Below are 115,343 nucleotides of genomic sequence, written 5' to 3'. Positions count from 1 at the left end.
TCTCGCATCATTCGTGGAAAATTGACTCTCCACCCCCACCCAACCAGTTTGGTTCCAGCAATTGAAGCTGCAATAGATACAATGCGTTTGGCTGCTCAAGCTAAATCCATCGATTTACAATTCAAGATTTTAGATGTGGGAAATGAAGAAACTACTGATTCACACTTCCCAAAACAACAAAATGAACTCCAAAGCTTAGAACTAACCAAAATAAGAAATTCTCAATTCCAAGTTTTAGGTGATCCGAATCGATTACAACAAATTATCTGGAACCTTTTGTCAAACGCTATCAAATTTACACCCAATGGTGGAAGTGTCAAGGTAGAACTGTCAACAGAAGACAGAGAGATTGGGAGAATTAGGGAAGTTATTTCCGACTCCCCCCATGCAAAAATCATTGTAAGCGACACCGGCATTGGTATTAGCCCAGATTTTTTGCCCTATGTGTTTGATTCATTTCGTCAAGCAGATGGTTCTACGACTCGTAAACAAGGTGGTTTGGGGTTAGGGTTGGCAATTGTGCGTCATTTGGTAGAATTGCATGGAGGATCCGTCACAGCAAGTAGTTTAGGAGAAGGTCAAGGATCAACATTTACGGTTCAGCTACCTCTGTGCGCATCAAGTAAGGACAAGAAAAAAGCAGGGATAGTAAATTCTTCACTTTCGTCTAGCGTTAAACCAAACAGTTATACTTACTCTCCGCTTAAAGGTGTGCGAGTTTTAGTGGTAGATGACGAAGCTGATTCAAGAGATTTTTTAGTGTTTGCTCTAGAGGATAGCGGAGCAACGGCAACTGCTGTTGCTTCTGTCGAGCAAGCATTGGAGGTTCTAGGAACCTTCAAACCACATGTGCTGGTTAGTGATATTGGAATGCCACAACAAGATGGTTACAATCTTATCCAACAAGTAAGAACACTACCACCTCGACTGGGCGGCGATATTCCTGCGATCGCGCTCACCGCCTACGCAGGAGAAAAAAATCGTACTCAGGCGATCGCAGCAGGTTTTCAAAGACATCTGGCTAAACCTATCATTCCTGAAGAACTAACTAATATAATTTTGGAATTAGTTGTTGACACTAGGACGTGATGACTTTATACTCCTCTTGTTGAGAGGGTGTGGGCTTCTAATTTAAGCTATTGTAAAGTATTGTTCATGATCTAAAGCTTCTTTATATGACAAATCGAGGAGTGGTTTATTTCGCAATCGGAAATAGTTTATATCTGGAAGCAGCGTTAATCAGTGCGATGAGCCTACGTCAATTGGAGCCAAAGATACCGATCACTCTGATCTGTGATCATCTGTTATTGAAATTTCTGCCTCTTGATGCCTACGAAATTACTCCTAGATTTATTAAGGCAACTGAGATAAATGATCATAGATCATTTTTATCTAGGCACATTAAGACACGTCTATCAACCTTTAGTCCATACAAGGAAACACTTTTTCTAGATGCAGATATTCTTCCCCTAAGACCTATTTCTGATATTTGGGACTATCTCTCTCAAGGAGATATAGCTATGGTGGTCGACAGACGTCCAACCTTGTCCCTGTGCGATCATATTTTTCCAGAAGAGAAAAGTTACACCTTACAATATCTTCCAGAAAGCACAACTCAGTTTAATAGTGGGGTAATTCTTTGGAGGGACAGTATACAAACTCAGTCTTTATTTGAGCTATGGCATCAGGAGTGGCTAAAGTTTAAAAAGCACGATCAGCTAGCCCTAGCTAGAGCTATTAATCGCACACAATTTTCTGTAACTAGGCTTCCTGAGATATATAACATTTCCCCAATCGACGCTGTATCTAGCGTGAACAATAAATCTGTTGAGATGCTTTCTCACACAGATCAAATGTGCCAAATTAAAGCTGCATCTATGCTCAGGGAGAAAAATGATAATGATATTTGCTTTCTTCATTGCTGGGGCAAGCTTGTTACTTCAGGCGAATTCCGTCAAATTGCTCACGGATTCTATCCAAAAATAGTTGATCAAGTAGTTGGGAGTCGGATTTTTAGCCCTCAATATGATTGACACTCTCCGGTCTAAAGACGCGGAGATTCTTAAGAGACAAGTCTCTCAATATCCTTATCACTAAGGTTCCCAGGCTCAACACGTTTGCCTTTGCGGCGTGTTGATGTCTCCTTACGTTGTTTCGGGCGTTTAGAGTCTCGTGACCCTGGTTTCTGAGAGTCCCCCAGTACCATACTTGCTATGTTAGACACAGCCAGTTCTTTGATATTTTTAGCTGCATTTATGTCAGCCTGCGCCATGTGATTACAGGCAACACAAATGAACTTTTCTTTGTCCCTACTACTAGCATCAACGTGACCGCAAGCGTTACATTTTTGGCTTGTGTGTTTAGGGTTCACTTTGATTAAAATCTTTCCTGACTTCACAGCCATGTACTCGATTTTCTGAGTTAACTCATTCCAGCTAGCATCAGAGATTGAACGATTTAAACCTTTCTTTGCACTCTGCCCATTCTTTAAAAATCGTCCTGTTACCTCATCAACTTTTGGACGGCAGCGCTTGAGCATTCCAGAAACATTCAAGTCTTCAATCGCTATGCAATCAACATTTCTAGAAGCGATTAAGCTAGCTACTTCCCATTGGTAAGCTTGACGTTTGTCAGCAATTTTCTTGTGTAGCTTACCAACTCTAATAGCCGCCTTTCTACGATTCTTACTACCTTTAACCTTGCGGTTAACTCTACGCTGCCTAATTTTCAGCCTGCGCTTAACTTTCTTGTTGGTTGAAAACTTGGGATTTTTAACTTGATAACCATCCGACAGGTGAACGAGTTTGGATATCCCCATATCACAGCCCAGTACAGATTTGATTTCCGTTAAGGGTTTTGGGATGTAATCAGGTACAGTTTTGTTCTCGATTCTCACCGATACATACCACCCATCTTGACGCTTACGAATTGTTGCAGCTTTGACAGTGAAACCAGTGGGAATCGGTCTAGAGTTAAAGAATCTCATCCAACCCAGTTTGGGCAGATAGATTTTATTGCCTTCAACTTTGACCCCTACAGCGTAAGTAAACGATGAGAAAGTTGAACGATTTTTAAACTTAGGGAACCCGCTCCCATTAAAGAAATTCTCGTAGGCTTTATCTAATCTTGTAATGTTCTGCTGTAGTACCGTTGCATCAATCTGAGCATACCAAGGTCTAGCTTTTTTAAGTATTGGTAGTGCTGTTATTTGAATAGCTCCAGCGCTACGGCGGGGATTCAAGGTTTTCCCATCCTTATCAACCTTGCTGTCTTTCCAAGGTTCACCAGTAGCCCCATTCTTGCTAACAAAACATGTTAATGGGCAAGCCTCGCCCTTGGTTCTAATATCGCAGTAATCACCATGAATGAATTGCTGGTTGTATTGGGTAATCCTGTCAGCCAAACACCAATTATATTGACTTCTCAACATGTCAATCCAGTGATTCATTTCGTTTGATTGGCTGACGTTAGGACGTAGCTTGTATACATAGTTTGTTAGCAAGTATTATCACCTCCTTGTTTGTTGTTAACTGAATCTATGATAACATAAATGTGTCGTCATTGTGTCTCAAAATGGCTAAAAAAGAATTACATATTCGGATTACAGAACGTAGAATGCATAAGTTACAATTATATGCTGCTGAGAAAGATAAAACCATGACTCAAGTGATCGAAGAGTTGTTAGATACGCTACCCGAACCGAAAAGAGAAAACGTCACTCAGCCCTAAAGGGCTTCTGGTAGCTTTCATCCCCGGCATAAATGCACGGGGTTTTCAGCCTACTTTCTTATAATTTTGGCGTGGTTCAAAGTAGACTAACACGCTGAGAGGAAAATTCTCTGTTAATCATTACTTACAAGGGGAGCAGTGAGATTTCGTCAGGTGCTTAAACCTAGAGTACTAAATCACCTATTTCGGGCTGCGATCGGAATGTGGATCGCGATTTTCTCGGGATGTTCGAGGACGCGCTAACCAATATGCATAAACTGCATATTTTGCGCAATACTGGTACAAGAACTTTTACACAGAATCTAGAAATGAAAATTCGTGCAACGAAAACCCCACTTCTTGAATGGACTGGGGACGGGTTGGTAATAGGATTATTTGAAGACTCAGTAGAGTTAGCTGGTGATTTAGTAACTCTAGATGAAAAATTTGCCGGTTCTATCAAAGAACTGATTGCTGAAGAAGAATTTAAAGGTAAGCAAGGTAGCAGTGTTGTTACTCGAGTGGGTACAGCAACGCCAGTTCGCAAAGTTGTGGTTGTGGGTTTAGGAAAAAAAGAAGCCTTAACTCTCGAAACCCTACGCAAAGCAGCCGCGTCAGCAGCACGTTTAGCTAAAAAGCAAAAGTGCAAAACAGTCGGCGTTAGTTTACCAATTTGGAATGATGATGCAGAACAAACTGCGCAAGCCCTAGCTGAAGGTGTTGAGTTAGCACTGTATCAAGATAACCGCTTTAAATCTGAACCAGAGGATAAAGGACCACAAGTTGAACAAGTAGATTTGCTGGGATTGGGTGAACAAGAGGCAGCTATTACCCGTGCGCATCAAATTTCCTCCGGTGTTATTTTGGCAAGGCAGTTAGTAGCAGCACCAGCAAACTCAGTAACACCAATTACTATGGCGGAAACTGCCACAGCGATCGCCTCGGAACACAATTTGCACGTGGAGATTCTAGAACGAGAAGAGTGCGAAAAGTTGGGTATGGGGGCTTTTTTAGGAGTAGCACAAGCTTCTGACTTACCCCCTAAATTTATTCACCTCACTTATAAACCAGAAGGTACACCCAAACGTAAGCTGGCAATTGTTGGTAAAGGTTTAACCTTTGACTCCGGTGGACTTAATATAAAAGGTGCTGGTAGCGGTATCGAAACCATGAAAATAGATATGGGCGGTGCAGCAGCTACTTTAGGCGCAGCTAAAGCTATTGGACAGCTTAAGCCAGATGTTGAAGTACACTTTATTTCCGCAGTCACTGAAAACATGATCAGTGGTCATGCTATGCACCCCGGTGACATTCTCACAGCTTCTAATGGTAAGACTATTGAAGTTAATAATACTGACGCTGAAGGCCGTTTGACTTTGGCTGATGCTTTAGTTTTTACTACTAAACTAGGTGTTGATGCGATCGTTGATTTAGCCACTCTTACCGGTGCTTGTATTATTGCTTTGGGTGATGACATTGGTGGTTTGTTCTCTCCTGATGATGCTTTAGCTTCTGAGTTACAGAAAGCTGCCGAAATTGCCGGAGAAAAGATTTGGCGGCTACCAATGGAAGAAAAATATTTTGAAGGGCTAAAGTCTGGTATTGCTGATATGAAAAACACCGGACCACGCGCTGGTGGTTCCATTACAGCTGCCCTCTTCCTCAAGCAGTTTGTCAAAGAGACTCCTTGGGCGCATCTTGATATTGCAGGACCAGTTTGGGCAGATAAAGAAAATGGCTACAACGGTGTTGGAGCAACTGGTTTTGGTGTTCGTACACTCGTTAGCTGGGTATTAAATAACTGAGTAGGGCAATGGGCATGGGGCATGGGGCATGGGTGCAGGGGTGCAGGGGTGCAGGGGTGCAGGGGAGAAAAAAAGGTTTATTCGAGAACAATTAATACTTCTCGCTAAAACTTTACCAATATATTTCTTCCCCTCCGCCCCTCCGCTCCATGCCCTATGCCCTATGCCCCATGCCCTATGCCCTATGCCCCATGCCCCATGCCCCATGCCCCATGCCCCCCTCAACAAACATCTACTGGTGTTTTCACTGGTGGCACGTACGGCTTTTCTTTACCTTGTGCTAGATACTCGGCTAGTTGAGATTCGATTTGGTCGCGTACAATTTGGCGATACTCTAAGAAATGCTCATTGTGGGCACAGGTATCAAGATAAAGCTCAACAGCCCTAGGGTTACGCTTAATTATGCTAAACAAGTGATGCCAGAACTTCCAACGGGTTTGCCTTTTGATTCCTTGTCGCCAGATAATAATTAAAAAAGCTTTTAAAATTGTCCAATCTGGAATCTTGAAAGGTGTATTCCAACTTGGACTACCGATCATCAGGAAACAACGGTAAGTCCGATCCAAGTATTGCACTGGGTCATATAAAGCACAAAATGCCTCAATATATTCCCTGGCAATATCTTCTAAAGGACGGGTGGGAATGAAGTTCATTAAAGTTGTTTGATTGATATTACCATCTTTATTTTCCCGTAGTCGTCCTTCTTGACTAAGGCGATGCCAAAGTGCTGTATGAGGAAGTGCTTGTAACATGGCGAAGGTCGTAGAGGGAATTGCTGCTAGTTCTGCAAAGCGGACTATGCGATCGCCTGCGCCCTTTTTCTCTCCGTCAAACCCAATAATAAACCCAGCCATTGGGCGCAGTCCTGCTTTGATAATCGTATGCACCGCATCAACTAAGGAACTGCGGGTATTTTGAAACTTCTTTGTCAGTTCCAAACTCTCTTCATCCGGTGTTTCAATTCCCAAAAACACTGCTTTAAAACCGCACTCAACCATCAACTCCATTAATTCCGGGTCTTGTGCTAGGTCAACTGAAGCTTCAGTGTCAAAATGGAACGGATAATTGTGTTCTGCCATCCAGCCTTTTAACTCTTTTAGCAACAATTTCACATTACGCTTGTTGCCAATAAAGTTATCATCTACCATAAAAACGCTACGCCGCCAACCCAATTCGTACAGGTAATCTAATTCTGCTAACAATTGTTCTGGTGTTTTAGTACGGGATTTCCGACCGTAGAGAACAATAATGTCGCAAAATTCGCACTGGAAAGGACACCCCCGCGAAAATTGAACCGACATCATACTGTAAGCATCAAATTCTAGCAAATCAAAGCGGGGTATTGGCGTTGTTGTCACGTCGGGTTTTTCTGTAGCGCGAAAAGTCCCAGAAGTTTCTCCTCTTTCGATTGCTGCCACAAACATTGGCAGGGTGATTTCTCCTTCATCAAGAATAAGAAAATCTGCACCAACTTCCTGAACCTCATGAGGTACTGAAGTGGGATATGGACCACCCACCGCGACCAACTTACCACGTTGTTTTGCTTGTTTGATTTGCTCGAGTAAATCTTGTTTTTGGACTATCATGGCGGAGAAAATTACCACATCTGCCCATGCCCATTCTTCCTCGGTGACTGGTCGAATATTGCGATCAACTAACTTAAATTCCCATTCTTGAGGTAGAATTGCTGCGACTGTTACCAACCCCAAGGGTGGTAATAAAACTTTGCGATCAACTAATGCTAATATTTTTTCGTATGACCAGAAGGTTTTAGGAAAAATAGGATAGACCAATAAAACTCGCATTAAGTGTCAAACCTCTTTTTTGAAAAATTACTCAAATCGTGAGTTAAGTATTTAGGAAATGGAAAAACCATTTTCATCTAAAAAGAATTAATTAATAATTAAGATAGGCTAAAGCCCTATTTTTGTTCCTAAAGCGTTGCTTAAGTCATCAGTTTATTTGGGTAGAAACCCCGTCCTTCTAGGAGGGCTTTATATTTTTTTTACCACTACCGCCTTGGGGCTACTTAACTCGGTGTACTTTTGTGTTGTACTTTCAACGGGACAATTACCGCCTCAAATTGTTCGCCCTGTACGCATAGTAGTTTTGCCCAAATGAGCCTTCCCGAAAGGGAGACGCTCCACGAACAGACCGGGGTTGCTGACAGGGATAATCACTAAAGATTGAATATAAAATATATCACCTAATTTGCCGAGTGGTTAAAACCATTCACAGTTGTAGGGGTTACCGGTCTTTGATGTGGCAACCTATAGAGTGCCTCGCTTTCTTTCAGTCCATATTGTAGCCCTATAGCTGAAAAACAAAATATTCTCCGCAGGTTGTAACAGCAGTTTTTTCATGTTATGATCAGTTATCAATTGAAGGGGAGTAGCTGCTGGTTACTTATTCAACCAGTTGCCCAGATCAACATACTGGCAATTCGCCTGGTTTGGGTACTAAGTTTTTGATATTTAGCTCAATCTAGAAACGGGATTGAGTTTGATATTCAAGCTTGAGAAGCGAGACCTTCACTGAGTTCACATCGACTGTGTGAGCTTGGTGAAGTGTTGTTGCGCTCATCAGGCTCACTCAGATTAAGTTCAATTCTGAGGAGACTGACTGTGTTAGCAGCGTTTACGGCAGGTTTATTACTGATCACAATTTCTGAACTGGGTGACAAAACTTTCTTCATTGCTGTCATCCTATCGATGCGTCACCCAAGAAATCTAGTTTTTGCTGGAGTCATCGCGGCATTAGCAGCGATGACGGTTCTATCAGTTGCGCTTGGACATGTGATTGCGTTTTTACCCAAAATCTATACCCACTACACAGAAATAGCATTGTTTTTGCTATTTGGTATTAAGTTGCTTTATCAAGCAAGTCAGATGTCAGTTGCGGCAGGAGACGAAGTTCTAGAGGAGGCAAAAGCAGCCGTTGAACAAAGCGAAAAGAATCTCAAAAACAGCAGTAATACGCTAGCAATCTTATTAGAAAGCTTTATCATGACATTTTTAGCTGAGTGGGGCGATCGCACTCAAATTGCAACGATCACCCTAGCCGCTTCTAATAACGCGTTAGGCGTTACCGCTGGAGCAGTTTTGGGACATACCATCTGCACTGTAATTGCGGTGATGGGTGGAAAGTTAATCGCTGGAAGAATTTCTGAGCGCATGATCACTGCGATCGGTGGGGTGCTATTCTTAGTTTTTGCCGCTGTCGCATTTTGGGAAGGAACAGGGCAAACAATTTAACACACTCATTAAAATAAAGATCCGCTTGCCTTGGGGCTTAAGCATTAACGGCTAAACCTAACCTGCTGCTCTTGTTGGTCACTTGGCTCGATCCAAATGCTGATCTTCCCAGGAGGCTGGATCTTCGAGAGGCTCTAGATGTGTTGTCACGGTGGTTAAAGGTAGTGCTTGGATAATAGCTAGTTCAATCGCCTCGCACACGTCGTGTCCTTGTTGGACTGTCCAAGATCCAAGTACAAGAACATGGAAGGAAACAAACCGACGCGTTCCGGCAACACGAGTTCGCAAAGCGTGAAACTGTATGCCTTGACGTTCGTACTCGCTAAGAATCAGGGAGATTGTCTGAAGTTCGTCTTTCGGTAACCCCGCATCCAGTAGCCCAGAAGCAGTTTCCCGCAGTAAACGAAATCCTGTCCAAACAATATTTACTGCTACCAAGAGAGCAATAATTGGGTCAAGCACTAAAGAACCTGTTAACTTGACAAGGAAGATTCCAACTACGACACCAACCGAAGTTATCACGTCGGTAAATAAATGGTGTGCATCAGCGCGAAGAATAATAGAACGGAATCGTCTCCCTGCGCGTAGCAATATAAAGGCAACAACACCGTTGACTACTGTTGCAACCAGCGAGAGTGCTAACCCAAGTCCAAGTTGTGTTAGAGGTTCTGGATGTAGCAAACGTCCCCAAGCTTCAACAGCAATACTAATCGCTGCTATTACAATCAACGCACCTTCTGCACCACTAGAGAAGTATTCAGCTTTAGAATGACCAAAGGCGTGTTCAGCATCGGCTGGTTTGGCAGCATAAGTGATTGCCCACAGTGCTACCACTGCTGCGACTAAATTCACAATTGATTCAATTGCATCTGAAAGGAAACCCACTGATCCAGTTAGCAGGTAAGCCCCAAACTTCAGGGCAATGGTGACAATTGCAGCAGCAATCGACAAAAAACCGTAGAAGCGGGGTGTTTGACGACTCATCAGATTTACGCAGTAGATAAAATGATCAAAGGCTCACTTTACCAGGGGCTACAAGAATAGTCATCACCCTCCTGGCTAAGGTGTTGGCTTGCTGGGAAAGTGGTTAATTTTGATTTTTGAATTCCCCTTCACCCCACAAATTTTTAACACATCGGTTATTGTGACACAATAATTTAACAAACCAAAACTGGCGGGATTGACTACGTTTTGGTAAGTAAAATGCCGATAGTTCATACAAAACCGATCCCACTCAGCCATCTGAATGCGGAACAAAAAGATAATCAAATTGGCTATTGATAACGATAAGGGAATGCGGAAGTAAATCTTTTTGCCGAGGTAAGCACAAATTTCTTCAATGACTTGGTTAGCAGTCACCTGTGCTTGACCTAAAACTAAGTGGTGGGGTTCATCACTTTGAGGAGGGTGTTCAATCAAATGTCGCACCACTGTAGCAATGTCTCGTGCGTGGATGAAGTGAAAACTACCATCAGCCTTAAAAAATCGAATTAAATCTATATATTTAGTAACATCTGGGATGCCTGATGTTACGGCGGAATAGGGTTTATTGCGATCGCCCCCCAGCACAATAGTAGGAAAAACAGTGGTAATTTTGGGTGCGATCGCTAACTTAGACATACGATGTAAGCAATCATATTTAGAGCGTACGTAGTCGTGCCCAATTTCCCCAGCTTCCTTTAATGGTTGATTATTGTTCCCCAAAACGCTAGCAGTGGAAAAATATATCACCTGTTCGCATCTGTTTGGGTGTAGCAGTTCCAGCAACTCTAGTGTCTTGCCTACATTAATATCAAATGTCTGTGTACCACCCCAAGCCGTCGCCGTTAGCACAGCAATATCAACCGTTTTCAGCAAGTCTGAGAAACGACTAATTTCTTGCATATCACCTTGTAAAACCGTGACACCCGAACGTACTTGTGTATCAATTTGTAGTTTACTAGGGTTTCTTACCAACAAATACAAATCGTGGTTTGTTTCCTGAATTAAGGCTTCAGCTAAGTAATGACCGATACAACCACTTGCACCAGTCACTAAAATCCTTTTCTGGTTCATAAATTTTAATGGGGCATAGGGCATAGGGCATAGGGTAGAGGAGAAGAATTACATCGATAAATTCTTGGCTGGAAGGAAGAAGGAAGTTAATACTGCGTAGAATTTACCTTTTTTTTCTCCCATGCCCCATGCCCCATGCCCCGTGCCCCATGCCCCATGCCCATTGCCTCTACCCCTTAATTGCCAAGGAATTGATCTGCTTTGCAGTTTCAAAAAAGAAAGCTACATTTTCCTCTGGTGTTTCTGGTAGAACACCGTGACCAAGATTGAGAATATGTCCCCAGTTACCAGCTTTGCGAACAGTATCAAGGACGCGATCGCGGATAAACTCATGGGAGCCAAATAGCACGCCTGGGTCAAGATTACCTTGGACTTTAACGTGTTTTCCTAATCTTGAACGTGCGTCTGCCATATCTACTGTCCAATCTACAGTGATAACATCCGCACCAGATAAAGCCATTCTCTCTAGAAGCCCTGCACTTCCACTAACCAATAAAATTAGGGGTGTGTCTGGATGCGTTTCCTTGACTTGCTGAAAAACTTTTTGCTGATATGGTAGAGCAAAAGTTTCATAATCTTGAGGACTCAGTTGACCTGCCCAAGAATCGAACATTTGTACTACTTGCGCACCACAGTCAATTTGGTAGCGAACATAAGTGGCGATCGCTGAAGACAATTTTTCCAAAAGCTGGTGCAGTACCTTGGGGTCTGAGAACGCCATATTTTTGATGATGGAGTAGGTTTTAGAACCTTTCCCTTCCACTGCGTAAGCTGCTAATGTCCATGGCGCACCAACAAAACCTAACACTGTAGATTTGTCACCAACTTCTTGGCGCAACGCTTGTAAAATTGTTTTGATGAAGGGTAGTGACGCTTCCGGGTCTAGAGGGCGTAGCTGATCAACTTGTTCTTGAGTGCGAATAGGTGAGTCAATAATTGGACCTTTACCTTCAGCAATGTCCATGTCAATACCTAAACCAGGTAGCGGTGTGACAATATCAGAAAACAGAATCACTCCATCTGGCTGAAAAGCTTTCCAAGGCTGTAAAGATACCTCTATCGCTACTTCGGGTATTTCTGAGCGATCGCGAAATGAAGGATACTTCTCCCTTAGATCTCGATAAGCTTTCATATAACGTCCTGCTTGACGCATCATCCAGACGGGAGGACGATCTAATACTTCACCACGAGCTGCCCTTAGAAGATAAGGAGCGTTTGAGGAAATACCCATTTAACAGTTATCCTAAACTCTTTTTTATGTCATTGTTTAGCTTATCATTCCACTATTACAACTTTCTGAGCCATCAGGGAAAAAACAAGCTATTTTCGTCGTTTCAGCTTTGGCAAAACAAGCGGTAAGCGGAAGCCGAGCCCACCTTAAGTGTAAAGCGCTGGATAGATGTTGGACAAAAAAGGTGGAATACTGTTAAAACAAGACCAGTCAACCACCCTAACCCCAAACAACCTTTTTGTGGGGTTATTATGATGTTACAACTTGAGTAGTCTATCGCGTCCGAAACAATACATACAAAAATAAAGTTTCGAGAGGAGACATTGTCTGCTCAAGCTTGGATACTGATAGTACTTTCTTAAGCTTGCTATTGGACGTATGTGCTGCTAAATACTTAGTTTAGGGTCTATTACTCAAGATTGTTTCAATTGTTGATTATTGACCTGATCCGTCCTTTTGGTTTCTGGACTTAGAAAAGGAGGACTATTCTAGATTACTAACTAATAGCTAGAGAACTTCTATGCAAACCGACTCAAACCACCGTCGCTTTAATAAAGAATCTAATTCTCGCATTCCCGACTTGTCTAAGTTTTTAATCCCACGCTCCCAGCAACGGAAATTCTTAATTAAATTTACAATTATGACCATTCTGGGATGGGCTGTAGGTGGAATTGCTAGTCTAACCTTAGAGAAAACATTACTCCACGGATTCTCACCTACGGTAGGGCAGCAATTAACATGGTATAAAACTGAAAGATATCTAAGTAATGGTTTATTCGCAGTGATTTTTGCTGCTGATCAGGCGTTTGTTATGCATCGATATATATCTGGTTGGCTGTGGGCTCTTGCTACCAGTATAGGTTGGCTCATTGCTAACGGCATTTCCGCAGCGTGGATTAGTCATATTTCATCAATGGTATCAACTTTAAATAAAAATTTATCTCCTCATGAAATATTCTTTTTTGGGATATTATCAACCTGCGCATACATTATTTCAGGAATTTGGCTTGGTTTTTTTCAATGGTTGATACTGAGACGATATACTGTAGGTTCTTGGTGGTGGAATTTTTTACCCTCTTTTTCATTTTCTTTAATCAGTATTTCGATAGGTTTTCTTTCCCTTATACAACAATTTATTCCACTAGTATATCGCGATCAAATATTGTATTTTTTTGGACAAGGATTGACAGCAGTTATTTTAGGTGTTATTCCAGGAATTGGTTTATGTACATTGAAAAAAAACTCATCAAATCAGAAAAATTAACTATTTATTTAAGATAACTTTAAACAATTATTCACTACAGAAGTGGCTGGTTTACTCATAAGGAAAATTATAAAGTAATTTTACAGGCTTGCCTGTAGATAGAGCCTGTTCAATAATATCTACAGCACGAGTCACTCCACCAGCTCGCTCAATAGCTTGTTGGAGACGCAAAGCATTATTCTTGTAAGAATCTTCGTTTAGCACTCGTTGTACAGCTGCTCGCAATCGAGGAACGTTCAAACGGGAGAGGGAGACAGCTTCACCTGCTCCTGTCCAAGTGAGACGGGCTGCTACCCCTGGTTGATCATCGGTAATGGGGATCGCCACCATCGGTACTCCATCTCTCAAGGTTTCTAAAACCGTACAAGCACCTGCATGGGTAATGACAAGAGAGGCTACCTTCAGCAGTTCTAATTGGGGTGCGTAGCCTACAACCAAAGGAGAACCTGGTAGTTTTGGCATAGATTCTGGACTGATACCACCACCCAGAGAAATGACCAACTGTACATCCAACCCCAGACAAGCTTCAGCAATACATTGAAAAATCTGTATTTGGCGATTTTGCAAAGTACCTAGAGAGGCATAAATCAGTGGTTGATTAGTTAGTTGTTCAAAAGGGAAAGGAACTGGTTTCCTTATGCGTGGATTCTGTAAAGGTCCTACAAAATGGAAACAATCAGGCAATTGAGTACGAGGAAACTCAAACTCAGCAGGTTGTTGACTTATCTGAGCAAGATGCGAATAAGAATCGCTAGGTTTAGACAACCAAGGTAACTTCCATTCTTGACGATATTCCCTTACCACATCCAAGATAGGTTGCCCAACATAATTAAGTAGTGCGTAACCAGCTTGATTACGTAACTTTGCCCACCAAACTTTTTGATAATTCCAAGAAGTGAAACAGGGAGGAACACTGTTTTCAGGGTTATATGGTAAAGCAGAGCAAATATTAAAAAAGGGAATGTTTAGGAATTCAGCAAGAGAACCCCCCTCATAGGAAATTTGATCCACTAGCAAGGCTTCTACACCTTCTTCTCTCATGGCTCTGGGCGCATCTCGCAGTAAAGCAGCTACATCCTCTGCGGCTAAATCGATGTGCGATCGCATTGCAGCAAAACCAACCTTTACAGATGACTTAGCTCGCTTTTGGGCTGTCTTTTCTTTGGGAATATCTGAATCTCCTACTACACGAAAGCCTAATCCTAAGTCTGATACCATAGATTGAGCATAGGGCAAACCAAAAAACGTGACTTGGTGACCTCGTTGTTGAAGTTCCCAACCCAAAGTTGTCATTGTACTGATGTGAGACGCTGCACAGGGACAAACTATCCCAAAATGAGTCATAGAGGATGCCCTACTTTTGTGAAGAACTGGAACACTATCAATATAGTCTGTATCGCGAGAGATTTTACAGAGCCCTATTCCTGGGACTCTTAACTGGGATCTCCCCCAATCACCAATTCCGGAGCGCCCATTCCTCCCCAACAGAAGTGCGCCTTTATTCGGAGGCTCTTGGGCGCGACCAGTTCAAATATAGTTATAATCTCCGTTTTTTAATCGGGTATATGTGAGTACTTATGATTATGATGGAGAATAAAATTTTTTCTTTACACCATCAGGTAATTCTTTCAATATACGATAGTGCAGAAAAAATTCATTTCCAACCTGACGAGTTTCGATCAGTTCGAGCAAAGGAGCATTTTTAGGCAGAAAACCTTCCCCCTCTACGGGAGTAGGTGCCTGCTTACCTCCATAAATCGCAGGCCAAATACTCAACCACCAATCGTCAATTCGCCCAGCATCCATTAGAGAAGCTGTCAAAGAGCCACCCCCCAGAGCAACAACCTTGCGGATACCCCTTTTTGCCATGAAGTTGTAGGCTTTCTCCCAATCTATATCTGTCTCACCCACATCAATTAATTCTGCCTGCTTACTCAAGATTGCCGTGTTAGAACTTTGCTCTAAACTAGCCCGTGTTGTAAATATCCATCGCTCAACTTCCTGGGTAAAAAAAGGCAGATTTGCTGGTATATTTAGTGAGCGTGAAATAACACAGGTAATCGGTTGAGCAGACTGATCTCGAACTTTACGGGCGGCTGATAATTCGGGATTATCAAGAATAAAAGTTACTCCTTCCATCCGAATTGTTTGTGCTCCTATCAAGAATAAATCTGCAAGGGAAGCTTGATATTGCAAGTGTAAAGAATCAGCTGGAAAAGAAATACGAGGTGCTTTCTGATCTACAGGAGTAATTTTTCCATCAGCCGTCATGCCAAGAACCAATGTTGTTTGGATATTTGTCATAGTTTCAATATAAATAACTTTATAATAGCAAGGTTAATTAAATAACTATCAAGTCTGTTTTCAATGAACCTAGCATTTATTACAGCTACACCCCAGAATGCTAAGCTTGGGAGTGGTACCTTTGTTGGTAATGCATACCTGATTGATCAGCTGCGATCGCAAGGTCATACCGTTGATGTATTTACTCCAGATAAACCATCGGGACTTATGGGTTATGTGGTAGATCGTTTTCGGTGGAATTGGGGACTTGATCCAAGCCGATTCGATGATTATGATGCAGTCGTTGGGCTAGATATGGATGGTTACACCATCGCTAATCGCATCAAAGCACCTTTTATTGCCTACATTCACGGTATCATTGCTGATGAAGCCAAATTTGAGCGGGGTTTAGTGCGTACATCGCTAGAGTTAATGGCAAAAGCAGAGCGAATTAGTGTCAATCGTGCTAGTATGGTAATTGCTACTAGCAACTACTCCTGCGCTAGACTAGCCGAACTTTACGAGTATAAAAGAGATATTCAAATAATACCGCCACCGATAAATCTTCAAGGGTGGGATGCTGGAGTCGCAGCTACGAGACAAAATCAACAGAACAGAGTGACTACGCATCCTACCATATTATGTGTGGGGGTGCAATATCCGCGCAAAAATGTTGCTACCCTGATTAGAGCTACGGCACTTCTTTGCCGTCAACTCCCAGATGTGGAAGTGCGAATCGCTAGTAAGGGTCCAGAATGGCACAATCTGCGTCGTCTCGCGGAAGAACTTGGTTTGAATCAAAATGTAAAGTTTCTTGGTTATCTTTCCTATGAGGATCTTGTATCTGAGTATCTTGGCTGCGATGTCTTCTGCTTACCAAGTTTGCAAGAAGGCTTTGGGATTGTCTTTGCCGAAGCGATGGCGACGTCTAAGCCAATTGTAGCTAGTCGTTCGTCTTCTACACCTGAATTAATTCAGCATGGTGTACAAGGAATGCTTGCGACCCCTTTAGATCCGGAAGATTTAGCACGCCAGCTAGCAGAGGTACTCCTGTCGCCTGAAAAAGCCCTTACTTTGGGGAAAGCAGGTCGTGCTAAAGTGTCGGAATTTGATGCACCTCGGATCGCTCGACAGTTTATCGAGCTTTTGACTAAACTCTAAACTTACTTGTTACCTACTTTGTAGAGCCACACGGGATGGGTCAAACACCCCCTATTGACAGTTAACAGTTAACAGTTAACAGTTAACAGTTAACTGTCAACAATCATACATCTGTTTCCCAAGGCTCTCGGAAGTCTTCTCCAACAATAAACCTGATTGTATCGGTAGGATAGGTCTTAACATAAATAAGACAACCATTTTTTGAAGCGGGACTATAACGGCAATTTGGTGAATACCGTAGCCAACTGTAAGTTGGATAATCCCCTAATTCATCACTCCAAGTCCCTTCGATAACAAAGATTTCTTTAACCTCAGTTTCAACGACATTAGATAACTTAGTACCTGGTTGCCACCGTTCAATCCAGACTTTTTCTGGGTATCCCAATTGTTCGTACAGTGGTTGAACCTCAATTTCTGGGACAGTTCCAGTTTGCCAAGGTAACTCGAAAATATTCGTTCTTACTTGCTGACGAGTCTTGCCACCATGTTGCCGTAATTTAACAAAAGTTAGACATCCTTTATCGCTGTAGGGGAGGTGGTTAAAGCCTTCAGGATTAAGCATATAAGTTCCTGGTGGATGCACACCTGTTTCATCTTGGACGTTTCCTTCAAGTACCAAAATTTCTTCTCCACCAGGATGACCATGCAGTGGGAAAAAGCCTCCTGGATCGAATCGAGTTAGCATTGTTACTGGATGATCCTGAATCTCTTCATCAGACTCAAAACAAGCAAACGAAATCCCAGTATAGTTTGTCTGATGCCAAATGAAGGAATTTGAGAGTACAGCTGAACGGATAAGTAAGTCTGCGTGAGTTTTTCTAGGTTGCCACAGAACTTGAGAAGATCCCATGTTTAAATTTCAATTATTTTTAAGATAAAAGTGATTGTTTACCTGAATTTTATCATTATTGTTGATTGAATATGGATTTTAGAACATTAGATATCGGTGGTGACATTAGTGGCATTGAGACCGATTTATCTTGTAATATCCAATATTCCGTGTTCCGCATCTAATGTTGCTTGCACCCCAACAGGTAAAGCTGCATTTGAACCATCATGACCAAAGGGTAAATCCGAAACAATAGGAATATTTACATCAGACAAGCGATCGCGCAACACTTCCTCAACATTAAAGCTAGGAACATTTGGCGGTGGTTCACAACGGCTAAAACTACCCAATGCAATACCTCGGATTTTTTGCAATTCTCCGCTCATCCGCCATTGTGTCAGCATTCTATCTATCCGATAGGGAGCTTCTGTTACATCCTCAAGAGCAAGAATAACACCGTCGAAACTTGGCTGCAATGGGGTATTCAAAAGATGGGTTGCTACTGTAAGATTACCAGGAAGTAAAGTACCGCTAACGACTCCACCCCCCCAACCACAACCTTGTAAAGGAGCTAGAGAACGACCTTCCACCCAATCAAATAGCCTTTGCTTTGACCAATCTGGTTCTGCTGCTATGGTTGTTAGTACAGGGCCATGAACACTAGAAATTCCTATATTATAGAGACTCCACAATAAGGCGGTAACGTCAGAAAAACCGATCAGCCACTTGGGATCTTCGCTGTTTTGCCAAGTCCAATCCTCTAAAAGGCGGGTACTACCATAACCACCCCTAGCACAAAGAATTCCACGACACGCCGGATCTTTCCATGCTTCTGCTAACTGGTGGCGGCGGGTTTCATCTTTACCAGCTAAGTATCCCCATTTGTCATCTATCTCTAGACTGATTTCTACTCGGTATCCACGCGATCGCCAAATTTCTACCCCTCGTAAAAAATCCTCTAATTCTCGCACAGCACCGCTAGGCGCAATAACTCGTAACAAATCACCAGGTTTTAAGGGCGGGGGTATGATTTTGGATTGCATGAAACAATTTAGAACTTACGGAGAAAGTTCAAAAATAATAACTCATAACTCCTGTTGTCGTGTAGGTGATGACTTAAGCATCAACGCGATACCCTAGAGGCTGAAGCAAAACAACACCCTATGAAACCCTCAGAAATCGCAGATACACTTACAAACTTATTTGGCGCAGAGTCTGTCAACGCCGTCGCACCTGGTTCTTGGCAGATAGAAGCTCCTACTTATAGACTACTAGTCATACTTTCGGATGATGAAAGCTGGTTGCGAATTTTACTACCAATTGTATCAGTACACGAAGCCCTACCCTTTGTAGAACAGTTCCTAGAAGCAAACTTTGATGATACTCAACAAGTGCGCTACGCTATTCAGCAAAATGTAGTGTGGGGAGTATTTCAGCACAACTGTAATACTTTAGTTGTAGAAGATTTTCACGAGGCGATCGATCAACTGAAGATACTGCACGAGATTGGCTTAGATGATGTTTTTAATAGACTCATAGAACGCCGTATTCGGCAAATTATTCAGGCTGCAAAACAGCAAGGTCAATCATTGCAAACTACAATGCAAAACCTAGAACGGTTGTATGCTGAAGGAGTTATGGGCGAAATAGACCAAAACCCAGAGGTTCAAGAAGAAGTTTTAGCTGCTTGGCGTCGTCAATTGCAAAGTCTATGGGATGAGGTAGAAGCTTAATAAAAAACTCCATCCCCTTGCGGGTGGAGTTTTTGGGCATGGGGCATGGGGCATCGGAAAATAAAATTGTTAGGGGATAGGGGTTATGGCTCACCTGTCATTTAGTCCTTTGTAACAATCCCCAATCCTTAACACTCAACCCCTAACATCCAACAATATGAATATCGTTATGAATATCGTTGAAACTTTAAAACAAGATTATCAAAGATTTCCCATTAATCAAACTTACAGCATCTACGCTGACGATGTTTATTTTCAAGATCCGCTTAATAAGTTTCGTGGTGTTCAACGCTACAAACAGATGATTAAATTCATTGAGACTTTTTTTATAGATCCAAAAATGGACTTACACAGTATTGAGCGTTTAGGAGACACCATAAAAACTGAGTGGACACTTCACTGGAATACTCCTCTCCCTTGGAAACCGAGGATATCTATCCCTGGTTGGAGTGAATTACGCCTAAACGCAGAAGAACTTATCGTTTCTCACATTGATTATTGGAATTGTTCACGGCTAGATGTGGTGAAGCAGCATTTCTTCACGAAAAATAATTGATAATGTAAATAAATGTAAACACTTCTCAGCTAAGAGAAAACTATCCATGCGTGTAATTTTGTTAACTGGCAAAGGCGGGGTTGGAAAAACCTCCGTAGCCGCAGCAACTGGACTCAGGTGTGCAGAACTCGGTTATCGTACACTAGTCTTAAGTACAGACCCGGCACACTCTCTAGCAGATAGTTTTGATTTAGAATTAGGGCATGTACCAAAACAGATCCGCCCAAATTTATTTGGTGCTGAACTAGATGCACTGCTAGAACTAGAGGCAAACTGGGGTTCTGTAAAACGCTATATTACTCAAGTGTTACAAGCACGAGGGTTGGATGGGGTACAGGCTGAAGAATTGGCTATTCTACCAGGTATGGACGAGATTTTTAGCTTGGTAAGAATGAAACGCCACTACGATGAAGGCGATTTTGACGTGCTGATTATCGATTCAGCCCCAACAGGTACAGCACTACGTTTATTAAGCTTGCCAGAAGTTAGTGGCTGGTATATGAGACGTTTTTACAAACCGTTTCAAAACATCTCAGTAGCGCTTAGACCGCTAGTAGAACCTTTTTTTAAGCCGATCGCTGGTTTCTCGTTACCAGATAAAGAGGTTATGGATGCGCCTTATGAGTTTTATCAACAAATAGAGGCTTTGGAAAAAGTATTAACTGACAATAGTCAAACTTCTGTGCGCCTTGTGACAAATCCAGAAAAAATGGTGATTAAAGAATCACTCCGCGCCCATGCTTACTTAAGTTTGTATAATGTTGCAACAGATTTAGTGGTTGCAAATCGTATTCTTCCCAACGAAGTACAAGATCCTTTTTTCCAGCGATGGAAAGAGAATCAGCAGCAATATCGCCAAGAAATTCATGAAAATTTTCACCCTTTACCTGTAAAGGAAGTGCCCTTATTTTCTGAGGAGATGTGTGGTTTACCTGCCTTGGAACGGCTCAAGGAAACACTTTACAAAGATGAAGATCCAACTCAGGTTTATTATAAAGAAACCACTATCAAAATTACTCAAGAGCAAAATCAATACAGCTTAGAGCTTTACTTACCTGGTATTCCTAAAAACCAGATTCAACTCAGTAAAACAGGTGATGAATTAAATATTACCATCGGTAACCACCGCCGTAACTTAGTGTTACCGCAAGCCTTAGCAGCACTCAAACCTTCAGGAGCAAAGATGGAGGAAGATTACCTAAAGATCCGGTTTACCGAAGACGTGAAAGTTGGTTAAAAAGAACGCTGTATAGCTTTGTCTGTAAGGAGGAGGCTAGCGATTACGCGGTGCGTAATCGCTCACAAAAAATAGTAATCACTTTCGTTTTACTTAGAACAGCCAATATTTCCAGAAGTGTTAAGTTGATTTGGATTTGTTTGTTTTCCTTGAACTAAATTAGTGATGGAGTTACCAAGATCAGAAGCGACAGCAGCAGGGTTGAGATTTTGAACAGATACTTGTAACTGACCACTTACACCACAGAAATTATTTGGATTAGTTGGGTTCTGCTGGTTACTTTGTTGATCTTGTTGAGGAGCGCTACCATTTTGGCTAGTCAGATTCTGCTGATTAGTCTGTTGATTTTGTTGAACATTATTATTTTGATTGCCTTGATTACCTTGCCCTCTCAGGGTGTTAATACCATTGATAATATCAGGAGCAGCTTGTAAGATCTTACCAAAAGTGGATCCACCTTGTTGTTGAGCCTGAGCAGCAACAGGAGCGATTGTTAAAGCTGTAGTTAATAGACCAAAGAGGATGTAATTTTTCTTCAACATAGTTAAAACCACCATGAATGTATGTTAGTAGAACTCGGTCAAAAGTTTATGATTCAGTGAATTTTCTTATTTATTTCAACATAAGCCGGGCTACATATTCCCAAAATGCTTAACATTTCTTTACATTTTTCGTGATTTCTCGCACAAGAGCAATCGCGAAAACTCGAACCTCTAACTCCTATCCCATAGCAAGGCACAGGCAAATTATGAATATAGACAAGAGCAAGGGAATCTTAAAATGCACACCATCGTAGGTGGCTACATTGAATATCTGGGTGGGCGTTTAAAATAACCAGTTACTTGAGTTAAAATTTCAGCAATCTGTAACAGCTTCATATCACTCCCACGTTGGGCTACCACTTGCACACCAATAGGTAATCCGTCTCGTGATTGGGTAAAGGGCATAACTACAGCAGGGTTGCCAGTTAGGTTGAAGATGGTAGTGTAAGCGCCTATTGTTGTCAAATAGGGGAACTCACAACCATCCACCTCAATCGGTGTTCCTGGCTGACGATGGGTGAAAGCCGGGACTGGTACCACTGGACACAGCCAAACATCCCAATCAGATAAGAAATTTTCTATATTCGCAATTAAAATACTACGTTCCCTGAGGGCGGTAATATAATTTTGTTGTTGTTCAAACTGTGTTAGTTCTGGCTGTGATAAACCCAATTCAAAATTATAAATCTTGAGGTAAGTATCTCGTACCGCATTGCTGTCAAAATGTGGCAGTTGGTTGTGTTGCTCTACACAGCAACCTAACGCGGCTAGAGATAATGCTAGTTTTTGTAGAGCAGCTTTGGTTTCTGCTGCTGCTGGAATATCACCAAAACCTTCTGACCAAGCATAGCGGTAAGACTGTAGTGTGGTCACTGGGTTGACTTGTTGAGAGAGTGGCATAACTTCTGGCTGGTGCGATTTTGAACCTTCAATCAGTGATAGGCACAATCGCAAGTCTTCCACGGAGCGGGCAAGAGGTCCTACTGTCTGTAAGTGTCTGATGGTTTTAGGTGTTTCTGGTAACTCTGGAATATGTCCAAATGTGGACACTCTATGCTCAGTTGGTTTCAAGCCGAAAATACCACAGAAGTGAGCTGGAACACGGATAGATCCACCAATATCACTACCGATTTCTAGAGGGGATAGCCCCGCAGCTATGGCACTCGCTCCACCCCCAGTGCTACCGCCTGGGGTGTATTCATGATTCCACGGGTTGTTGGTTCTACCAAATAGGGGACTATTAGTCTGAAAGTTATCAGCTAGTTGTGGTGTATTGGTCTTTCCCAAAATAATTGCTCCAGCAGCGCGTAGCCGAGCGACGACGGTAGCATCTTGTGTTGGAACATAATTAGCTAAGGGTTGATAGCTACTGGTTGTCCGTAATCCTTTGGTTTCAAGGGTGTCTTTGATAGTTACGGGTACTCCATGTAAGATCCCCCAATTTTCTCCTTGAGCTAATGCTTTATCTGCCTCTTTCGACTGCGCGATCGCATTTTCCGCATCCAGAGTCACAATCGCATTTAATCGTGGGTTGTATTTAGCAATTTGATTCAAATAAGCGTGTGTGACCTCTACAGAGGAGACTTGGCGATCGCGAATTGCTTTTGCTATTTGATGAGCAGGTAAAAAAACTAAATCATTCATTCTAGCTAACTAGATTCTTGTTTTTCTTCAACAGTTTTATACAAAACTTTTCAACATCCCAAAATATAATCATTCAGGAGTTATCAGTTTCTATTTGCGGTGATTGTAAAAGATAGTTTACTGTATATTCTTATTTTTGATGAAATCGTTAATTTTTTATGTATAATTATTTATAATCCACATACTTTGTTTGGCTTACCCAATACTTTATTAAATCGGACCTAGTGATTAATCCTATTGGAATACTATTCTGTTCAATTATGATAGCAGAATTGGCAGATAAAAGAACTCGATAAGCTTCTGAAATATCAGTGGTTTCGTTTAAAATTGGTAAAGGTTTACTCATCACCTCCGAAACTTTTTGTTTGGAGAAATTAATACCTTCATGCAGTAGTTTCATTAAAGCAGCTTCATTTAAACTCCCAAGGATGTGATTGTCTTCAATAACTGGAATTTGAGAGATATTCAGTTGTTCCATCACTGCAATGACTTGACTTAATGTATCCTGTGGATTGACATAAACGAGTGGGGGAAAATCTTTTTTTTGGATAAGTATGTCTTGAAGTTTTATTGTCTTTCTGCTTATATCTTCCCAAAAACCATTTTCCTGCATCCAAGTATCGGAATATATTTTATTGATGTAGTTTCTTCCCGTATCTGGTAATAAGACCACAATCTGCTTCGCTTCTGATAATCTGGCTGCATACTTAAGAGCTGCAGCCATTGCTGTGCCGCAAGAGCCTCCTACCAATAAACCTTCTTCTCTTGCTAGACGACGAGCCATATTAAAAGACTCTTGATCGCTAACTCTCACCATTTCATCTATGACTTGGCGGTTAAACGTCTTTGGAATAAAGTCTTCACCTATTCCCTCAACTTTATAAAGTTTAGGCGTGTCACCGGAGAAAATTGAACCTTCTGGATCTGCACCAACAATTACTATATTTGGATTTTTTTCTTTCAGATATTTGCCAACTCCTGAAATGGTGCCACCTGTCCCCATCGCGGCGACAAAAACATCAACTTTTCCATTAGTATCCGACCAAATTTCTGGTCCAGTTGTTAAGTAATGGGCTAAAGGATTATTAGGATTGGCAAATTGATCTGGTCTGTAAGCTCCTGATATTTCTTGAGCAAGTCTTTCTGCTACTCCGTTGAAGCTTTCTGGAGAATCGGGCGGAACTGATGTAGGCGTAATTACTACTTCTGCTCCATAGGCTTTAAGTAAGTTAATTTTATCCTGGCTCATCTTATCTGGCATTACGAATATGCATCGATATTTTTTAATCGCTGCGATTAGCGCCAGCCCAACTCCCGTATTTCCTGCTGTCGCCTCAATTATTGTTCCGCCAGGTTGTAGTTTACCTGCTTTCTCTGCGGCTTCAATCATGGCAAGAGCTATTCTATCTTTCGTGCTACCACCAGGATTAAGGTACTCTACCTTACTATAAATTGTTGATTGAATTTCTTGAGTAATATTATTAAGTTTAATTAGGGGAGTTCTGCCAACCGCTTCCAGAATATTATTGTAAGTCGTCATTAGAATGTCTTTAGTACTTTATAATCTTTTATTGCCGTGTGATTTACAAAAAAACTTCAGACTAAGCTAAAACATTTTCTATAGCAGTAGCGTGTCGTATAGCTGCCTGAAATTTTGGCAAGGCACGCGAAATCATATCATCATTTGCAGTCAGAGAGATCCGGAAATAACCTGGTATTTCCTGGAGTGTTCCAGGGAACACAAAAACATTGTGGCTTGCTAGCAACTCGGCAAAAGCACAATCATCCAACCACGGCGACTCTACTAACAAAAAGAATGTCCCTTCAGGAACTTGCAACTTGTAACCCATTTCCTTGAGTGCTGTTACCATCCAATCACGCTTGCGTTGTAGATGATCCATATCGAGGGTAAGTTGCTCTATGTCAACGAGGGCATATTGCATCAAGGCGCTGGGGAAACACCAACCAAAAGGACTACCTTGTAGCGTACGGATTATGCGCCTTATCGACTCACGTTCAGGCATCGTGGGTGGCAAGGCTATATAGCCGATGCGTTGACCAGGAGCCATCCAGACTTTACTGTAGCCATAGATGAGGAAGGAAAACGGGTAGAACTGGGTAGGACTGGGACAAATCCGTTGATCAAACACAATGCGGCTAAAGGTTTCATCCGAAATCAGGTAGATGGGTTTACCAAAACAATTGGAGGCATCGGTCAGCAGAGTTGCTAATTGCTGTAGGATTGTTGCTGAAAAAATCTTGCCTGTGGGGTTTTGGGGTGAATTAACGATGATTGCTCGGGTACGTTCGGTTATAGCAGCTGCGATCGCATCTAGATCCGGATCAAAGGAGGCTGGGTTTACTGGAACGTCAACCGGAACTGCACCAGCGACATGAATCATCCGCCTATAGTTTAACCAGGGTGGGCTAATGATAATAACCTCATCCCCTATTTCAGTCACCATCTGAAGACAAATAGCTAGACCAATAAGACTACCATTGGTCATGAAAATATCTTCAGGTGCAATCAAAATTCCGCGTTGTGTCTTTAAACCCTCTGATACAGCGGCTTGTGCTTGCGGAAGATTATCTTTATAGCCGAACCAACTCTCATTTTGCGGTATGCTCCAGCGCTGAAGGGCTTCCGCAAAACCTGGTGGGGGTAGTTCGTGGGCATCACCCTCTGTAAAATCAATGCTCCCCGGTTCAAGCCTGCGATTCATATAGTTTGCCTTGGCAAGCAGTTCGCTAGGGGTCTGGATTTGAATCGCCCTCTGGAGTCGGGACGAGATGGTATGAGTTGTTGTTATGCCGCAATTCTCTTTAATATCAACTTCCTGTGTTACCTGTTCGTTCTTGGTTGGTCGTTGTGTCTGATCTGACATTATAAGTCTTTCAAATTGTTGGTGTTTGATTCTGAAATATGACTGGATTATCAACTAAAAGTTGAATATCTCTGATTAACAATTCATTTTAAGAGATTAGCAGTTTTTGTAACTAAGATTCTAGAAATCTTGAATTATTAAATATTTATAATATGATAAAAAAGTAAATAAATCTATATAGTATACTATTTTCTCACAATTTAATTATTCGTTGTCAGTTATTTTTTATCTGATTCTGCTTTAATTATATGTTGTTTCGATAACACAATATTTTCTTAAAGTTTAAGTATTTTTAACTACTATAGGATTTCTCATCCTTTCACGGATGGCTAGATATATACCTAAACAAATTACAAAAAAAGCCAGCCAATTAATCAAATTTAGCCGCTCTGAGAAGATTAGCCAAGCAAGCATTGCAGTTATGATTGGCTCAAGTAAAAGGAACAAAGAAACAAAACCTGTAGAAAATTTTTTGAGCGTATAGGTTATAAGTCCTTGTCCTACAAATTGGCATAGAATTGCTAGCCCGATTACTGCCGACCACCCTAAAGCGGAATAAGGAAAGACTCTATCTTCAGTAATAAGTGTAATTGGAAGAGTAAACAAACTACCTAGTGTACAAGACCATAATAGTATCTTTGTTGTCTCAAATTTGGTTCGTAGGTGTTCTCTAAGCAAAAGGCTGGCAGCATAAAATATGGCAGAAAGTAAAGCCATACTATCACCTATAAAATTATCAGTAGACAGTTGCCAATCTTGAATTGCTAAAATAATCGTCCCTCCTAAAACTAATACAAAGCTCATATAAAAATTTTTACTAAAACGATGCTTAAAGAAAAGCCATCCTCCCAAAATCGCAAACAATGGATTGAGGTTATGGAGTAAGTTTGCATTAGCAATACTCGTTTGAGTTATAGACGAAGCCCAGGAGAGTAACGAGCCGATGTTAATAATAGATAAGACCACAAAATAGATAATGTCATTGGTTGTATAAGATTCTCGCTTGCGTGGTAAATTTGTGGATAGCTGATATTGCCACGATTGAATACTATTCCACAAACCAAAAGCAACGGCACCAAGCCAAAAACGGTTGAAAATCGTAGCATTTGAACCAATTTCGGTTTCGCTCAATTTAATAAAAATTGCAGATAGAGACAATAGAAATACGGCTATAGGCATTGACAAGTAGCTCAGTATATCTAGTTTTATTTCTATTTCTGAGACTGCCTCTATCTCAACAGGGATTTCTAAATTTGTATTGAATTGTTCTTTATTTGATTCCATGAGGATTTAGAAAAATTAACTACGTATTAATGATTGGTACCAATTCTGTGTGAAGCTGGACATTATTTTTACGAAAACAGGTTAATGTTTAAAGCCTCGCCCCTCTCTACGAGACGCTGCAAGGGACGTGGGCGAAAGAATCTTTTCATTGTAGGGTAGGTTGAAACCGAGTGGAATTGCGGGCGACCTAGTTTTCACGGCTTCGAGTTCCCTTTCATTCCTCTTAACCTCCCCGATCCTCGGGGAGGGCATTCTAGATGGTTGAATGCGGAACTCCTTTAATTTCGTAGTTGCACAGGCATAGCTAAATAAGTCATTTTCAAACCACCCAGGGGTGTGAAAATCACTGGGGTTAAGGCTTGATTTAACTGTATTAAGATTTCTGTGGCTGGCAAGGCTTTTAACCCTTCCATTAAGTATTTGATATTAAAAGCTATATCTATATTCTCTCCAGATATTTGTGCGGGCATTGATTCTAGGGCACTACCTACGTCTTGAGCTTCACAGGTAATGGTAATTTCTTGCGCTGCATTATCTAGGCTAACTTTTACAATATTATTCTTCTGATCTGCTAAAACAGCAATTCTTTCTAAAGCACTTAAGAATTGTTTTCTTTCTAAAGTTAATTCTCGTTGAAATTGATGGGGTATGAGTTGCCGGTAAGCAGGGTATTGACCTTCTAAAGTGCGGCTAGTTAGCCTTTGATAAGCCAATTCAAAAACCACTTGCCCTTGATCAAAATATAAGGCTACTGGTTGATTTTCTGAATTACTATGAGCTAACATCCGCTCTAATTCTCGTAGTGCTCTTGCGGGTACTGTAACTTCTAATTGATTTTCGGTATTTTCAACTTTACTCTCGTTAGTTGTTTCCACTACTGCTAAGCGGTGTCCATCAGTAGCAGCAAATTCCAGGGTGTCTTGTTTAACTGTTAAATGTACTCCGGTGAGTACTTGCTTTGTTTCATCAGCACTAGTAGCAAATAATGAACCTTTCAGTCCCTCAAGCAATGCAGTGGTGGGGAGATGAAGTGCTTGATCGCCTTCAATAACAGGAAGTGCTGGAAAATCGTCGGCTCCCATTGCCCGTATTTGATACCGTCCACTCTTGGATGTGAGTGTAACAATTAAGCCTTCAGCCCCTAGGGTATCCCCCATAGATGATGATTCATCTTCCAAAGTAATTTCTCCCTCTGGAAGACGAGAGGTGATATCATTAAGCAACTTAGCAGGAATAGCAATTGTTCCCCCCTCTAAAACTTCAGCACTAAAGCTTGTGCGGATACCTAGGCTAAGATCAAAGGCTGTTAAGCTTACCTGATTAGTTTCTGCATCCGCTTGTAGCAGCACATTCGCAAGTACTGGATGAGTCGGGCGTGAAGGCACGGCACGACTTGTGAGTGAGAGGTTAGTACTGAGATCACTTTGGGTGCAAACTAATTTCATGGCGGAATTTCAGCTTATGTGTTGGATATGGTAGCACCGTTGTTGATAATTTGTGGCGACTGAATCGTTCTTCAGCAAAAAAGCAGTTACTGTGGAAATTGTGGAGAAATCTGATTGAGTACTGATTGCTGATAGTCCTGTCAATCAACACCTGTGGAAAACCTGTGGAAAAACCCCTATTTTTCCACAAATTAATGATACAGATGAAACTTTTTCACTCAAATGATCATTTTTTCCACAGAAAAGTTGAAGTTTTCCACAGAAATGTTAAAGTTTTCCACAAAGTAATTTTATCTTAATCAATTTTTAGGCTTTACTTAATAATGAACTAGTGACTTATCCTTAGAAGTTCTGTAGTACCATTAAGTTCCAAAAATCCAACTTATTTCAGGGGGCGGCTTGTCATATTAATGCGATCGCTCAATTGACGCAGTCTTTGTGACAAAGCTTGATCAGTTTCTCTTAGCTGGGTAATTTTTTCACAACTATAAATCACTGTTGTGTGGTCTTTACCACCAAATTCCTCTCCTATTCTAGGTAAACTCAGATCCGTATGCTGACGCATCAGATACATTCCGATTTGACGAGCCCAACTTATTTCCCGTCGGCGCGAATTACTTTTAAGGTCTTCGACTGAGACATCGAAAGCATCTGCTACGATTGTTAAAATTATCTCTGGGGTTGTTTCCACCTTCTGAGTTGGTGGTTCCAAAACTGGTGCTATATTTTCTACCGTCATAGGTAAACCCCAAATAGAGATATAGGCAACAGAGCGAATTAAAGCTCCCTCTAATTCTCGAATATTAGAAGTATAGTGAGAAGCAATGTACTCTATGACGTCTCTTGGCAGACGAATATTTTCATACTCAGCTTTTTTTTGTAAAATTGCCATTCTGGTTTCCAAATCAGGTGGCTGAATATCAGCAATTAACCCCATAGAAAAACGAGAACATAAACGTTCTTGCAGTCTGGGGATTTGGTTTGGTGGACGATCAGATGCTAAAACCACCTGCTTACCAGCTTCATGTAAAGTATTAAAAGTGTGAAAAAATTCTTCTTGAGTGTATTCCTTGCCTTCGATAAACTGAATGTCATCTACTAAAAGCACGTCAGCCGCACGGTAGTGATCCCGAAAATTCTGCATACTATCCTTGCGAATAGCAGTAATCAAATCATTGGTAAACCGCTCAGTAGAGACGTAAAATATTCTAGAATCAGGACAAATCTCGGAGCGATAGTGACCAATCGCTTGCATGAGGTGAGTCTTACCCAAGCCGACACCACCGCATAAAAATAAAGGGTTAAACTCTCTTCCAGGAGATTCAGCAACAGCTAAGGCAGCAGCGTGAGCCATGCGATTATTAGCACCAACGACAAATCGGGAGAATACATACTTCAAATTTAAATCAGTAGTTGTTGCTTTATTTTTGGGAATACTCTCAGCAGAACTGTTTTGGGGTGGTAAGCCCCAAGAAATCTCTCGTTCGCCTTCAGGCGATACCTCATCACCTTTTGCAACCGTGATGTAAATCTCTACTGGATAACCCAGAATATCTTTTACTACATTGCCAAGAGTTTTTATGTAATACTTCTGTAACCAATTACGAGCAAAGGGGTTAGGGGTGCGAATCACCAAGGAATTATTTTCCAATCGCTCCGCACTAGCGGTTTTGATCCAAGTTTCAAAGGTGGGACGGGATAGCTCTAACTGCAAGCGCTCTAGTACCTGACTCCACAGACTTTCTATGGTAATTTCCATGATCTACACCAATGCTAGCAATCGTCACAATAGAAGATACAAAAAGGCAAGCGCCAATTTAGCAAACTAAACTCTAGAAAGTTGTAACTATTGTTGAACTCCCCTTAGTAGACAAGATCCTAACACCGACTGATTTCGACGGAGCAGCGAAAACATATGAACAAAAAAGAAGATGATATTAAGTTAAAATACTCTAGAATTATCATAAAAAATGGTGTATCGGGGATAAGCAACGAAAAAAACAGGCAACAGAGCAACATGAACTCCCCCTTTTTCCGTTACGTCATCCTCCCAATAAGGACACGTAAGCTTCACAAATGTTCACCAAAGAGTATTCTGTCTATCTTAATAGGTGGAATAGCGATCGCGTCTCTTGGAGGATGTTCTATACCTAGCAGCTTTTTTAAGACTCAACAGCCTAATACTGAGTCCCAAAATGAAACTCAAAAGACCACCCAAACAAATCCTGCTATTGTTCCACCCCCGATGATTGCAGCGAATGGAGATCCGAATTTTATTGTTACAGTTGTGCAAAAGGTGGGATCAGCAGTGGTTCGTATTGATTCTACTAGAACTATAACTTCTCAAGCTCCAGACGAGTATAGTGATCCTTTTTTTAGGCGGTTTTTTGGAGACAGGGATTCCTCAGAACCTAGGCAGCAAATAGAACGAGGCAGCGGTTCTGGATTTATTATCAACGCTAATGGCCAAATTTTGACTAACTCTCATGTGATCGATGGTGCTGACACTGTAACAGTGAAATTAAAAGATGGTCGTAGTTTTAAGGGACGTGTACTAGGAGAAGATCCAGTAACAGACGTTTCTGTGGTTAAAATTGATGCAAATAACTTGCCAACCCTTGCTGTGGGTAACTCAGATATTGTGCAACCGGGAGAAGCAGTCATTGCGATCGGTAATCCTTTAGGTTTAGACAACACGGTAACTTCTGGAATTATTAGCGCTACAGGTCGTTCTAGTACTGACATTGGTGATAGCAGCAAGCGCCTTGACTACATTCAAACCGATGCCGCAATTAACCCAGGTAACTCTGGTGGACCACTCTTAAATGCTCGCGGTGAGGTAATTGGAATGAACACTGCCATCATTAAAGGTGCGCAAGGGTTAGGATTTGCTATTCCTATTAATACTGTTCAGAGGATTAGTCAACAATTAATCACTAAAGGGAAAGTTGAGCATCCGTACTTAGGTGTTCAAATGGTCACACTGACACCAGATATTAAACAAAGAGTAAATAGTGAATTTGGCGTCAATCTATCAGTAGATAAAGGGGTTTTGTTGCTCAAGATTGTTCCTAGTAGCCCTGCATCTGTTGCTGGATTACGAGCTGGTGACGTCATTCAAAGCATTAATAGCCAGTCTGTGAGTAGCATTGAAGAGGTACAAAAGTTAATAGAAAACAGTAAAATAGGTGCCCCTTTGCAATTACAAGTGCAACGTAATGGGCAAAGCACACAAATAACTGTGAAACCAGCACCTTTACCAGTTAGAAGACCCAGTTAAGCACTAGTTTAGTTGCATAAGATGTGGAGTCAGTCAAGCAGTGGAAATCTGGCTCCTTCTGTTTTACCTCATCTTTACGATTAATTGTTCTTCTGTTTTTAATAAAAATTTTCAATACTTATCAAAGGTATCTAATATTTATTAAAAAATAATAGCTTTCTGGTTAATAAATTCCCCTTTAAAGATGGTAAGGTTATCTACAAAAGGTTATTGTTAACCTGCGACAACGCAGTTAACGTAAGTGAAAAAGTATCAAGTTGTCAGCATAATGGTCTTCACAGCCGTGTAACGTAGTTCCCGGATAGCTGATAAGACCTGACTATTTTGTAAATGTCAGGTTAGTCGAGCAATTGTCTAGGGATGTGACTCGGCATAACTTGCTGCTTGGCTCTAAGGTTTGACACTTATAGTCTACTTTGAAAACAAATTTTCATTGGTAGTGCTGAACTGAAACTTCATGACCCACTAAATTCAATTGTAAGAGGTTATAGCGATGAGTTGGATAAATGGTTTTGTTGGACGTCGCGAGCTATTGAAGCTGGTAGGTGTGGGAGGAGTCAGTCTGGGGGCTACTGCTGGTAGCAGCGCAGTCTGGGACAAACAGCAAGCTGTTGCTCAGCAAAACCCTAAACCCGTTAGCCCTGCTGTTCAATCAAACCCTAAAGCACTTAGTCCTGACGAAGCTTTGAACCGATTGGTGGATGGGAATAAACGATTTGTGCAGCAAAGGCGTCAAAACCCCAACCAATCAGTAGCACATTTGCAACTAGTTGCTAAAGCTCAGTATCCGTTTACAGCAATGCTGAGTTGTTCTGATTCACGAGTACCTTCGGAAATTATTTTCGATCAGGGATTTGGGGATTTGTTTGTCGTCCGCGTAGCTGGGAATGTCGTGACGACTGAGGGTATTGGTAGCCTGGAATTTGCTACATCCGTATTAGGTGCTCCACTGATCGTAGTTTTGGGACATAAAAGGTGTGGTGCAGTAAGTGCTGCGGTAAAAGGCGAACCACTTCCTGGTAGAATAGGTACTTTTGTTGAGAGCATCAAACCATCTCTGACCAAGGTAAAAACTAGATCTGGCGATTTGGTTGATAAAGTGGTTATCGCCAATATTCAATATCAAGTGGAAATATTGAAGCAAACCTCAACAATCTTAACTCAACTACTAGAGTCAGGGAAACTAAAAATTGTTGGTGGTCGCTACGATCTGGACACTGGGGAAGTGACGCTGGTCACATGAACCACAATTGGTCGCTCTGATTAGATTGGCAAATTTTGCTACAAACTATTATAGTTGTAGTGGGAAAAAAAGGTGCTTATCAGATGCATAGACCACCCGCCCGAAAACCTTTCCCTTTATCTAATACCCAACTGTTGTTCGATGAGCTTATACCATCCTTTAATTAATATATCTAGGAGCTTTCGCCCAAAATGCAAACTTGCAAATGCATACATACGTTAAATGGTCATTCAGACTGGGTTTGGTCAGTTGCATTCAGCCCAGATGGTCGGACACTGGCTAGCGGCAGTGATGACAAGACTATTAACTTGTGGGATGTTAGCATGGGTCAACAGTATCGTACCCTGAGTGGTTATTCAGAAGGGATTGCGTCAGTTGCATTCAGTCCAGATGGGGAGAAGCTTGCTAGTGGTGGTCGCAATAAGACTGTCATTATTTGGGATGTTCGTACAGCAAAACCGATTCGCACTCTTGGAAAATGGTTTTCGGGTCATTCGGGTTGGGTTAATTCCGTTGCATTCAGTCCAGATGGTCAAAAGCTTGCCAGTGGAAGCTTAGACAATAACATTATTATCTGGGATGTTTGTAAGGGTAAGCGTATTCGTACGTTGAGAGGTCATTTGAGTTGGGTTAATTCTGTCGCGTTTAGCCCAGATGGGAATAAGCTGATCAGTGGTTGTCGTGATAAGAGCGTCATTATTTGGGATGTTGATACAGGAAAACCTCTTCATACTTTCACTGAACATTCACGCTGGGTTGACTCTGTAGCATTTAGCCCAGATGGTCATACATTTGCTGTTGGTAGTTACAAAGAAATTAGCTTGTATTCTTTTAGAAAAGATATTTTATGTTGCATTTTGACCGGTCATTCACAACGGGTTAATTGTGTTGCTTTCAGTCCTGACACTCAAAAACTTGTTAGTTGCAGTCGTGACAAAACTGTGATTGTGTGGGATCTCAAAACCACTACCCAACTTTACACTCTCACGGAGCATTCAGCATCGGTTCTAACTGTCGCATTCAGTCCAGATGGTCAAAAGATCGCCAGTGGTTGTGCAGATAAGACTATAAAGATTTGGCATTTGTCTTCTGATACTCCTAAAAATTAATAGATAAAGTGTATTTTATTGATATAAGTTCAATAGTTAAATAATATTTTGCCAACAGCGTCATGGTCAACCGAAGCTAATAATTTTGGTAAAATTATTTCTCTCTTGACGGCTTTACCCGCATAAAGTTTGAGATCAAAGAATTCGCCAACAAAGTCTTTTTCTTAACTTATCTTAAAGATAGGTAGAACCTCTTTTACTCTATGCTGAAACTGAATACTGAATTAAGTAAGTCGTCTATACCAAATGAGGATTCTTTTAGTTGAAGATGACATCCCTTTAGCAGAAACTTTAGCAGAAGCTCTGAGCGATCAACTTTATGTTGTTGACTTGGCACAGGATGGTGAACAAGGTTGGGATTGTGCCAAAGCCTTTGACTATGACCTGATGTTGCTGGACGTGATGTTACCAAAAACAGATGGGTTTGCCCTGTGCCATCGACTGCGATCGCACGGCTATCAAATGCCCGTGTTAATGATTACAGCACGAGACACTATTAGCGACAAAATTACAGGATTAGATATTGGAGCGGATGATTACATCCTTAAACCAGTTGATCTAGGAGAATTATTTGCCCGAATTCGCGCCCTTCTCCGACGAGGCAGCAATATCACCCCTCCCATTCTAGAGTGGGGTGGGTTGCAACTGAATCCCAGTAGTTATGAAGTTAGTTACAATCAGAATTTTCTCCGGTTAACACCTAAAGAATTTAGTTTATTAGAATTACTGTTACGAAATAATCGCCGAGTTCTGAGCCGTAGCATTATTATTGAACATCTCTGGAAAACCGAATCCTCTCCAGATGAACATACGGTAAAAGTCCACATCAGAAGCTTAAGACAAAAACTTAAAGCCACTGGCGCAGATGATGATTTTATTGAAACGGTTCATGGCATTGGCTATCGCCTAAAATCGCTTTAACTATGTTGGCGAAAAAAATTCAATGTATATGAAGAAATGTAAATTGACTGTAGGGTGCGTTAGGCGAAGCCGTAACGCACCTTAAATTATGCATCGGTATAGCCTGTGAAGTCGCCAGACTTAGATACCCCTTCTCTGGCTTTAGACATCTTTCCGATTTCTTTACAATTTCCTCACCAGTTTCTTTACTAGGAATTTGCTAAGGTAATTGAGTTTTTATAACTCAATTTAGATTCTCAGTATTGAGGTGATGGTATATGACATTTGGACCTGCTTCGCGGCTCGGGGTAGCCTTATTTGAAGAGACTCCGCCATTGGAACTGACCCCTGGACGCACAGAAGAAGAAGTGGAAGCCCTTATTCGTGGTGTCTACCGTCAAGTTTTGGGTAATGCCTATGTGATGGAAAGCGAGCGGGCAACTATTCCCGAATCTCAATTTAAGCGAGGGGAATTGAGCGTGCGAGAATTTGTCAGGGCTGTGGCTAAATCTGACCTTTATCGTTCCCGTTTCTTCGAGACTTCCCCTCGCTATCGTTTTATCGAACTCAACTTTAAACATTTTCTAGGCCGCACTCCTGATGGTTTAGAAGAGATGCGCTACCACAGCACTATTTTAGATACTCAAGGATTCGAGGCGGAAATTGACTCCTATATAGATAGCGAAGAATACCAGAACGCTTACGGAGAAAATATTGTTCCCTACTACCGGGGCTACAAAACTCAACCAGGCAAAAATATGGTGGGCTTTACCCACCTTTTCGCCTTATTAAGAGGAGCTTCTAGCAGCGATTTCAAAGGAAGTCTTTCTGGCAAAGCACCGGTATTAAACCAATATGTGATTCAAGAAACCCCTTTGCCTGTAATTCCTCCCTCTGGTGGAACTATTGGAGATGGTTGGTCTTTCCAAGAGACTTATACTGGATCCAAAGCTCGCTTGGGTGCTCGCCTTGGAGAAGATGGCAAAGTCTATCGCATCGAAGTTACTGGCTATCGTTCCTCAGGGAAAGTCAATCGGGTTTCCAAATTCCGCTCTAGCAATCAGGTTTATTTTGTACCTTTTAGTAAACTCTCGCAGGAATACCAACGAATTCACCAACAAGGCGGCGTGATTGCTAGTATTACCCCCGTTTAATGCTGAAAGTTCCTAATTTTTCAGTTGGCTTTAGGGACAATGACTGTTGCTAGGGGATTATCAACCTTATAGCAATCAAGAATTTTGAAACAACTTTATCAATTGAGGAAACAAAAATGGCAACTTTAACACCAGGGTTCGTCAGTGACCCGGTAAAATTGCGGCCTAGCCCATCAGAAGATGAATTAGAGGTGGTCATTCGCGCCGTTTACAAGCAAGTGCTGGGCAATGCTAACCTGTTTTCTGCCCAGAGATTATACACTGCAGAATCCTCACTGAAAAATGGCGATATTACAGTACGGGGCTTTGTTAGGATGGTCGCTCAATCTGAGCTCTATAAATCCTTATTTTTTGAAGGAAATCCTCCCTATCGTTTTATCGAATTAAACTGCAAACACTTGCTCGGTCGTGCGCCACTAGACCAAACGGAAATTTCCAAGCATGTCCAAATTTACAGTGAACAAGGCTACGCAGCGGACATTGATTCTTACATCAATAGTGAAGAGTACACTCAGAAGTTTGGGGAAAATGTAGTACCTTATCCCTGCTCGATCCGCAGCCAAACTGGGGTAAAAAATAATGTCTTCAATCAAACAGTTTCTTTACTCGGCGGATTCGCCACTAGCGATAGCAGCAAGCAAGCTCAATTGATATCTACATTAGCTGCTAACCTGCCCCAGAAAATCAAGGTTTCTACATCAAAAGGTGGTGCTTCTAGTCCTACAACTAAACGATTTCGCATTGCGGTATCGAAAGGAGGATTTACTCCTATTACAAGGCGGAGTAACACCACATATACGGTCGGCTACGCTCAACTGTCCCAGAAAATTCAAAACATTCAAAAAATGGGAGGCAAAATTCTCAGTATTACTGAGTTAGTCTGAAATTTATTTTATTCTAAGAATATAACATGATTTTCCATATCTCCTAACTAATGTATCTCTCTAGAGCGAATTAGGGGGAATTGACTTTAATTCGCTCTTTTATTACATAAAAAAGGACTCTTTTTTCATGGATATTGCCGAGTTTGTCAAGCTTTCTTTAGGGCGTTGGCGCTCTCAACGTAGCGCGCATCACCTTGCTTTTGGACACTTTGAACAAGTAACTTCTATTATTGATATTGTGCCCTTAGATAAAGACGATTTGGAAGTGATAAAATTATGTAAATCCCATGAAATTGATCCACAAACAGTGAACCACCCTTTTCGCATGAGTTGGGAAGGAGAATCAGATTGGGATGAGGAAGAAAGCTTTAAAGGAACGACTATTTTAGTCCCAATTCCAGACCTAGATAACTCGCAAACAGGAAGACTTTTACGAGATCAAGGCTATGCAGAAACTATTCCTTCTATTGGGAATTACCATATTACTGAAGACGGCACTTTTGTTCTTTTAACTCAATACGAAAGAGCGACAGCAGAAGAAAAAATTTGGTTTGTTAATCCTAATTTTCGCCTGCGAGTTTCCATGATTAAAACCAGTGAAGGTACAGGAGTAGTCACAGCTTCTTTTTCTTCAGAAATTCGTTCTTTATCGAACAATTCCGAGAATTAAATGACAATTTATAACAACCCATGTTAACGAATAATTTTTTTATTAAAGAAAATTTAATGCTAACTTTAGCTTATTGGCTAGCGGGAGAATTTAGTAATCAAAAACAATCCTTTGCAGACGCTAAAAATTATGCCCACATTCATGTTTTTTTTCGTCCCTTACCTTGGGCATTTTTTTCAGGAATTGGCTTTTATTCTGAACAAGCCTATGACTATGATCTCTGGAGACCATACCGTCAAGGAGTGCATCGATTTGTTGATCAAGGAGATCAAATTTATGTTGAGAATTATAGCTTAAAAGATCCCATTCTCTATGCAGGATCGGGACGGGAACTCAGTATTTTAAAAACCATTAAACCCGATTGTATTGAACGCCGCTATAACTGTTCGATGATTTTTCGCTGGGAAGAAAATTTATTCCGAGGAAATGTCGAGGGCAATTGTTGTTTGATTGAAAAATACGGAAAACAAACCTATCTAGTTAGTGATGTCGAATTGACAGAAACAACTTTTGTCAGTTTAGATAGAGGGTTAGATGTGACTAACCATGAACAAGTGTGGGGTTCAACCGTAGGCCCGTTGAGATTTGAAAAATGCCAGAGTTATGCTGCGGAAGTTCCTATGTAAAGGGGATTGGGGCATTGGGCATTGGGCATGGGGCATAGGGGGTTTGACTAATTCCTGCTCCCCTGCTCCTCTGCTCCCCTGCTCCTCTGCTCCCCTGCTCCCCCTGCTTCCCTGCTTTTTTACTTGTTATCTTTTTTTATCTTTTTATAACGATGCTACCTCCAATTGCTCGTCAAAAAATGCAAGCTTGGATTCGCAGTCGCCACCTGATTTGTTCGCGAAATTTTTTTATTTTTGAAACTCTAGACTATTCAGCTGTTGAGCGATTTGAACAATGTGTTACAAGTCTGGGAGGAACTTTAATTTCTGTCGAACCTATCAAGCGAGTTTGGATCGGTACGCATCGCAAAATTCTGCTCTACCAAGCTAAAGCTAGTCTCCATACTTCTCATAATGACTTGAGACAATATTGGTTCAAATATGGAGGATTTAATACTCGGTTTGATGAAAAACCGTGAAAAAGCAGGGGAGCAGGGGAGCAGGGGAGCAGGGGAGCACAGGAGCAGAGGAGCAGGGGAGCAGACGAGAGAAATCACCCACTCATAGGTGGGGCTTTGAAAGTTGTTAGTTATTAGTTATCAAAGTGTATGGTGTCGTGTTAACTGATAACTGTTAATCACCATTCTTCTGTTTCCGACTCCCTTTGTAAATTAGTGATGGCTAACTTAATAATTTGTTGAATACCTGCTTCCGATTCTATTTCTAAAGCACTTTGTAAAGGATTAATAGCGCTTTTGTCGTTTATTTTCATCAAGGATAAGGCTGCAGCCTTACGAGTTTCCCCTTCAGGATTATGGAGTAACTCAACCAGACGGGAGACGGCTGGCTTGTAGGCTAAATTGCCTAGAACTGCGGCTGCTTCACAGCGTACTGTTTGTGAAACATCATGAAGAGCATTCATCAGCACAGTAAAGGCTTCTTCTTCTCCACTATCTTGCGCAATTTTGGCCATCGCGCCTACTACTGCTGTCCGCACCGACTCTGACTCTGAGTTAATTTCTCGATAGAGATATGCTTTGGCTTCGGTTCCAATAAACGCCAGCGCCCAAGCTGCATGACCTTTGGTGCTTTCCGGGTGCTCTGGAGAAGCTAAAATCTCTAATAAGACGGGAACAGAGGCTTCCCCAATCCTGGCTAATGCGCCTACCGCTGAACCTTTGACCACCGTATCCTCGTCATGTAAAAGAGCATGGACTAAGGGGGAAACCGTTTCCGGATCGGCAATTAGGGTCAGGGTTTTAGCACTTGCCCTACGCACGACGGGATTGGCATGATTAAGGAGAGCTTCTATTAAAAAAGGCGTTGCTGGTTTGCCAATTTTCCCTAGGGTATCGGCAAAACCTAGCCGCACCATTCCTCTCGAATCTCCTAGACACTCTACCATCAGTTGAAGTTTTTGGCGATCGCTGTCATCAAAAGTCTGATCAGCCACCTCCTGTCTTGCAATCAAGAGAAATTCATCCACTTGTTCTGAAGATAAGGAACAAGCCTCAAGTTGATTAGTCATCCGTTATCCCTTCTCAGTTATTAGTCATGATCGCGTATTGGGCGCGAAGATTGGCTAAGGCTGCGTCTATTTCGGCTAATTCAGGTTCAAGGCGGCTCATGAGTTTAGATTTGGAAAGTTTAGCTTTTTGGGCTGCTGTAGTCATGTCTTCTACGAGCCGTTGTCGATATTGCTCAAATTCTTGAATGACTTCTGCCAATTCTTCAGGGGTGACTGGTTCTGGTAAGGGTGCTGTGACGTTTAAATCTTCAGCCATGTTGACAATTGCCTTATTCTGTTCAAGTTCTCACTTTGTCTAATTTTCTCAGATTTTGTTACCTCTGTCAGATAAATTGTAATAAGTAGTAATGAAGAATTAAACAGCAACATGGATAAACGTTTTTTTAATATGTTTGGGTTGACCGAAGACCAAGCGATCGCCCTGCTAAAAACCCCCATGGAACAACTTGCTGCACCTACCGAGCATTACGTTGCGGTTTCCCATTTGATTAATTTTCCCACAGAGCGCTCAATTAATGCTCTTATTGAAGTTGTAGAAAGTTCTGCTAGCAATCTCTATGATCGGATTACCAGGCGTAAGGCGTTAGAAAGTTTGGGACGTTTGCAAGCTCAAAAAGCTTTGCCTCCTATTGTTCAATGTTTGGGAGATGAAGATTGTTATACAGTCGAGAATGCGGTTTGGGCTATTGGAGAAATTGGCACAGAAGATCTCTCGATTCTAGAAACAATTTCGCAATTACTAGACCAACCTAATCAGAGCTATCGAACGATTATTCAAACTCTTGCTAAACTCAACTATCAACCAGCTTTAGCAAAGTTAAAAAATTTTAAACAAGCCGATGACCCAACAATTTCCAGTGCAGCAATTACGGCTGCTTGTCGTCTCAGTGGAGATTACGGCCAGATTGGTGAGGTTGTGGAATTTCTGCAACATAGTAGCGTCAATGCAAGACGTGCTTCGATTCAAGATTTAATAGATGCTCAATATTATCAAGCTATTCCTGAAATAGCGCGTTGTCCTGTTTCCATTGTCTTTCGGTTACGAGGAATTCGCTTGTTAGCAGATTATGCTTTTTCTCAGCAGAAAATCTGCTTTGCAGATGTAGAATCTCATTTAGATAAAGTTATTTTAGATCATCCTAATAATTTAGATTTAGTCCATGAATATGACCAAAAACCTACCTTAGATTTTTTGGTTAATGAACTTTATCATACTGATTTTGGCCGTTGTTATCTAGCTAGTAAAACCATACTAGAACTTTATCCAAAAGAAGCCCCTGAAGCTCTTTTACAAACCTGGGAGAAAGAGGCGCACAATGATTATGGGGCGCATTATCATGTTATCAAAATTTTAGGATGGCTAGGATATCATCCAGCTTATGATTTATTGGTAGAGGCACTGCAAAATACATCTCCTCAATTTCAAAAATCAAGAGCAGCAGCAGCGATCGCGCTAAGCAATCTGGGAGATGAGAAAGTGATTTCTCTCCTTAAAGAATCTTTAAATAGTAAAATTTTTGATTTAAAATATGCCTGTTTACTAGCGTTAGAAAAATTAGGAGATACTACAGGAAAAGAGATGGTTAAAGATGACCCCGAATGGCTAATTCGTGCTAAAGCTAACCAAAATCTATACTCCAACACTCACCGTTCGGTCATTGAAGAAAATGAGAAGGGTGTAGGGGTCCTATAAATAACTTTAGCTTTATGGGGTGTGATATTTCGTCTTTTCCCTACACCCCACACCCTTCTTAACGTAGATTGTAACAAAATATTGCCTTCTTAATGAGAAATGAGACTAATGTTAGAACTCTTCCCTATGCTCACGAAAAGAGCATACTTAGGGACGAGTTAAGTTTATGTTTCAGCCTTTCCTCAAATATTTAGAGCAAGAACTATTTACTCGGTTCGAGTTACGGAGCCGTCCTGTTCTCCCAGAATTAGAATTTCAAGTGAGTCAACGTGGCAAAAATCCAGCCATGATTGAAAGTTGGTGTTATCAATGTCCCCAATTCCGCAAAATTCGCTACACTTACATCAATGCGGGCGAAACTGCTCAAATTTTTAATAGTGTTATTTATCCTAACTATCACTACGATTTGCCCTTACTGGGGATTGATTTCTTATCATTTAATAAAAAGAAAATATTAGTTGTTTTAGATTTTCAACCTTTATTCCGTACTCCAGAGTATTTAGAAAAATACATCGAGCCAATGCATAATCTCAGAGACAAGTATAGTGAGTTGGCGCAAGATTTACCGATGAAATTTTATGATGCTAATCAGTATTTTTCACCTTACCTTTTGTTTGCAAAAACTGATGCAGAAACAGTCATTAATCGACTTTTTCCAGCCTATAAAGAATATATTCAATTGTATTGGCAATTATTAGATAAAGCGGAAAAACTAACAGACTCAGAACAGATAGATAACGTTATTCAAGCTCAAAAAGATTACGATCAATACAGTGCAGAAAGAGATCCAGCTTCTGGGTTATTTAGTAGCTATTTTGGTCATGAATGGTCAGAAAAATTTCTACATGAGTTTTTGTTTGAAGATGCTGTTTCTGTAGCTGTTTGAGGAAGACAATTGTGGGGTCGGATAGTAACCGTTGTTCACCTGCCTACCTCACTACTAATCACAGTATTTTTGTAGCTAAAGATACAGATTACTTGGATGAAAGAACGTGATGCGCGAACCCACAAAAAATTTATGCTAATCGTCTAACTATAATTCTAACCATTGCTTGATTAGTTTTATTATGACCTTTTCAGAACAGAAGTCAGCAAGAGTACTGTGAAATAACATGTCTTGGTTAGTCACCTTGAAAGGGCTGGTTTGATCCCCTTAGCAACCCACCAACTTTCGTAGCGAAAAGCTTCCGGTAATGCAGCAATGCGGTAGTATTCTCTAACTACCTGCTCAATAAGGTTTTTATCTTCTAACTTCAACATAATACTCGCCGTAGGAATATAATTGTCTGCGCAATAGCGAATTCCTTCTCCCCGCTCAATGTTCATAAGCTGACGCACATTGACATCGGTATAACCAGTATTTACTAAGTATGAACCGAGTTTAAAACTGACATATTGGTCTCCCCCATAAAACATTTGTAACTGATATATTCTTTTAAGAAAAGATTCGATGATAGGTGAGGTTGGATAGACCAGTCCAGCAGGAGGATAACCTGCGTCCACTATACAAATAATTCCTCCAGGCTTAAGAACTCGACTGATTTGACGTAGGGCTTGTTCAGGATTTTGCAAATGTTGAAACAAAAGCTGTGACCATACAAAGTCGAAGGAGTTTGGTGGAAAACGTAGGTCATAAACATCATGTTTCTCGAAATGCAAATTCTGGAGAGAACTCTTGTGTTGAAGCTGTCTGGCTTGTTCTAGTACAACGTCACTTGTGTCTATACCCACGACTTTACCTGGAGCAGCAGCATGAGCAAGACATTCTGTTGTTACTCCAGATCCACATCCAATATCAAGCACAGACATACCAGGGCTAAGCCCTGCCTCCTGCCAAAAAGTGAACTTAGTTGCCCTTCGAGAGCGTTCTTTCATCAAAGAGAGTTCGACTTCATAGTCTAACGTCTTGTCTGGACAGTACGAACCATCTTTTGCTCGTAACAAATCTTGTTGAAGCCCAGACAGCAAACTGATTTCTAGGTGATTAAGTCCGTCGAGTTCTTCATTAAATGGCATTGTTAAACCTTCACTAACTTGTAAGTAGGGCAATGGGCAAAGGAACAAAGCTACTTTCATGCTTAACAGTGAAAGTTGTTTCATTTGGACTGCCCTGAAAAATTCAACCTTTTGACGGTTGAAATTAGGACTTACACATTCACAAAAATCATCAGATATGTGTTAGGAATTAATAGCGTCCAACGTTTGATTTTTCCACAATTGAGAGTTTTACCGTCTACCTGTAGGGGCGCAAGGCATTGCGCCCTTACAAGTCTGAAACAACCATTATCCATTAATACACATGATGGTCAATTTGTTAAGCTGCTGTCCTGATGCTGCCCGTTTCATAAAACCCGGAAAAATCTGCCCAATACCAGATTTTTCCGGGTTTTCCGACTCATTTTATGGGCCGATTTTTCAGCTATGCTGGCAGATTTTTCGCACTTTTTTAGCCCAACCCTTCCCAAGAGCCGCCCATAGCCACAGACATACTGCGGGTGCGGTTAATACTGGTGCCTAAACTTTCTTCCTGAGACCAAGTATTGGAAGTATTAAATGTTTTCAACATGCCGTGAAAAGTCAGATGAGTGATGCAGCAACTCATTTTGTCATGCCGTTAGTCTAAACTCCAGTTGTAAGTTATCATCATCAGCAGACCGGTTAATCAGACTTTCCTGTGATTTTTGACTTGCTTAAATACCAAAGCCTGTTGTAATACAGCTAAAGCCCGCCACTACTCCGCAAAATAAAAAGAGGTTCAAAATGAAAGCCAAAAAACTGAAAAATAATAGTTTCGCTCTATCCAACAACCTGAGACAATCTCTTGTCTTTTCTACACCCGAACTAAACTCCAAATCACCAGTGGTGGATGGGGATGCCACAGTGATGATTGAAATGACGACAAAAGACATTGAGGTTGTTGTTGGCGGTTTTGATGGAGAGAATCAACCAATCAAAGAACAAAAACATTTGTATCAAGTAGCTGATGTAATTCCTTTGATTTTTTGTTTAAAAAAAGAATTCGAACAAACTAAACTACTTAAATATATGCAGGACGAAACTATTTCTCATACCAGAAAACTAGACTTTGCTCCTTATTTTGCTTATTTTGTGAACTCATTTTCCGACTTAAACAAGTATATATTGCCTTACAATGATACAGAACTTGAAAATGATGAACTAGGACTAAAGAAAAAACTTAATAAACACATGGAAGAAGATGAATCGCATAATATTTTATTTAATGATGATACCCAATTATTTCAAGTAAAATTTAATAATTTTAGTTTTTCTGATTATTTAACTTTTTTGTGGAATGATAATATTAAAAATAGTCGTCTAGTTGGGTTTGGAATTGCAAAATTAACGCAAATTGCTTCAGAACCACGAATAAGATACTGTCTAATTCGTACAATAGAAGAATTAGGTAATACCTTTTTTTCAATTTCACACAAGTGTAGACTAGATGGGCATGAAAGTAAATATTTTGGTTCAATTCATTTAGGATATGAACCAGGAGGATTACATCTTGAAGGTGATAACGAAGAAAAATTTTTAAGCCAAAACCTAACACTAGAGGAATACAATTTAGCCAAAAGTATTACTCAAGAATGCTATATATTGTTCTTTAATTTCTTGGAAGAGGTTTATGACCAAATTATTAAATAAGCTGAAACTAAAGAATTAGATTCAAGTGTAACTTCTTCTCCATAGGTATCGCGATCTACTCGCGAAGAAATATCATTATTTGTTACTTTGGGAGGCAGACCAAAGACAAAATTTAATTGGCTACCTAATTTGCCCATATCGGCCAATACTACTGTCATAGCCCAACTCCAGATATCAGCATTAGCACCTTTTGAACCATTGACAGCACTTACAACAGGCGAAGCCTCTGCATGAGCATTAAAGTAGCTAACCCAACCACCTACAATACGGTTCGGTTAAAGCTTAAAATCCTAAATTGCGTAGGCTGGGTTGAGGAACGAAACCCAACGTTTTTGAGATTTTGTTGGGTTTCGCTCACGCTCTACCCAACCTACAATTATCCTTAACCAAACCGTATTGCAACCACCTAGAGTAAATTGTTTGTTTAACTTATAAGTAAACTGTAATTAGAGGAAGTCGCCGTACTTCCTCCAAAAGGCAACTGAGCAAATGTGCTACCCTTATTCCCAGTTACATCTATGTTGTTAGTATTACTACCTCAGTAGCGAAGGCAATCCATAATTTCGCTGTTAACATGTGTTGGGAATTGTTCACGAAAAAATATCGGATATCATCAGGAAAGCGCGGAAGTATCACGGCAATGGGGGAGCCGGATAGTAACCGTTGTTCCCCTGCCTACGTCACTGGTAATCTCAATATTCCCCCCATGTAATTCCACACATTTTTGTACAACTACTAAACCTAGTCCAGTACCTGCAATGTGACGGATATTTTTCCCACGGTAAAAAGGCTCAAACAGTTGTTTTTGATCTTCTATAGGAATACCTAAACCCCAATCTCTAATCTGAATTTGAACACCTTTTTTTTCAAAAGTAAGCAAACATTGAACCTGTCCCGATGGAGGTGAATATTTAATCGCATTTGAGAGAATATTAGATAATATAGAGCGCAATAACTTTTCATCGCCATAGACAAGAGTATTTTTCCCGTGACAGGCAAAATTTAGTGTATGCTGAACCCCTGCACTCAGTTGCATTTCTTCGACAAAATGACGGCAAAATCTCTCTAAATCAAGCCATTGCGCGTTGAATTCTAGCTTGCCAGTTTCAGCACGATTAATCGTTAGAATATCTTCTAAAAGTTGCACCATATTTTTCACTGAATCTTGAATCCTCCGCAGATTTCGCTCCCGTTTTTGAGAATTTTCCCAAGCTCCTGGTGATGTTTCTAAGAGTTGAGCAGCCGCGAGGACGGTACTGAGTGGAGTCCGAAATTCGTGGGAAACCATAGAAAAGAAGCGAGTTTTTAAAGCCCTTAATTCTTTCTCTCTCTCTAAAGCAAGTCGAACTTCATCTAGTCTTTTACGTTCGGTAATATCTCTTGAATTAACCACGATTTTTGGGGATTGATTCCCCTCAAATAAAGACCCCTCTGTTTCAGTAAAACTAAGTGCTTTTGATAAAGCTTCAAAAGTCCGCCATTGTCCATCCTGATGACGACGACGAAATTCGATGGGACTAGTTTCTTCTGATTTGTGGAACGCCTGGCTGAGAATTAGCTGGATATGACCTAAATCATCGGGGTGGATATAGGTAAAAAAGTTCTGACCAATTAATTGTTGCGGTGAGTAACCTAAAACTTGTTCAACAGACGGATTTTCGTAAAAAATCGTCCCATCTGGTGTAAGAATGGTAATGATATCTAAGGAATTTTCGATCAGGGAACGAAAGCGTTCTTCACTCTGGCGTAGAGCCGCTTCTGTGCGTTTGCGCTCAGTTATGTCTCGCTGCACCGAAATCCAGTGGGTGTAGCGACCTTGCTTATCTGCTACGGGAACGATACTAAACTCAGCCCAAAACTCACTGCGATCTTTGCGGTAGTTGATCAGTTCTACGGTGATGGATTGCCAACGAGAGAGCGCAGAACGTACCTGGGCAATAACAGCCCGATCTGTTTTTGGCCCCTGAAAAATGCGGGGGGTTTTCCCTAACACATCTTCCAAAGTATAACCCGTCATGGTGGTAAAAGCTTGGTTAACGTATATAATACGAGGGCCAGGGGGATCGATAGGTTGAGCTTCGGTGATTATGATCGCATCATTGGTGTTCACAACTACTGATTGAAGCAAACGTACCTGTTCAGCTTGACGCTTTTGTTCGGTGATGTCAGCCACAACAGCCACCAGTCCGGTAATCTGCTCCTCACTGTCAGTTAAGGGTGCAGCCGAAAAAACAATCTCCAGGGGAGAACCGTCTTTTCTATAGCGGCGCACTTCTAAGCTTGCAGGGGTAATCCCGGCCAAAATATTCTGCCAGATAGCTTCATACTCTGACCCTTCCAAGTCTGTCATAACGGGGTTAGGGCGATCAATCACTTCCTCTACAGCCCATCCGAACATCCTCTCGGCAGCAGGATTCCAGATTTTCACCCTTCCTTGTAAGTCTAGGGTAAAAATGGCACGGGGTGAGGCAGCAATCAGAGAAAGAAGGGTTTGATTAGTGTGATTGAGAGCTTCGTTAGTTTTAGCCAGTTCCTCTGTTCGTTGTTGGACACGACACTCTAATTCTGCATTGAGTTTCCGCAGTTGCTCATAGAGTTCTGACTGTTGAATGGCGATCGCGACTTGTGCTGCTAGTTGCCGCATCAGATCCATTTCCAACGGTCGCCACCGTCGCGAAGCACGGCAATGATGGGCAATGAGTAGCCCCCACAGATAGGGTTTTGCAGGAGTAGGGCTAGTTTCTCCCTGATTTCCTTCTTCTCTAGAAGACTCGGTTAGGGTCGGTTTTCGAGCATCCAGTTCTCGTAATTGCTGGATAATAGGAACTACTAATTTCGCCCTAACACCAAACTGCTGTAAAAATTCTACCAAACAAGGCTCTACGTTGTCGCGAGTTATGTGGGTAATCGCCCGGATTTTTCCTTCAGCGTAAGCTTGGTGGTATTCTGGGGGAAAGACTTCTGGCGGGAAGGTTTCGCCCAAAATAGAAGGATATTCTGGCAAAACGGCTTCTGTGATGGCGGTACCTGTCCCATCTCCCCAGACACGATAGATTAACACCCGATCTGTCAAGAGGAATTCCCTAACATCAGCAACGGTAGTGTTTAGCACTTCCTCTAGATTCAAGGATTGACGAATGTGTTGGGCAATTTGGTTTAATAATTGTTCTAAGTTACTCCTTAATGCTTTTTTATCCCTTCTGCCCATGCTTCGTATTTCTTCGATTCTTTACGGAAATTTAATTTCGGAATGGTCTATTTAACATTTTTGCCAAGACAAGGGAACAACAAGAATTTTACTGTTGCCTTGTTAATTGTCGCTCCAAATCAAACAGAAACCCGTGAATATATTCTTCTGTCCAATCTTGGCCATACAACCTTGTAAACATTCCTCTTGCTGGATCTTTTTCGGCTCTATAACCAATGTACCGCAGTTGAGCATTTTTTATCTCTTCTAAGCGTTGGTTATCTGTAACAAATTCGGCTTGCTCAACCAAATCTAAATAAGCCTTCAAATAATCCTTAAATGCTTCTAATACTTTAGTCTCAACAATTTCGGTTTCTTGAGGACGACTCCAGAGAAAAGCAGGGGAAAAGAACGGTTTAGCCTCTTCAGGAAAATCCCCTCCCCAAGGAAGATCTTCTTTATAAGATTGGAAAATAGGCAAAATAGGATCACTATATTTTTTTTTGTAAGTCGCATCATGGAAAAGGGGCTGCATATCCAAAGCTATCAGATGCCCTCCCGGCAAAGTCACTAAATCTGCCCCAAAAAAAGGCAAATCATAGTTTAATTCTGGAAAAATAACGAAGTTAAGCACCTGTAACCCCTTGCCTCCCTGGACATGAGCAGCCCGAATCTGCCTTAATTTTGGGGATTTAAAGGCGTGGCTAGTGGTAATCACTAATTCTTCTCGTTTTCCTTGCTTGGTGAGGGCTTCTTTTCGTTCAAACCCTTTAGGAATGGGATAGGGTTCTAGGGAAAGCCTCTGTTGCATCAAGGCTAGGGCATAGTCTAAAAAGGGCTGGTAAAGGGACATGGTTAAAAGGAGTCAGAAGTCAGAATTCAGGAGTCAGTAGGGGGTGTTAGGACTTGATTTTTTCATAAATCAAACCGGATTCCTATAATCAACTTTAGCTGAAGTGAATCACAAAATTTGAAAAACATTATTTGAAAAAAGGAGTCAGGAGTCAGAATTCAGGAGTCAGGAGTCAGAATCAATTTGGGGTCTAAAGCCCCTTACAAGATTTTTGATGTGTAGCAACATTTATGCGAATTAGTATAGCAATTTTGGAGTACAAAACAAAGATTCAAAATTTGCGAAATTATATGGGAGAGCCCTAACTTTAGTCTCATTCCTAATTGAGAAGGCAATATTTTGTAACATTATTGAATTAAATATAAACAAATGTAACTTTCTTTCTCACAAATGGGACGAAGCGAACAATTTCTTCATATCTTCTATTGTGGTTAGTCACAAATACCCCGTTGACGACCGACCTCATAAACATTCACATCCGTTTCAGTTAATCATAAGGAGAGCTCAATGCTTGACGCATTTTCCAGAGCAGTCACTACTGCCGACGCTAAAACCGCTCCTATTGGCGGTGCTGAATTAGCAGCACTCCGTAACTTCATCTCTCAAGGTAACCGTCGTTTAGATGCAGTTAACGCGATCGCTAGTAATGCAAGCTGCATGGTATCTGATGCTGTTGCTGGTATGATTTGCGAGAACACTGGATTAGTTCAAGCAGGTGGTAACTGCTATCCCAACCGTCGTATGGCTGCTTGCTTACGCGATGCTGAAATTATCCTACGCTACGTTACCTATGCCTTACTTGCTGGCGATGCTTCCGTTCTCGAAGATCGTTGCTTAAATGGACTCAAAGAAACCTACACAGCTTTAGGTGTTCCTCTGCAATCTACTGCTCGTGCTGTAGCAATCATGAAAGCTCAAGCTGCTGCTCACATTAAAGACACTCCAAGTGAAGCTTTTGCTGGTGCTAAATTACGCAAAATGGGAACACCCGTTGTAGAAGATCGTTGCGCTAGCTTAGTTGCTGAAGCAGGTAGCTATTTTGATCGCGTGATTGCTGCTCTGAGCTAACTCTAACCAGTCTTAATCAATCCAATCGAATCAAACTTTAAGAGCGTAAAGACATGAAATCAGTTATTACCACCGCAATTGCCTCTGCTGATGCTGCTGGACGTTTTCCTAGCACCTCCGATCTCGAGTCCGTACAAGGCTCTATTCAACGGTCTGCAGCTCGTTTAGAAGCAGCTGAAAAGCTTGCTAGCAACATTGATAACGTTGCTAAAGAAGCTTATGACGCTTGCATTAAAAAGTATCCTTACCTCAATGATGCTGGTCAAGCAAATTCTACCCCCACCTTCAAAGAAAAGTGTCTGCGTGACGTCAAACACTACCTCCGCTTGATCAACTACTGCTTAGTTGTAGGTGGAACTGGTCCCCTTGATGAGTGGGGAATTGCTGGTCAAAGAGAAGTCTATCGCGCTCTGGGATTGCCTACAGCTCCTTACGTTGAAGCTCTAAGCTTTGCTCGTAATCGCGGTTGTGCACCTCGTGACATGTCCGCTCAAGCTTTAACTGAGTACAATGCTCTCCTCGACTATGTGATCAATTCTCTGTCCTAGGGACGCAGATTCACTTCACATCTAGTCTAAAATAAACACTGGGGGACTCTAAGTTCTTAGCCTGTCTTATTTTGAGGTAAGCTAAGCACTAAGAGTCCCCCCAGCCCCTTTGGGGAAGTCAAAAGTCAAAAGTCAAAAGTGTTATAAAACAAGGCTTATGGCTGTTTGAAATGGTCTACTTATTTCTGCTGAAGTGTGCTAGTTAAAAATAACCGTTCAGAACACCCATGACACAAGAGCAATTACTCGAACAACTCAAACACCCTAATCCCCACTTGCGTGAACGAGCAATCTGGGAACTTGTGGAAATCCGGGATAAAACGACCATTTCTTCCTTGATGGCTGCTTTGGATGAGGAAGATACTACCTATCGACGGGCGGCGGTGAAAGCTTTAGGGGCGATTGGGGTTGATTGTGTTCCTCTTTTGGCTGATTCATTGCTCAACAGCGAGAACTTGACGGTGAAGGGAAGTTGTGCGAAGGCTCTTGCTCAAGTTGCTGTCAACTATCCTGATGTACCTTTTCCAACCCAAGGAATTGAAGCCTTAAAAATTGCTCTTAATGATCCTAATCCTGTGGTTCATATCGCTTCGGCTATGGCTTTAGGTGTAGTGGGATTACCTGCATTAGAGAGTTTATTAGAGGTACTAGAAACAACAGATAATATAGGGTTGGCTGTATCCATTGTTAATGCTATTAGTTCTATCAGTGATGACCGTTCTAGGGAAGTTTTAACCCAATTAGCTAATAATGAATCTGTGGATACTTATATTAGGGAAACGGCCATCAGTGCCTTATCTCGGCTAGATTTGGTACAGTCAAAGTTGACACCAAGTTGAAGAGTAAGAAGCTAAGCCATTAAAAGCATCTAACTACTTGGACAGAATAAATAAATTACATACATTTAAATCCCAATGCCCAATGCCCATTGCCCGATGCCCATTGCCCATTGACCATTGCCCATCTAGAAGCTTAAATGCGTACCAGTTTCAGCCAACGCTCTGACGCGGTTTTGTTCCATCAACTCCTCTAAGAAAGCAGGAGAAACGCAGCGACGCTCAGAACAATAAGTCATCAAATTAACCCCATTAATCATCTTGACAGTGCTGACACGTACTCGAAAGTTTTCTGTCACAAACCAACATCTTTCTTGTCCTTGATTGCGTTCGTATTCTGTCTCAATGGTTAAGACTCCATCATCTGCAAACTGGTAAACACTAATCACTGGAATCCCTTCTACATAGCCTCGATTGCGTAAAAATTTTCCCTTGCGGGGGTTTTCAGGATGGGGAATATCTACTAGAATGGCTTCGTAATTGGGGTCTGGTTCTTTTTCACTTAAATTGCCCTGCCACTGGAAACTTGCCCCCCCACTGATTAAACTGGGATTTACTCCGTAGGTTTGACAAACTTCTAAAACTTTTGGGTTATCTTGCTCCAAAACCTTGATAATTAAATTAGATTCCCCTGACTCATCTCCGGCAGAATCAAAGCGATGAACGGTGCGCTGAGAAAACCAAACTCCCTCACTTTTGCCGAAGAAATCTATCATTGTCATGGGCGTTGTTATTAACATTTCCAGTTAAACCTCGATTGTTTAATTCCTAACTAAAAGTATTGTCTCACAAGGCTTTCTCTTTTTTTACTTTTTACTTGCTTATGAATCCCCTAGTTGCTCGTCTTAGTTTTGCTTACGTTTCTGCCGATGATGTTCAACAATCCCTTCTTCATGGCAAAAATTTCAACAATTCTAATTTAGAAGAGATCAATCTGAGTCAAAAAAACTTAGCTTCGGCTAGTTTTAGGGGAACTATCCTAATTGGAGCTGATTTAAGCCAAACTAATCTCAGTAACGCAGATCTTCAAGGGGCAGATTTGCGAAGAGCTAATCTGATAAACAGTAATCTCCATCAAGCTAACTTAGAGAATAGTTATTTATATCGGGCGATTTTATGTGGTTGTAATTTGAGCGAGGCAAACCTCAATGGTGCTAAATTGGAACTTGCTCAGTATGATTCGCAAACTATCTGGCCAGAAGGCTACGATTACCGTAACTGTGGTGCAGTTGGTCCAAAAGCCAATTTAGCTGGTGCTTATCTTAACACCGCCAATCTCAGAGGTGCAAATTTACAAGGCGCTAACCTACGGGGAGCTTACTTGAGTGGGGCGGATTTGACGGGGGCTAATTTAGAGGGAGCTGCCTTAAGTGGGGCTAATCTGCAAAGAGCGTTACTGACTGGTGCTTATTTACGCAATGCCAAACTGGTGAATGTAGAGTTACAGTTTGCCGATTTACGAGGAGCGGATTTGACAGGCGCAGTTTTGGAACAAGTACAAAGCTTGGAGGGGGCAGATTTTACGAATGTGGAAGGCTTGAGCGATTGGGAAAGAGCTTATTTGTGCAGTCGTTCTTCTCAAGAGTTGGGAACTTGGAATCCATTCACACGAGCTAATACAGCACAGAGTCTAGAATGTAAAAGATGACTTACGCATTGACAGGAATTGTCCAATAAACTGTGGGCATTTAATTTGTATATGGGACGCGGGCTTTCCGGCCCGCACTACAATAATTTTACGTTTTCGTCTTATACAAGAGATTTCTTCACTAGTTAATGGGCTTTTGTCTGAACATATCTCCTCGTGTTTTTTTGAGATATAGATGAAAATGGCTTTTCAAAGATTATGTAGAACAAATATGCAAATGTCAAAGCTACTCCTCCACTCACAAAGTATATTGATACTGCAAACATAATTGGAGTCAATTGTAGATTGAGCAAAAAGTGACGTACAAGCGTAGTCACTGCGCCGTGAGTTAAATATAAACTGTAAGAAAATGCTCCTAATTTGACTAAGGGCGCGGATTCGAATATCTTTAGAATCATTGGCAATCTTTTACCCTCACAGATGGATTTAGTGCAGTAGATCATTAGACAAGCGGCTGCCATGCTAGCAAAAATAAAAGTAACCCATCTATCTATTTTTAATTGCTCCCACTCTGTTAATAAACAAAGAGCAGTAAAAATTACTGTCAGAAAAGCCCATGGATAAGACTTTTTCACTGAAAGGAAATGTGGCTGATTAGAAAAGCCTATTTCTGCTGCTAGCATACCTATGGAGAATGAAACTAAAAAAATAAAACTGGTATCCTTCATTGCACCATTGAACAAATAAATTGGAGCAAGTCCAATGACAAAAGCAGCGCCAAACACTGACAACCATCCCCAACGCCTCCATAACGGTAGTAACAGTAGTGGAAACAGAAAATAAATTTGCCATTCCACAGCTACGCTCCAAAATGGAATGCTAATACTATAAGCTTGTGTTCCTAAACCCAGATTGTGGATGAGGAGAAAGTGTAAAATTACATCAATCAAGGAAAATTTAGTCGAAACCCAATCCCAAGGAAGATCATGCCATTGGAAGTTAGTAAATTTCTCTAAGACATATATAGATAGAGCTATTAGTAAACAAAAAATAAGAGATGCATAGTATGTTGGAATTATTCGCCTCGCTCTCCGCTTGAAGTAATCTAACAAAGTACCTCGAATATAACCTGTTTGAGAACGAACTACAGGCAGCATCAAACAATAACCAGATAATACTATAAAAACTGGCACCCCTAAGAAACCATATCTTAGAACTTTATGTGGCAAAGTTATCCATACAGGCAGATTTCCTTCTTGATGTTGAATCAGATGAAAGAAAAGGACAAATAGAGATGCAACGCCACGTAGTCCATCTAAGTAAGAAAGATGAATTTTACCCCTCTTGAGGTCTGGAGAAATCTGATTCATTGGATTCAAATAATTAAGAGCAAAAAGTTTATGTGCAACCCAATTTTCTAATTGCAGAGATTAGAGTGATATCACACAATTTCACAATTTAATACATGAATATTCGCAAACACTAAAAATAATAGGTTGTTCTTGCATGTTGGCTAACCAAAACCTATTCATTGGTTGACGCGAACACAATGTATCAACGACACAATGCAAAATTGAGTTGATATGAGGATTTGTACTATTGAGGTTCAGAGACAAGTCAATTTAAGGTGGGGTTAAACCACCAGGAATTCTTACAGCCGGGACTCTTTGAACAACAAAGTCATACGCAATAAAAAGAGTACCCTTTAGCAGTGGCTGCTGGATGCGAGCGGCGAGGATTAATCTGAGAAAATCTGTTCTAAACATTACAAGTAACCTCTGAGTTCAAATTGTGCCGCTTTACTCTTTTTTGCACAACTTAACTACTGCTCAACTCCTTTTTTTAGACATCTCCAGAAATTAATTATCAGCGCAGGCTAAATAAGAATTGTATATTCATTTTCGGAGATGTAGATGTCTATTTAAGACTAATTGCAAAAAGCTCCATTTGTGATTGGGAACGCAAATAGTCTCCGTTAGAGAGTTCGGAAAAAGAAAATCAAAGCCTTGTGCAACGGGGATCAATATTTAATTTCTACAGAGGTCATAAAACTTTACGGTACATAGTTTATTGTTTACTTTATTGCCGCCTGTGTAGTGTAGATAACAACAGTGTAGACGAATACGAGTTACTGACCTGTTTGTATGCACACTGAGCTTTTCGATAAAGAAACAAACTTATGTTAAGTAGATGTAAGTAGTTTCATTTGCTCGTTACATGATTGACCTTAGCACTTGAACCAATAAAGCGTGCAACAGGTTCTGAACTTTTTTACAAAAACTTTAAGATTTGTTGACAAATACTTTACAATTACCTTTTGAGATTCCTTTGTTCTTCACTTCCGTTCGGTAAAGCGAAAAACGAGTGCGATCGTCGCTAGTTCCCTGTGCGACGCTACGTGTAGCTTGCTTCCCCAAAGAGGTGCACCGCAGCGCTTCGCGATCGCCCTCACACTTTTGCGTTACGATCAAATAAGTGTTGCATAGTGTAAAAAAATAAAAATTTCTCTTATGCCCGAATTACTCCCAATCATTCAATTAGGCAATTCGGTACTGCGCCAAAAAGCCTCGGTGATAGAAAATATACATGATGATCGTATTCAAAAACTCATTGAAAATTTAATGGCAACAGTAGCCAAGGCTAACGGAGTGGGGATCGCAGCACCGCAAGTCGCAGAATCTAAGCGTCTATTCATTGTAGCGTCCCGTCCAAATCCTAGATATCCCAATGCACCGGAAATGGAACCAACTGCGATGATTAACCCCACAATCGTTGCAAATTCAACAGAAATTGTTAAAGATTGGGAAGGATGTCTTAGTATTCCAGGGATTAGGGGCTTAGTTCCTAGGTATCAAGCGGTTGAAGTAGAATACACTGACCAAAATGGTAGGCTTCAAAAGCAAGAATTTACCGATTTTGTAGCGCGTATCTTTCAACACGAGCATGACCATCTTGACGGTATCGTTTTTTTAGATCGCCTGGAAACGAATCTAGACATCATCACAGATCAGGAGTACCAAAAGCTTGTAGTTCATTAAGCCTTTACTTAAATTTAGCGAGCTTCAAGAAATTCTCCGGAGTTTTGTAGGTTTTCAATTGCTTTATTTGCTACTTCTGTATAGTATATTAGTACTCTAATTCGTCATCTCGATAAGAGTTATCTTGTTCAAATAGTTCCAGATGAGAAATTATTTATGTCTTCTGCTCAAGATATGGCACTAATTTCAGAAGATGCGCCAGAAGATGTTATATTTCCTCCTGGTGACTTGTACAGTGATGAACCGCCTTTGGAAACGGAACTACACTTAAGACAAATACTACTGTTAATTCAGTGTTTAGAATGGTGTTGGAAACAGCGTCAAGACTTCTATGCTTGCGGCAACATGACAGTATATTATAGTCCTCGTCAACGGAAATCTGAGCAGTTTCGGGGACCAGACTTTTTTGTAGTTTTAAATACCGAACGCAAAACACGTAAAAGCTGGGTAGTTTGGCAAGAAGATGGGAAATACCCAAATGTGATTGTCGAAATTCTCTCTAATAAAACGTCTGCTACTGATAAAGGTTTGAAGAAAGAAATATATCAAGATATTTGGCGAACTCCTGACTATTTTTGGTTTGACCCAGATAGTTTAGAATTTAAAGGATTTCATTTATTAGATGGTCGTTATCAACAACTGCAACCAAATGAAGCAGGCTGGCTGTGGAGTCAGCAATTAGAGTTATATTTGGGGATTCATCAATCGAAACTGCGCTTTTTTACTCCTGATGGACAACTTGTACCTACACCCGAAGAAGTAGCACAGCAGGAACAGCAACAACGGCAACAAGCCGAGCAGCAGCTTGCAGAAGTGGAGGCTATGCTTGCTCGTTATCGGGAAAGGTTTGGGGATTTATCTTTGTGAACAGGGTGTAGGCTGTAGGCTGTAGGGAGCAGAGAACAGGGAAAACTACGTCTATAAATGTTGGGTTACCTTGCACTGAAGCCATCTTTGGGGTCCCCAAGCCAAGAGGGGGGAGGATTCAGACGCGGCAACTTTTCCTGGCGATAAGCCTAGCTGCTCCCCCAAGAAGTACCAGTCCAGGGAAAGGCTGTCCGACGGCTCTTAGCGAAGCGTGCCTCACCCCTCGCCCGCGCTCCACCTGGATGTAACCGTGACCCCAATGGCACGCTCAAAAACATCCAACCCTGATTCTCTGTGTCGAAAACTTAGATCTATTAAAACAGGTTCAGGCGCTAAATTATCAAATTTAGATGCGTGCCAGCTTATCCCTCTTTTATCACTTTCGGCAGGGAATAATCTGAAACCCTTTATGGGTAAGGATTTTACCTAAAAAGTCCAGTTTTGGGGTTTTGCAATGTTCGCGATCGCTAATCTCCTTATCAAGTCTAAGTTTCATCATTTAGGCTTGATTTTTCTCTACCCATAGTGATAAAAGAGGGTTATATTGTGAGTAAATTTCACTTTATGCGCGAATTGACTTCTACGCTAAAACCCTTACCCCACACTAGATTTCACTTTATGCGCGAATCTCGTCGCCTGAAACACTTATAACTTCGTTCTCAAAATTTCACTTTATGCGCGAACCGACACTTATGCGCAAATCGAATGGCTGAAAGTGCTGTAAACTCGTGCCTAAATTTTCAACTTATGTGCAAACCCACATGTCATAAAAGTCTGTCCATCATTAACTTGTAAAGTTTCTTTTCCCTTTCTTTGGGACTAGCTACACTGTCAGTGCGTCAGCTATTTACTAAGGGTTTGCAATTCGAGACCATTCCCTGGTATGTATTGGGTTGGTATGCTTTTGATAGCTTTATCAAACTGCATGGCACCAGTCAAACACAGCCTACTAGTGAGTGATATCGGTTATGAAAAAGCTGATTAATACCCCTGTTGACTTTATCCGCGAAAGTTTAGAAGGTATGGCAGTGGCTCATAGTGATTTAATTAAAGTTAACTATGAGCCAGCCTTTGTTTATCGATCTGACGCACCCGTACAAGGTAAAGTAGCAATTATTTCTGGGGGTGGTAGTGGTCACGAACCGATGCATGCTGGTTTTGTGGGGATGGGGATGCTTGATGCAGCTTGTCCGGGAGAGGTTTTTACCTCACCAACTCCTGACCAAATGTTGGAAGCAGCGAAAAGGGTAGATGGTGGGGCTGGTATCCTTTATATTGTTAAGAATTATAGTGGCGATATCATGAACTTTGAAATGGCAACGGAGTTAGCTCATAGTGAGGGTATCCCGGTGCTAAATATTTTGATAGATGATGATGTTGCTGTAAAAGATAGTCTGTATACTCAAGGACGTCGAGGTGTAGGTACAACGGTTCTTGCAGAAAAAATTTGCGGTGCAGCAGCAGAGAAAGGGTATACTTTACAACAAGTAGCGGATTTGTGCCGACGGGTAAATCAGAATGGACGGAGCATGGGGATTGCGCTAACTTCCTGCACTGTACCCGCTAAAGGAACACCAACGTTTCAATTGGGCGATCGCGAAATAGAAATAGGCATTGGAATTCATGGCGAACCTGGAAGAGAGCGTATTAGCATAAAATCGGCAGATGAACTTATACAAATGCTAACGCTATCGATAATTGACGATTCATCCTACAGTCGTACAGTACGAGAGTGGGATAATAACAACGGGGAATGGGTGGATGTAGAATTGGTAAATCGGGCTTTTGAAAAGGGCGATCGCTTGCTAGCATTTGTAAACGGCATGGGCGGAACTCCCCTAAGTGAACTTTATATTGTCTACCGGAAACTAGCAGAAATCTGTGAGCAGCAGGGAATACAAATTGTCCGAAATTTGATTGGTTCTTACATCACTTCTTTAGATATGCAAGGTTGCTCAATCACCCTATTGAAGTTAGATGATGAAATGATTCAATTGTGGGATGCGCCTGTAAAGACACCGAGTTTGCGCTGGGGGATTTGATCGTTGATGCACAAGATGATTCATTTGAGAGCGTGCGTAAGTCCTATAATTAGGAAGGAATTTCCCAAAATGTTATAGATTTATGACAAATACAGAACTTAAAAACACAACAATCACTAACGAGGAAGTCGAAAAGTTGTGGACAGCATTCAACGTGTTTGATAAAGATGCTAACGGTGGGATTTCAGCAGAAGAATTAGGTCTAGTCATGCGTTCCCTAGGACAAAGTCCTGATGAGATCGAACTGCGCGACTTAATTAAAGAAGTAGATGTTGACTTGTCGGGAACTATCGATTTCGAGGAGTTCAAAGCGCTAATGGTGTCCAAGCAAGGCGATCGCGTTAGCCGGTTTCAGCTTGCATTTAGTGTGTTTGACGAGAATAACAGTGGTGAGATTACCGCAGACGAAATGCGATCTGTGATGAATCAGTTTGGGCTGACTGACGAAGAACTCGACGAGATGGTCAACGAGATCGACCACGATGGGGATGGTTCTATTAACTTTGAGGAATTCTGTAAGCTAATACCAGAGGAGTCAGAAACAAATATAGGCTATAAAGACTCACCAATTTTACAAATCAGTTTATTGGAAACAGGAGACAATTTAAATAGTGCTGTAGCTGCTACCAACGAGACCACTTTACAGCAAGAATCGACTAACTTGGAGTCAGAAGTAGCACAGCTATCGCAACTACTTGCTAAACACCCAACTCATAAGGAAAAGCGCGGTACTTCCCGCTTGCAGATGCAAATTGGCATGTTTCGCCTGCTTCAAGGCGCAGCATACCGTTGCTTCCGCGAGAGTTTTTCTGCTCACCACGAAACTCATCTGCGTGTAAGAAATCTACCATACCGAATAACTGATTTCGTGCAGTATGTCAAGAAGGCAATTGAATTGTACAAACGATTGGGTATCGCGTCTGAAGCTTGTAACCCGGTACTCGATGCGGTAGTTCAATCAATTACAGAAGAATATGCACGACTAGAGGAACGCATCAAGAACTGGAAAACAGTGCAAAAGACACCAGAGATGTTGGCAGAACAAACAGCAATGTTGGATCTGCGCGGTAAGTCTGCTAGTGTCAAGCAGAAATTCGCGGCGGGAGTTGAGTTTGCAATCACTTTGAAAAAGAAAAAGTTTACCATACGTGATATTGCTGAAGGTGTGCTTGCCATCAATGAACTTAATAGACTCAGAAAGATGGAAATCACTGAAGAACTAGCTCCACCACCAGCAAAATCAAAGTCAAACCCACTAGAATACTTGAAGAAGTGGAACCGTGTTGTCCTCTCTAACGTATCAGAAGAGGTAGATGGTGCGATGATGCCAGTGTCTTACTGGTATGAGGATTTCATGCCAAAGCTGCTAGCTGCATTTAGTGTCACTACAGAAGCAGATATCCAAAGTAATACAATACCTGATGAAGCAGCTTTGAACCAGTGGTACGAGTCAGTCAAAGCTAGTGGGGAATTTAGCCGTTATGGAGCGGATGTTGCAGAAGGCTTTGCAAACTGTACTCCCAAACAAAAACTCATGCTCAAGCAAGCGTGGCAGCTCACACACCACTACCTTAATGGGGTGCAGAAACGGCGCGAACGTGAAGAATTTGGGCGCGACTCAGGCGCACTTTCACAATACGTCGCGTTCATTGATGCATATATAGGTCGCAGTGATGTGGAGAATTCACAGATGCGCCTAAGCTTCCCATACTACCTTGGACCTGCGGTGTGGCGCTTTTTCCACACTACTGCTGAGATTGTGTCTACCAAAACACCTGATCAACAAACAGCATTGGTGGCAGTTTTTAAGGAGTTCTTTGAGCTGTTTGCCAGTATGTACCCCTGTCCTTACTGCCGCCATCATCTTAACATGTACGTTGTACAGAATAAAGAAGTGGAAATGTATCCTGTAGAGTACCTGTTACTTGGGCGTGATATACATTTAACAAACTTTGAGGTATCATTGGAGGCGAAGCTATCTTATGTTGTAGATGGTCCCTCCCTGCGCTTGTTCTTATGGAAGCTGCACAATACCGTCTCCTCATCTATTGCACGCTCGGAAGAATGGTATCATAGGGATGAGAAAGCATTATACACCACTCGGTACTGGCCTAGCCTTGACTCCGAATTAGCACAAGCTCGTGCACTGAAATATGACAGCATTTTAACTGACTCTATCTCCCGCCTTTATGGTGTAATCAAACCAGCTTCACGGCTTGCTGGGGTGAGAACAACATTACAAAAGCTTTTGGAAAAAGGTGATCACGAAGGCATCAAAGAGGCATGTATAGTCGCACAAGATTACATCAAGGACTTAGAGTCGGCTCTTGAAAGTGGTAACTTCCTACAGGAGACATACTATTTTAACCCTGAACTTGTGGATCAAGCTCCCCACTTTACCCCTGAAGAGGAGGCGTTTGCACGTAGCGGTATGTTTGTGGAAATCAGGATCGTCTGAGTCAATGAGTTTTTGTTTACATTCATTGACTTTACAGCAGTCAGTGTAACTTCTGACTGCTTTCCTCTCAAACATGCTCGTAGAACATTCCCCATAATATAGTCTAAAGCTTGTCCCCATCGCCTTGCGGGGAGGCGTAAGTGTTTAATCAGTTCAATTCCAATGCAGCAAAGAACGCATCTGTTTTACCAAATCAGGGGCTTTGAAGGGTTTAGCAATGACACCTGCGATCGCGAGAGAAGAAAATTGGCGCTGTTCACTGGTTTGAATTTTAGCGGTCAGTAAAATCACGGGAATCATGGAAGTAGCAGGATGGGCTTGTATTTGTTGCAAAGTTGTAATTCCATCCATCCCTGGCATCATTACATCTAGGAGAATAGCATCCGGAAATTCTATCTGGGCAATAGCTAAACCTTCAGATCCCGATTCTGCTAGCAAAACTTCCCATCCCGCAATAGTACGAAGTGAAATTTCAATAACTTTGCGGATACCTTGTTCATCATCAATGATTAAAATTCGCTTAGTAGTCATTGCAAATATTCCCCACCGGAAGCGTAAAGTAAAAAGTACTGCCAATTCCTAAGATACTATCAGCCCAAATAGTCCCTCCATGTTGGTGAACAATACTACGACTTATAGCCAGTCCTAAACCAGTTCCACCTAAATGGCGCGAGTCAGAAGCATCAACTTGCGCAAACGGCTCGAAAATACTTGACAAACAATTCTGAGGAATACCTCGTCCTTGGTCTTTAATTGAAAAGATTAAAAATGACTCGTCAGGGCAAGTGATGTCACAAGTATATAAGTTGAATGGGCAAATAATCTCTCTACTAGAGGACTCAGTGTGAAAATCTAAATTTAACCAGATAGTTGAGCCTGGAGGAGAAAATTTAATAGCATTACTTAGGAGATTGATCAACACTTGTAATAGGCGGTCTGGGTCAGCGTAAATCTTAAATTCTTTATTATCTGCATCTGTAGTATTAATGTGAATACCAGCTTGCGTAGCCATTCCTTGGATTTGAGTAATAGCAGTATTGATTAAATCAGCCGTACTACAAAAACGTTTCTCTAAAGCAATTTTGCCAGACTCCAAGCGCTCCAAACTAAGAATATCATTGACCAGACGTACCAAACGGTCAACACCATCAGCTGCGATTTCAATAGTTGCTTCGCCTTCCGGGGAGGTTGGATCAATAATTTTCCCATGGAGTAAACTCAGGGATGCTTGCATAGAAGTCAGGGGAGTTCGTAACTCATGACTTACAATAGCTACAAATTCAGCTTTCATGCGTTCAAGTTTGTAATGCTCGGTGATATCTTCGCCAATGCTAAGAGTACCGATAGGATGACCATCGATATCTTGTAATATGGTGTTATTCCATTTAATCATCCGCTTTTCACCAGATTTGGTGACGATAAGATTTTGATAGTGAGGATTTATATTCTGTTCTGATAAGTGTTGGAAATCAGCTTTTATTAAAAGTTCTTCACTCCTGGGGATAAAATCCTTAAACCAGTTTTTACCTAGAACTTCTGCTTCGGTGTATCCAGTGAGACGCAAGAAGAAAGGGTTAGCATACTCCACATAACCTTTATCATCTAAACCAATTACTATTAAATCAATATTATCCAGAAGCGATCGCCACCTGCGATCTGATTCTCTTAATTCGGCTTCTATTTGTTTGCGCTCGCTAATTTCTAAAACAATAAAACCCAGATTTATTGAATCAGCCGATTCTCCCAGAATTGGGAAGTAGGAAATTAACCAGTGACTTATGGCTCGAGGTCTGGTGGGAACCATCACGCTTATTTCCATGTTGGAAATAGGTTCGTGAGTATCAATAACACTTTGGAATAAAGGTAAGATTGTTGGGGCAAGTTCTGGAATTATTTCTGCTACTGATTGACCATTATGTTCTTTGATGGAATGACCGTTTATATCTGCTAATGCTTGATTAACTTTTAAAAAGCAAAAGTTTTTGTCTGCTATCCCTAATCCTATATTGACTTGACTTGCTGCATGAAAAAAGTTATCTAATAATTTCTCTCGTTCTCTAAGTTCTCGTTCCAACTTCTCCCGCTGAAGCAGTTCTTGTTGCAGTTGATTATTAACCTGAGTTAATTGTCCTGTTCGTTCTAAAATTCGTAATTCTAGTTCATTATTCAATTTTCGTAGAGCCTCTTTAGCTTGCTTGCGTTGCCGAATATCCCGTAGAACAGTGACAATAGTATCTGGCTGACCTGTTTTTGAATCTTTCAGTGTAAAAACATTGCACCAAACTGCAATGAATTCCCTTGTTTGAACATGTTGTATATCAAACTCACCTTCCCATCGACCTGTAGAAATAGCAGTGGGAATAATATCTTGTTGTAAGGTTTGCTGAAATTCTAAAGTTTGATATTCCCAGATAGCTGTGTACTGTACTTGCGTATTCTCCAGCCCCAACAAGTGTCTTCCTGCTTGGTTTATATATAATATTTGACCATTGACATTAGCTGTAGCGATGAAATCACAGCTATTTTCTACAATCGAGACTAATTTTTGGTGTTGTAACAATTGAATTTGTAGTTTTTCAAATAAAATAGCTTGTTGAAGAGCTATTCCCATTTGGATGGCTAATTGGTTCATCAATTCACATTCAGCCTTTGTCCAATGGCGCTGAGCATAACATTGGTGAGCAATAAGTAATCCCCATAAATCATCATTTTGAATAATTGGAATAACTAGATTAGCTCTAATCTGCAAACTTGCCAGAAGCTCGCAGTGACATTGTTGCAAATCTGTAGCTGTATAGATATCATCAATTGTTCTAATACGCCCCTGCCGATATTGTTCCACCAAAGTTGTCTTAAAGCAATCATCTTGAATTGTTCGTCCAAGAATTGACAACGCTGGGTCTACAACAGATTCTGTACTTACAATCCCGCTCCAGTCAGACTGAAATTGGTAGATAATTACGCGATCACTTTGCAGGATTTGTCTAATTTCGGTAACAGCAGTTTGAAGAATATCGTCTAGTTTGAGAAATCTACGGATAGAAAGTGCCGTCCTCATAACTAATTGCTGTTGCTGCTGTTGCCGTACCTGTTGTTTAATCGATTGCTGTTGAAAAAGAACTTTTGCGATCGCTTGATTCAAACTGTCAGGAGTAATTTTATTTTTGTCTATAAAATCGTGGGCACCCTTCTTGAATACATCAATAACTATCTCAGTCTTTCCTTGACCTGTGATCATGATAGCTGGAATTTTAGGAAGATCTGCTTGTTGGTAAAGCTGCTCGAAAAATTCTAACCCGTTCATATCCGGGAGAAAAAAGTCAATTAATAAAATATCTGGTCTTGTCTGTTGACAGAAAACTAAAGCATCTTCGCCTTTATCGAATTCGATAATTTTGTATATACTGTGGTTATTCTGTGTTAAGAATCGGCGATAAACGGCACGGTCTTCTTCTGAATCTTCTAGCACAAGAATGGTGTATTCTTGTTCCTTAGCAGAATTTAGAGATGCTGTCACTTCATCGACAGCTACAGAAAAATGTGAACACCCTAATTGTTTAAGGGCTTTCACTTCTTTCCGTAAAGCCTCTACTTCAGCTATTAATTCTTCTTGGGTTTTGTTAATAGCCATTTTTTTCTAATTAGAGGTTAAAATTTTTATGAAGAATTCAGGAGTCAGGAGTCAGAAGTCAGAATGATAAATACTGGTTAAAACCTCGTCCCTTGTGGACGAGATAGGGGTTGAAAATTAACGTTAAAACACCATTCCTTTATGGGTGGTGTATTCTGACTCCTGTATTCTGACTCCTGACTCCTTTTTATATATTCCTGTTTCTCAATCCTAATCAGGATAATCACTGGCTGTCAATAAAACCTGGTTTCGCCCCTGTGTTTTAGCTTTGTAAAGTGTGACATCTGCTGCTAGAAAAAGCGTTTGCAAATCTTTACCATTCTGGGGCGACTGAGCAATTCCTGCACTAAATGTTACTTGAAATGAATCTTCTCCTCCTATAGTAAATAAGTGCTGCCGAAATTTTTCTAAGACTTGTGTCAACCGTTCTCTACTAACCTGTCCAGTTGTGTTATACATCCCAATGACAAATTCTTCACCACCCCAACGTCCAATGACATCCTCAGTGCGAAAAGATTGGTTGAGAAGTTGACCGAGATAACTAAGAACGCGATCTCCTGTTTGGTGTCCATACTTATCATTAATCGGCTTAAAAAAATCTAGATCTAGAACTGCTAAACTAAAGGGTAGCTGTCGCCGCTGCGCTTGTTGAAGTAATCTTGTCAGATCTTGTAAAGCTTTACTTCGCAAACTAACTCCTGTGAGGGCGTCAATTTCTGCAACTTTCCAAGTTTGTCGCTGTTGTAGCCTTATATCCACACGAGTTTGTAATTCTTCTACCACAATTGGCTTACTTAAAAAATCATTGGCTCCAACAGCGAAACTGCGCTGTATAGTTTCTGAATTGGTATGAGCTGATAAAAACAGAATTGGTAAGCGATTCCAACGCAAATCGCTGCGTATGATCAGACATAAATCAAACCCATTTAAAGGAATATTTCTGATGTTTTTTGATGTCTCTGTAGGGAAAAGTTGCACATCTAAAATTAATAAATCAGGATTTGTCTGTTCTAGAGTTTCCCAAAACTGCTGAGGCTGAGCTAATAAAATAACTTCATATCCATATGGTGATAATAATTTATACACAAGTTTTAATAGTTCAGGATCATCGTCTACTACTAATAATCGATACAGAGACGGATGTCTCTGTGTTGATTTTTCTTTCAGTATCGTCAAGATCTGAGTACTAGCAATGGGTTTTTGTAGAAAGCATGGAACCCCTAATCTAGCAACTTCTAACCTAGTACTAAAAGAATCTTCTTGTGTGACTATTACAACTAGAATCTCTGGCTTTTCACTCCGTAGCTTTGCGAGAAAATTTAACCCAACCGTGATGTCGTTTTGGAAATTTACATCCAATAAAATAATATCAACAGTAGAATTAGCTAAAATTTGTTCTATTTTCTCTAAATTTGTGGAAATTTGTGCTGTAAATCCCCAGCTAATTGCTTCTTGTACTACGTTTTCGGCTAGAACAGTTTCGTTATCTATAATCAATAAACGAGGAGAAATAACAGAGGATGTAATCGACTCATCTAGCTCGAAGTAATGCTCCAACTCTGTTACCAATAGCTTTAATTCTTCAACCTGAATTTTTTCGGACGCTCGCTTTTGTTGAAGAATTTGTTGAATTTGACGACAAATCTCAGAAGCTTTATCTAATCCAAAACTACCCAATGAACCAATTAGCGTATGCGCTTGTGCTTCTGCTTCATGCTGTTGTTTTGGGCTGAGCTTTCCCTGATCTAGAGCAGCCACAGCTTCTTGAATTACAAACAAACGTTCTTTATAAGACTTACAACACTGATCCCAAAGCTCCTTTAACTCAGGGATTACATAACTATGCTTGACTAATTTCTCCTTCACAAAGTGACCTAAATTAATATCCTCTTCTACACAAAGAATTTTCACATTCTTATTTGATATGTTTTTATAAAAAAAAGTAAAAAAATTAACAAAAATATAACAAGGAGTTAACCCCTTCTCCTGGCAGCGACGCTGTACTTAACGCAGTTTCTCGCTTGCGAGGCACGGGTGGGTAAGTCAAAAGTCAGGAGATAGAATTCAGCCGGAGCCAGTGCGTTACGCAGCCAGGTTTACCGGTGTAGAAATCTGGCGTTCAGGTTCGCCGCGTTGTAGCACCTGGCGTTCAGAATCCCCCTCCTTCTTGTGCTGACGGATGTATTCTTCTTCAAGTAAGAATACGTACCAATATAGCAATTATTACTTACTATTAACAACAGTGATATTACTTATTCTATAAGAACTTAAAGGAAGTTAATCTAACTGATTAGATAAACCTTTCGATATATTACAAAATAATATCATCTGGTCAAATCGGGGAGTTTTTAAATGCTTAATAATATAACAAAAGAGCAAATTTTGCAGTGGTTGCAGACATTTGCATTAGAAATAGAGCAAAACAAGGACTACTTGACTGAATTGGATGCTGCGATCGGTGATGCAGATCACGGTATAAATATGGAGCGTGGTTTCAAAAAAGTAATGGCTCAATTACCGGCTGTAGCAGACAAGGACATTAGCAGTATTTTAAAAACGGTGAGTATGACGTTGATCTCCACAATTGGAGGTGCAAGTGGTCCTCTTTACGGTACTTTTTTTTTGCGAGCAAGTACGGCGATAACTGGTAAACAAGAACTCACTGAAAAGGATATGCTTGGGATGCTTCAAGCTGGGTTAGATGGGTTAATTCAACGTGGTAAGGCTCAACTAGGAGATAAGACGATGGTAGATGTGCTATCTCCTAGTGTAATAGCTTTTGAGGAAGCTATGGGTGATGGTATGCTTGAAGCAATACGACAGGCTGTAACTGCTGCTGAACAGGGTATGAAGGACACCATACCCATGCTAGCCAAAAAAGGGCGGTCTAGCTACCTGGGAGAACGGAGTGTAGGACATCAAGATCCAGGTGCAACTTCATCTTATTTAATGTTGAAGAGTTTATTACAAGTTATAAACACTTGAACACCCAACACGACTTTAACAAAAGTGAGCGGACTCACCTGCAGCGAATGCAAAAAGCTCTGATTCGAGTGTCTCTTCACACAGGCGATCGCTCGTCAATTACCAAGTGGTTGCTATTTGCAAATGCAATTGGCTGTACATTGCATCTCAACTGCAATTGCAGTCCCACCACCCATCCCGTGGCATACTGTAGCGATACCTACAGTTTTGTTCCGTTCTTTTAAAGCATTGAGCAAAGTCACAACGAGCCTTGCTCCGGAGGCTCCAATAGGATGTCCCAGCGCGATCGCCATTTTATAGTACATAAGTATTATTTAACCCACCCACGCGAAAGCTTTGTATTGGCACTCTTAAATCGCATGTTTTGAGGCACTATTGAAATATTCATGAGAAAATAAGTAGAGAATGTATTAGATAAATCTTGCTCACGGTAATGAGATGAGCGTAAACTTAACTACTGTCAGTACTTACTAAGTAGCCAAATAAACTATAATATCACAAATTTGGCGGAGCATTTAGAGCAGATCAGTCATGATAAAATCAACCGTTATTTAAAGAACGAAAAATTAACCCCTCGTCTTCTCTGGGATAATGTTAAAGATTTAATAGAAATAAATGCTAATCGTGGGAAAAATCGAGAACATCGCAAAAGTTTTCGGTCTACTGACATTAGATGGTAATGATTGCTTACTGAGTATCTATTACATCCACTGCTTGTTTTGCTACTTGCCTCGAGCGTTGAACGGGCATCCTAAATTAAAATCGGGGGCTTTAGACCCAAATTCATCCACCAGTCCTACAGAATTTAATCAGTAATTCTGACGACTGAGGCATGTATTCTTCTTTTGTGTCTTACAACCTAAAATTTTTTCATTCTTAAGACAGATTCAAACTTAATACTTGAGATAGACTTTTATCTTAACTGTCTTAACTGTCTTAACTGTCGCTTGCTTTTTTAAAAAAACTTTAGCAAGATAAAAACGTGCGTGCTAATTACATCATTTAAGAATGTTTATAGGCGTTAAAGAAACATCTAATCGTCTCCAATAAAGAGTTTAGATGCCCAAGCTTATGCACTTAATCTGCCTAGCCTGAATCCGTTGGCAATAATAAGGAAAAACTTAACATGGCATACCAATTTTTCAATATCATCTCGAAAAAAAGTGGCAAAGTTTTAGATGGCCAAGGATAACCCTGAGTTACGAGGCAAGGGTGAGTGTTAAGCAATTATCAATGATGTAACTAGCAACTTGGTTTATAGTACTTACGGTTTTACACAAAAATAAGGTAAAAGGACAAATATGGCACAATATCAAGTGAAAAATCAGTGGGGTGGCTCTTCTGCCCCGTGGAATGAGGGTGGTGCGTGGGAGATCGGTAGTCGCTCTGACCAGAACGTCGTTGCGATCAATGTTAAGTCTAACGATGACGGACAAACCCTCAATGGAACCATAACTTACAACGGTGAGGGGCCGATTGGTTTTCGGGGGCAGCGCTCCGGTAGTAACAGTTACACAGTGGACAACCAATGGGGAGGGGATTCCGCTCCTTGGCATGACGGGGGTACATGGGTACTCGGTGGTCGCTCTGACCAGAACGTCGTCGCTATCGATGTCAAGTCTGATGACGACGGAAAAACCCTCAATGGAACTATAACTTACAAAGGTGAAGGCCCTATTGGTTTCAAGGGTGTTAGGGGTTGACTTAGATCTTGCACCACCATCTTTGCTGCGAAATTCGAAGCCCAAAAAGCTTATTTTTTCGTGGTGTGGGCGTTGCCGACCAGCCCTCCCACTCGAAGGTGCAAGATCTCAGGTAGCGTCCGCCTTGCGCTTAGCCTGCCCAATTCGAGAGCGTCAACATGGGTGGTTAGCTTGGGAGGTGGCACGAAGGTTTTTCCCAAGACACCGATATGGATCCCAAGAAGAGACCTAGCTACCACATAAATGTCACATTTTTTGCAAAGTTGAAAATTCTAATTAGAAGGTAAAATCAAATGACTGGACAAGTGATAGAAACTGAGAGGATTTTTTCTCAGAATGACAAACAGAGAGCGCAGGCTCTTGGATGGGTAGTTAATGGAATTGCCAATGAACAAGTACGGCCGCCTGTTGATGGTGTAATAGTGCCAAATCCGGCTCAGGAGTTGGAAGACGTCCTTGGTCGCCGTATAGATTTTTTCCTGGCGCACCCGAATTTTTCAGGTTTTATTGGGAATTGGACACGGGTATGGGGTCCGTTTGTTTATCTGGCTCAGCCTCCGTTCAATAAATATGCAACTAATGTAATTTATGTGGCACAGAAAGACAATAATTACGTAGTTGGTGTTGCTGGTACGAATCCGAACTCTTTTCAGAACTGGTTGATTGAAGATTTGTACGTTGGATCACTAGCGAATTGGGCTGACTATGCCGAGAACGATCCGCTGCTTCATCCCAAAATTTCCATGGGAACTAAGATTGGCCTCGACAATCTCTTAAGACCACATCCTGGCTCAGGGCAAACTATCATTGATTTTTTCACAGATTTATTAAAACAAGCGAAGCAAAACATAGAGATTCTACTAACGGGTACTAGTCTAGGTGGTGCCTTGTCTCCTGTCCTGGCACTTGCTTTGCATGAGACAAAATCAACATGGGATCCAAATAATCGAGCTACATTAAAGGTTGTTACATTTGCTAGCCCTACACCTGGCAATTTCGATTTTGCAGAACGCTATAGGCTGCGACTTGGCAACAACACAATCCGCATTTGGAATAGTCTTGATATTGTTCCCCATGCCTGGAACGGGAAACTGCTCGATCAAATTCCCAGCCTTTACGAGCCTCACATACCCACTAACCCCCTGATTGAGAAGTTTGTGAAGATAGGTAAGTTCTTGTCATTCGCAAGAAGATATACCCACCTTGAGCGGCTAACGCCTGCATTCACAGGTACGTTTCAGCCTAGAGAACAAACTCAACAAACAAGTTCTAAGCAAGTAGAGCTAGATGTTCAGTTGGCAGAGTCTCTCAAATCAAGATTGGCAACAGAAAATTTGTCTGTGTCAGATGACGATATCAATGGATTCAAGCAATTCTTGCAACAGGCTGCATACCAACATGTGCAGGCGTACTTCGATTTCCTGATGTTTCCACCAGAACTCACAAGGTTGCTTACGGATAGAACACAACTCCCGCCTGATTTACAGCTTCCAGAGGCAGATCTAGCGGCTACCGAGAGCGTGGTTAGTAAACTGTTGGAATACTCTGGCAATCCGGATGTAGATGAGTAATCCTTAAACAACACGGAACGCGCTTGATATCGCCAAAGCAGCCCGCGAACTGACGCCTGCTGGCAATAAGGTCGTGCTACTGAGATGGTCACAAGGTGGTTTGGCTGCGGTGACTGCGGGCGAAAACGCCTTCTCCCCCCAATACTGCTCGGTTAAGCCGAAAATTTAAATTTAATGTAGGTTGGGTTGAGGAACGAAACCCAACATTTATAAGGATTTGTTGGGTAACGCTTATGCGCTCTACCCAACCTACGATTTTCCAAAACCCCGAGCAGTATTGTCTAAACTCTTTATTGGAGACGATTAGATGTTTCTTTAACGCCTATAAACATTCTTAAATGATGTAGTTAGCACGCACGTTTTTATCTTGCTAAAGTTTTTTTAAAAAAGCAAGCGACAGTTAAGACAGTTAAGATAAAAGTCTATCTCAAGTATTAAGTTTGAATCTGTCTTAAGAATGAAAAAATTTTAGGTTGTAAGACACAAAAGAAGAATACATGCCTCAGTCGTCAGAATTACTGATTAAATTCTGTAGGACTGGTGGATGAATTTGGGTCTAAATGTTCAAACCAATGAGATCTGTAGAAAGAACCTGAGTCATATAATATACCTTATTGTTAAGCAATCCAACTGTACGCATAGTCTTTATCCTCGAACTGCAAAGCTTGCTTTGTCAGCCGTAGAGGATGAAAAGTATCAATCATCACAGCTAGTTCATCAGTCCGTTCTTTCCCAATAGATCCTTCATACATTCCTGGATGGGGACCGTGAGGAATACCACAAGGATGAATGGTTATTGAAGCCTGCTCAATTCCTCTACGGGACATAAAATTTCCAGCCGCATAGTAGATCACCTCATCCGAATCAATGTTGGAATGGTTGTAGGGTGCTGGAATTGCTAAGGGGTGATAATCGAACAGACGTGGCACGAAGGAACAAACGACAAAGCCTGGTGCTTCAAAGGTTTGATGTGCTGGAGGAGGTTGGTGAATTCGACCTGTGATCGGTTCAAAGTCCTCAATGTTAAATGCAAATGGATAGAGATGCCCATCCCACCCAACGACATCTAGCGGATGATAGTGATACAGATAGCTAGTAATTCTGTCTCTAGCCTTAACTCGCACCTCAAATTCTCCGGTTTCATCGTGGGTAACTAGTTCATCCGGTGGCCGAATGTCGCGCTCACTGTAGGGTGCATGTTCGAGAAATTGCCCGTAACGATTGAGATAGCGCGCTGGCGGTTCAATGTGCCCGGTTGCCTCGATCACCAGCATTCGCTGCTCTATATTTGTATCAGGTAATATACGCCACAGAACTCCTGCCGGTATGACCAAGTAATCACCTTGACGATAGCGCAAGATGCCATACTGACTCTCTAATACACCACTCCCTTGATGGATAAAAATCACTTCGTCACCTTGCGCAAGCCGATACCAGTACGACATAGGTGAGCTTGGTTGAGCAACGGAAATGCAAACATCTGAGTTTACTACGAGTGGGATACGTCCTTGTACGGCATCTCCACCTGAAACGGCGGTTGCTGTGCGTAGGTGACGATGGCACAATGGACCAAGTTCTTCATACGAAATGTCTACCGTTGCTGTTAGAAAAATTTTCTGTACTTGAGTGGGTGGATGTAAATGGTAGAGTAGGGATTGGATCCCTGTAAAACCTCGTATCCCTATTAATTCTTCGTGGTATAGCGAACCGTTGGGTTGATGAAATTGTGTGTGGCGTTTATGTGGAATATTTCCCAACTTGTAATAGTATGTCATAAGCCATCTACCTCACCCTTGGGCTACAAATTTCCTCGCAGTGCCTGCTCGCGCTCAATTGCCTCAAACAAGGATTTGAAATTACCTTCACCAAAACTCTGCGCTCCATGCCGCTCAATTACCTCCAAGAAAAGTGTTGGTCGATCTTGTAACAGTTCGGTGAAAATCTGGAGCAAATATCCATCTTCATCCCTATCCACTAGGATGCCTAACTCTGCCAGTCGCTCGATAGGCGCATCAATTTTTCCTACCCGCTGTTCTAAGTTATCGTAATATGTTTTTGGTACGTGTAAAAACTTGACGCCAGCTGCTCTCATCTGGACTACTGTATCGATAATGTTATTGGTTGCGCAGGCTATATGTTGTACCCCAGGACCATTGTTATATTCTAAGTACTCTTCAATTTGTGACTTACGTCTAGCTTCAGCTGGCTCATTAATTGGCAATTTAATTTTTCCCGTACCATCCTGCATTACTTTAGACATCAATGCTGAATATTCTGTGGAAATTGCCTGTTTATCAAAATGTACTAAGAGCTTAAAACCCATAGTGTTGGCAAAAAACTGCACCCACTTTTCCATTGCCCCCAATTCAACGTTTCCAACCACATGGTCAATCGTATGTAATCGTACAAATTTGCTCGTGTCAGCGTGGTGTAGAGGCTCAAAGCTAGGAGCAAACACCCCAAAGTAATCGCTGCGATCTACAAATTTGATCAGTGTATCACCATAGCCATGTATAGCAGAGTAGCGCAACACTCCGGATCCCTCTTCTTCTTCAGTTGGAGGAATAGCACCCACAGCACCCCGCTTGGTTGTCTCTTTGTAGGCGATAACGGCGTCTGGCACTTCCAAGGCAATTACACCAACCCCATCACCGTGCTTCAGCACACTTTGTGAGATGCAGTGATCTGGATTCAACGCTGTACTCAACACAAAGCAAATATTACCTTGTCGCATCACATAGGATGTAACTTGCCGACTACCAGTTTCTAAACCTCGATATGCGATATTAGTAAATCCAAAAAGTTTAGAATAAAATAGTGCTGCCTGCTTAGCATTACCAACATAGAACTCTAGGTGGTCGAAGCACTTTATAGGGCAAAAATCATTCATTTGGGTTCCTCCCACCCAGAGAAAATATTATGAACAGGGAATAAAAGAGAATTCAGGAGTCAGAAGTCAGGAGTCAGGAGTCAGGAGTCAGAATACACTACCCGCATTATCAGTTATCAGTTATCAGTTGAACGCTGATAACTGCTAACTGATAACTGAATTCACCTCCTGTCTCGTCCCTGATGGACGAGGTTTTAAACAAAATCTTTGAATAAGATTATATGTTAATTTTTTTAGCTTTATTGTTGATTTACTTCTTAGTTTATATGCTGGATTTAGTATCTTTTATCAACTACGATATTCAGAAAATATCGTGAATAAGTACACCTGAAGATATAAGTTGCCCAAAAATCAAACTACCTTAGGTAAGAACTTACGATTTGCAAAAAATAAATTATGTAATAAAAAGGAGTCAGGAGACACAATTCAGGAGTCAGAATACACAATCTCAAAATGCTCTTATGAGTTACCACATCAATACCACCCATAATCCAGATTTGCGCAGTTGGGTAGAATCGGCGAATCAGCCTCATAGTGATTTCCCGATTCAGAACTTACCATTTGGGGTTTTTCGCTCTCACGGTACTACTGAAACACCGTGTATTGGAGTTGCTATTGGCGACCAAATTCTCAATTTGTATCTTTGTTACCAAGCTGGACTATTGCAAGAACTTCCAGCACAACTTCAATCAGCTTGTGCACAATCCGACTTAAATCAACTGATGGCTATGGGGAATGAAGTTGTGTCAATCTTGCGTCATCACTTGAGCCAGCTTCTGCAATGGGACGAACATCCACCAGCTTCAGCACAAGAAATGCTGTTTCCCATGTCTCGTGCTCAACTTATATTACCTGCTAATATTGGTGATTACACTGATTTTTACGCTTCAATTTTTCACGCTCTCAATGTAGGAAAACTATTTCGCCCGGACAAACCTATCCTTGATAACTACAAGTATCTTCCTATTGCTTACCACGGACGTGCTTCTTCAATTGTGCCTAGTGATACTCCTATTAGGCGACCCAAGGGTCAGATCAAAAAACCTGAAGTGTCAGCGCCTATTTTTGAACCAACTCAAATGCTAGATTACGAACTAGAAGTCGGATTGTTCATTGGTGTTGGGAATGAGTTAGGAGAGCCTATTTCTATAGATAATGCTGAAGAACATATTTTTGGACTGTGCTTGGTTAATGACTGGTCAGCACGGGATATTCAAGCTTGGGAATACCAGCCTCTGGGTCCATTTTTAGCCAAAAGCTTTGCCACGACTATCTCGCCTTGGGTTGTAACTTTAGAGGCTTTGGCACCGTTCCGTTGTCCTGCTTTTAAACGTACCCAAGACGATCCTTTGCCACTACCTTATCTCTGTTCAAGATTAAACACTGAATTAGGTGGCTTTGACATCATAGTTGAAGTGTTTATACGTTCAACCCTGATGCGTGCAAAAGGTATGGAACCATTTTGCTTAAGCCGTGGTTCTTTCAAGCAGATGTATTGGACAGTGGCGCAAATGCTCACCCATCACACAAGTAATGGCTGTAACCTCCGTCCTGGTGATTTGCTTGCTACTGGAACCATTTCTGGTGTTCAAAAAAGCTCCCTTGGTTGTCTACTGGAGATTACCCAGCGTGGTACTTATTTAGTCGAACTCCCGACTCATGAAATGCGGTCTTTCCTATGTGATGGTGATGAAATTATCTTTCACGCCTACTGTGAGAAAGAGGGTTATGTCAGGATAGGTTTTGGAGAATGTCGGGGTATAATTCTTTCTACTGCTTAACAAAAAGACTTTATTGCCATCATAGAGCAGAGATTGCCACTTTATTTTAAGTATACACAAACTTGGCAAACGATCCTACTAGAAAATGTAACGATCTATGTGGATTAAAAACGAGCAAGAGTGGCTGGAAGATAATCCGAGATATAGTAAATGTCTGATAAGCATCTTCCAGAGTATTACTCATGAAAATTTTATTAGTAGAAGATGACATCTTAATTAGTACAGCACTGGCCGATCTGCTAAGGGCAAATCATTACACGGTTGACTCAGCTAACGATGGTGAAACTGGTTTAAATCTAGCGATGTCAGCAGAATTTGATTTAATTTTGCTGGACTGGCTCATTCCGAAGCTGGATGGTATCACCTTGTGTCGGGAACTGCGATCGCACGGCTACTGTAAACCAATTTTGTTGCTTACCGCCAAAAATGCGACGGCAGACATTGTAGTGGGGTTAGATGCTGGAGCGGATGATTATGTTATTAAGCCTTATCAACCAGAAATATTACTAGCAAAAATTCGGTCTTTGTTAAGCCGAGGTGGCGTAATAGCATCATCCAAGTTAAGTTGGGGAAATCTTATTTTAGACCTAAATTATGGTAGCGTGACTTGTGACGAGCAGGTAATTTCACTCACAGCCACAGAATATAAACTCCTAGAATTGTTTTTGCAAAATCCTAATCGCATTTTTAGCCGTCGGGCAATTTTAGATCATCTATGGCGATTTGATGATATACCAGGAGAAAATGCAGTAACAACACATATTAAGGACTTACGCAAGAAACTAAAAGCAGGGGGACTTACTCAAGAAATTCTAGAAACTGTCTATGGAATGGGTTATCGCTTAAAGCCAGCCCCAGGTGATCCTGTTTCTAATCATACAGTGACTTCTCAACAACAGGATACTCACAAAAAAGGGACTTCCAAAAATTTAGACTCTGTTAATCGAGTACTAGAAAAATTCCGTAATTCCTTTAGTGAACAAGTAAAGATACTAGAGCAAGCAAAAACTGCTTTATTGGCAGGAGATTTACATACCAAGTTAAAACAGCAAGCATTGCATGAAGCACACAAATTGTCAGGTTCTATGGCAATGTTTGGATATCCAGAAGGTTCTAAACTGGCAAGAGAAATAGAGCATTTGCTACTAGAGAATCGTACCCAGAAAGATCATGAAATCAGTCTATTTTCCCAACTGATAACCCAATTGCAAGAGGTATTAACAAAGCCTTTGGCTACCATAACTGCTGAACCTGAGCCACTAAGCCGGACTCATCGTGTGTTGGTGATTGATGATGATGCGACTATGACGGATCAGTTATTGTCTAAAGCAGATGCTTGGGGAATAAAGATGAAAATCGCGCCTGATTTAACGACTGCGCGATCGCGCCTAGCCTTAGCTACTCCTGACGCAGTTTTACTGGATTTGAACTTTCCCGGTAACCAAGAAGATGGATTAACGCTGCTACATGAACTCGTAGAAAGCTACCCTAATCTGCCAATTATTGTTTTCACTGTGCGAGATAGCCTTGCAGATAGATTGGCTGCATCACGCTTAGGAGCACGAAAATTTTTACATAAGCCTTCGACAACTGAGCAAATTTTTCAAGCGATCGCTAGTGTCCTACCTGAAGTTAAACTATCACAAGCAACAATATTAATAGTTGATGACGACCCCGTAATGCTCACAGAATTATCGCAGTTACTTTCGCCTTGGGGACTCAAAGTAGTGACCTTATCTGAGCCACAGCATTTTTGGGACGTATTAATAGCAACATCGCCAAATTTAGTTTTGCTAGATTTAGAAATGCCGATAGTAAATGGGTTAGAGTTATGTCAAGTTGTACGCCAAGATGCTCAGTGGGGAGATTTGCCTGTTTTAGTCGTAACAGCCCATTCTGATGCTCAGTTTGTTGAACAAGCCTTTGCTAGAGGAGCTGATGATTTTATCAGCAAGCCAGTGCTAGAGCCACAACTGATAACACGGGTGCTGAGCCACATAGAAAGAAGGAGTTCGCGCCATAGTTTTTAATTTTCGTCGCCTATGGCAAGAGGAAAGTGATGACTAACAATTTTCTCAAAAGTAAAAAGAAGATTAAACAACTGAGTGAAGAATTAGCTCAGGAGAATGCTGAGCAACTACGGATGGCTCTATCAGCCGCATGCATGGGTCTTAGAAAAAACCACCTGTAATGCAGATGAATTAATTGCGCAAGCTGTAGAGGGAGTACACGCGATCGCCAAGCAGCAAAATATTAACTTTAATATTCACCCTAGCAATGCTCAAGTTTGCCCACATGGGAATCACCGGAGTCATCACTAAACCTTTTGACCCTACGACTGTCTCTCAGGAAATAGCTGATATTCTTAGCTGGGAGGACTAATTTTTACATTTTGTGAAGAACTCTAACTTCTTTATTAGTTCTTTATTTTTCTAATTTATCTTTACTCTCGATGGTAGAAAAAAAATTTTGACTATCGCACCAAAGATATATGACTACTTGTCAAGCAGATTCAATGACTAATATAGAGGATATCAAATCGCTAGTGTTATCCTCAAACCATTTGCTCCAGTCGCACTTCCTTGTCAGATTGCTAACGTTTTAGACTGGTAAGTAAACCCAAAGTAGTTATTTATTTGATTTGTCTACATTGAATCAATTAGAGTTTAAGTCAATCACAAATCTATTTGCAATTAATTCATTTAACAAAATTATAAACAAGCTGTCCTTAGAGAACCGTAACGGTTTTCCAGGAAACACAATAGGATTAATTATGACACTTCAAAATTCAGCAAAAAATAAAGTAATAATTGCAGACGATGAACCGACCTATCGGCGTTGTATCACTTTTATACTAGAACACGAAGGTTGGGAAGTAACTGAAGCACAGAATGGCAGAGAAGCTATAGAAATGGTATTAAAAGAGCGACCAAATGTATTAATTTTAGATTATCAAATGCCGGAATTGACCGGAGCCGAAGTCTATCGATACCTGCAATTACATAAAATCAAACTGCCAGTTATACTGGTTTCTTCCAATAACAACCTAGAGGAATTAGCCTCACATTTGGGTATTACCTATTATCTTCGTAAACCGTTTGATCTTCCAGAGTTTCTGAAAACGATAAATTCTGCTTACCAAAACTTCGGTGTATATGAAGAAATGTAAATTGACTGTAGGGTACGCGATCGCGCAGCCGTGAATCACCTTGAATTTATGGCAGTGCGGCGCTTGGCGACAGCACAACGGCAGCATTGCGGGAGGACAGCAGCTTTGCATGCCCAGAAAATATACATTGCAAACTCCCTCAAAATTGCTCAATGTCAATTGGAAGAGATGCCAATAATAACTGCGGATAATAAAATTATACAGTATCCTGTTGATATAATTTGGTAGAACCGAAGTAGTGTATTTTCCTAGTCACAATCGAGACCCTAGATCTTTTTTGGCTCAACTCCCAGTAATGGTAGTTGAGGGAACAGTGTCTGAAGTACCAGATACTCCGCCGTTTGTCAGAGTTTTTGGAGATCTTCCTCACAAATTCCTCAAATTGTTCGTGTATAAAAGTATAGAGATTGGAAATTTTTACCAATCCAGAATCTAGGAAACAAAATCCCCCAATAAAGAAAAAATGAAAACCTCGACTCCGCTCTCTCATCCTAGCGGTGATAAACGTTTTAAGATTCTGGACGCAACAATGAAGCGTTATCAATATCAGCAAGATGCGCTTATTGAAATGCTCCATAAGGCTCAAGAGCTGTTTGGCTACTTAGAAAATGATTTACTACTTTACATTGCCCACAGCCTAAAACTGCCACCTAGCAAGGTTTATGGTGTTGCAACGTTTTACCACTTATTTTCACTTGCACCCAAGGGAGTTCATTCCTGTGTGGTATGCACAGGTACGGCTTGTTATGTAAAAGGTGCTGAGGAAATTTTGACAGATCTAGAGAAATCTGTTAAGGTTCGACCTGGTGAAACAACTCCAGATTCTCAAGTTTCGCTACTAACTGCACGGTGTCTGGGAGCTTGTGGTATTGCGCCTGCCGTAGTTTTTGATGGTAAGGTGTCTGGGAATCAAACTGCTGAATCGGTTTGCAAGCAAGTCCAAGGATGGCTGGAACATGGAACTGACTGAATTACAAGAAATTGCTCAAAAAGAACGGTTTTTAAAGAAACCTGTTCAGATTCGTTGCTGTATGGCGGCTGGTTGTCTTTCCACGAACTCACAAACCGTTAAAAAAAATCTGGAAGCAGCTGTCGCAAAAGCCGGTTTAGATGATCAAGTAGAGGTTTCCGGTGTTGGCTGTATGCGCTTGTGCTCTCAAGGACCATTAGTACAAGTTGATACACAACCAGGCTCTGTTGTAGAGAGCGGATCTGTACTATATGAGCAGGTGACTCCTGAAAATGCTTCCTCAATTGTCGCTGCTCTCGATGGAGAAGCGACAACTATTAAAAAAGCTGATCTGAATCATCCATTTTTCACTAACCAGATGCCTATTGTTCTGGAAAATAGTGGCAAAGTTGATCCAGAACGTATTCAATCTTATATTGCAGCAGATGGTTATAAAGCTCTTTACCATGTTCTGCGGGAAATGACACCCAGTGATGTGGTAGAGACGATTACCGGTAGTGGTTTACGGGGACGTGGTGGTGGAGGTTATCCTACAGGATTAAAATGGGCGACAGTCGCTAAGGCGAAAGGAGAACGTAAGTTTGTTATCTGCAACGCCGATGAGGGAGATCCAGGTGCATTTATGGATCGCAGTGTATTAGAAAGTGATCCCCATCGCGTTTTAGAAGGAATGGCGATCGCCGCTTATGCTGTAGGAGCAAACCAAGGCTACATTTATGTTAGGGCAGAATATCCTGTTGCTATTAATCGTCTCCAAATTGCGATTCGTCAAGCACAGCACCTTGGTTTATTAGGTCTTAAGATTTTCGAGTCTTCCTTCGATTTTAAGATTGAAATCCGTATCGGTGCAGGGGCTTACGTTTGTGGGGAAGAAACTGCATTAATGGCTTCTATAGAAGGAAAACGCGGTACTCCTGAGCCACGTCCACCTTATCCTGCTGAATCGGGTTTATGGGGTTATCCTACTCTAATTAATAATGTAGAAACTTTTGCTAATATCTCACCTATTATTCGTAAAGGTGCTGACTGGTTTGCCAGCATCGGTACGCAAAAGAGCAAAGGTACGAAAGTTTTTGCTTTAGCAGGGAAAATTCGCAACACTGGGTTGATAGAAGTCCCCATGGGAACTACACTGAAACAGATTGTAGAAGAAATGGGCGGCGGTGTACCAGATGGCGGTTCTGCCAAAGCAGTACAAACTGGTGGTCCTTCTGGGGGTTGTATTCCAGCGTCAGCTTTTGATACTCCTGTAGATTACGAATCACTGACAAACCTCGGTTCTATGATGGGTTCCGGCGGGATGATAGTGATGGATCACAGTACCAATATGGTAGATGTTGCTCGGTTCTTCATGGAGTTTTGCATGGATGAATCTTGTGGTAAGTGTATTCCTTGCCGAGTCGGTACTGTACAATTGCACAGTTTATTGACAAAGATTCACTCTGGTGAAGCATCTATTGCTGACTTAAAACTACTAGAAGAACTGTGTGATATGGTGAAGTATACAAGTTTGTGTGGTTTGGGACAGTCGGCACCTAATCCAGTATTTAGTACTTTGCGCTATTTCCGTGACGAGTATTTGGCGTTAATTAAGCAAACAGAATTCAGGAGTCAGGAGACAGAAGTCAGAATAAATGCTGGTTAAAACCTTTTCCCATTATTCAGTTGTCGGTTATCAGTGTTTAAGTGATAACTGATAACTGTTCACTGTATTCTGACTCCTGAATTCTGTCTCCTGACTCCTTTTTATTTCTCACTGAGGCGACAATGACAGTAAAAACTTTAACAATCAACGAACAATTGGTCAGCGCCTACGAGGAGCAGACTATACTTGAAGCAGCAAAGGATGCAAAAATTCATATCCCAACATTGTGTCATTTAGAGGGCGTTTCAGATGTTGGTGCTTGTCGGCTTTGTTTAGTAGAAGTTGCTGGTAGTCCTAAACTGCAAGCGGCTTGTGTCACGAAAGTTACTGAGGGTATGGAAGTTCGTACGAACTCTGAACGCCTTCAGCAATATCGGCGCATGATTGTAGAAATGCTGTTTGCTGAAGGCAATCACGTTTGCTCAGTCTGTGTGGCAAATGGCAATTGTGAGTTGCAAAACCTTGGTATTGAAATGGGTATGGATCATGTGCGTTTAGAATACCAGTTTCCTAACCGCAAGGTCGATGCTTCTCATGAGCGTTTTGGTGTTGACCACAATCGTTGTGTTCTTTGCACCCGGTGCATCCGTGTTTGTGACGAGATTGAAGGCGCGCATACGTGGGATATGGCAGGTAGGGGATCAAATTCGTTTGTTATTACTGACTTGAATCAGCCGTGGGGAACGTCGCAATCTTGTACTTCTTGTGGCAAGTGTGTTAATGCTTGTCCAACAGGTGCTATTTTTCACCAGGGTTCGAGTGTGGGTGAAATGAAACATGACCGATCTAAACTTGAATTCATTATCACAGCACGGGAGAAAAAGCAATGGATCGTTTAAAATTAGCAACAGTTTGGTTAGGCGGCTGTTCTGGCTGTCATATGTCCTTTCTTGATTTGGATGAATGGCTGTTTGATCTAGCTGCAAAAGTGGATTTGGTTTATAGTCCCTTTGCTGATTTTAAGGAATATCCCCAGCACGTGGATTTGGTGTTGGTTGAGGGTGCGATCGCCAACGAAGAGCATCTGGAAATGATCAAGATAGTGAGAGAGCGATCGCAAATTCTTGTCTCTTTCGGAGACTGTGCTGTAACTGGGAATGTTACTGCTTTACGCAATCCTTTAGGCAGCGCTAAACCAGTCCTTGAGCGTTCTTACCTTGAAGGTGGCGATCTCAACCCAACAATTCCCCACGAGCCTGGTATTGTACCACCTTTGGTGGATCGGGTGCGACCTGTTCATGCACTAGTATCAGTTGACATTTATTTACCAGGATGTCCACCATCAGCAACCCAGATCCGCTCAGTGCTGGAGCAGCTTTTACAAGGAGAAAAACCACTGCTGAAAGGACGCGAATTTATTAAATTTGGTTAATTACGATTGGGGGCTGTAACCATTGAAATTACCGCTATATTATTAGTTTCACTTCTTAGAAATTCTTGAGGAGGTAGACCTATGTTAAAAGCAGCTGACATCATGACTAAAGATGTTGCCACCATTCGCAGCTCAGCAACCGTGGCTGAGGCTGTTAAGCTGATGAAGGCAAGAGATTGGCGAGCGCTAATTGTAGATCGCCACCATGACCAAGATGCTTACGGCATGATCACTGAAACTGATATTGTTTACAAAGTAATTGCTTTTGGGAAAGACCCCAATCAAGTGCATGTCTATGAGATAATGACCAAGCCTTGTATCGTGGTCAATCCCGATTTAGGTTTGGAATATGTAGCGCGGTTGTTTGCTGACTATAATCTGCTCAGAGCACCTGTTATTCAAGGAGAACTATTAGGTATAATTTCTATAACCGATATTGTTACTAAGAGTAAGTTCATTGAGCAACCCGGCACAGTCGTGCTAGAAAACAGGCTTCAGGATGCAATTAAAGAAGCTCGTGCTATCTGCGCTCAAACTGGTCCTTATTCTAAAGAATGTGCTGCAGCTTGGGATATTGTGCAAGATTTGGAATCAGAGATAGCCCATCAACGCTCAGAGAAAGTCCGCAAAACAGTTTTGGAGGACTACACTGACGAGTACCCAGAAGTAATGCCAACCTAAGTTCGCATACTTTGTACAGTCTGTCATTCGAAAATTCTTTCTTTGCCGTAGTCTGTTAGACGCGGCACTTTGTTTTGTGATTATTCAATTGGGTGTACTCCGTCTGATATCAGCACAATGGTGCATGATGACAGATCATCGTAAATGTTTTAATGCGAGTAGTAGTTTTTTGGTATGATTAGCAATTTAAAGTTATGGAAAATACATTATTTGATAAAATATTCCGCGACAGTAACGGCGAAATTGTTATAGCCCAGCCGCCAAACCCACCGCTCATCCTTTGGTTAGCCGCTAGTTTACTCAGACTAGTTTTTAGAGCAGATGCAATCAGTACAGCGTTAGACGTAATTGCTTTTGGCTCTATATTTACTTGGGCGTGGCTGGAATTATTTCAAGGCGTTAATTATTTTCGTAGAGGGCTAGGCTTAGTCGTGCTGATTGGTGCGATCGCGTTTAGAACCGTCAGTCTTAATGCGATCAGATCTTTGATCTGATGCTATTTTTGATAGCAAGTGTCAAAGCCAATTCCGAGCTTTATTCTTCTGCTTGCTGTTTAACGAACTGGATTAAATCATCAGACAGCCATAAGCCAGCATCTTGTATAGCTTGAATTGGCTCTGAAATTTCAGGAATTAAACCTCGTTTCTTTGCCAAGACAAGCATTCCTAAAGTTCCCATGAATGGAATGTTTAAGGTTTTAGCTACTCGTCTAGCAGCAGCATCATCAATAATTGCCCGATAATCAGTATTTTCTAGAGCAAAGCTGAGAACTTCAGATTCTCCACGATCTAATCCCCAAGATAGAATTAAAGATGAGACACTGGTCAGGGTAACTCGTTTCCCCCAAGAAGCAAGAGGTAATTGTCTCGATGCTTTATCAGTTTTTCCCGCTTCGACAATTTCATCCCAAACACCAGAAGGAACGAGAATTTCAGTGAATAGTTGTGGTAGCAAGTAGTCAAGCTGACTTTTTAGCAGAACAATTAGAGGGGAAGTATTAATCACAACTTTATTCATCTATATTGGCTATTTCTTCCGCTAATTCTTGATTGGTGTACTGAAATGGAGAAACCTTATATCGAGAAAGAATATTAATAAATTCTGCCCTATTTAAACCAGCAATTTCTGCGGCTTTCCCTTGAGATATTTCCCCGATTTCGTACCATTTCACAGCAGCAGCTATCCTCATTTCTTGAGCAAATTCATCAGGAGCTTTTCTGAGAGCAGAAAAAACGCTGTCTGGAAATTCCATGGACACATTTTTCATAAAAACTACTTGTTGGCGACTGCTAACTGATTATATAAGACAAATTCCCCGGCTTAAAAAGACCGAGGAATTACGACGAGAAAAAGTGAGATTAAATATACTCCGACGAGACTGATTCAACCCCTGTTTTCAAAGGCTTGTTCTGGAGGCATAACAACTTTACGCGCTAAACCTGTCTGCTTGAGTAGCCAGATCGCCCACCAGGTTATATCAAGTTCCCACCAGTACCAGCCAGCCTTTGCCACATTGGGATAGGCGTGATGGTTATTGTGCCAGCCTTCACCATAGGTGAGAATGGCTGCCCACCATAGGTTGCGAGAGTTATCGTTTGTTTCAAAGGTGCGGTAACCCCACATGTGAGTGATAGAATTAATAAACCAGGTGCTATGCCACAGTAAAACTGATCTGACGAACATACCCCAAATAACAAACGACCAACCACCGATCGCATAAAGCAATAGCCCTAAAGGAATTTGCAGCAGTAAAAAGTAGCGATTCAGCCAGACATAAAAGGGATCACGGACGAGATCCGGTGCAAACCGCTTGTATTGCTCATAATCAAAGAATTCTGCATGAGGATAGAACAGCCACAACATATGGCTCCACCAAAATCCTCGGCGAGCGGAGTAGGGATCTTTTTGTTCATCTTCTGTATGGGCGTGGTGAAGGCGATGTCCAGCAACCCAAAAAATAGGTCCACCTTGAAGAGCTAAAGCACCAATCAAGGCGATCGCATACTCTAACCATTTGGGAACTTGAAAACCACGATGGCTTAAGAGCCGATGGTATCCTAAACAAATACCAATACTACCAAACAGCCAGTGCAGTAATAAAGTAATGCCCAAAGCAGACCAAGAGAAAAACCAAGGGGCTAGTAATGCTAGTAGATGTACACTACCAAAGAAAATCACAGGTATCCAATTCAGTGACGGCTCTTTGGGTTCTGTTAACAAGTTATTTGCAGTCATTAAATAAATCCTCAACCACACAAAAAAATAAATAATTGGTTCACAGTGATCAGTAAACAGTTATCAGTTAACCCCCATCGATGAACCCTCGCGGATTTTTTCAGTACCAGCGGCTCTTCCTGATAACTGATAACTGATCACTGACATCACTACCAGGCAGTTGGAACTGACTCGACTAGGCTAGTCAGATGCGGATCTTCATACGCTCCATTTCGATACGTACTTCGTACAGCTTCTGCTAGTTGTTCAATGGGTGCATCTTTTAAACAAAAGCCATCGGCTCCTGCGGCAACTGCATCAGTAAGGAGCGATCGCTGCTCAGGCGTCAATAAAACCAGGATTCTAGAGTGAGTGACGTAGGAATTTGCCTGTACTTTGCGTGCCATGCGAATAAACTTTGCTAGATCCATATCCGGCAGTGACGCATCAATAACGGCAACATCCACGTCAATAGATTCTAGAAGCACCAAACCTGTTTGTGCATTAGTCGCTTCACTTGCAACTTCAATACCATCCTGGGCTCGCAGATTTACTCGCAAGTTAATCCGGGTTTGCTCATCATCTTCAACAACAGCAACCTGAATTATCTCATTAAGTTTCTGTGGCATGGTTGGGTGAGTATCACATTCTGGCAGATCACTTGGCCCACCGCAAGCCGAAACTGTTCCTACAAAGTTGACATCTGCGGGGCGATCGCCTTTAATCTGAGCCATTTGTTCGGCACTAAGAATTCTAGATTCATCAAAACCAAACTCAATCTCAGTGTGCAGCCCTTTCTGTTTGACTCGTTGCAGGTTGTAAAAACGTTTATTCAGCGTTGTTTTAACAAACGCCCAGAGACATCCTAACAAATACCGACGCTTGAAGGGATCTTTCTCAAACCAGTATTCCAGAAATTTCCAAGAATAAAAGCGGGCATAATTGCGAAGTACTCCTTTAAGAACTTCTTCCCGTGTCATGTTGTCTGGCTTGATAATCGGCGTAACAAAGTTGTAGTGAGAATAATCTCGAATTTCAACTTTATCAGCTAAATCTTGGAAAAGTTCAGAAAAAGGCCAAGGCGTGTACATGTTCCAGTTGGTCATGTCTGCCTTCCAATCTCGCGCCATGCGGTAGCTTTCGTTAACCGTTTCTGGGGTTTCATTAGGTAAGCCCATAATAAACTGGACTTCTGCTAAAATCCCGTTTTGGCGGAGGAGTTGAACGGCTCGCTTGTTGTCTGCAATAGTCGTTTCTTTGCGGAACAAATTGAGGTTTAATTGAGCAGCTGCTTCAGTTCCTAATGATACGTGTACTAAACCCGCTCGACGATAGAGGGGTAGTTCTTGCTCATCCCGAAGAATATCAGTAACTCGTGTATTAATACCCCAGTGAACACCAAGATTGCGGTCAACTAACTCATTACACAATGCCACAAACCGAGATTTGTTAATTGTCGGTTCTTCGTCTGCCAGGATGAAAAAGCCAATTTTGTGTTCTTTTACCAAAAGTTCAATTTCATCCACAAAATTTTTCGGAGAACGCGAACGATACTTGCGCCAGAATTTCCACTGACAACAGAAGCGACAACGGAAAGGACATCCCCGTGAATAGTTAGGAACAGCAACTCTTGTATTAAGTGGCGTGTAAATATAATGGTCCCAGTCTAGCAGGCTCCAATCTGGAGTGAGGGTATTTAAGTCTTTGATCGGTGGGTGAGCAGGCGTCGCTACCACCTTACCATCTTCTAAGAACGCAATGCCCAAAATTTCCCGTCGGTCTTTTTCATCTGTGCCGTTGGCGATCGCCCGCACCAAATTAACCGTAATCTCCTCTCCCTCTCCCCTAATGATATAGTCAGTCCAGGGTGCTTCGTTGAGTACTTCCCGATACATATAGGTTGGATGCACACCACCCATAATAGTTTTTGCATTCGGGCACACCTGTTTCACCAGTTGCAATGTACGTTGTGACTGATAAATCATCGGTGTAATTGCTGTTGCCAGCACCACATCGGGTTGATACTCGCGAATAATCTCCGCCAGTTCTGCATCAGCAATGTATTTAGTCATTGCATCAACAAAACGGATCTCGGTAAAGCCTGCGGTTTTCAAAGCTCCACCAACATAAGGAACCCAACTAGCTGGCCAATTTCCAGCAATTTCTGCACCACCAGAGTGATAATTAGGTTGAATCATCAAGATACGCATTAGTTGCCTTCCTGCTTTCTAACGGCGATATATATAGTTGTGAGGGAGAGATGATGATGAAGAAGTCAGGAGTCAGAATTCAGGATTCAGAATGAATCAGGATTTTACTCCAAAACCTGTGAAGACAAAGTACGTATATTTATAATTGAAACCCCTGTGTTTATCCGCCAGCCACGATGCACCTTTATTCTAACTTCTGACTCCTGACTCCTGACTCCTGACTCCTGAATTCTGACTCCTGAATTCTTGTCATTAGACTGCTCTTGAGAAGCTAGATTTTGTGTTTCGCCTGAGATAGGCATCAAACGTCGATGCAATATTTCGGATCAGTAACCGTCCAGCGGGTGTAACTTTGATGTGATTACGAGAAAGCTTGACCAATCCATCTGCTTCCAATAAGCGTAGTTGAAATTGTTCATGAGCAAAATATGTGTCAAAATCCAGATCAAAGCCGAGGTGATATTTTTGTTCAATATCATCAGGTGAAAGCTGGAATTGACACATTAACTCCATAATCACTGTGCGTCGAATGATGTCATCCTGATCTAAGGTAACGCCTCGTTCTATCGGCAGTTCATTTGCATCAACCACCTGATAAAAGTCTTTCAGACGCTTATGATTTTGTACATACACATCATTTAGCATACTAATTGAAGTCACCCCAAAACCGATCAAATCGGATTCTGGCTTAGTCGTATATCCCTGGAAGTTCCGGTGAAGCTGTCCTTCTCTTTGCGCGATCGCTAACTCGTCATTGGGTTTAGCAAAATGATCCATACCAATGTACTGATAACCATGTTCGGTTAATTCCTCGATCGCCATTTGCACAATGCTCAACTTTTCAGCAGGTGAGGGTAGTGCCTGCTCAGGAATTCGTCGCTGCACGGGTTTCATCCAAGGGACATAGGCAAAATTAAATTTGGCAATGCGATCAGGGTTGAGTTGAATGGTTTTACGAATTGTTTTTCGGAACGTTTCCAGCGTTTGAAACGGCAGTCCGTAGATCAAATCTACATTCACACTCTCAAAACCTGCATCACGAGTCCACTCCATGACATCAAATAACATTGATTCTGGCTGCACCCGATTTACAGCTTCCTGCACGTTCAAATCAAAATCTTGAATGCCAAAACTGATGCGGTTAAAACCGAGATCTCTCAGGGCAAAAAGATAATTCCGATCCAATGATTTAGGATTAACTTCAATTGAAATTTCAGCATTGGGATCAAAGCGAAAATGCTCTTGAATAGCTGCCCACAGCGTTTCGATCTGACTAAGGGACAAGTAATTCGGTGTCCCACCGCCCCAGTGCATTTGCTGGACAGTACGTTGTTGATCAATCAATTGAGCCATCTGCTGAATATGCCGAATCAGATAGCCCAAATATGTTTCAGCAAATTCTCTACGCTGCGTAATTACTGTATTGCAACCGCAGAAGTAACAAGGAGTATCACAAAACGGAATATGACAATAGAGCGACAGGGGCGTTTTTTTGTAGTTGCTAACCGCAATCCCAGCTCTAAAATCAATGACATTAAACTCTGGCTTCAACTCAGTTGCAGGTGGATAACTGGTGTAGCGCGGTACAGGGCGATCATACTTTTGGAGTAATTGACGATCAAACTGAACTGTGGGCAGCAGCTGTTGCATGGGTGGGTGTTCTCCTAAATGCTGTACTATCGTACAGGTTCTTGTCCAGATGAGCAGTGTGGTTTAATGCAGAAAAAATAAATAGCGACATTTATAAGGGGTGGCGATTGCGCAAAGCGCATTGCCCCTTGAGCGATCTGCGCTTCTCCCCTTGGGAGAAGACTCGCTACCGCTTCGCTAACGCTATCGCCGCCAGCAAGATGGCTTTAAATAATACTTTATAAATGCGGTGTTTTCGTGGATAGTATGGGCGTGTTTGGTTCCTTCTCGCAGGCGTTGGGCTAAATCCTGCCTCATATCAAATACCTCTAGCTCAAATCATGACGGTATTGAACAATACCTTGCAGGTAATTTTGCTTCCCAAACAAGATCTTGCTCAACAAATCGATTATTGAAAACTTTATAACTAAAAAGTCATTAAGTGTCTATAAGTTTTTATATCTTAATAATGTCTTGATAGGATAGTACAAATACTCAGAGTAAAGGGCAGGCAATCCCTTCTTTGCCTTTTATATTTTTTAACCCGCATTTCTCACAAATCAGAAATGCAGGGTGTGGGGTGTGGTGAGGAAGAAATTTATTCAAGTCGGCACACAACCATTAGGAGTGCACCTCTACTTGAAATTATCTAGCGACAAATTAAGTCTGAGGACGTTTACCCGAGGTTCTCCCAAAATTCCCAATTGGCGCAATATAGTATTTTTGCTGATCAACTTTTGAACTTCTGTAACTGGGATATTGCGGGCTTTAGCGACGCGAGGCGCTTGTAAGTTAGCATTAGCGATGGAAATATCAGGGTCAAGTCCAGAAGCAGAAGCCGTGACTGCATCAACAGGTACTAGTGTATCTGCACCTAAGCCATTTTCCTTTCGGTAAGCAGTGACTGCATTTTTAACGCCATCAATTAATTTTTTGTTAGTGGGACCATAATTGCTAGCAACACTTTGAGCAGCATTATAAGGCTCTGCTTTGTCAGTAGTACCAGTTTTGGTAGTAGCACTAGGACGGGGATGAAAGTATTTAGGATCCGTGAAGTTCTGACCAATAAGTTCCGAACCAATGACCTTACCATTAACAGCGATTAAACTCCCTTGGGCTTGGTAAGGGAAGATAACGTTTGCAACTGCTGTTGTCAGCAAAGGGTATACTATACCACACAGGATAATAAACCAGATAGCAGTAGTGATTGCTGGTATTAATAAGCTAATTAAAGGTGAACGAGACTGAACTGTCATAAAAGTAGAAGGATTAATGAATATAGAAGTCAGAATTCAGAATTCAGGAGTCAGAATATAGGAGTCAGAATTCAGGAGTTGGAATTGCTGTATATCTCGTAGATGAATAGGTAAGTTTGAATCTTCTACTGATTTATTCTGAATTCTGGCTCCTGGCTCCTGAATTCTTGTTAAAAAGTTTTACCCGCCGCTAGCTGAAAATGCTCTGCTATGGGACCAAGAGCTAAAGCTGGGAAGAAAGTCAATCCACCAACAATTAAAATCGATGCTAGTAACAACACCCCAAAGAATACATTATCAGTGGACATAGTCCCAGAAGTAGCAGGAACTTTGGGTTTGGCAGCTAAGGAACCAGCAACCGCCAACAGTGGTAGCAAAGGACTCAAGTAACGGCCTAAAAATATAGCTAACCCAAGGGAGGTGTTATAGAAGGGAGTATTGGCATTCAGCCCAGCAAAAGCAGAACCGTTATTGGCTGTTGCGGAAGCGTAGGCATATAGTAGCTCAGTAAATCCGTGGGCATCAGGGTTATTTAAACTAGCTAATGCGTTTGGCCAAACTAAAGCTAATCCAGTGAAGAATAGAATTGTAAAGGGGTGAGCCAGTAGCGACACAGATGCAAGTTTGACTTCTCTAGCTTCAATTTTCTTACTTAAAAACTCTGGAGTGCGACCTACCATTAACCCGACAAGAAAGACTGTGATAATTGCGTATTGAATCAGGTTAATCAGCCCCACGCCTTTACCGCCGAAAACAACGTTAAGAAGCATTTCACTCAAAGCAGCAAAGCCACCCATTGGTGTGAGACTATCATGCATTGCGTTGACACTTCCAGTCGTAGCAGCTGTTGTAGTGGTGACAAATAAGCTGGTTTGGGCAATGCCAAATCTAACTTCCTTCCCTTCAAAGTTGCCACCGCTTTGCAATGTACTCAAAGTTTGATCCACACCCGCTTTAGTTAACAAGGGATTACCTGCTTGCTCAGATGGAAATACAATCAGTAAAAATCCAATAAACAAAGCTGTAAATACTCCAAAGAATACCCAGCCTTGACGTCGTCGTCTGATCATCGTCCCAAAAGCATATGTAAGTGCTGGAACAATCAGCAACATCGATAGGATATGTAAGGTATTGGTTAAGGGTGTGGGGTTCTCAAATGGGTGAGCGGCGTTTGTATTAAAAAACCCACCACCATTAGTACCAAGGTGCTTAATTGATTCTAAGCTAGCAACCGGACCACGAGCAATGATTTGAGTTGCGCCTTCTAAAGTGGTGGCTTGAGCTGCGGGAGCTAAAGTCTGAGGCATTCCTTGCCATACAAAAACCAGCGCTAGAACGAAGCTAAGGGGTAAAAATAAACGGTATATACTTCGGGTTAAGTCCACCCAAAAGTTACCCAGATTGTTAACACCATTTTGACTTAATCCTCGGATGACTGCTACTCCTGTAGCTAAGCCTGTTGCTGCTGAGGTAAACATCATAAATTGGATCATTGCCGTCTGGCTGAAATAGGAAAGCGTCGTCTCTCCTCCATAAGACTGCCAGTTAGTATTAGTGATAAATGAAATTGTTGTGTTATAGGCAAGATCCGGAGAAACAGCAGACATTTTATCTGGGTTGAGAGGCAAAAAGGTTTGGAGCCGGAGCAATCCATACCCTAAAAGTGCCATAACTAAGTTGGAGAGTACCAAAGCTTGGCTATAACGTTGCCAAGTCATTTGCTCTCGAGAATTGATTCCCAGGAAGCGATAAGTATATCGCTCTAGCAACGTGTCCCTTTCATCGGTAAAAATCCCGACTAAATATTTACCTATTGGTACGACCAAACCAAACCCGATGATCAACAAAATGATCACTATTTGCAAAATGTTCAATATCATAAAAATTTATTCCTTAAAACCATTCAAGAGCTTTAATTAAGGGAAAAAGACTGAGAAAAGTGATTAAAATCAGACCAATAAAAATAAGATCGTTCATGGTTTCGTTTAACTTAATTGATGAATTAATAAAAGAATTCAGAAGTCAGGAGTCAGGAGTCAGAAGGAGCTTAAGAATTATTTATGGATAGAGTTATCTAATTATTCTGAATTCAGAATTCTGTATTGTGGCTCGTTCTTTAAAAGCGTTCTGGTTGTAACATCACCATCATTAGATAAATCGCTAGTCCTACCGTTACGAGTCCTAATAACCCGATTGCATAAGCATTCACTCGCGAAATTGCTCCGCCTGAAGCAGCCAAAACAGCAGGAGCAACTATCAGGTTTAAGCATAGTGCAATAAAGAGTTTTAACGGAACAGACCGCAGCTTCCCTTCAGATTCAAACATTGCTGTAAAATCCTTTAGTTGAGTTAGTGTCTCATCAACTAAGTTCTGTTTCTTCATAAATTAAACACCTCCTAAATTTCAATCACAGATTATGCTAAGCCAATAGCGGAAATGATCACGTCAATAATTTTGATCCCAATAAATGGAGCAATAATACCGCCAACTCCATAGATGTAGACGTTGCGTTGTAATAGTTGATCTGCTGTCAAAGGTCTAAACTTCACGCCTTTAAGTGCTAATGGAATCAAGGCAGGGATAATAAGAGCATTAAAGATCAAAGCTGAAAGAACCGCAGATTGCGGACTTGTCAAAGCCATAATGTTTAAGCTACTCAGTCCAGCAGCAGCAAAGATAGCAGGAATAATTGCAAAGTATTTGGAAATATCATTAGCTATTGAAAACGTAGTCAACGCACCTCGTGTAATCAGTAATTGCTTACCAATCGTGACGATATCGATCAGCTTTGTCGGATCGGAATCTAAATCTACCATGTTCGCTGCTTCTTTGGCTGCTTGAGTACCCGAGTTCATTGCTACACCCACGTTTGCTTGAGCTAAAGCTGGAGCATCGTTAGTACCATCCCCCGTCATTGCAACTATTTTATTTTCTGCTTGTTCGGCTTGAATCACTCTCATTTTGTCTTCTGGTGTGGCTTCGGCAATGAAATCATCAACACCAGCTTCTTCAGCAATGACAGAGGCGGTAATTCTATTATCTCCTGTGAGCATAATAGTGCGGATACCCATGCGGCGCATCTGGTCAAATCGTTCTTTGATACCTGGTTTGACGATATCTTTAAGATATATAATGCCGTACATCTCTCCGTCTTTGCATACCGCTAGTGGTGTACCACCCAAACGTGAAACCCGTTCGTAAGCTTTATCAAGTTCGGGACTGAGGTAACCACCGCGCGATCGCACAAATCCTTTAACAGCATCAACTGCGCCTTTACGCACCTCCACACCATTCGGCAAGTTTGTCCCACTCATACGAGTTTTAGCTGTAAACTCAACTCCTTCCGCTTGACTTTCGTCAAAATCTACCTTTGCTCCTAAGCGATTTGCTAAGCCGACGATTGATTTGCCTTCCGGGGTTTGGTCAAAAATACTAGCAGCCAAAGCGACTTCAGCCAATTGCTCTTGAGTGTGACCATTAATGGCTATAAACTCTTCAGCTAAGCGGTTACCAAGGGTGATCGTCCCTGTTTTATCTAAAATTAGAGTATTGACATCTCCACACGCTTCAACAGCCCTACCTGAAGTTGCTATCACATTAAACTGAGCTACCCGATCCATACCCGCAATCCCGATAGCACTCAGCAATCCACCAATAGTGGTAGGAATCAATGCCACTAGTAAAGAAATTAAAGTAGCAATACTGACTGGATTACCTCGATAATTAGCCATCAATGGCAGTATAGTTACCACGACCAAAAATATCAACGTGAGTCCTGCAAGTAACACCGTCAGAGCAATTTCATTTGGAGTTTTCGTCCGTTCTGCTCCCTCTACCAAAGCAATCATCCGATCAATAAAGCCTTGACCTGGATCAGCCGTTACACGGATAGTCAATTCGTCAGAGAGAATACGTGTACCACCAGTTACGGAACTGGAAATATCTGTACCTGGTTCCTTTAAGACTGGGGCTGATTCACCAGTAATAGCAGATTCATCTACTGAAGCTATCCCGCTAATGACTTCTCCATCAGCCGGAATAATATCACCAGCAATGACTTTTACCAGATCTCCCCTGCGTAGGTTAGTAGAACTTATCGATTGCACTGAACCATCAGGTGAAAGTCTACGAGCTGTGGTGTCTGACCTAGTGGCTCTCAGTGCATCAGCTTGCGCTTTACCTCTACCTTCTGCAACCGCTTCGGCAAAGTTAGCAAACACAATAGTGAAAAACAAAATCACAGTAATTAGAAAATTGTAAAAATGTTGATCCTTTCCAGGCGTTGTGCCAAAAATATTGGGTGTAATGGCTGTAATAGCAGTGATGATCGTACCTACCCAAACCACGAACATGACTGGGTTTCTAACCATAATCCGAGGGTCAAGCTTAACGAAAGACTCGCGGATCGCTCTTGAGTAAAGACCGCTCGTATTCACCGTCCTTGACGAGTGTACTTCCCCTTTAGATGGAGAATAAGGTGTTGTTAGAGATGAGGATTTAGAGGAACTCATATTTGAATAGAAAATACATGTAGGTTCTGTACTGGACAAAACTAAGGGAAGTCCTGTTTTTCAGGAGTTTTATTTAATGATGTTTTGAAAGTATGTATATTTTTTGGCTTGATTTAGTTTGTACATAACAACCAAATTTCTACACTTTTTATTATGTAACATTTTTTCGAAAAAATCATATTTTTTCTATCGAATTCAAGATATAGTTTTTTATTAAACTTGATAAACGAAAGGTATATATATCTTGTTTATTTCAAACCAAAACCGTTTATAAATTTTGTTTATAGCTATAACCTGTATATTTTATTCAAAGAATAAATTCATTTTTGAATAATTTGTTAGTTTAGATAAATAAGGTTACAGTTCATTTATTCTCCAGATGTTTCCTCTTAAGCTTCTTTCTCATACAGATAAACCACATATAAGCACGTTCTGGACAATTGGGGGAATGTTCATAACTATAGCATTGTTGGAAATTTTGACTCCACCGGACTATGTGTTTGGCTATCTTTATATTGGTCCGATTCTGCTAGCAAATGCTCGTCTAAGTCGAGCATCAGCACAAAAACTAACTTTAGCTGCTTGTATTTTAACGATGATGAACATTTGGGTTCCAGGGATATATCCTGTAGGATTTCCCACAATTGCGAGTCGAGCAATTGCAGTTTTGGCACTGACTGTGACAGACTTTCTCAGCTATCGTAACCGTTTATATCAAGTAGCACTATTGCAACAAGAGGCAAAACTTGAAGCACAACAGAAGTTGGCTACTGTCCGAGAAGACTTTGCTTCGACTCTAACCCATGACTTAAAAACTCCTCTATTGGGCGCTATTGAAACAATACGAGCGTTTGAGCAAGAGAATTTTGGCTCTGTTCTTCCTACGCAGAAAAAAGTTTTAGCTACAATGATTCGCAGTCATCAGACGAGCTTGCAGATGGTGGAAACACTTCTGGATGTCTATCGTAACGATATAGAAGGGCTAAAGCTACAGTTAGCACCTATCGATCTGGCTGCGATCGCACAGGAAGTTGCAGCAACTTTAACCGAACTTGCGGAAAGTCGTCGGGTTTACATTTCATTCAACTACGGTGAATCAGACTTTCGTAAGTTTCTTTGGGTTTATGGTGATGCTTTTCAGATACAACGAGTTTTTGCAAATCTCTTAATTAATGCTATTAATCATTCTCCACGCGGTAGCAAAGTTGAGGTTATGCTGGAATCTAATTCATCATACCAAAATATCAGAGTCATAGATTCTGGAGCAGGCATTACTCTTGAAGAACTACCACATTTGTTTGAGCGATTTTATCAGGGACACAGCGATCGCCAAGCAAAAGGCTCAGGTTTAGGACTGTACTTGACTCGTCAGATTATTGAAGCACATGGTGGTCAAATTTGGGCAGAAAATCGTGTTCCTAATGGTGCAATATTCGCATTTCGTGTACCTGTATTGCTTTATAACTCATCCCCAGTTCCCATTACCCCTTATCCCTAGAGGCGACCAGTGAGTTCTCCAAAATTATACATTAAATATTTGTTTATAGGATATATATAAATTGTTTATAAACACAGTGAAAGCTTCTCTTATTTAAAGATATATAAGAGCAAGTATATACATAATAAACATAAAAATATATCTTGATTTTTTGAAAAAAACAGTTTCATAATGTACTTTAAATGTAAAAATATTTCTATGCCAAGACTATAGCTGTTACTAAATGCCAACCCATTCTTTTTACAGATAGGGCTTGTAGTTAGTTTTAGCAGACTAAATCTAAGTTCATTTACAGGCTACGTTCCCTGGAATGCAGATCAAGGGAGCGTTCTTACAATTAGTTTTTATGTATGACTATTCTTCTCAGCACCTAGATAACAGTAGCTCTCCCTTCCTCAGCCAGTCCGATTCTATGTTAAATAATCGTTACCGTGTCCTTAAACCTCTTGGGCAAGGTGGTTTTGGTAAAACATTTCTTGCTGTTGAACACAAACAGCAACTTCAAACAAGAAATGGCAGTCTTTTTAGGTATTCAAAACCGCAGTTTTGCGTTATTAAACAGTTCTTTCCAGAACGCCACAATGTTGATCATTACTTGAAAGCTTCTGAGCTTTTTCGTCAAGAATCGTTGCTATTAAAAGAACTCGGTAAGCATCCCCAAATTCCTGAATTATTGGACTTTTTCGAGGAAGATGGACAGCAGTACTTAGTTCAAGAATGGATTGATGGGCAAACTTTAGAACAGGAATTGGCAGAAGCAGGATCATTCAATGAAGATGAAATTTGTCAGCTACTTGAGATGGTACTGCCTGTATTACAGTTTGTTCATGAGCATCAGGTGATTCACCGTGACATTAAACCTGCTAATATTGTTCGCCGCAGAAGCGATCTCCAACTTGTTTTAGTAGATTTTGGATCTGCTAAGTACGCACCGAGCGCGATCGCACCCACAACCGGAACTTTAATTGGTAGCGCTGAGTATGCTTCACCAGAGCAGATTAAAGGGAAAGCTGTATTTGCTAGTGACTTATACAGTCTGGGTGTGACTTGTTTACACTTACTGACACAAATCCCACCCTTTGATCTCTATGATTGCGGCGAAGATATTTGGGCGTGGAGGTCATATTTGACTAAACCAATCAATCCATCTTTAGAGCAGATTATATGCAAGTTACTGCAAAAACCAATTAAGCGACGCTATCAATCAGCGACAGAGGTTCTCTCTGACTTGAATAGTTTGTCAAAACAGAAGTCCTACGTCATTCCATCACAACCTATAGCTAGAACTCTAAATGATGATGACGATTTTGAAACTCCCTATTTTGGATTAAACTCCAAAGAAAATATACCAGCTTCGATGACTGTTTACTCCACAGCACTCAATATTCACTCTATCGCTGCTGTGACAGTGTTTGACCCCCAAACTCAAGCATGGTATCGCCTACCGCCAAAAATGGAAGCAAATGAGGTTTTGCAAAAAGCATCTGCATTCTTAGATTCGTGTTTAGTAATAGTTGACTCTCCTGCCCAACTACTTATTTCATCTAATAGCAGCTACACAATGCTGAAGCAAAGTAAAAAACTTTGGCGGGTTTTTGCGGCAATGATTACCACCTCAGTTGTTTGCCTGACTATAGCCTATTTTGGCTTAAAAATGAAGTGTGCTTTTACCCCCCGAATGACCAAATTTTGAATCATACCCTGACCAAAAGTTAACGCTATTTCAAGGGTTCTAGCCAAAACGGATGAGTAAGTTTTGCATCAAATCGTGACCGCGTGTTCTAAATATGCATTATAATAGTTCCTAAAGTTTTAAAAACCAAAAATCGAAAAATTCGACGGCATAACCACCGACTTATAGTGAACTTAGATAACAAAATATGGTTCAAAGTGACTAAAATATGGTTCAATTCAGATTGAACAGGATTTTCATTCGACTGTTGTGAGGGTTGTAAACTCCGTGTAGCGTTGTTGTTACGCCATTTATGTGAGGTTCAAATGAACAGTAGCGAGTTTGAATATTGGTGTAGGCAACAGCAACTAGCGACACACACAGTCGAGTTGATTGCACAAATTAGGTCATCCCCACCCTCACGTCGGGTAAGTGGACGAAGTTTAAACGTAAGTGGTGTGTATCCCAGCAAGAAGATGGGGGTCACAATCCAGTTCGAGAGCCATACGGTCGAATTGTGGGCGATTTACCACATGGAACACGACCCCGAAGTTCTAGAGTTCTACGACCAACCACCACCCTTTAAAATTCAGTATAAAAATAAATCAGGGCGTAATATAGGTCACTATCACACACCGGATTTTTTTGTATTGCGCTCTTTGAGTGCTTGTTGGGAAGAATGGAAAACAGTTAATGAGTTAGAGAAGTTAGCCGAAAAATATCCTGGGCGCTATCAAAAAACAGCATCCGGTAGTTGGCGTTGTCCACCAGGAGAAACCCACGCATCACAATTTGGTCTAAAATACAGCGTTCGTACAGATGCAGAATTGAATCCTGTGTTTACCCAGAACTTAATGTTTTTGGAAGATTACCTTGGATTCAAATCCAAACAGACAATAAATGTACACTCAAGAGTTCTGGCTTACGTACAAGCAAATCCGGGAACAATGATTGCGGCATTGCTCCTTGAGTTGGAAGATGTCTGTGCCAATGATATATATATGATGATTGCATCCGAACAACTCTACGTAGACTTGGATGCTGTCCCCTTAGTTGAACATTACAGGACACGACTATGGGTAGACCAACAAACTCATGATGCTTATACCCACGCATCTGATGTATCTCATCAAACTTCTAATACCGATATACATCCCACAAGATTCCTGCCTAACACAGTCCTGCTCTGGGATTCGTCGCTATGGACTTTAGTCAATTATGGTGAGACTACAACCACGCTCCTACCGGACTCAGGCTTTCCAATACAGTTACCAACAGCATTTTTTCTTCAGTTGTTCGACAGTGGAGCGATTAAAATTCATGACGGCGTTACAGATACAACAATCAATGAAACTGTACGTAATTTAATGGATGCCGCTTCTCCGTCCTCTTTAAAAGAAGCAAACCGAAAATTTAATCTAGTACAAGCATATTTTCAACGTCATACAGATCTCTATAAAGACATTAAACCTCGGACTTTACGTCGATGGGTGCAACAGTTCCGTGAAGCAGAAGCAACATACGGTTGTGGTTATGTTGGTTTGCTACCACGTAGACATCAGCAAGGAAATCGTCAACAGAAAGCACCAACTGACTCAAGTGAATTACTAGATAAATTTATTCGAGAGCATTTTGAAACACCAAGACAAGCGACCGCCGCCTCCGTCTATCGGGCATATGTCAAAGAATGTAGCGCTTTAAACATACAACCCCTTAGTAACCGCACCTTCTACCAACGGCTAAAAAAGCGCCCAACCCATGAGCAGACTTTAAAGCGTCAGGGCGCAAAAGCCGCATACGCAACAGAGCCTTTTGTTTGGGAACTAGCAAAAAATACACGTCCTCACGGAAACCGTCCTCACGAGATAGTACATATTGACCACACCGAACTGGATATTGAATTACGCTCAGTTGCCACAGGCAGATTATTAGGACGACCTTGGCTAACGTTACTCACTGATGCCTATTCCCGAAGAATATTAGCAGTTTATCTGACGTTCGATGCACCTTCTTACAGGTCATGCATGATGGGGCTACGTATTTTAGTCCAGCGCTTTGGGCGTTTCCCCTCAACACTTGTGGTAGATGGGGGCAAAGAATTTCATAGTCTATACTTTGACACCTTGCTTGCACGCTACCACTGCACCAAGAAAACACGTCCTGGTGGCAAACCCCGTTTTGGGTCGGTAATTGAACGATTATTTGGGACGACAAATACTGAGTTTATATTTAATCTTCTAGGCAATACCCAAGCAAGTAAACAGCCCCGCCAACTCACTAAAACTGTTGATCCCAAAAATTTAGCTGTTTGGAATCTAGGAGATTTATACACTTATTTTACCCAATGGGCTTACTCCATTTACGACAACAATCACCACGACTCATTAGGTGCGTCTCCTAGCGTTGTTTATCACGAAGGGCTGTCAAGAGCAGGTGAACGCTTACACCGCTCGTTAGCTTATAACGAGGATTTCCTCATGGCAACACGTCCTTCCACCCCCAAAGGTAAGGCTAAAGTTCAGCCAGGACATGGAATTAAAGTCAATTATCTTTACTACTGGAGTGATGCTTTCCGCAATCCATCTGTAGAAAAAACTGATGTCCCAGTACGTTACGACCCGTTTGATATGGGAGTTGCTTACGCCTATGTTGAGGGACGCTGGGTCAGATGCATCTGTCAGTATTACAGTACTTTTGTTGGACGCACCGAAAAAGAAGTGTTGTTAGCTGCACAAGAAATTAGACAATCGAATAAACGGAGCGCCACTTCAACAAACTTGAACGCTAAACGTTTAGCCGACTTCATTGCCAATGCCCAAGAACATGAAGCCATACTGTTGCAAAGATTACGTGATTTGGAAAGCATTGCTGTGATTGAAAACTTTTCTGGGCTGAGTTTAGCTTCACCACAATCAAATCCAGTTCGCCAAAAAGAATTTACACCGACTCCGGATGAAGAGGTAACATTTGATTCAAGGTCGTCTCAAAACCCCTCACCGTTGGACGTAACGCAGCTGCCAATACTAGAGGAATACCGCTAATGTCCAAAATTGACAATGCTCAGTTATTATTGACGCAATTCAAGCAGTACGCTGTCTTACACCCACAACTGGCAAAGGTTGATCTGCATCTAATGCGTGCAATTCGAGAACCTGCGGGATTTGCTCATGTACTGGTTTATGGGCCAAGCGGTGTGGGTAAGACGACCATGATTCGACAAATTGCTAAACGGTTAAATGGGGATAACGAAACGAAAGATGTAGCACCCAATGATTCTGTCAACCGCAATGGTCATACACCTCAATTGCCCCTATTACTGATAGAAACACGACCACCAGACGCGGGAGTTTTTAATCGAACTGATTATTACCGGACTGCGCTTAAGCTTTTGGACGAGCCATTCTATGAGCGTCGAATGCTGATAGACATTGACACAGAGCAAACATGGGAGAAGAAAGGGCGAGGACGTAGTGGCAAAACAGCACAGTTTAATGATTCTCCGGAATTGCGCTTAGCACTCGAAGAGGCAATGACTAAACGTGGTGTGCGAGCGGTTATCTTAGATGAAGCACAACATTTAATGAAAATTGGTACTGGCGCAAGTGCAGGAAAGCTTTTAGACCAGTTGGACTGGATTAAGTCCATCACGAATGTTACCGGTGTGCTACACATCTTGATTGGGACTTACGATCTTTTAAATTTCCGGAATTTAAGTGGTCAAGCATCCCGGCGCGGTTTGGATATCCACTTTCCGCGCTACTTATACCAAAATGAACAAGACCGTCTGGATTTTCAAGCCGCGTTACTAGCATTGCTCAAGCAAGTACCTCTCAATACTGATATTCCTAAATTAATGCAGCGTTGGCTTTACTTCTATGAACACTCTATTGGCTGCGTTGGAGTACTAAAAGACTGGCTCATCCGAACTGTGGCGGCGGCACTGCATGATGGGAACGACACGCTGACCTTAAAACAATTACACGAACATACCTTAACATTAGCCCAATGCGAACGGATGGCTCTAGATGCTACCGAGGGTGAGCAAAAACTGAGTTACATGGAAAGCCGCCGCGAACACTTATGGCATTTGCTACAAATAGGAATGGGTTCAACGGATGTCCCGACGAGTGCAGTTGATCCTCAAACTCCACACATAAGCGAAAAAGCCACTTCACCTCAAACAGAGGTAGCGCCTAAAACAAAGCGCACTCGGAAAAAACCAACCGCACCTACACCACTTGAAATTACAACCACAACACCCCCACAGATCCCCATAGAGCCAGCCCCAAAGAAAAAGCAGACTCGCAAGAAAACTACATCTACTGCAACACTTGAAATTACTGAAACGCCGAGTAGTCATTCCAGTACTGACAAAAATACGATAAACCAAGACACACAAGAACAAACAGATTCCAGCACCAAGAAAAAGTCGGGCACACGTGTCGGACAACGCAAACCTAAGCGAGATCCTGTTGGGGATGAGTCACACTCAGGAGCTTCATAAGAATGATAATCGCGCCATAGGCTGCCTCTCCCCAACGGCGCGATTATCATTCTCATAAAATAACTCGTTGCTTAAGTTGTGAAGCATATTTTGTTCTAACTAAGACAAGAGGGGGTGGGAAAGAGACGCGGCAGTTCTTCTCTGGTTTCAAGCCTTGCTTCATCGCCTAGAAGCATCAAGCAAGAGTTGGACTGACCGACGGCTCAAAGCGTTGCGTTCCCACCCCCTCGACGCCGCCCAACCTGGATGTAACTGCTACCGACCTTGTTGACTTTTTCCATTTTTCGGGAATTTTTTAGAACTCACGGCTCAACTATGAAGCATATTTTGTCCTAACTGCTTTTGAAGTATTTCGCGACCGTTTGGTCAAATTATGATTCAAATCACATGAAGTCACATCAGCAGCCACCGTTCAGACAAAATAGAACTTTGGAATTTATTATGTTCAGGAACTTTTAAGTGCAGTGGAATCTTCGTTTCTCTTCATCCTATCAATTTCTAATTTAAATCGCTCTTATTCTTCTAGTCCGACTCCTTCTACTAGCGCAACAATACTAGCAGTTGTGATTATCCTAGTCCCGATTGTTCTACTACTAAGTTTTGGATTACACAAAAGATACAGAGCTAGAGTTCGCCGACGAAGAGTTAAATACCTAGAGGAATTATACCATCGAACATATAAAAAAAGAAGATTTTAAACATAAGAATTCAGACGCCAGAAGCCAGGATTCACAATAAAGAAAAGAAGCGCAACTGGCGCGCTGTAGACACAACGTGGCTTGCCGTAAGCACCTAATTGCTGACAATATAGATCATCGATTTTTAGGAATTTTTGGTGAGCCTGGAGTTAATACTTTGAGGCTTAATCTAGCTTTGGATTTAAAGCACAATGGTGCTTCATCAGGAAAGATAGCGAGTAAGGGATGAGAAAATTTAACGAAATTAAAATTCGGGAAACCCTTAGATCTAGCTACTGGTTTGTTCCAACACTCATGACTGGGATAGCGATTGTCCTGGCGATCGCGATGTTCGTAGTCGACAAAGCAGGCAAATATGAGTTACTCCTGGAGTTAGGGTGGGACTGGTGTATCTACAATGGCGAACCAGATGCTGCTCTGGCAATGCTATCAACCAGCGTAAAAACAGCCGTTGCGTGGATTAAGGAGTTTCAAGGGATGATCATAATCCCCAAGCTCGTTGTGCAAACCAAAACAATCCAATAGCAACTATACATCCAGAGATCAAACGACGAAAAGTTAATTCCCAAGAATATTTTCGCAACTGATTTAACAGTATAAACGCAATAGAAACAATGAGAATTTGACCTATTTCTACCCCGATATTAAAACTTATGAGCGATAAACCCAAAGCAGATTTTGTTAGAGTAACTTCCTTGAGGATACCTGCAAAACCTAAGCCATGAACTAGCCCAAAGATAAAAGTAAGTAGCCACCGCCAACGTAAACCCTTACGCCATAAATTTTCGGCTGCTACGTAAACAATTGTTAAGGCGATCGCGCTCTCAACAAAGCGAACTGGCAGACTGACAATATTTAATACTGCTAATGACAAGGTAACAGAATGGGAAACTGTAAAGGCTGTGACTATTTTTAATAAATAACCTAAGCCTCCCCCCATCATTAACAAACTGATCAAAAATAAAACGTGGTCGTATCCTGTGAGAATGTGTTCTATTCCTAGCACAATAAAACTGCTAGCTTGCTGCCATACAGGAGTATCAATCAGCGAAAACTCGCGTTTTTCTGGTGTAAATACAAGATTTTGAGTTTTTGCTTCTTGAATAACTGTAGCTAAACAACGAGCAGTAGAGACATTGGGCAGAAATAAATCGTAATTTATCGTTAGTCCGGTAACTGGTTGTAACCAATTGTAAGCTAATTCTAAAGTCGTGTGGGTATTACTATTAATTTGGATATTTGGTGGTAAACTTTGAGATGGTGAAATACTTAACTTACCTTTTTGTCCATTATTATCAGTTAAACTGATTTTTTCGCCTAAAAACTGTTCAAGTTCTGGTTTATGCTTTGTAGTTTCTTCTGGAGAAAGTTGCCCATCCCGATTATCATCACTAAAGGCGACTAAACCTGTGGGAAAAGTCAATGTAATTACCGTTTTTCTATCACCTACCATAATTTCTGCAACTGATAAATCTGCCCAGTGTGCAAGGGTAGGAGTAGTTAAACCTATCGACACTAGTAACGACACCAAAAACAAAACAATACTAAGCCAATATCTACGCCATTTAAATTTCATTTTGTTCTCCTATAGTAAAGGGTATTTGGGTACGGGATGAAAATTATTGCCCAATCCCCAGTCCCCAATCCCCAATCCCCAATCCCCAATCCCCGAAATAGCCTAAAACCCAAAATTCTCTACTCCCAGCCCTGATGTACGTCGCGCCTGTTGATCAAAGCTTGGATCGATCTGGTGGGATAGGTTTTGGTATGCTAAAGTTTGCTGGTTATTTCCCAATGCTTTTTCAATCGTGGCTGCACGGTAGAATATGGCAGCATCTTTTGTACCCAGTTGTAAGGCTTCTTGGATCATTTTTTGCGCTTCTTGGATACGTCCAGAATCAAATAATGCCCAAGCAAGGGTATCTAAGGTTTGAGCATCCCGACGAATTTTGATTTCTGTTTGCATTAAGGATAATGCTTCAGCAGTGTCTTGAGAACGATTCTTTTCTAATAACAACCGCGCTAACTCCCGTCGGTGCCCAAAATTTTGCTCGTTATGTCCAGCAGCATTTTCTTGACGCAGTAATTTTTCGGCTTGATTTACTAGCGCGCTCGCTTCTTGTGGTTTACCTTGAAGCTGCTTGATTTTTGCCTGACCTCGAAAAACTGCGTGGTCAAAAATCGTTGTCGTATTTTGGGAGTTGGGTAATACTTGAGCGTAGAGATTTTCTGCTTCTTTGTACTCTCCCTGTCTGGTTTTTAATTCTGCTAGATGCAGCAGGGCTAACGGGTATCTCGGTATAATTCTCAATGCTTCTTTATATAAGTTTTCTGCTAGTTCTAATTGCCCATGTTTGTAGTAAAATTGACCCATTAATACTCTGGTGTATGCAGAACTGCCTGTTTCTCCGGCTTCTTCCGCCGCTAGGGCAAATTTAAAAGTATCAGTTGCTGCTTTTTCTTTTCCCTGCGCAAGCATTACCAAAGCTTGTAAAGTTATGTTTCCCTGAGAAGGGGTTTTATTGACTAGTTCATCAGCCGCAGTTTTTGCTACTTCTAGCTTTCCCATTGCTAAGTTCGATGTTACCAAGATGGCGAGGGCATTTTCGTTATAACGTTGCATTTTTAATACTTGTTGAGATAAGCCTATTGCTTCAGTAAAATTATGCCTAGCTTGAGCAACACGACTTAAAACTATCAATGCACTTTGGTTACTAAAGGGGAGATTCGAGAGAGAACGCTTAGCTGCTTGTTCTGCGAGCAAATACCAGTTACTTTCACCAGTAGCTTTTGCCATTTTTAAGTAAGCTTGAGCCAATGAGGCTAAATTCATGCCACTTTCAGGGTTTTGGCGGACTCTTTTTTGGTAGAAAGTGATTTCCTCTTGGATGGTAGCTCTGCGGTTATCGTTACCCGGTAAGGATTGAGATAAACTATAGCGGTAGAGTGCTGGAAGTTGAAAAGATCGGGAATAGAGGTATAAGGTTATTAGGAGAGTTGCGATCGGTATTGTTATAAGTACGAGCCAAAGACGTTTAGGTTTGTACAAGGCTTGTGTCATTTTTTTTCTGCTTGAAAGCTGTAATTGTTGAAGAAGGAGTCAGGAGTGAGGAGGAGCCACTGCGTTGGACTGGTTTCCCGGCTTACAGCAGTTTTCACCTAAATGAACCACACCGTTTGTAAGAGCGCAAGGCCGCAGCGCCCCTACGACTGTGGTCTAATTACCTGAAAATTGCTGTAAAGCATGTGGCGTTCAGAATTCAGGAGTCAGTCAATCATGAAACAAGTTTCACCGCCAAGCATGAAAAAGGAATGTTCCCTGCTAAGAGCTCCCTGCTCCCTAATTTGGTAGTGCTAAGTAAGGAAATTGTGGTTCTAATGGTTTATGACCTTGAGATGGATTACCAGGTGTACCTTCGTAGGAAACATTATCACCGGCGATCGCACCGTTAGTAAGTACGCTTAAAGTTGTATCGATCACATCATCTTTTAGTAAACGACCGGTGATGGGACTACCTTTAGTGTTGAGAGCTTTACCGTAACCACTAGGTTGAGTAGTATCAATTCGCATTACGTCCGGGAGGAATGCACCCAGTAAAGCATTTGCTCGTTTATCGTCATTCCCCAAAGCTATGAGAGTCTTTTTCGCTTCTGCTACAACAGGTGCAGCACCATCACTTAAATCAGCAGTGGGAGGAATACTGTTAAAAGCGTTAAGAAAATCGTTAGTTACAACTAAACCTTCGTTAACAGCCGGTCTTGCTAAACGTTCAACCTGTTGGAAGTTCCCATTACGAGGATTTTTGACTGAGATTGTTTCCCAAACGTCAAAGGTTGTAGTTTTAGTATGTCCTTGTAATAAAGAACGTGGTACTCGGACAACAATAGTGTTGACGTTATATCCTTTAGCAAAGTCAATAGCTTGGTTGTCAGGACGGAAACCAACAGCCGGACCTATACCTAAAGCACCTGCTCGAACGCGGAAGAATTGTTCAACATCAAAGAAGAATGGATCTTCCCGTAACCCAGCAAAAATGCTCACCGGAGTCCCATTCAAAGATAAGTTGTTAATAGTTGGTTGGTTTGCGCTTAATGGAGTCGTTTGACCTTTGGCTACATCTATTTTTTTACCATCAGCGATCGCTGTTAGTTTAAATTCCTGTTCACCTTTATCGTTAGGTTGTCCAAACTGAAACCGTAAGATAACATCTTCTGCACCAGTAGGGGTTGCTTCTTGGTTGGCAGCGCGGCTGATTTTAAATTCGTATAGAGCATTAGTACTAAAATAATATTGCTGACGAGCAAGCGATCGCGGATTTGTATTCATGACAAATATTAAGTCATCTGCACTCGCACTAGGGTTTTGGTCTTGTTCGCGGAATACATATAGATCAGTTAGATTTAGGTTGCGACCTTTAGTATCAACCTCACCGTCATCATGGTCGGAAGCTTGAACAAAAATCGGGATAATACTTGCTGTACCAATCGTTAATCCTAATGCAAGCACACTTACTCCGATGATTTTTTTCAGACTTAGCTTTCTGAAAATCAAACTGTGCAAGGATTTTTTGGGGTTAGTCGTTGTGTGTATCATTTCAGTATGGCCTCAAAAATAAACAGTTCAGCATTGATAGCCATATCATCTTAAATCCTCTTGTTCACTTTCCAGACCAAAAACTGCTCACTTTTTGTTTGCTTTGATCAGCCAGTACTGAGAGCCTATAGATATTTCTACGTAACTCCAGCATTTAGAGCCGATATTTATGGATATAGGTAAAAAACGTGATTTTTTGAGTAAAAATGCTTAATTAACCAAAAATATGGGTAATCAATCCACTTGCTCATGGAAATCTATGAGAGATCCAAATTGAAAAATACAACGTATATCTATTTAGGTGATTTCCGAGAAAGAAAATACCTGGGGAATGCGAGTTTCGACTTCGCTCAACTCACGAGATCTCAGTTGGTTGAGCGAAGCCGAAACTAACGGCGACGGTATATTTATTCCTGTAAATCACCTTAGCTGTCAAAGGGGAGAAGAGTATGAATCTTGGTAATGCGGTGTCTTCTTTAGCAACACGGCTTTTAGCAGAGAGAAATCGTAATTTTGTTGGGAGAGAACCGGAAATTGCGGTTTTTCAAAACGCCATCTCGTCAACGGAATTACCCTTTAATATTTTGTATATTTATGGTCCTGGTGGTGTAGGTAAAACTACCTTAATCAGACATTTTCAGAGTTTATGTGAGCGGGTAAATATACAATTTATTTTTATAGAATCTCGTAACTTAGAGCCTACACCCGAATCTTTTATAAAAGCTTTAAATCATCCGTTAGAAAGTTTTGGGGAGAAAGATCAGCGTTTCGTCATTTTCATCGATACGTATGAGAAAATTACTGTTTTAGACGATTGGTTAAGGGAGGAATTTTTACCTCAATTATCTCTGAACACTTTAGTTGTTTTAACTGGACGAAGTTCTCCTACTGAAAGCTGGCGTAGTGATCCAGGTTGGCAAGCTTTAATTCACATTTTACCTTTACGAAACTTGAATCCACAAGAAAGTTTAAATTATTTAACTAAAAGAAATATTCCTACTACACAACACCAAGCCATTCTTGATTTTACCTATGGATATCCTTTAGCATTATCCTTGATTGCAGATCTTTTTGCTCAAAAACAAGAATTTTCTTTTCAAATAGATTCAGTACCGGATATCATCAAAACTCTATTAGAAAGATTTATTCAAGATGTACCCACACCAACGCATCGGTTAGCTTTACAAGCATGTGCTGTGGTGAGAATTACTACGGAAGCTCTACTCACACAGATGTTGGATTCTCCTGATATTTCCAATATTTTTGAATGGTTGCGCGGACTATCTTTTATTGAATCTGGACAGTTCGGTTTATCCCCCCACTATTTAGCACGGGAAGTTTTAATAGCAGATTTACGTTGGCGAAATCCCGACTTATATGCAGAATTACACCACTTAGCCCGTAGCTACTATACTAAACAGCTAGGAAAAAATCAAGGACAAGAAAAACACAAGATTCTATTTGATTATATGTTTCTGCACCGGGATAACCCTGCAATTCGTCCCCGGTTTATTTGGGGTGAAAATACCAGTTTACAAACAGATTCTCTGCGAGAAACAGATAAAGATGCAATCATAAAAAGAGTATCTCAATATGAAGGAGAAGAGTCAGCAAAAATAGCGGCATATTGGCTGAAAAAACAACCCCAAAATGTAGTAATATTTAGAGATTCCCAACCCGAGCCTGTAGGGTTTGCTATTATGGTAGCCTTGCACGAAGCTAGTTTAGAAGAGGGAGCAATGCGATTTTGTGAGGTGAACCCAATTTCGAGCGATCGCTAATGAGTCATTTTCAGGTAAAAAGTATAAAAACTGACATTATAATCTAAGATTAAACACGATGATTTGTCTCCAGAAGATATCCCTTGAAGACTTTATGGAAAATAGGTTTAATGCTTATAGCTCTACACTCTTGAAATAGTAAGTGAGTATTTATTATTACAAATAATCTCGTCAAAGGAGAGTATTAGTATAAAATTTAACCACTCGTTCGAGGATTGAGGAAGGAAGTGAAGATAGAATTGCAGAAATTATCCCAACTTCCAGCGATCCATTGGCAACGAAGATGTAACATAATTTCAGCGTTAGCTTTTAACCAGAATTTACTATTCCCCTTCATTCTTAAATTAACGACTTGTCGAATTAAACTTTCAATTGCTCCACTACCAATCGGTAATTTTTGTTCAGAAATATAAACATAAATCAACCGATTTTCAACATCAGCCCGTTGAAGATAATCTCTTTGTGCAACCATGATTTTAGCTTGCTCAGGTGTAGCGTTGAAAATTAATTGATTCATTTCAACGATTAAGTTAAAAGCGAAATTTCTTCTTAAAATATTTCGGGCTTTTTTAAACCAAGCTTTTCTTTCAGACTCTTGACTAAAAGCTGCATCTGCAAAAGTTTGTAAATGCTCTGTAACATGATAAAAATCTAAAAGTTGATAGGTTTCTTTTGGACATCCCAAACGGGATAGAAGCGGAGGAATATGTTTCCAAATCCACTCCGCTCCGTCAGCAATTAATAAAACCTGCTTTGCCTGACTAATTCCTAAACTAACCAAGTGCATTTCTAAAATTTGTAAAAACGCTTGATATCCATCATAAGTTCCATCATTAGTAATAGGAATATCATTGGTTTTAACTTTTTTTCCATCTTCATTTACGATATAAATTGTGAGTAACTTTGGCTCAATCCATTCTCCGGCAAAGCCGTATCGGTTAGTTTTAGGATTCTTCTCACCTTCTTTATTAACCCGAATTTTAGTCCTACCGCCGTCTACTGCAATGACAACTCGCTGGTCTTTAAGAATATTACCAGTAGGTAAATTACCCAATTGATAATTCAAGATTTTTGAGAGACGTAAATTAATTCCAATTTTACCAAATTTATATGTTAGGCGTTCTATCCGTTTGAGACTAATATTAATTCCCCAATCTGTTAAGATTGTACATGCAGCTTCAAATGAACTCGCAATGGCACCATACTGAGTAACTGTTGACCAAACTAATGGAGTTAAACTTTCTTCCATTCCCAACCATTTCAAAAAAGGACAAAACCCCTGAAGTGGAGATTTCTTTTTATCTTTTCGTTTTTTATCTCTAGTAACAACGTATGGTAAAATCAGAGTAACTAACACATTTCCGACTGTTAATATTTGTCGTTTTCTATAACCATGTCTTTGCGTTTTTGATTGCCACCATCCTTGAGTTTGAGCCATTGCTGTATCAAGAGCGTCTTGAGATTGTGAAAGATTATACAGTAAGATAGCAATACATTGACCAGCTAAAATAAGTGCCGCATCTCTGATTTTTTCTTCTCTCTCTTTAATAACTCGTCCATCCCATTCCCTGACATCAGTTATTTCTAGAAGTTTCGTAACATTTTCTTGAAAATCGAACAATGATTTGATTATATCTAGATTTGCATATATATTTTTTTCCATAAAGGTTGGAACTCCCAATCGCCAAAAATATTGTTACTTGGGAATCCTACCTTTTTTATGGCAATGAAATCTAAGCGCGAAAATCAACATTTTAATGTACAGACTGTATGTGCGCTCCTGCTTAAAAGGGAGAGAGGAATTAAATTATTCTCACAACCGTGTATTACACCGTAAGAGAAATGCACTTATTGGTGAAGCTAAGAATGAAATCTTGCACAATTCTTAAGGGCTTACGACCAATAGCTCCCATGTATTACATGGAAACGCCTGATTTCCCTTATTCCATGTAATACACGGTTAATCATCCCTTACTTTTTCCACGTATTACACGGGGGACGGTTTTGTAGATCCACAATCGTATTGTTTTCTTACCCAGTCACGCGTTAATTCCTTTCATTCCTCAATAGCTGAGCAACGTGTACAGAAATTCCCTTTTATGCTAATAATAATCATTCCAAATTTCCTCGAAATTTTTAAGTATTTACATTTAGACAATATGTAATAAATATTTTTTAGTACTGGGAAGCAAATGGTAGCGATCGCCCTTTTTTGGATCCACCTCACAAAATCGCATTGCTCCCTTTAGAAGATATTAAATCAGATCCAGGTGCGATCGCCGCTTGGGAGTATCTGCAAACCCATGCACCCTTGCGTCCTCAAGAAGGTGCAACCATATTCCGCTTTTGGATGGCTAGAGATACCTATCAAGCTACTTCCCCTACTCAAAGTCTCATTTTCGTTAATTTCGTGCAATTTTTTCAAAAAACACCAGGACTTGCATACACTTTTTTACCCTGTGCTGATGCAGCAGCGTGGGAACCAATGCTGAGCTATTTCGATTTAAATAGACTCCCAGCAGCAGATTTTACGATTGGAGAACGCAAATACGGAATTTTCGGTCATGATTGGCGAATCGTTTCACCCGCAGAATGGCAGCAAATCTTAGCACAAAGAGAAGTCAATGCTACCATAGAAAAAGCAACTAATTCCGCAACAAATCAAACCTTATTAGTTCTCAGTCAAACAGCATTTACACAAGCAGTGCAAGAAGCATTACGTAACTTCACCCGTCCCGATATATTGCAGAAAAATGTTTTAATACGATCGCGGTTACTCGAAGAACAAGTTGCAGATAAGGGGATTATGAATGAACGAGTTACCACCTTGCAGCAGTTAATCAAACAAGCAGTAGAATCGTTACAATCGTCCCCCCGTGACGAAAAATTATACCGTGTTATATATCGTACATATTTACATCCCGCACCCACCCAAGAACAAGCAGCAGAGTTACTAGATTTACCTTTTAGCACCTATCGCCGTCATTTGAAAGCTGGGATGGTAAGAGTTGCGGAAATCCTTTGGCAAAAAGAAATAAATTAATACTCTTGTGTTTAAATCATCAAGTTAAAAAACAAAGCTGTGAAACCCAACATGAGTAGCAAATGTGGAATGTTGTTGAATAGCGATCGCCTTGTAATCCTCAGCAGTATGTAGGAGCTAAACGCCATCCCTGAAAGTAGGATCACGCCTTGCAAGAATTGAGCTACATCCAAACTCCAGGTGAGCGTTGGTAAACCTGCACCACTGTAACCTAGCGTCCTTGCTAAAACTGGGAGAATTTGCCCGGCTTGAGTCATAGCAGCAGGAATGTAATAACTCAGATTCGCTGCTAAAGTTAAGGGAAGGTAGGCATAGATGACGGTGAGATAGTTTGGTTGCTGTGAATCGAAAAGACGAGCCAGCGTATGAGCCAAATAAGTCAACACACCAGGAATACATAGCAAGGCAAGGGCGATGGGAACGCTCAAGAGCAAATCATCCGCATCCACAGGAACAAAACCAAATCCCAACCATCCCAGAATCTTCTCAGCGTGGTGCATGAACACGCCGCCTAACAACAGCAGCAAAAGTGCTACTTCTGCCCAGAATCCTTTGTGATTGTCCAGTAGATCCAAAGCCGGAAACCGCAAATTCAGTTGTGCTGAGCGATTGGGACAGCCTTTGAGACAGGTCATGCATAGCATACAGTCATGGTTATCTTGTAATTGTGCTGGATGTAAATATAGTGGACATCCTCCAATTGCTTGTCCTTCGTTTGGTAAGGGATCTGCAAACGTGATCGTGGTTGCTGCACTGCCCTTATAGCAGCCAAACGTGGTGCACTGACTACCGCACAGCTGTTGAGTCGAGCGCAACTCAATAATTGATAGTTTGGCAAACATACCGTTCATCCCACCAATTGGACAAAGATATCGACACCATAATCGCCGCTCGTAAATCAAGCTGGAAACGATGGCTCCGGAGGCAATTGTTAACAGCAACCAGGCAGATAGATAGGCATGGTGTGGTAAGTTCCAAAGTTTTTCCCACAGATAAATCGCCAAAAAGCCAGCGAAGACAATCCAGCCTCCCCAACGGTTTAACCATTGAGTATTCCAAGAGAGTTGCTTACGTGGAAATAGCCATAGAGAAATTCGTCGTATCCACTCTCCGGTAATCATGAATGGACACACAGCACACCAAAGACGACCCACAAAGCCAAATAGGAACAGAAAACCAGGCCACCACCACGCCCAAAATA

94 protein-coding genes and 4 pseudogenes (1 of these 98 running past the window's edge) are annotated in these 115,343 nt (G+C 41.3%); 53 read left to right on the top strand and 45 right to left on the bottom strand.

The features are described from left to right. On the top strand, nucleotides 1–1,089 hold the 3' portion of the coding sequence (locus tag G4P69_RS04915; RefSeq protein WP_208339358.1) for a hybrid sensor histidine kinase/response regulator. Its footprint begins 1,026 nt before the window's first position; only the last 1,089 of its 2,115 coding nucleotides appear in the window; its start codon lies off the left edge, out of view; its stop codon occupies nucleotides 1,087–1,089. Between the two features lie 86 nt (nucleotides 1,090–1,175). Beyond that, on the top strand, nucleotides 1,176–2,033 hold the full coding sequence (locus tag G4P69_RS04910) for a glycosyltransferase (RefSeq protein ID WP_208339359.1): 858 nt from the start codon (nucleotides 1,176–1,178) through the stop codon (nucleotides 2,031–2,033). 29 nt (nucleotides 2,034–2,062) lie between these two features. On the opposite strand, the gene G4P69_RS04905 is transcribed toward G4P69_RS04910, so the two are convergent. Beyond that, nucleotides 2,063–3,502 carry an RNA-guided endonuclease InsQ/TnpB family protein gene (locus tag G4P69_RS04905; protein WP_208339360.1) on the bottom strand — a complete coding sequence of 480 codons (1,440 nt, stop codon included), beginning with the start codon at nucleotides 3,500–3,502 and terminating at the stop codon, nucleotides 2,063–2,065. 535 nt (nucleotides 3,503–4,037) lie between these two features. On the opposite strand from G4P69_RS04905, the gene G4P69_RS04900 reads away from it, so the two are divergent. Further along, complete coding sequence (locus G4P69_RS04900) at nucleotides 4,038–5,513, top strand: leucyl aminopeptidase (protein ID WP_208339385.1); 1,476 nt, start codon at nucleotides 4,038–4,040, stop codon at nucleotides 5,511–5,513. 221 nt (nucleotides 5,514–5,734) lie between these two features. Here G4P69_RS04900 and G4P69_RS04895 read toward each other — a convergent pair whose 3' ends face one another. After that, entirely contained in the window at nucleotides 5,735–7,318 is a 1,584-nt protein-coding gene (locus G4P69_RS04895; protein ID WP_208339361.1) for a B12-binding domain-containing radical SAM protein, read from the bottom strand. 819 nt (nucleotides 7,319–8,137) lie between these two features. Here G4P69_RS04895 and G4P69_RS04890 point away from each other — a divergent pair. Then, nucleotides 8,138–8,767, top strand: a complete 630-nt coding sequence (locus G4P69_RS04890; RefSeq protein WP_208339362.1) for a TMEM165/GDT1 family protein — start codon at nucleotides 8,138–8,140, stop codon at nucleotides 8,765–8,767. A gap of 78 nt (nucleotides 8,768–8,845) precedes the next feature. Here G4P69_RS04890 and G4P69_RS04885 read toward each other — a convergent pair whose 3' ends face one another. The 3 genes from G4P69_RS04885 to hemE form a co-directional block, all read right to left on the bottom strand. Further along, nucleotides 8,846–9,751 carry a cation diffusion facilitator family transporter gene (locus tag G4P69_RS04885; protein ID WP_208339363.1) on the bottom strand — a complete coding sequence of 302 codons (906 nt, stop codon included), beginning with the start codon at nucleotides 9,749–9,751 and terminating at the stop codon, nucleotides 8,846–8,848. A 75-nt stretch (nucleotides 9,752–9,826) separates the two neighbouring features. Beyond that, complete coding sequence (locus tag G4P69_RS04880) at nucleotides 9,827–10,822, bottom strand: NAD-dependent epimerase/dehydratase family protein (protein ID WP_208339364.1); 996 nt, start codon at nucleotides 10,820–10,822, stop codon at nucleotides 9,827–9,829. Nucleotides 10,823–10,991: 169 nt separating this feature from the next. Then, nucleotides 10,992–12,053 (bottom strand): uroporphyrinogen decarboxylase, encoded by a 1,062-nt coding sequence (hemE, locus tag G4P69_RS04875; RefSeq protein WP_208339365.1) that lies wholly within the window; start codon nucleotides 12,051–12,053, stop codon nucleotides 10,992–10,994. 520 nt (nucleotides 12,054–12,573) lie between these two features. Here hemE and G4P69_RS04870 point away from each other — a divergent pair. Further along, nucleotides 12,574–13,317, top strand: coding sequence for a hypothetical protein (locus tag G4P69_RS04870; protein ID WP_208339366.1), 744 nt, complete (start codon nucleotides 12,574–12,576; stop codon nucleotides 13,315–13,317). A gap of 51 nt (nucleotides 13,318–13,368) precedes the next feature. Here G4P69_RS04870 and G4P69_RS04865 read toward each other — a convergent pair whose 3' ends face one another. Then, nucleotides 13,369–14,661, bottom strand: a complete 1,293-nt coding sequence (locus G4P69_RS04865) for a glycosyltransferase (RefSeq protein ID WP_208339367.1) — start codon at nucleotides 14,659–14,661, stop codon at nucleotides 13,369–13,371. Between the two features lie 237 nt (nucleotides 14,662–14,898). Continuing rightward, nucleotides 14,899–15,621, bottom strand: a complete 723-nt coding sequence (locus G4P69_RS04860; RefSeq protein ID WP_208339368.1) for a RibD family protein — start codon at nucleotides 15,619–15,621, stop codon at nucleotides 14,899–14,901. A 63-nt stretch (nucleotides 15,622–15,684) separates the two neighbouring features. Here G4P69_RS04860 and G4P69_RS04855 point away from each other — a divergent pair, with 63 nt between their 5' ends. Continuing rightward, nucleotides 15,685–16,761, top strand: a complete 1,077-nt coding sequence (locus G4P69_RS04855; protein ID WP_208339369.1) for a glycosyltransferase family 4 protein — start codon at nucleotides 15,685–15,687, stop codon at nucleotides 16,759–16,761. Between the two features lie 103 nt (nucleotides 16,762–16,864). Here the strand turns inward: G4P69_RS04855 and G4P69_RS04850 are convergent, their stop codons facing one another. Both G4P69_RS04850 and G4P69_RS04845 read right to left on the bottom strand, forming a co-directional pair. Further along, on the bottom strand, nucleotides 16,865–17,611 hold the full coding sequence (locus tag G4P69_RS04850) for a cupin domain-containing protein (protein WP_208339370.1): 747 nt from the start codon (nucleotides 17,609–17,611) through the stop codon (nucleotides 16,865–16,867). A 125-nt stretch (nucleotides 17,612–17,736) separates the two neighbouring features. Further along, nucleotides 17,737–18,633: a S66 peptidase family protein gene (locus tag G4P69_RS04845; protein ID WP_208339371.1), complete on the bottom strand. Its 897-nt coding sequence runs from the start codon at nucleotides 18,631–18,633 to the stop codon at nucleotides 17,737–17,739. Nucleotides 18,634–18,753: 120 nt separating this feature from the next. Here G4P69_RS04845 and G4P69_RS04840 point away from each other — a divergent pair, with 120 nt between their 5' ends. From G4P69_RS04840 to G4P69_RS04830, 3 genes are all read left to right on the top strand, one after another. After that, nucleotides 18,754–19,323 (top strand): hypothetical protein, encoded by a 570-nt coding sequence (locus G4P69_RS04840; protein ID WP_208339372.1) that lies wholly within the window; start codon nucleotides 18,754–18,756, stop codon nucleotides 19,321–19,323. A gap of 169 nt (nucleotides 19,324–19,492) precedes the next feature. Further along, nucleotides 19,493–19,879: a DUF2358 domain-containing protein gene (locus G4P69_RS04835; RefSeq protein ID WP_208339373.1), complete on the top strand. Its 387-nt coding sequence runs from the start codon at nucleotides 19,493–19,495 to the stop codon at nucleotides 19,877–19,879. Nucleotides 19,880–19,925: 46 nt separating this feature from the next. Then, entirely contained in the window at nucleotides 19,926–21,116 is a 1,191-nt protein-coding gene (locus tag G4P69_RS04830) for a TRC40/GET3/ArsA family transport-energizing ATPase (RefSeq protein ID WP_208339374.1), read from the top strand. An 89-nt stretch (nucleotides 21,117–21,205) separates the two neighbouring features. On the opposite strand, the gene G4P69_RS04825 is transcribed toward G4P69_RS04830, so the two are convergent. The 7 genes from G4P69_RS04825 to dnaA form a co-directional block, all read right to left on the bottom strand. Beyond that, complete coding sequence (locus tag G4P69_RS04825; protein ID WP_208339375.1) at nucleotides 21,206–21,658, bottom strand: hypothetical protein; 453 nt, start codon at nucleotides 21,656–21,658, stop codon at nucleotides 21,206–21,208. Between the two features lie 258 nt (nucleotides 21,659–21,916). Then, nucleotides 21,917–23,302: an amidase gene (locus tag G4P69_RS04820; RefSeq protein WP_208339376.1), complete on the bottom strand. Its 1,386-nt coding sequence runs from the start codon at nucleotides 23,300–23,302 to the stop codon at nucleotides 21,917–21,919. 166 nt (nucleotides 23,303–23,468) lie between these two features. After that, nucleotides 23,469–24,842 (bottom strand): cystathionine beta-synthase, encoded by a 1,374-nt coding sequence (locus G4P69_RS04815; protein WP_208339377.1) that lies wholly within the window; start codon nucleotides 24,840–24,842, stop codon nucleotides 23,469–23,471. Between the two features lie 61 nt (nucleotides 24,843–24,903). After that, on the bottom strand, nucleotides 24,904–26,187 hold the full coding sequence (locus tag G4P69_RS04810) for an aminotransferase class I/II-fold pyridoxal phosphate-dependent enzyme (RefSeq protein ID WP_208348682.1): 1,284 nt from the start codon (nucleotides 26,185–26,187) through the stop codon (nucleotides 24,904–24,906). Between the two features lie 282 nt (nucleotides 26,188–26,469). After that, nucleotides 26,470–27,471, bottom strand: a complete 1,002-nt coding sequence (locus G4P69_RS04805) for a DMT family transporter (protein ID WP_208348676.1) — start codon at nucleotides 27,469–27,471, stop codon at nucleotides 26,470–26,472. Between the two features lie 278 nt (nucleotides 27,472–27,749). Beyond that, nucleotides 27,750–28,916, bottom strand: coding sequence for a DNA polymerase III subunit beta (gene dnaN, locus G4P69_RS04800; RefSeq protein ID WP_208348673.1), 1,167 nt, complete (start codon nucleotides 28,914–28,916; stop codon nucleotides 27,750–27,752). 382 nt (nucleotides 28,917–29,298) lie between these two features. Next, nucleotides 29,299–30,675: a chromosomal replication initiator protein DnaA gene (gene dnaA / locus G4P69_RS04795; RefSeq protein ID WP_208348666.1), complete on the bottom strand. Its 1,377-nt coding sequence runs from the start codon at nucleotides 30,673–30,675 to the stop codon at nucleotides 29,299–29,301. A gap of 258 nt (nucleotides 30,676–30,933) precedes the next feature. On the opposite strand from dnaA, the gene G4P69_RS04790 reads away from it, so the two are divergent. The 9 genes from G4P69_RS04790 (at nucleotide 30,934) to G4P69_RS04750 (ending at nucleotide 39,240) form a co-directional block, all read left to right on the top strand. Continuing rightward, nucleotides 30,934–32,196 carry an HhoA/HhoB/HtrA family serine endopeptidase gene (locus tag G4P69_RS04790; RefSeq protein WP_208346082.1) on the top strand — a complete coding sequence of 421 codons (1,263 nt, stop codon included), beginning with the start codon at nucleotides 30,934–30,936 and terminating at the stop codon, nucleotides 32,194–32,196. Between the two features lie 493 nt (nucleotides 32,197–32,689). Next, the gene (locus tag G4P69_RS04785; RefSeq protein WP_208348664.1) at nucleotides 32,690–33,439 is read left to right on the top strand and encodes a carbonic anhydrase; all 750 of its coding nucleotides are present in this window, start codon (nucleotides 32,690–32,692) and stop codon (nucleotides 33,437–33,439) included. A gap of 191 nt (nucleotides 33,440–33,630) precedes the next feature. Beyond that, nucleotides 33,631–34,548 carry a WD40 repeat domain-containing protein gene (locus G4P69_RS04780; protein ID WP_208346062.1) on the top strand — a complete coding sequence of 306 codons (918 nt, stop codon included), beginning with the start codon at nucleotides 33,631–33,633 and terminating at the stop codon, nucleotides 34,546–34,548. Between the two features lie 246 nt (nucleotides 34,549–34,794). After that, nucleotides 34,795–35,469 carry a response regulator transcription factor gene (locus G4P69_RS04775; protein WP_208346063.1) on the top strand — a complete coding sequence of 225 codons (675 nt, stop codon included), beginning with the start codon at nucleotides 34,795–34,797 and terminating at the stop codon, nucleotides 35,467–35,469. 257 nt (nucleotides 35,470–35,726) lie between these two features. Next, nucleotides 35,727–36,602, top strand: a complete 876-nt coding sequence (locus G4P69_RS04770) for a phycobilisome linker polypeptide (protein WP_208348661.1) — start codon at nucleotides 35,727–35,729, stop codon at nucleotides 36,600–36,602. A gap of 116 nt (nucleotides 36,603–36,718) precedes the next feature. Then, nucleotides 36,719–37,486: a phycobilisome rod-core linker polypeptide gene (locus tag G4P69_RS04765; RefSeq protein ID WP_208345917.1), complete on the top strand. Its 768-nt coding sequence runs from the start codon at nucleotides 36,719–36,721 to the stop codon at nucleotides 37,484–37,486. A 127-nt stretch (nucleotides 37,487–37,613) separates the two neighbouring features. Further along, complete coding sequence (locus G4P69_RS04760; RefSeq protein WP_208345918.1) at nucleotides 37,614–38,156, top strand: phycobiliprotein lyase; 543 nt, start codon at nucleotides 37,614–37,616, stop codon at nucleotides 38,154–38,156. A gap of 56 nt (nucleotides 38,157–38,212) precedes the next feature. Then, complete coding sequence (locus G4P69_RS04755) at nucleotides 38,213–38,782, top strand: chromophore lyase CpcT/CpeT (protein ID WP_243902747.1); 570 nt, start codon at nucleotides 38,213–38,215, stop codon at nucleotides 38,780–38,782. Nucleotides 38,783–38,934: 152 nt separating this feature from the next. Next, nucleotides 38,935–39,240 (top strand): CpeR family transcriptional regulator, encoded by a 306-nt coding sequence (locus tag G4P69_RS04750; RefSeq protein ID WP_208348659.1) that lies wholly within the window; start codon nucleotides 38,935–38,937, stop codon nucleotides 39,238–39,240. A gap of 158 nt (nucleotides 39,241–39,398) precedes the next feature. Here G4P69_RS04750 and G4P69_RS04745 read toward each other — a convergent pair whose 3' ends face one another. Together G4P69_RS04745 and G4P69_RS04740 are read right to left on the bottom strand one after the other, a co-directional pair. Beyond that, nucleotides 39,399–40,289, bottom strand: a complete 891-nt coding sequence (locus tag G4P69_RS04745; protein WP_208348658.1) for a HEAT repeat domain-containing protein — start codon at nucleotides 40,287–40,289, stop codon at nucleotides 39,399–39,401. 13 nt (nucleotides 40,290–40,302) lie between these two features. After that, nucleotides 40,303–40,545 carry a hypothetical protein gene (locus G4P69_RS04740; RefSeq protein WP_208346454.1) on the bottom strand — a complete coding sequence of 81 codons (243 nt, stop codon included), beginning with the start codon at nucleotides 40,543–40,545 and terminating at the stop codon, nucleotides 40,303–40,305. Between the two features lie 111 nt (nucleotides 40,546–40,656). Between G4P69_RS04740 and G4P69_RS04735 the strand changes: the two genes are divergently transcribed. Next, nucleotides 40,657–41,982, top strand: a complete 1,326-nt coding sequence (locus tag G4P69_RS04735; RefSeq protein ID WP_208348655.1) for a HEAT repeat domain-containing protein — start codon at nucleotides 40,657–40,659, stop codon at nucleotides 41,980–41,982. Nucleotides 41,983–42,148: 166 nt separating this feature from the next. After that, nucleotides 42,149–42,868, top strand: coding sequence for a 15,16-dihydrobiliverdin:ferredoxin oxidoreductase (locus G4P69_RS04730; protein ID WP_208340555.1), 720 nt, complete (start codon nucleotides 42,149–42,151; stop codon nucleotides 42,866–42,868). A 239-nt stretch (nucleotides 42,869–43,107) separates the two neighbouring features. On the opposite strand, the gene G4P69_RS04725 is transcribed toward G4P69_RS04730, so the two are convergent. Then, on the bottom strand, nucleotides 43,108–44,082 hold the full coding sequence (locus tag G4P69_RS04725; RefSeq protein WP_208340554.1) for a class I SAM-dependent methyltransferase: 975 nt from the start codon (nucleotides 44,080–44,082) through the stop codon (nucleotides 43,108–43,110). 660 nt (nucleotides 44,083–44,742) lie between these two features. On the opposite strand from G4P69_RS04725, the gene G4P69_RS04720 reads away from it, so the two are divergent. After that, the gene (locus G4P69_RS04720; protein WP_208340553.1) at nucleotides 44,743–45,648 is read left to right on the top strand and encodes a hypothetical protein; all 906 of its coding nucleotides are present in this window, start codon (nucleotides 44,743–44,745) and stop codon (nucleotides 45,646–45,648) included. On the opposite strand, the gene G4P69_RS04715 is transcribed toward G4P69_RS04720, so the two are convergent. From G4P69_RS04715 to G4P69_RS04705, 3 genes are all read right to left on the bottom strand, one after another. Continuing rightward, nucleotides 45,627–45,806 carry a hypothetical protein gene (locus G4P69_RS04715; protein ID WP_208340552.1) on the bottom strand — a complete coding sequence of 60 codons (180 nt, stop codon included), beginning with the start codon at nucleotides 45,804–45,806 and terminating at the stop codon, nucleotides 45,627–45,629. The genes G4P69_RS04720 and G4P69_RS04715 overlap by 22 nt on opposite strands. 455 nt (nucleotides 45,807–46,261) lie before the next feature. Beyond that, nucleotides 46,262–48,856 (bottom strand): PAS domain S-box protein, encoded by a 2,595-nt coding sequence (locus G4P69_RS04710; protein WP_208340551.1) that lies wholly within the window; start codon nucleotides 48,854–48,856, stop codon nucleotides 46,262–46,264. 88 nt (nucleotides 48,857–48,944) lie between these two features. Beyond that, complete coding sequence (locus tag G4P69_RS04705; protein ID WP_208340550.1) at nucleotides 48,945–49,688, bottom strand: phycoerythrobilin:ferredoxin oxidoreductase; 744 nt, start codon at nucleotides 49,686–49,688, stop codon at nucleotides 48,945–48,947. Between the two features lie 507 nt (nucleotides 49,689–50,195). On the opposite strand from G4P69_RS04705, the gene cpeB reads away from it, so the two are divergent. The 3 genes from cpeB to G4P69_RS04690 all read left to right on the top strand — a co-directional run bounded on the left by cpeB (nucleotide 50,196) and on the right by G4P69_RS04690 (nucleotide 52,143). Further along, a complete protein-coding gene (gene cpeB / locus G4P69_RS04700) occupies nucleotides 50,196–50,756 on the top strand; it encodes a globin family protein (RefSeq protein WP_208340549.1) in 561 nt (186 codons plus the stop codon). A 53-nt stretch (nucleotides 50,757–50,809) separates the two neighbouring features. Next, entirely contained in the window at nucleotides 50,810–51,304 is a 495-nt protein-coding gene (locus G4P69_RS04695) for a globin family protein (RefSeq protein WP_208340548.1), read from the top strand. 227 nt (nucleotides 51,305–51,531) lie between these two features. Then, nucleotides 51,532–52,143, top strand: a complete 612-nt coding sequence (locus G4P69_RS04690) for a HEAT repeat domain-containing protein (protein ID WP_208340547.1) — start codon at nucleotides 51,532–51,534, stop codon at nucleotides 52,141–52,143. A 125-nt stretch (nucleotides 52,144–52,268) separates the two neighbouring features. On the opposite strand, the gene G4P69_RS04685 is transcribed toward G4P69_RS04690, so the two are convergent. Beyond that, nucleotides 52,269–52,880 carry a phycobiliprotein lyase gene (locus G4P69_RS04685; protein WP_208340546.1) on the bottom strand — a complete coding sequence of 204 codons (612 nt, stop codon included), beginning with the start codon at nucleotides 52,878–52,880 and terminating at the stop codon, nucleotides 52,269–52,271. A gap of 83 nt (nucleotides 52,881–52,963) precedes the next feature. Between G4P69_RS04685 and G4P69_RS04680 the strand changes: the two genes are divergently transcribed. Further along, on the top strand, nucleotides 52,964–53,788 hold the full coding sequence (locus G4P69_RS04680; protein ID WP_208340545.1) for a pentapeptide repeat-containing protein: 825 nt from the start codon (nucleotides 52,964–52,966) through the stop codon (nucleotides 53,786–53,788). Nucleotides 53,789–53,913: 125 nt separating this feature from the next. Here G4P69_RS04680 and G4P69_RS04675 read toward each other — a convergent pair whose 3' ends face one another. Then, a complete protein-coding gene (locus G4P69_RS04675) occupies nucleotides 53,914–55,098 on the bottom strand; it encodes an acyltransferase family protein (RefSeq protein ID WP_208340544.1) in 1,185 nt (394 codons plus the stop codon). A 1,140-nt stretch (nucleotides 55,099–56,238) separates the two neighbouring features. Between G4P69_RS04675 and def the strand changes: the two genes are divergently transcribed. The 5 genes and pseudogenes from def (at nucleotide 56,239) to G4P69_RS04655 (ending at nucleotide 62,133) form a co-directional block, all read left to right on the top strand. Next, a complete protein-coding gene (def, locus tag G4P69_RS04670; protein WP_208340543.1) occupies nucleotides 56,239–56,766 on the top strand; it encodes a peptide deformylase in 528 nt (175 codons plus the stop codon). Nucleotides 56,767–56,922: 156 nt separating this feature from the next. Next, a complete protein-coding gene (locus G4P69_RS04665; RefSeq protein WP_208340542.1) occupies nucleotides 56,923–57,633 on the top strand; it encodes a Uma2 family endonuclease in 711 nt (236 codons plus the stop codon). 807 nt (nucleotides 57,634–58,440) lie between these two features. Beyond that, a pseudogene (locus tag G4P69_RS40885) lies at nucleotides 58,441–58,593 on the top strand (HMA2 domain-containing protein); the annotation flags it as partial. Nucleotides 58,594–58,601: 8 nt separating this feature from the next. Beyond that, entirely contained in the window at nucleotides 58,602–59,675 is a 1,074-nt protein-coding gene (gene dhaK / locus G4P69_RS04660) for a dihydroxyacetone kinase subunit DhaK (protein ID WP_208340541.1), read from the top strand. An 82-nt stretch (nucleotides 59,676–59,757) separates the two neighbouring features. Further along, the gene (locus G4P69_RS04655; RefSeq protein ID WP_208340540.1) at nucleotides 59,758–62,133 is read left to right on the top strand and encodes an EF-hand domain-containing protein; all 2,376 of its coding nucleotides are present in this window, start codon (nucleotides 59,758–59,760) and stop codon (nucleotides 62,131–62,133) included. 153 nt (nucleotides 62,134–62,286) lie between these two features. Here G4P69_RS04655 and G4P69_RS04650 read toward each other — a convergent pair whose 3' ends face one another. From G4P69_RS04650 to G4P69_RS40200, 3 genes are all read right to left on the bottom strand, one after another. Next, nucleotides 62,287–62,664 carry a response regulator gene (locus G4P69_RS04650; protein ID WP_208340539.1) on the bottom strand — a complete coding sequence of 126 codons (378 nt, stop codon included), beginning with the start codon at nucleotides 62,662–62,664 and terminating at the stop codon, nucleotides 62,287–62,289. Further along, nucleotides 62,654–65,764, bottom strand: coding sequence for a PAS domain S-box protein (locus tag G4P69_RS04645; RefSeq protein ID WP_208340538.1), 3,111 nt, complete (start codon nucleotides 65,762–65,764; stop codon nucleotides 62,654–62,656). The genes G4P69_RS04650 and G4P69_RS04645 overlap by 11 nt, the downstream gene beginning before the upstream one ends. A 210-nt stretch (nucleotides 65,765–65,974) precedes the next feature. After that, the gene (locus tag G4P69_RS40200; RefSeq protein WP_208340537.1) at nucleotides 65,975–67,675 is read right to left on the bottom strand and encodes a diguanylate cyclase; all 1,701 of its coding nucleotides are present in this window, start codon (nucleotides 67,673–67,675) and stop codon (nucleotides 65,975–65,977) included. 441 nt (nucleotides 67,676–68,116) lie between these two features. Here G4P69_RS40200 and dhaL point away from each other — a divergent pair, with 441 nt between their 5' ends. Next, a complete protein-coding gene (dhaL, locus tag G4P69_RS04635; RefSeq protein WP_208340536.1) occupies nucleotides 68,117–68,749 on the top strand; it encodes a dihydroxyacetone kinase subunit DhaL in 633 nt (210 codons plus the stop codon). 113 nt (nucleotides 68,750–68,862) lie between these two features. On the opposite strand, the gene G4P69_RS04630 is transcribed toward dhaL, so the two are convergent. Continuing rightward, entirely contained in the window at nucleotides 68,863–69,054 is a 192-nt protein-coding gene (locus G4P69_RS04630; RefSeq protein ID WP_208340535.1) for a hypothetical protein, read from the bottom strand. A gap of 177 nt (nucleotides 69,055–69,231) precedes the next feature. Between G4P69_RS04630 and G4P69_RS40880 the strand changes: the two are divergent. The 3 genes and pseudogenes from G4P69_RS40880 to G4P69_RS04620 all read left to right on the top strand — a co-directional run. After that, nucleotides 69,232–69,372: pseudogene (locus tag G4P69_RS40880) on the top strand (IS701 family transposase); the annotation flags it as partial. 678 nt (nucleotides 69,373–70,050) lie between these two features. After that, on the top strand, nucleotides 70,051–70,452 hold the full coding sequence (locus G4P69_RS04625; RefSeq protein ID WP_208340534.1) for a lectin OAA family protein: 402 nt from the start codon (nucleotides 70,051–70,053) through the stop codon (nucleotides 70,450–70,452). Nucleotides 70,453–70,745: 293 nt separating this feature from the next. After that, the gene (locus G4P69_RS04620; RefSeq protein WP_208340533.1) at nucleotides 70,746–72,023 is read left to right on the top strand and encodes a lipase family protein; all 1,278 of its coding nucleotides are present in this window, start codon (nucleotides 70,746–70,748) and stop codon (nucleotides 72,021–72,023) included. Nucleotides 72,024–72,640: 617 nt separating this feature from the next. Here the strand turns inward: G4P69_RS04620 and G4P69_RS04615 are convergent. Both G4P69_RS04615 and hppD read right to left on the bottom strand, forming a co-directional pair. Further along, on the bottom strand, nucleotides 72,641–73,798 hold the full coding sequence (locus G4P69_RS04615; protein WP_208340532.1) for a homogentisate 1,2-dioxygenase: 1,158 nt from the start codon (nucleotides 73,796–73,798) through the stop codon (nucleotides 72,641–72,643). Between the two features lie 23 nt (nucleotides 73,799–73,821). Then, on the bottom strand, nucleotides 73,822–74,913 hold the full coding sequence (hppD, locus tag G4P69_RS04610; protein WP_208340531.1) for a 4-hydroxyphenylpyruvate dioxygenase: 1,092 nt from the start codon (nucleotides 74,911–74,913) through the stop codon (nucleotides 73,822–73,824). Between the two features lie 461 nt (nucleotides 74,914–75,374). On the opposite strand from hppD, the gene fahA reads away from it, so the two are divergent. From fahA to G4P69_RS04560, 10 genes are all read left to right on the top strand, one after another. Then, nucleotides 75,375–76,694 (top strand): fumarylacetoacetase, encoded by a 1,320-nt coding sequence (gene fahA, locus G4P69_RS04605; protein WP_208340530.1) that lies wholly within the window; start codon nucleotides 75,375–75,377, stop codon nucleotides 76,692–76,694. Nucleotides 76,695–76,876: 182 nt separating this feature from the next. After that, on the top strand, nucleotides 76,877–78,724 hold the full coding sequence (locus G4P69_RS04600; RefSeq protein WP_208340529.1) for a response regulator: 1,848 nt from the start codon (nucleotides 76,877–76,879) through the stop codon (nucleotides 78,722–78,724). Between the two features lie 96 nt (nucleotides 78,725–78,820). Continuing rightward, nucleotides 78,821–79,015, top strand: a complete 195-nt coding sequence (locus G4P69_RS04595) for a hypothetical protein (RefSeq protein WP_208340528.1) — start codon at nucleotides 78,821–78,823, stop codon at nucleotides 79,013–79,015. A gap of 452 nt (nucleotides 79,016–79,467) precedes the next feature. Continuing rightward, complete coding sequence (locus G4P69_RS04590) at nucleotides 79,468–79,863, top strand: response regulator (RefSeq protein ID WP_208340527.1); 396 nt, start codon at nucleotides 79,468–79,470, stop codon at nucleotides 79,861–79,863. Nucleotides 79,864–80,326: 463 nt separating this feature from the next. Further along, the gene (gene hoxE, locus G4P69_RS04585) at nucleotides 80,327–80,833 is read left to right on the top strand and encodes a bidirectional hydrogenase complex protein HoxE (protein WP_208340526.1); all 507 of its coding nucleotides are present in this window, start codon (nucleotides 80,327–80,329) and stop codon (nucleotides 80,831–80,833) included. Continuing rightward, a complete protein-coding gene (locus G4P69_RS04580) occupies nucleotides 80,820–82,478 on the top strand; it encodes a NuoF family protein (protein WP_208340525.1) in 1,659 nt (552 codons plus the stop codon). The genes hoxE and G4P69_RS04580 overlap by 14 nt, the downstream gene beginning before the upstream one ends. 122 nt (nucleotides 82,479–82,600) lie before the next feature. Beyond that, on the top strand, nucleotides 82,601–83,317 hold the full coding sequence (gene hoxU, locus G4P69_RS04575; protein ID WP_208340524.1) for a bidirectional hydrogenase complex protein HoxU: 717 nt from the start codon (nucleotides 82,601–82,603) through the stop codon (nucleotides 83,315–83,317). After that, nucleotides 83,305–83,850 carry an NADH-quinone oxidoreductase subunit B family protein gene (locus tag G4P69_RS04570; RefSeq protein ID WP_208340523.1) on the top strand — a complete coding sequence of 182 codons (546 nt, stop codon included), beginning with the start codon at nucleotides 83,305–83,307 and terminating at the stop codon, nucleotides 83,848–83,850. The genes hoxU and G4P69_RS04570 overlap by 13 nt, the downstream gene beginning before the upstream one ends. A gap of 81 nt (nucleotides 83,851–83,931) precedes the next feature. Then, nucleotides 83,932–84,531 (top strand): CBS domain-containing protein, encoded by a 600-nt coding sequence (locus tag G4P69_RS04565; RefSeq protein ID WP_208340522.1) that lies wholly within the window; start codon nucleotides 83,932–83,934, stop codon nucleotides 84,529–84,531. Nucleotides 84,532–84,725: 194 nt separating this feature from the next. Then, nucleotides 84,726–85,025 (top strand): hypothetical protein, encoded by a 300-nt coding sequence (locus G4P69_RS04560; RefSeq protein WP_208340521.1) that lies wholly within the window; start codon nucleotides 84,726–84,728, stop codon nucleotides 85,023–85,025. Between the two features lie 40 nt (nucleotides 85,026–85,065). Here G4P69_RS04560 and G4P69_RS04555 read toward each other — a convergent pair whose 3' ends face one another. The 10 genes and pseudogenes from G4P69_RS04555 to kdpB all read right to left on the bottom strand — a co-directional run bounded on the left by G4P69_RS04555 (nucleotide 85,066) and on the right by kdpB (nucleotide 96,352). Beyond that, nucleotides 85,066–85,548, bottom strand: coding sequence for a DUF3368 domain-containing protein (locus tag G4P69_RS04555; protein ID WP_208340520.1), 483 nt, complete (start codon nucleotides 85,546–85,548; stop codon nucleotides 85,066–85,068). Further along, entirely contained in the window at nucleotides 85,541–85,798 is a 258-nt protein-coding gene (locus tag G4P69_RS04550; RefSeq protein ID WP_208340519.1) for a UPF0175 family protein, read from the bottom strand. The genes G4P69_RS04555 and G4P69_RS04550 overlap by 8 nt, the downstream gene beginning before the upstream one ends. A 116-nt stretch (nucleotides 85,799–85,914) precedes the next feature. Continuing rightward, entirely contained in the window at nucleotides 85,915–86,766 is an 852-nt protein-coding gene (locus G4P69_RS04545) for an acyl-CoA desaturase (RefSeq protein ID WP_208340518.1), read from the bottom strand. A 149-nt stretch (nucleotides 86,767–86,915) separates the two neighbouring features. Continuing rightward, nucleotides 86,916–87,374: a response regulator gene (locus G4P69_RS39005; protein WP_243902276.1), complete on the bottom strand. Its 459-nt coding sequence runs from the start codon at nucleotides 87,372–87,374 to the stop codon at nucleotides 86,916–86,918. A 12-nt stretch (nucleotides 87,375–87,386) separates the two neighbouring features. Beyond that, nucleotides 87,387–88,955: pseudogene (bchE, locus tag G4P69_RS04540) on the bottom strand (magnesium-protoporphyrin IX monomethyl ester anaerobic oxidative cyclase); the annotation flags it as partial. A 252-nt stretch (nucleotides 88,956–89,207) separates the two neighbouring features. Further along, nucleotides 89,208–90,605: an oxygen-independent coproporphyrinogen III oxidase gene (gene hemN, locus G4P69_RS04535; protein ID WP_208340516.1), complete on the bottom strand. Its 1,398-nt coding sequence runs from the start codon at nucleotides 90,603–90,605 to the stop codon at nucleotides 89,208–89,210. 614 nt (nucleotides 90,606–91,219) lie between these two features. After that, on the bottom strand, nucleotides 91,220–91,840 hold the full coding sequence (gene kdpC, locus G4P69_RS04530; protein ID WP_208340515.1) for a K(+)-transporting ATPase subunit C: 621 nt from the start codon (nucleotides 91,838–91,840) through the stop codon (nucleotides 91,220–91,222). Nucleotides 91,841–92,010: 170 nt separating this feature from the next. Then, the gene (gene kdpA, locus G4P69_RS04525; protein ID WP_208340514.1) at nucleotides 92,011–93,720 is read right to left on the bottom strand and encodes a potassium-transporting ATPase subunit KdpA; all 1,710 of its coding nucleotides are present in this window, start codon (nucleotides 93,718–93,720) and stop codon (nucleotides 92,011–92,013) included. 236 nt (nucleotides 93,721–93,956) lie between these two features. Further along, nucleotides 93,957–94,223, bottom strand: a complete 267-nt coding sequence (gene kdpF, locus G4P69_RS04520) for a K(+)-transporting ATPase subunit F (protein ID WP_208340513.1) — start codon at nucleotides 94,221–94,223, stop codon at nucleotides 93,957–93,959. A 32-nt stretch (nucleotides 94,224–94,255) separates the two neighbouring features. Further along, nucleotides 94,256–96,352 (bottom strand): potassium-transporting ATPase subunit KdpB, encoded by a 2,097-nt coding sequence (gene kdpB / locus G4P69_RS04515; RefSeq protein ID WP_208340512.1) that lies wholly within the window; start codon nucleotides 96,350–96,352, stop codon nucleotides 94,256–94,258. Between the two features lie 379 nt (nucleotides 96,353–96,731). Between kdpB and G4P69_RS04510 the strand changes: the two genes are divergently transcribed. The 6 genes and pseudogenes from G4P69_RS04510 to G4P69_RS04485 all read left to right on the top strand — a co-directional run bounded on the left by G4P69_RS04510 (nucleotide 96,732) and on the right by G4P69_RS04485 (nucleotide 105,249). Then, a complete protein-coding gene (locus G4P69_RS04510) occupies nucleotides 96,732–97,850 on the top strand; it encodes a sensor histidine kinase (RefSeq protein WP_208340511.1) in 1,119 nt (372 codons plus the stop codon). Between the two features lie 346 nt (nucleotides 97,851–98,196). Next, nucleotides 98,197–99,543 (top strand): serine/threonine-protein kinase, encoded by a 1,347-nt coding sequence (locus G4P69_RS04505; protein ID WP_208340510.1) that lies wholly within the window; start codon nucleotides 98,197–98,199, stop codon nucleotides 99,541–99,543. 305 nt (nucleotides 99,544–99,848) lie between these two features. After that, nucleotides 99,849–102,563, top strand: coding sequence for a TnsA endonuclease N-terminal domain-containing protein (locus tag G4P69_RS04500; RefSeq protein WP_208340509.1), 2,715 nt, complete (start codon nucleotides 99,849–99,851; stop codon nucleotides 102,561–102,563). Further along, nucleotides 102,563–104,026 (top strand): ATP-binding protein, encoded by a 1,464-nt coding sequence (locus G4P69_RS04495; RefSeq protein WP_208340508.1) that lies wholly within the window; start codon nucleotides 102,563–102,565, stop codon nucleotides 104,024–104,026. Before G4P69_RS04500 ends, G4P69_RS04495 begins: the two co-directional genes overlap by 1 nt. Before the next feature lie 792 nt (nucleotides 104,027–104,818). Beyond that, a pseudogene (locus G4P69_RS04490) lies at nucleotides 104,819–104,953 on the top strand (potassium-transporting ATPase subunit C); the annotation flags it as partial. Continuing rightward, complete coding sequence (locus tag G4P69_RS04485) at nucleotides 104,950–105,249, top strand: hypothetical protein (protein WP_208344688.1); 300 nt, start codon at nucleotides 104,950–104,952, stop codon at nucleotides 105,247–105,249. The pseudogene G4P69_RS04490 and the gene G4P69_RS04485, both read left to right, overlap by 4 nt. Here G4P69_RS04485 and G4P69_RS04480 read toward each other — a convergent pair. The 3 genes from G4P69_RS04480 to G4P69_RS04470 all read right to left on the bottom strand — a co-directional run bounded on the left by G4P69_RS04480 (nucleotide 105,206) and on the right by G4P69_RS04470 (nucleotide 109,318). Further along, nucleotides 105,206–106,300, bottom strand: a complete 1,095-nt coding sequence (locus G4P69_RS04480; protein WP_208344689.1) for a HupE/UreJ family protein — start codon at nucleotides 106,298–106,300, stop codon at nucleotides 105,206–105,208. The two genes, G4P69_RS04485 and G4P69_RS04480, sit on opposite strands and share 44 nt — an antisense overlap. 102 nt (nucleotides 106,301–106,402) lie before the next feature. Beyond that, nucleotides 106,403–107,785, bottom strand: a complete 1,383-nt coding sequence (locus G4P69_RS04475) for a tetratricopeptide repeat protein (RefSeq protein WP_208344690.1) — start codon at nucleotides 107,783–107,785, stop codon at nucleotides 106,403–106,405. A gap of 279 nt (nucleotides 107,786–108,064) precedes the next feature. Then, nucleotides 108,065–109,318, bottom strand: a complete 1,254-nt coding sequence (locus G4P69_RS04470; RefSeq protein ID WP_208344691.1) for a DUF4331 domain-containing protein — start codon at nucleotides 109,316–109,318, stop codon at nucleotides 108,065–108,067. A gap of 331 nt (nucleotides 109,319–109,649) precedes the next feature. On the opposite strand from G4P69_RS04470, the gene G4P69_RS39855 reads away from it, so the two are divergent. Then, nucleotides 109,650–109,781 carry a hypothetical protein gene (locus tag G4P69_RS39855; protein WP_279605395.1) on the top strand — a complete coding sequence of 44 codons (132 nt, stop codon included), beginning with the start codon at nucleotides 109,650–109,652 and terminating at the stop codon, nucleotides 109,779–109,781. Next, nucleotides 109,768–111,099, top strand: coding sequence for an AAA family ATPase (locus tag G4P69_RS04465; protein WP_208344692.1), 1,332 nt, complete (start codon nucleotides 109,768–109,770; stop codon nucleotides 111,097–111,099). Before G4P69_RS39855 ends, G4P69_RS04465 begins: the two co-directional genes overlap by 14 nt. A 196-nt stretch (nucleotides 111,100–111,295) precedes the next feature. On the opposite strand, the gene G4P69_RS04460 is transcribed toward G4P69_RS04465, so the two are convergent. Next, nucleotides 111,296–112,762 carry an ISLre2 family transposase gene (locus G4P69_RS04460; protein ID WP_208344693.1) on the bottom strand — a complete coding sequence of 489 codons (1,467 nt, stop codon included), beginning with the start codon at nucleotides 112,760–112,762 and terminating at the stop codon, nucleotides 111,296–111,298. Between the two features lie 549 nt (nucleotides 112,763–113,311). Between G4P69_RS04460 and G4P69_RS04455 the strand changes: the two genes are divergently transcribed. Then, complete coding sequence (locus G4P69_RS04455; protein ID WP_208344694.1) at nucleotides 113,312–114,142, top strand: hypothetical protein; 831 nt, start codon at nucleotides 113,312–113,314, stop codon at nucleotides 114,140–114,142. A gap of 11 nt (nucleotides 114,143–114,153) precedes the next feature. Here the strand turns inward: G4P69_RS04455 and G4P69_RS04450 are convergent. Further along, the coding region (locus G4P69_RS04450) for a 4Fe-4S binding protein (RefSeq protein ID WP_208348652.1) at nucleotides 114,154–115,343 on the bottom strand (1,190 nt) is incomplete at its 5' end.

This window comes from Aetokthonos hydrillicola CCALA 1050 (genome assembly GCF_017591665.1).
Taxonomy (GTDB): Bacteria; Cyanobacteriota; Cyanobacteriia; order Cyanobacteriales; family Nostocaceae; genus Aetokthonos; species Aetokthonos hydrillicola.
Note: the sequence above shows the minus strand (reverse complement) of the source record. Positions and strands in the feature narration are given on the sequence as shown.

What these genes read in the sequence shown, in the direction of transcription:
- G4P69_RS04910 (WP_208339359.1), top strand. Translation starts at nt 1,176, where the DNA reads ATGACAAATCGAGGAGTGGTTTATTTCGCAATCGGAAATAGTTTATAT.
- G4P69_RS04900 (WP_208339385.1), top strand. Translation starts at nt 4,038, where the DNA reads ATGAAAATTCGTGCAACGAAAACCCCACTTCTTGAATGGACTGGGGAC.
- G4P69_RS04895 (WP_208339361.1), bottom strand. Translation starts at nt 7,318, where the DNA reads ATGCGAGTTTTATTGGTCTATCCTATTTTTCCTAAAACCTTCTGGTCA.
- G4P69_RS04885 (WP_208339363.1), bottom strand. Translation starts at nt 9,751, where the DNA reads ATGAGTCGTCAAACACCCCGCTTCTACGGTTTTTTGTCGATTGCTGCT.
- G4P69_RS04880 (WP_208339364.1), bottom strand. Translation starts at nt 10,822, where the DNA reads ATGAACCAGAAAAGGATTTTAGTGACTGGTGCAAGTGGTTGTATCGGT.
- hemE (WP_208339365.1), bottom strand. Translation starts at nt 12,053, where the DNA reads ATGGGTATTTCCTCAAACGCTCCTTATCTTCTAAGGGCAGCTCGTGGT.
- G4P69_RS04870 (WP_208339366.1), top strand. Translation starts at nt 12,574, where the DNA reads ATGCAAACCGACTCAAACCACCGTCGCTTTAATAAAGAATCTAATTCT.
- G4P69_RS04865 (WP_208339367.1), bottom strand. Translation starts at nt 14,661, where the DNA reads ATGACTCATTTTGGGATAGTTTGTCCCTGTGCAGCGTCTCACATCAGT.
- G4P69_RS04860 (WP_208339368.1), bottom strand. Translation starts at nt 15,621, where the DNA reads ATGACAAATATCCAAACAACATTGGTTCTTGGCATGACGGCTGATGGA.
- G4P69_RS04855 (WP_208339369.1), top strand. Translation starts at nt 15,685, where the DNA reads ATGAACCTAGCATTTATTACAGCTACACCCCAGAATGCTAAGCTTGGG.
- G4P69_RS04850 (WP_208339370.1), bottom strand. Translation starts at nt 17,611, where the DNA reads ATGGGATCTTCTCAAGTTCTGTGGCAACCTAGAAAAACTCACGCAGAC.
- G4P69_RS04845 (WP_208339371.1), bottom strand. Translation starts at nt 18,633, where the DNA reads ATGCAATCCAAAATCATACCCCCGCCCTTAAAACCTGGTGATTTGTTA.
- G4P69_RS04840 (WP_208339372.1), top strand. Translation starts at nt 18,754, where the DNA reads ATGAAACCCTCAGAAATCGCAGATACACTTACAAACTTATTTGGCGCA.
- G4P69_RS04835 (WP_208339373.1), top strand. Translation starts at nt 19,493, where the DNA reads ATGAATATCGTTGAAACTTTAAAACAAGATTATCAAAGATTTCCCATT.
- G4P69_RS04830 (WP_208339374.1), top strand. Translation starts at nt 19,926, where the DNA reads ATGCGTGTAATTTTGTTAACTGGCAAAGGCGGGGTTGGAAAAACCTCC.
- G4P69_RS04825 (WP_208339375.1), bottom strand. Translation starts at nt 21,658, where the DNA reads ATGTTGAAGAAAAATTACATCCTCTTTGGTCTATTAACTACAGCTTTA.
- G4P69_RS04820 (WP_208339376.1), bottom strand. Translation starts at nt 23,302, where the DNA reads ATGAATGATTTAGTTTTTTTACCTGCTCATCAAATAGCAAAAGCAATT.
- G4P69_RS04815 (WP_208339377.1), bottom strand. Translation starts at nt 24,842, where the DNA reads ATGACGACTTACAATAATATTCTGGAAGCGGTTGGCAGAACTCCCCTA.
- G4P69_RS04810 (WP_208348682.1), bottom strand. Translation starts at nt 26,187, where the DNA reads ATGTCAGATCAGACACAACGACCAACCAAGAACGAACAGGTAACACAG.
- G4P69_RS04805 (WP_208348676.1), bottom strand. Translation starts at nt 27,471, where the DNA reads ATGGAATCAAATAAAGAACAATTCAATACAAATTTAGAAATCCCTGTT.
- dnaN (WP_208348673.1), bottom strand. Translation starts at nt 28,916, where the DNA reads ATGAAATTAGTTTGCACCCAAAGTGATCTCAGTACTAACCTCTCACTC.
- dnaA (WP_208348666.1), bottom strand. Translation starts at nt 30,675, where the DNA reads ATGGAAATTACCATAGAAAGTCTGTGGAGTCAGGTACTAGAGCGCTTG.
- G4P69_RS04790 (WP_208346082.1), top strand. Translation starts at nt 30,934, where the DNA reads ATGAACTCCCCCTTTTTCCGTTACGTCATCCTCCCAATAAGGACACGT.
- G4P69_RS04785 (WP_208348664.1), top strand. Translation starts at nt 32,690, where the DNA reads ATGAGTTGGATAAATGGTTTTGTTGGACGTCGCGAGCTATTGAAGCTG.
- G4P69_RS04780 (WP_208346062.1), top strand. Translation starts at nt 33,631, where the DNA reads ATGCAAACTTGCAAATGCATACATACGTTAAATGGTCATTCAGACTGG.
- G4P69_RS04775 (WP_208346063.1), top strand. Translation starts at nt 34,795, where the DNA reads ATGAGGATTCTTTTAGTTGAAGATGACATCCCTTTAGCAGAAACTTTA.
- G4P69_RS04770 (WP_208348661.1), top strand. Translation starts at nt 35,727, where the DNA reads ATGACATTTGGACCTGCTTCGCGGCTCGGGGTAGCCTTATTTGAAGAG.
- G4P69_RS04765 (WP_208345917.1), top strand. Translation starts at nt 36,719, where the DNA reads ATGGCAACTTTAACACCAGGGTTCGTCAGTGACCCGGTAAAATTGCGG.
- G4P69_RS04760 (WP_208345918.1), top strand. Translation starts at nt 37,614, where the DNA reads ATGGATATTGCCGAGTTTGTCAAGCTTTCTTTAGGGCGTTGGCGCTCT.
- G4P69_RS04755 (WP_243902747.1), top strand. Translation starts at nt 38,213, where the DNA reads ATGCTAACTTTAGCTTATTGGCTAGCGGGAGAATTTAGTAATCAAAAA.
- G4P69_RS04750 (WP_208348659.1), top strand. Translation starts at nt 38,935, where the DNA reads ATGCTACCTCCAATTGCTCGTCAAAAAATGCAAGCTTGGATTCGCAGT.
- G4P69_RS04745 (WP_208348658.1), bottom strand. Translation starts at nt 40,289, where the DNA reads ATGACTAATCAACTTGAGGCTTGTTCCTTATCTTCAGAACAAGTGGAT.
- G4P69_RS04740 (WP_208346454.1), bottom strand. Translation starts at nt 40,545, where the DNA reads ATGGCTGAAGATTTAAACGTCACAGCACCCTTACCAGAACCAGTCACC.
- G4P69_RS04735 (WP_208348655.1), top strand. Translation starts at nt 40,657, where the DNA reads ATGGATAAACGTTTTTTTAATATGTTTGGGTTGACCGAAGACCAAGCG.
- G4P69_RS04730 (WP_208340555.1), top strand. Translation starts at nt 42,149, where the DNA reads ATGTTTCAGCCTTTCCTCAAATATTTAGAGCAAGAACTATTTACTCGG.
- G4P69_RS04725 (WP_208340554.1), bottom strand. Translation starts at nt 44,082, where the DNA reads ATGAAACAACTTTCACTGTTAAGCATGAAAGTAGCTTTGTTCCTTTGC.
- G4P69_RS04720 (WP_208340553.1), top strand. Translation starts at nt 44,743, where the DNA reads ATGAAAGCCAAAAAACTGAAAAATAATAGTTTCGCTCTATCCAACAAC.
- G4P69_RS04715 (WP_208340552.1), bottom strand. Translation starts at nt 45,806, where the DNA reads ATGACAGTAGTATTGGCCGATATGGGCAAATTAGGTAGCCAATTAAAT.
- G4P69_RS04710 (WP_208340551.1), bottom strand. Translation starts at nt 48,856, where the DNA reads ATGGGCAGAAGGGATAAAAAAGCATTAAGGAGTAACTTAGAACAATTA.
- G4P69_RS04705 (WP_208340550.1), bottom strand. Translation starts at nt 49,688, where the DNA reads ATGTCCCTTTACCAGCCCTTTTTAGACTATGCCCTAGCCTTGATGCAA.
- cpeB (WP_208340549.1), top strand. Translation starts at nt 50,196, where the DNA reads ATGCTTGACGCATTTTCCAGAGCAGTCACTACTGCCGACGCTAAAACC.
- G4P69_RS04695 (WP_208340548.1), top strand. Translation starts at nt 50,810, where the DNA reads ATGAAATCAGTTATTACCACCGCAATTGCCTCTGCTGATGCTGCTGGA.
- G4P69_RS04690 (WP_208340547.1), top strand. Translation starts at nt 51,532, where the DNA reads ATGACACAAGAGCAATTACTCGAACAACTCAAACACCCTAATCCCCAC.
- G4P69_RS04685 (WP_208340546.1), bottom strand. Translation starts at nt 52,880, where the DNA reads ATGTTAATAACAACGCCCATGACAATGATAGATTTCTTCGGCAAAAGT.
- G4P69_RS04680 (WP_208340545.1), top strand. Translation starts at nt 52,964, where the DNA reads ATGAATCCCCTAGTTGCTCGTCTTAGTTTTGCTTACGTTTCTGCCGAT.
- G4P69_RS04675 (WP_208340544.1), bottom strand. Translation starts at nt 55,098, where the DNA reads ATGAATCAGATTTCTCCAGACCTCAAGAGGGGTAAAATTCATCTTTCT.
- def (WP_208340543.1), top strand. Translation starts at nt 56,239, where the DNA reads ATGCCCGAATTACTCCCAATCATTCAATTAGGCAATTCGGTACTGCGC.
- G4P69_RS04665 (WP_208340542.1), top strand. Translation starts at nt 56,923, where the DNA reads ATGTCTTCTGCTCAAGATATGGCACTAATTTCAGAAGATGCGCCAGAA.
- dhaK (WP_208340541.1), top strand. Translation starts at nt 58,602, where the DNA reads ATGAAAAAGCTGATTAATACCCCTGTTGACTTTATCCGCGAAAGTTTA.
- G4P69_RS04655 (WP_208340540.1), top strand. Translation starts at nt 59,758, where the DNA reads ATGACAAATACAGAACTTAAAAACACAACAATCACTAACGAGGAAGTC.
- G4P69_RS04650 (WP_208340539.1), bottom strand. Translation starts at nt 62,664, where the DNA reads ATGACTACTAAGCGAATTTTAATCATTGATGATGAACAAGGTATCCGC.
- G4P69_RS04645 (WP_208340538.1), bottom strand. Translation starts at nt 65,764, where the DNA reads ATGGCTATTAACAAAACCCAAGAAGAATTAATAGCTGAAGTAGAGGCT.
- dhaL (WP_208340536.1), top strand. Translation starts at nt 68,117, where the DNA reads ATGCTTAATAATATAACAAAAGAGCAAATTTTGCAGTGGTTGCAGACA.
- G4P69_RS04630 (WP_208340535.1), bottom strand. Translation starts at nt 69,054, where the DNA reads ATGTACTATAAAATGGCGATCGCGCTGGGACATCCTATTGGAGCCTCC.
- G4P69_RS04625 (WP_208340534.1), top strand. Translation starts at nt 70,051, where the DNA reads ATGGCACAATATCAAGTGAAAAATCAGTGGGGTGGCTCTTCTGCCCCG.
- G4P69_RS04620 (WP_208340533.1), top strand. Translation starts at nt 70,746, where the DNA reads ATGACTGGACAAGTGATAGAAACTGAGAGGATTTTTTCTCAGAATGAC.
- G4P69_RS04615 (WP_208340532.1), bottom strand. Translation starts at nt 73,798, where the DNA reads ATGACATACTATTACAAGTTGGGAAATATTCCACATAAACGCCACACA.
- hppD (WP_208340531.1), bottom strand. Translation starts at nt 74,913, where the DNA reads ATGAATGATTTTTGCCCTATAAAGTGCTTCGACCACCTAGAGTTCTAT.
- fahA (WP_208340530.1), top strand. Translation starts at nt 75,375, where the DNA reads ATGAGTTACCACATCAATACCACCCATAATCCAGATTTGCGCAGTTGG.
- G4P69_RS04600 (WP_208340529.1), top strand. Translation starts at nt 76,877, where the DNA reads ATGAAAATTTTATTAGTAGAAGATGACATCTTAATTAGTACAGCACTG.
- G4P69_RS04595 (WP_208340528.1), top strand. Translation starts at nt 78,821, where the DNA reads ATGCTGAGCAACTACGGATGGCTCTATCAGCCGCATGCATGGGTCTTA.
- G4P69_RS04590 (WP_208340527.1), top strand. Translation starts at nt 79,468, where the DNA reads ATGACACTTCAAAATTCAGCAAAAAATAAAGTAATAATTGCAGACGAT.
- hoxE (WP_208340526.1), top strand. Translation starts at nt 80,327, where the DNA reads ATGAAAACCTCGACTCCGCTCTCTCATCCTAGCGGTGATAAACGTTTT.
- G4P69_RS04580 (WP_208340525.1), top strand. Translation starts at nt 80,820, where the DNA reads ATGGAACTGACTGAATTACAAGAAATTGCTCAAAAAGAACGGTTTTTA.
- hoxU (WP_208340524.1), top strand. Translation starts at nt 82,601, where the DNA reads ATGACAGTAAAAACTTTAACAATCAACGAACAATTGGTCAGCGCCTAC.
- G4P69_RS04570 (WP_208340523.1), top strand. Translation starts at nt 83,305, where the DNA reads ATGGATCGTTTAAAATTAGCAACAGTTTGGTTAGGCGGCTGTTCTGGC.
- G4P69_RS04565 (WP_208340522.1), top strand. Translation starts at nt 83,932, where the DNA reads ATGTTAAAAGCAGCTGACATCATGACTAAAGATGTTGCCACCATTCGC.
- G4P69_RS04560 (WP_208340521.1), top strand. Translation starts at nt 84,726, where the DNA reads ATGGAAAATACATTATTTGATAAAATATTCCGCGACAGTAACGGCGAA.
- G4P69_RS04555 (WP_208340520.1), bottom strand. Translation starts at nt 85,548, where the DNA reads ATGAATAAAGTTGTGATTAATACTTCCCCTCTAATTGTTCTGCTAAAA.
- G4P69_RS04550 (WP_208340519.1), bottom strand. Translation starts at nt 85,798, where the DNA reads ATGAAAAATGTGTCCATGGAATTTCCAGACAGCGTTTTTTCTGCTCTC.
- G4P69_RS04545 (WP_208340518.1), bottom strand. Translation starts at nt 86,766, where the DNA reads ATGACTGCAAATAACTTGTTAACAGAACCCAAAGAGCCGTCACTGAAT.
- G4P69_RS39005 (WP_243902276.1), bottom strand. Translation starts at nt 87,374, where the DNA reads ATGCCACAGAAACTTAATGAGATAATTCAGGTTGCTGTTGTTGAAGAT.
- hemN (WP_208340516.1), bottom strand. Translation starts at nt 90,605, where the DNA reads ATGCAACAGCTGCTGCCCACAGTTCAGTTTGATCGTCAATTACTCCAA.
- kdpC (WP_208340515.1), bottom strand. Translation starts at nt 91,840, where the DNA reads ATGACAGTTCAGTCTCGTTCACCTTTAATTAGCTTATTAATACCAGCA.
- kdpA (WP_208340514.1), bottom strand. Translation starts at nt 93,720, where the DNA reads ATGATATTGAACATTTTGCAAATAGTGATCATTTTGTTGATCATCGGG.
- kdpF (WP_208340513.1), bottom strand. Translation starts at nt 94,223, where the DNA reads ATGAAGAAACAGAACTTAGTTGATGAGACACTAACTCAACTAAAGGAT.
- kdpB (WP_208340512.1), bottom strand. Translation starts at nt 96,352, where the DNA reads ATGAGTTCCTCTAAATCCTCATCTCTAACAACACCTTATTCTCCATCT.
- G4P69_RS04510 (WP_208340511.1), top strand. Translation starts at nt 96,732, where the DNA reads ATGTTTCCTCTTAAGCTTCTTTCTCATACAGATAAACCACATATAAGC.
- G4P69_RS04505 (WP_208340510.1), top strand. Translation starts at nt 98,197, where the DNA reads ATGTATGACTATTCTTCTCAGCACCTAGATAACAGTAGCTCTCCCTTC.
- G4P69_RS04500 (WP_208340509.1), top strand. Translation starts at nt 99,849, where the DNA reads ATGAACAGTAGCGAGTTTGAATATTGGTGTAGGCAACAGCAACTAGCG.
- G4P69_RS04495 (WP_208340508.1), top strand. Translation starts at nt 102,563, where the DNA reads ATGTCCAAAATTGACAATGCTCAGTTATTATTGACGCAATTCAAGCAG.
- G4P69_RS04485 (WP_208344688.1), top strand. Translation starts at nt 104,950, where the DNA reads ATGAGAAAATTTAACGAAATTAAAATTCGGGAAACCCTTAGATCTAGC.
- G4P69_RS04480 (WP_208344689.1), bottom strand. Translation starts at nt 106,300, where the DNA reads ATGAAATTTAAATGGCGTAGATATTGGCTTAGTATTGTTTTGTTTTTG.
- G4P69_RS04475 (WP_208344690.1), bottom strand. Translation starts at nt 107,785, where the DNA reads ATGACACAAGCCTTGTACAAACCTAAACGTCTTTGGCTCGTACTTATA.
- G4P69_RS04470 (WP_208344691.1), bottom strand. Translation starts at nt 109,318, where the DNA reads ATGATACACACAACGACTAACCCCAAAAAATCCTTGCACAGTTTGATT.
- G4P69_RS39855 (WP_279605395.1), top strand. Translation starts at nt 109,650, where the DNA reads ATGCGAGTTTCGACTTCGCTCAACTCACGAGATCTCAGTTGGTTGAGC.
- G4P69_RS04465 (WP_208344692.1), top strand. Translation starts at nt 109,768, where the DNA reads ATGAATCTTGGTAATGCGGTGTCTTCTTTAGCAACACGGCTTTTAGCA.
- G4P69_RS04460 (WP_208344693.1), bottom strand. Translation starts at nt 112,762, where the DNA reads ATGGAAAAAAATATATATGCAAATCTAGATATAATCAAATCATTGTTC.